General features: G+C 69.0%; 98 protein-coding genes, 4 tRNA genes and 3 pseudogenes. 78 read left to right on the top strand and 27 right to left on the bottom strand.

Going from position 1 to position 111,047, the window contains the following annotated elements; genetic code table 11:
* The coding region (locus N803_RS18755; RefSeq protein ID WP_035906811.1) for a hypothetical protein at window positions 1-189 on the top strand (189 nt) is incomplete at its 5' end.
* Here N803_RS18755 and N803_RS15055 read toward each other — a convergent pair.
* Entirely contained in the window at window positions 158-589 is a 432-nt protein-coding gene (locus N803_RS15055; protein WP_035906809.1) for a pyridoxamine 5'-phosphate oxidase family protein, read from the bottom strand. The genes N803_RS18755 and N803_RS15055 overlap by 32 nt on opposite strands.
* Before the next feature lie 133 nt (window positions 590-722).
* Between N803_RS15055 and N803_RS15050 the strand changes: the two genes are divergently transcribed.
* The 7 genes and pseudogenes from N803_RS15050 to N803_RS18105 all read left to right on the top strand — a co-directional run.
* Window positions 723-2,264 carry an AMP-binding protein gene (locus N803_RS15050; protein WP_035906807.1) on the top strand — a complete coding sequence of 514 codons (1,542 nt, stop codon included), beginning with the start codon at window positions 723-725 and terminating at the stop codon, window positions 2,262-2,264.
* Between the two features lie 128 nt (window positions 2,265-2,392).
* Window positions 2,393-3,379, top strand: coding sequence for an LLM class flavin-dependent oxidoreductase (locus N803_RS15045; RefSeq protein WP_035906806.1), 987 nt, complete (start codon window positions 2,393-2,395; stop codon window positions 3,377-3,379).
* A gap of 39 nt (window positions 3,380-3,418) precedes the next feature.
* Complete coding sequence (locus N803_RS15040; protein ID WP_035906805.1) at window positions 3,419-4,387, top strand: DMT family transporter; 969 nt, start codon at window positions 3,419-3,421, stop codon at window positions 4,385-4,387.
* Window positions 4,384-5,454 (top strand): annotated as a pseudogene (fgd, locus tag N803_RS15035) (glucose-6-phosphate dehydrogenase (coenzyme-F420)). Before N803_RS15040 ends, fgd begins: the two are co-directional and overlap by 4 nt.
* 669 nt (window positions 5,455-6,123) lie before the next feature.
* On the top strand, window positions 6,124-6,429 hold the full coding sequence (locus tag N803_RS15025; protein WP_035906802.1) for a type II toxin-antitoxin system RelE/ParE family toxin: 306 nt from the start codon (window positions 6,124-6,126) through the stop codon (window positions 6,427-6,429).
* Window positions 6,426-6,722 carry an addiction module antidote protein gene (locus tag N803_RS15020; protein ID WP_035906801.1) on the top strand — a complete coding sequence of 99 codons (297 nt, stop codon included), beginning with the start codon at window positions 6,426-6,428 and terminating at the stop codon, window positions 6,720-6,722. Before N803_RS15025 ends, N803_RS15020 begins: the two co-directional genes overlap by 4 nt.
* A 144-nt stretch (window positions 6,723-6,866) precedes the next feature.
* Window positions 6,867-7,040: pseudogene (locus tag N803_RS18105) on the top strand (transposase); the annotation flags it as partial.
* Window positions 7,041-7,248: 208 nt separating this feature from the next.
* Here N803_RS18105 and N803_RS15015 read toward each other — a convergent pair.
* A tRNA-Arg gene (locus N803_RS15015) sits at window positions 7,249-7,320 on the bottom strand.
* Window positions 7,321-7,409: 89 nt separating this feature from the next.
* Between N803_RS15015 and N803_RS15010 the strand changes: the two genes are divergently transcribed.
* Both N803_RS15010 and N803_RS15005 read left to right on the top strand, forming a co-directional pair.
* The gene (locus tag N803_RS15010) at window positions 7,410-8,690 is read left to right on the top strand and encodes an MFS transporter (RefSeq protein WP_035906846.1); all 1,281 of its coding nucleotides are present in this window, start codon (window positions 7,410-7,412) and stop codon (window positions 8,688-8,690) included.
* 80 nt (window positions 8,691-8,770) lie between these two features.
* A complete protein-coding gene (locus N803_RS15005; RefSeq protein ID WP_035906799.1) occupies window positions 8,771-12,550 on the top strand; it encodes an AAA domain-containing protein in 3,780 nt (1,259 codons plus the stop codon).
* Between the two features lie 44 nt (window positions 12,551-12,594).
* Here N803_RS15005 and N803_RS15000 read toward each other — a convergent pair whose 3' ends face one another.
* From N803_RS15000 to N803_RS17665, 3 genes are all read right to left on the bottom strand, one after another.
* Window positions 12,595-12,882 (bottom strand): hypothetical protein, encoded by a 288-nt coding sequence (locus N803_RS15000; protein WP_035906796.1) that lies wholly within the window; start codon window positions 12,880-12,882, stop codon window positions 12,595-12,597.
* A gap of 159 nt (window positions 12,883-13,041) precedes the next feature.
* Entirely contained in the window at window positions 13,042-13,410 is a 369-nt protein-coding gene (gene mscL, locus N803_RS14995; protein WP_035906793.1) for a large conductance mechanosensitive channel protein MscL, read from the bottom strand.
* A 129-nt stretch (window positions 13,411-13,539) separates the two neighbouring features.
* Window positions 13,540-14,223: an SAF domain-containing protein gene (locus tag N803_RS17665; protein WP_169743106.1), complete on the bottom strand. Its 684-nt coding sequence runs from the start codon at window positions 14,221-14,223 to the stop codon at window positions 13,540-13,542.
* A 170-nt stretch (window positions 14,224-14,393) separates the two neighbouring features.
* On the opposite strand from N803_RS17665, the gene N803_RS14985 reads away from it, so the two are divergent.
* On the top strand, window positions 14,394-16,151 hold the full coding sequence (locus N803_RS14985) for a DEAD/DEAH box helicase (protein ID WP_035906843.1): 1,758 nt from the start codon (window positions 14,394-14,396) through the stop codon (window positions 16,149-16,151).
* 18 nt (window positions 16,152-16,169) lie between these two features.
* Here N803_RS14985 and N803_RS18100 read toward each other — a convergent pair whose 3' ends face one another.
* Window positions 16,170-16,472 carry an FmdB family zinc ribbon protein gene (locus N803_RS18100; protein ID WP_084764587.1) on the bottom strand — a complete coding sequence of 101 codons (303 nt, stop codon included), beginning with the start codon at window positions 16,470-16,472 and terminating at the stop codon, window positions 16,170-16,172.
* Window positions 16,473-16,800: 328 nt separating this feature from the next.
* Window positions 16,801-18,378, bottom strand: coding sequence for a potassium/proton antiporter (locus N803_RS14980; protein ID WP_035906790.1), 1,578 nt, complete (start codon window positions 18,376-18,378; stop codon window positions 16,801-16,803).
* Window positions 18,379-18,425: 47 nt separating this feature from the next.
* Between N803_RS14980 and N803_RS14975 the strand changes: the two genes are divergently transcribed.
* Complete coding sequence (locus N803_RS14975) at window positions 18,426-21,098, top strand: penicillin acylase family protein (protein WP_052112345.1); 2,673 nt, start codon at window positions 18,426-18,428, stop codon at window positions 21,096-21,098.
* A 26-nt stretch (window positions 21,099-21,124) separates the two neighbouring features.
* On the opposite strand, the gene N803_RS14970 is transcribed toward N803_RS14975, so the two are convergent.
* Entirely contained in the window at window positions 21,125-21,685 is a 561-nt protein-coding gene (locus N803_RS14970; protein ID WP_035906786.1) for a 5-formyltetrahydrofolate cyclo-ligase, read from the bottom strand.
* A 62-nt stretch (window positions 21,686-21,747) separates the two neighbouring features.
* On the opposite strand from N803_RS14970, the gene N803_RS14965 reads away from it, so the two are divergent.
* The 6 genes from N803_RS14965 (at window position 21,748) to N803_RS14940 (ending at window position 27,170) form a co-directional block, all read left to right on the top strand.
* On the top strand, window positions 21,748-23,136 hold the full coding sequence (locus N803_RS14965) for a UTP--glucose-1-phosphate uridylyltransferase (RefSeq protein WP_035906785.1): 1,389 nt from the start codon (window positions 21,748-21,750) through the stop codon (window positions 23,134-23,136).
* A complete protein-coding gene (locus N803_RS14960) occupies window positions 23,133-24,335 on the top strand; it encodes a molybdopterin molybdotransferase MoeA (RefSeq protein WP_035906784.1) in 1,203 nt (400 codons plus the stop codon). The genes N803_RS14965 and N803_RS14960 overlap by 4 nt, the downstream gene beginning before the upstream one ends.
* A 171-nt stretch (window positions 24,336-24,506) precedes the next feature.
* Complete coding sequence (moaC, locus tag N803_RS14955) at window positions 24,507-24,935, top strand: cyclic pyranopterin monophosphate synthase MoaC (RefSeq protein ID WP_156969811.1); 429 nt, start codon at window positions 24,507-24,509, stop codon at window positions 24,933-24,935.
* On the top strand, window positions 24,932-25,429 hold the full coding sequence (locus N803_RS14950) for a MogA/MoaB family molybdenum cofactor biosynthesis protein (protein WP_035906783.1): 498 nt from the start codon (window positions 24,932-24,934) through the stop codon (window positions 25,427-25,429). The genes moaC and N803_RS14950 overlap by 4 nt, the downstream gene beginning before the upstream one ends.
* Window positions 25,430-25,461: 32 nt before the next feature.
* A complete protein-coding gene (locus N803_RS14945; RefSeq protein WP_245617312.1) occupies window positions 25,462-26,091 on the top strand; it encodes a GNAT family N-acetyltransferase in 630 nt (209 codons plus the stop codon).
* A gap of 26 nt (window positions 26,092-26,117) precedes the next feature.
* Window positions 26,118-27,170, top strand: a complete 1,053-nt coding sequence (locus tag N803_RS14940; protein WP_035906781.1) for a hypothetical protein — start codon at window positions 26,118-26,120, stop codon at window positions 27,168-27,170.
* A gap of 21 nt (window positions 27,171-27,191) precedes the next feature.
* Here N803_RS14940 and N803_RS14935 read toward each other — a convergent pair whose 3' ends face one another.
* On the bottom strand, window positions 27,192-28,427 hold the full coding sequence (locus N803_RS14935; protein ID WP_245617310.1) for an AI-2E family transporter: 1,236 nt from the start codon (window positions 28,425-28,427) through the stop codon (window positions 27,192-27,194).
* Between the two features lie 72 nt (window positions 28,428-28,499).
* Here N803_RS14935 and N803_RS14930 point away from each other — a divergent pair.
* Window positions 28,500-28,572 (top strand) — tRNA-Ala (locus N803_RS14930).
* Window positions 28,573-29,163: 591 nt separating this feature from the next.
* The gene (locus tag N803_RS14925; RefSeq protein ID WP_035906776.1) at window positions 29,164-30,414 is read left to right on the top strand and encodes an NAD(P)/FAD-dependent oxidoreductase; all 1,251 of its coding nucleotides are present in this window, start codon (window positions 29,164-29,166) and stop codon (window positions 30,412-30,414) included.
* Here the strand turns inward: N803_RS14925 and N803_RS14920 are convergent.
* Window positions 30,362-32,062, bottom strand: coding sequence for a helix-turn-helix domain-containing protein (locus N803_RS14920; RefSeq protein ID WP_035906775.1), 1,701 nt, complete (start codon window positions 32,060-32,062; stop codon window positions 30,362-30,364). The two genes, N803_RS14925 and N803_RS14920, sit on opposite strands and share 53 nt — an antisense overlap.
* A 125-nt stretch (window positions 32,063-32,187) precedes the next feature.
* On the opposite strand from N803_RS14920, the gene N803_RS14915 reads away from it, so the two are divergent.
* Window positions 32,188-33,183: a YihY/virulence factor BrkB family protein gene (locus N803_RS14915; RefSeq protein WP_035906771.1), complete on the top strand. Its 996-nt coding sequence runs from the start codon at window positions 32,188-32,190 to the stop codon at window positions 33,181-33,183.
* Here the strand turns inward: N803_RS14915 and N803_RS14910 are convergent.
* Window positions 33,163-36,717 carry a TM0106 family RecB-like putative nuclease gene (locus tag N803_RS14910; RefSeq protein WP_052112343.1) on the bottom strand — a complete coding sequence of 1,185 codons (3,555 nt, stop codon included), beginning with the start codon at window positions 36,715-36,717 and terminating at the stop codon, window positions 33,163-33,165. The genes N803_RS14915 and N803_RS14910 overlap by 21 nt on opposite strands.
* An 82-nt stretch (window positions 36,718-36,799) precedes the next feature.
* Entirely contained in the window at window positions 36,800-38,353 is a 1,554-nt protein-coding gene (locus tag N803_RS14905) for a dolichyl-phosphate-mannose--protein mannosyltransferase (protein ID WP_035906769.1), read from the bottom strand.
* A 62-nt stretch (window positions 38,354-38,415) separates the two neighbouring features.
* Here N803_RS14905 and rsmI point away from each other — a divergent pair, with 62 nt between their 5' ends.
* Window positions 38,416-39,255 (top strand): 16S rRNA (cytidine(1402)-2'-O)-methyltransferase, encoded by an 840-nt coding sequence (rsmI, locus tag N803_RS14900; RefSeq protein WP_035906766.1) that lies wholly within the window; start codon window positions 38,416-38,418, stop codon window positions 39,253-39,255.
* A 132-nt stretch (window positions 39,256-39,387) separates the two neighbouring features.
* On the opposite strand, the gene N803_RS14895 is transcribed toward rsmI, so the two are convergent.
* Both N803_RS14895 and N803_RS14890 read right to left on the bottom strand, forming a co-directional pair.
* Complete coding sequence (locus N803_RS14895) at window positions 39,388-39,717, bottom strand: TraR/DksA family transcriptional regulator (RefSeq protein WP_035906837.1); 330 nt, start codon at window positions 39,715-39,717, stop codon at window positions 39,388-39,390.
* 113 nt (window positions 39,718-39,830) lie between these two features.
* Window positions 39,831-40,262 (bottom strand): MarR family winged helix-turn-helix transcriptional regulator, encoded by a 432-nt coding sequence (locus tag N803_RS14890; protein WP_035906764.1) that lies wholly within the window; start codon window positions 40,260-40,262, stop codon window positions 39,831-39,833.
* A gap of 77 nt (window positions 40,263-40,339) precedes the next feature.
* Here N803_RS14890 and N803_RS14885 point away from each other — a divergent pair, with 77 nt between their 5' ends.
* The 5 genes from N803_RS14885 (at window position 40,340) to N803_RS14860 (ending at window position 45,948) form a co-directional block, all read left to right on the top strand.
* Window positions 40,340-41,137 (top strand): SDR family NAD(P)-dependent oxidoreductase, encoded by a 798-nt coding sequence (locus tag N803_RS14885; protein WP_169743105.1) that lies wholly within the window; start codon window positions 40,340-40,342, stop codon window positions 41,135-41,137.
* 86 nt (window positions 41,138-41,223) lie between these two features.
* Window positions 41,224-41,931 (top strand): succinate dehydrogenase cytochrome b subunit, encoded by a 708-nt coding sequence (locus N803_RS14880; RefSeq protein ID WP_035906762.1) that lies wholly within the window; start codon window positions 41,224-41,226, stop codon window positions 41,929-41,931.
* Between the two features lie 15 nt (window positions 41,932-41,946).
* A complete protein-coding gene (locus N803_RS14875) occupies window positions 41,947-44,004 on the top strand; it encodes a fumarate reductase/succinate dehydrogenase flavoprotein subunit (protein WP_035906759.1) in 2,058 nt (685 codons plus the stop codon).
* A gap of 8 nt (window positions 44,005-44,012) precedes the next feature.
* Window positions 44,013-44,756, top strand: a complete 744-nt coding sequence (locus tag N803_RS14870) for a succinate dehydrogenase/fumarate reductase iron-sulfur subunit (protein WP_035906834.1) — start codon at window positions 44,013-44,015, stop codon at window positions 44,754-44,756.
* Window positions 44,757-45,312: 556 nt separating this feature from the next.
* Window positions 45,313-45,948: a hypothetical protein gene (locus tag N803_RS14860; protein ID WP_052112341.1), complete on the top strand. Its 636-nt coding sequence runs from the start codon at window positions 45,313-45,315 to the stop codon at window positions 45,946-45,948.
* Window positions 45,949-46,045: 97 nt separating this feature from the next.
* Here the strand turns inward: N803_RS14860 and N803_RS14855 are convergent, their stop codons facing one another.
* From N803_RS14855 to N803_RS14845, 3 genes are all read right to left on the bottom strand, one after another.
* Window positions 46,046-46,819: a CPBP family intramembrane glutamic endopeptidase gene (locus N803_RS14855; protein WP_035906752.1), complete on the bottom strand. Its 774-nt coding sequence runs from the start codon at window positions 46,817-46,819 to the stop codon at window positions 46,046-46,048.
* 48 nt (window positions 46,820-46,867) lie between these two features.
* Window positions 46,868-47,485 (bottom strand): DUF4126 domain-containing protein, encoded by a 618-nt coding sequence (locus N803_RS14850; protein ID WP_035906749.1) that lies wholly within the window; start codon window positions 47,483-47,485, stop codon window positions 46,868-46,870.
* 101 nt (window positions 47,486-47,586) lie between these two features.
* Entirely contained in the window at window positions 47,587-47,940 is a 354-nt protein-coding gene (locus N803_RS14845) for a YciI family protein (protein ID WP_035906747.1), read from the bottom strand.
* 266 nt (window positions 47,941-48,206) lie between these two features.
* Here N803_RS14845 and metG point away from each other — a divergent pair, with 266 nt between their 5' ends.
* The 3 genes from metG to N803_RS19055 all read left to right on the top strand — a co-directional run bounded on the left by metG (window position 48,207) and on the right by N803_RS19055 (window position 52,321).
* The gene (metG, locus tag N803_RS14840; protein ID WP_035906745.1) at window positions 48,207-50,012 is read left to right on the top strand and encodes a methionine--tRNA ligase; all 1,806 of its coding nucleotides are present in this window, start codon (window positions 48,207-48,209) and stop codon (window positions 50,010-50,012) included.
* Complete coding sequence (locus N803_RS14835; protein WP_052112340.1) at window positions 50,009-50,866, top strand: TatD family hydrolase; 858 nt, start codon at window positions 50,009-50,011, stop codon at window positions 50,864-50,866. Before metG ends, N803_RS14835 begins: the two co-directional genes overlap by 4 nt.
* Window positions 50,867-51,205: 339 nt before the next feature.
* Window positions 51,206-52,321 carry a resuscitation-promoting factor gene (locus N803_RS19055; RefSeq protein ID WP_084764582.1) on the top strand — a complete coding sequence of 372 codons (1,116 nt, stop codon included), beginning with the start codon at window positions 51,206-51,208 and terminating at the stop codon, window positions 52,319-52,321.
* A gap of 98 nt (window positions 52,322-52,419) precedes the next feature.
* Here the strand turns inward: N803_RS19055 and N803_RS14825 are convergent, their stop codons facing one another.
* On the bottom strand, window positions 52,420-53,220 hold the full coding sequence (locus tag N803_RS14825) for a TetR/AcrR family transcriptional regulator (protein ID WP_035906742.1): 801 nt from the start codon (window positions 53,218-53,220) through the stop codon (window positions 52,420-52,422).
* Window positions 53,221-53,319: 99 nt separating this feature from the next.
* On the opposite strand from N803_RS14825, the gene N803_RS14820 reads away from it, so the two are divergent.
* The 3 genes from N803_RS14820 (at window position 53,320) to rsmA (ending at window position 55,971) form a co-directional block, all read left to right on the top strand.
* A complete protein-coding gene (locus N803_RS14820) occupies window positions 53,320-54,249 on the top strand; it encodes an ATP-binding cassette domain-containing protein (RefSeq protein ID WP_245617309.1) in 930 nt (309 codons plus the stop codon).
* Window positions 54,246-55,019, top strand: coding sequence for an ABC transporter permease (locus N803_RS14815; protein ID WP_035906741.1), 774 nt, complete (start codon window positions 54,246-54,248; stop codon window positions 55,017-55,019). The genes N803_RS14820 and N803_RS14815 overlap by 4 nt, the downstream gene beginning before the upstream one ends.
* A gap of 91 nt (window positions 55,020-55,110) precedes the next feature.
* Complete coding sequence (gene rsmA / locus N803_RS14810) at window positions 55,111-55,971, top strand: 16S rRNA (adenine(1518)-N(6)/adenine(1519)-N(6))-dimethyltransferase RsmA (protein ID WP_035906738.1); 861 nt, start codon at window positions 55,111-55,113, stop codon at window positions 55,969-55,971.
* Window positions 55,972-56,106: 135 nt separating this feature from the next.
* Here the strand turns inward: rsmA and N803_RS14805 are convergent, their stop codons facing one another.
* Window positions 56,107-57,117, bottom strand: a complete 1,011-nt coding sequence (locus N803_RS14805) for an NAD-dependent epimerase/dehydratase family protein (protein WP_035906736.1) — start codon at window positions 57,115-57,117, stop codon at window positions 56,107-56,109.
* A gap of 95 nt (window positions 57,118-57,212) precedes the next feature.
* Here N803_RS14805 and N803_RS14800 point away from each other — a divergent pair, with 95 nt between their 5' ends.
* Both N803_RS14800 and N803_RS14795 read left to right on the top strand, forming a co-directional pair.
* Complete coding sequence (locus N803_RS14800; RefSeq protein ID WP_035906734.1) at window positions 57,213-58,145, top strand: 4-(cytidine 5'-diphospho)-2-C-methyl-D-erythritol kinase; 933 nt, start codon at window positions 57,213-57,215, stop codon at window positions 58,143-58,145.
* Window positions 58,145-59,971, top strand: coding sequence for an ABC-F family ATP-binding cassette domain-containing protein (locus tag N803_RS14795; RefSeq protein ID WP_035906732.1), 1,827 nt, complete (start codon window positions 58,145-58,147; stop codon window positions 59,969-59,971). The genes N803_RS14800 and N803_RS14795 overlap by 1 nt, the downstream gene beginning before the upstream one ends.
* A gap of 47 nt (window positions 59,972-60,018) precedes the next feature.
* Here N803_RS14795 and N803_RS14790 read toward each other — a convergent pair whose 3' ends face one another.
* Entirely contained in the window at window positions 60,019-60,519 is a 501-nt protein-coding gene (locus N803_RS14790; RefSeq protein WP_035906730.1) for a MarR family winged helix-turn-helix transcriptional regulator, read from the bottom strand.
* Window positions 60,520-60,623: 104 nt separating this feature from the next.
* Between N803_RS14790 and N803_RS14785 the strand changes: the two genes are divergently transcribed.
* Window positions 60,624-61,433 carry a methyltransferase domain-containing protein gene (locus N803_RS14785; RefSeq protein ID WP_035906728.1) on the top strand — a complete coding sequence of 270 codons (810 nt, stop codon included), beginning with the start codon at window positions 60,624-60,626 and terminating at the stop codon, window positions 61,431-61,433.
* Entirely contained in the window at window positions 61,433-61,819 is a 387-nt protein-coding gene (locus N803_RS14780) for a VOC family protein (protein WP_035906726.1), read from the top strand. Before N803_RS14785 ends, N803_RS14780 begins: the two co-directional genes overlap by 1 nt.
* Window positions 61,820-61,915: 96 nt before the next feature.
* Here the strand turns inward: N803_RS14780 and N803_RS14775 are convergent, their stop codons facing one another.
* Complete coding sequence (locus tag N803_RS14775) at window positions 61,916-62,512, bottom strand: TetR/AcrR family transcriptional regulator (RefSeq protein WP_035906724.1); 597 nt, start codon at window positions 62,510-62,512, stop codon at window positions 61,916-61,918.
* Window positions 62,513-62,671: 159 nt separating this feature from the next.
* On the opposite strand from N803_RS14775, the gene N803_RS14770 reads away from it, so the two are divergent.
* Window positions 62,672-62,750 (top strand) — tRNA-Gln (locus N803_RS14770).
* 14 nt (window positions 62,751-62,764) lie between these two features.
* Here the strand turns inward: N803_RS14770 and N803_RS14765 are convergent.
* A complete protein-coding gene (locus N803_RS14765) occupies window positions 62,765-63,100 on the bottom strand; it encodes a hypothetical protein (RefSeq protein WP_156969805.1) in 336 nt (111 codons plus the stop codon).
* Between the two features lie 199 nt (window positions 63,101-63,299).
* The gene (locus N803_RS14760) at window positions 63,300-64,178 is read right to left on the bottom strand and encodes a LysR family transcriptional regulator (protein ID WP_035906827.1); all 879 of its coding nucleotides are present in this window, start codon (window positions 64,176-64,178) and stop codon (window positions 63,300-63,302) included.
* Between the two features lie 82 nt (window positions 64,179-64,260).
* On the opposite strand from N803_RS14760, the gene N803_RS14755 reads away from it, so the two are divergent.
* The 3 genes from N803_RS14755 (at window position 64,261) to N803_RS14745 (ending at window position 68,171) form a co-directional block, all read left to right on the top strand.
* Window positions 64,261-65,556: an MFS transporter gene (locus tag N803_RS14755; RefSeq protein WP_245617308.1), complete on the top strand. Its 1,296-nt coding sequence runs from the start codon at window positions 64,261-64,263 to the stop codon at window positions 65,554-65,556.
* 111 nt (window positions 65,557-65,667) lie between these two features.
* Entirely contained in the window at window positions 65,668-67,164 is a 1,497-nt protein-coding gene (glmU, locus tag N803_RS14750; RefSeq protein ID WP_035906720.1) for a bifunctional UDP-N-acetylglucosamine diphosphorylase/glucosamine-1-phosphate N-acetyltransferase GlmU, read from the top strand.
* A 2-nt stretch (window positions 67,165-67,166) separates the two neighbouring features.
* Complete coding sequence (locus N803_RS14745) at window positions 67,167-68,171, top strand: ribose-phosphate diphosphokinase (protein ID WP_035906718.1); 1,005 nt, start codon at window positions 67,167-67,169, stop codon at window positions 68,169-68,171.
* A 107-nt stretch (window positions 68,172-68,278) separates the two neighbouring features.
* Here the strand turns inward: N803_RS14745 and N803_RS14740 are convergent, their stop codons facing one another.
* Entirely contained in the window at window positions 68,279-68,839 is a 561-nt protein-coding gene (locus tag N803_RS14740; RefSeq protein WP_035906716.1) for a CGNR zinc finger domain-containing protein, read from the bottom strand.
* A gap of 81 nt (window positions 68,840-68,920) precedes the next feature.
* On the opposite strand from N803_RS14740, the gene N803_RS14735 reads away from it, so the two are divergent.
* The 10 genes from N803_RS14735 to N803_RS17660 all read left to right on the top strand — a co-directional run bounded on the left by N803_RS14735 (window position 68,921) and on the right by N803_RS17660 (window position 80,837).
* Complete coding sequence (locus N803_RS14735) at window positions 68,921-69,970, top strand: EamA family transporter (RefSeq protein WP_245617306.1); 1,050 nt, start codon at window positions 68,921-68,923, stop codon at window positions 69,968-69,970.
* Between the two features lie 345 nt (window positions 69,971-70,315).
* Window positions 70,316-71,002 carry a 50S ribosomal protein L25/general stress protein Ctc gene (locus tag N803_RS14730; protein ID WP_035906713.1) on the top strand — a complete coding sequence of 229 codons (687 nt, stop codon included), beginning with the start codon at window positions 70,316-70,318 and terminating at the stop codon, window positions 71,000-71,002.
* 148 nt (window positions 71,003-71,150) lie between these two features.
* Complete coding sequence (gene pth, locus N803_RS14725; RefSeq protein ID WP_035906710.1) at window positions 71,151-71,741, top strand: aminoacyl-tRNA hydrolase; 591 nt, start codon at window positions 71,151-71,153, stop codon at window positions 71,739-71,741.
* Between the two features lie 148 nt (window positions 71,742-71,889).
* Window positions 71,890-75,549, top strand: coding sequence for a transcription-repair coupling factor (gene mfd / locus N803_RS14720; RefSeq protein WP_035906708.1), 3,660 nt, complete (start codon window positions 71,890-71,892; stop codon window positions 75,547-75,549).
* A gap of 14 nt (window positions 75,550-75,563) precedes the next feature.
* Window positions 75,564-76,085, top strand: coding sequence for a hypothetical protein (locus N803_RS14715; RefSeq protein WP_035906705.1), 522 nt, complete (start codon window positions 75,564-75,566; stop codon window positions 76,083-76,085).
* Between the two features lie 4 nt (window positions 76,086-76,089).
* Window positions 76,090-76,887 (top strand): nucleoside triphosphate pyrophosphohydrolase, encoded by a 798-nt coding sequence (locus N803_RS14710; RefSeq protein WP_052112338.1) that lies wholly within the window; start codon window positions 76,090-76,092, stop codon window positions 76,885-76,887.
* 269 nt (window positions 76,888-77,156) lie between these two features.
* The gene (locus N803_RS14705; RefSeq protein WP_035906703.1) at window positions 77,157-77,564 is read left to right on the top strand and encodes a hypothetical protein; all 408 of its coding nucleotides are present in this window, start codon (window positions 77,157-77,159) and stop codon (window positions 77,562-77,564) included.
* Window positions 77,565-77,625: 61 nt separating this feature from the next.
* Complete coding sequence (locus N803_RS14700) at window positions 77,626-78,777, top strand: PfkB family carbohydrate kinase (RefSeq protein ID WP_035906700.1); 1,152 nt, start codon at window positions 77,626-77,628, stop codon at window positions 78,775-78,777.
* Entirely contained in the window at window positions 78,774-79,718 is a 945-nt protein-coding gene (locus tag N803_RS14695; protein WP_035906698.1) for a pseudouridine-5'-phosphate glycosidase, read from the top strand. The genes N803_RS14700 and N803_RS14695 overlap by 4 nt, the downstream gene beginning before the upstream one ends.
* 318 nt (window positions 79,719-80,036) lie before the next feature.
* Complete coding sequence (locus N803_RS17660; protein ID WP_156969804.1) at window positions 80,037-80,837, top strand: endonuclease domain-containing protein; 801 nt, start codon at window positions 80,037-80,039, stop codon at window positions 80,835-80,837.
* A gap of 150 nt (window positions 80,838-80,987) precedes the next feature.
* Here the strand turns inward: N803_RS17660 and N803_RS14685 are convergent, their stop codons facing one another.
* From N803_RS14685 to N803_RS14675, 3 genes are read right to left on the bottom strand one after another with little or no spacing between them, the layout of a single operon-like run.
* The gene (locus N803_RS14685) at window positions 80,988-81,485 is read right to left on the bottom strand and encodes a TY-Chap domain-containing protein (RefSeq protein WP_425402416.1); all 498 of its coding nucleotides are present in this window, start codon (window positions 81,483-81,485) and stop codon (window positions 80,988-80,990) included.
* A gap of 58 nt (window positions 81,486-81,543) precedes the next feature.
* The gene (locus tag N803_RS14680) at window positions 81,544-82,023 is read right to left on the bottom strand and encodes a DUF6301 family protein (RefSeq protein ID WP_035906695.1); all 480 of its coding nucleotides are present in this window, start codon (window positions 82,021-82,023) and stop codon (window positions 81,544-81,546) included.
* A gap of 17 nt (window positions 82,024-82,040) precedes the next feature.
* Window positions 82,041-82,310, bottom strand: coding sequence for a hypothetical protein (locus tag N803_RS14675; protein WP_035906694.1), 270 nt, complete (start codon window positions 82,308-82,310; stop codon window positions 82,041-82,043).
* A 65-nt stretch (window positions 82,311-82,375) separates the two neighbouring features.
* Between N803_RS14675 and eno the strand changes: the two genes are divergently transcribed.
* From eno to N803_RS14540, 27 genes and pseudogenes are all read left to right on the top strand, one after another.
* A complete protein-coding gene (gene eno, locus N803_RS14670; RefSeq protein ID WP_035906693.1) occupies window positions 82,376-83,668 on the top strand; it encodes a phosphopyruvate hydratase in 1,293 nt (430 codons plus the stop codon).
* 10 nt (window positions 83,669-83,678) lie between these two features.
* Window positions 83,679-84,272 carry an FtsB family cell division protein gene (locus tag N803_RS14665; protein WP_052112336.1) on the top strand — a complete coding sequence of 198 codons (594 nt, stop codon included), beginning with the start codon at window positions 83,679-83,681 and terminating at the stop codon, window positions 84,270-84,272.
* 7 nt (window positions 84,273-84,279) lie between these two features.
* Window positions 84,280-84,813, top strand: a complete 534-nt coding sequence (locus N803_RS14660) for a DUF501 domain-containing protein (RefSeq protein ID WP_035906691.1) — start codon at window positions 84,280-84,282, stop codon at window positions 84,811-84,813.
* Window positions 84,810-85,253, top strand: a pseudogene (locus N803_RS18095) (Ppx/GppA phosphatase family protein); the annotation flags it as partial. The gene N803_RS14660 and the pseudogene N803_RS18095, both read left to right, overlap by 4 nt.
* Window positions 85,254-85,273: 20 nt before the next feature.
* Window positions 85,274-85,978 carry an endonuclease/exonuclease/phosphatase family protein gene (locus tag N803_RS14650; protein WP_035906688.1) on the top strand — a complete coding sequence of 235 codons (705 nt, stop codon included), beginning with the start codon at window positions 85,274-85,276 and terminating at the stop codon, window positions 85,976-85,978.
* A 170-nt stretch (window positions 85,979-86,148) separates the two neighbouring features.
* A tRNA-Trp gene (locus N803_RS14645) sits at window positions 86,149-86,221 on the top strand.
* Between the two features lie 31 nt (window positions 86,222-86,252).
* Entirely contained in the window at window positions 86,253-86,525 is a 273-nt protein-coding gene (gene secE / locus N803_RS14640) for a preprotein translocase subunit SecE (protein ID WP_035906686.1), read from the top strand.
* Window positions 86,526-86,592: 67 nt separating this feature from the next.
* On the top strand, window positions 86,593-87,579 hold the full coding sequence (gene nusG / locus N803_RS14635) for a transcription termination/antitermination protein NusG (RefSeq protein ID WP_245617304.1): 987 nt from the start codon (window positions 86,593-86,595) through the stop codon (window positions 87,577-87,579).
* A gap of 70 nt (window positions 87,580-87,649) precedes the next feature.
* Window positions 87,650-88,084, top strand: a complete 435-nt coding sequence (gene rplK, locus N803_RS14630) for a 50S ribosomal protein L11 (RefSeq protein WP_035906684.1) — start codon at window positions 87,650-87,652, stop codon at window positions 88,082-88,084.
* 151 nt (window positions 88,085-88,235) lie between these two features.
* Window positions 88,236-88,961 carry a 50S ribosomal protein L1 gene (gene rplA, locus N803_RS14625; RefSeq protein ID WP_035906681.1) on the top strand — a complete coding sequence of 242 codons (726 nt, stop codon included), beginning with the start codon at window positions 88,236-88,238 and terminating at the stop codon, window positions 88,959-88,961.
* 117 nt (window positions 88,962-89,078) lie between these two features.
* Window positions 89,079-89,900, top strand: a complete 822-nt coding sequence (locus N803_RS14620) for a hypothetical protein (RefSeq protein WP_035906675.1) — start codon at window positions 89,079-89,081, stop codon at window positions 89,898-89,900.
* Window positions 89,901-90,133: 233 nt separating this feature from the next.
* Window positions 90,134-91,123, top strand: coding sequence for an ABC transporter ATP-binding protein (locus tag N803_RS14615; RefSeq protein WP_052112335.1), 990 nt, complete (start codon window positions 90,134-90,136; stop codon window positions 91,121-91,123).
* 5 nt (window positions 91,124-91,128) lie between these two features.
* Entirely contained in the window at window positions 91,129-91,887 is a 759-nt protein-coding gene (locus N803_RS14610) for an MlaE family ABC transporter permease (RefSeq protein WP_245617301.1), read from the top strand.
* Between the two features lie 13 nt (window positions 91,888-91,900).
* On the top strand, window positions 91,901-92,728 hold the full coding sequence (locus tag N803_RS14605) for an MlaE family ABC transporter permease (RefSeq protein ID WP_035906670.1): 828 nt from the start codon (window positions 91,901-91,903) through the stop codon (window positions 92,726-92,728).
* Between the two features lie 2 nt (window positions 92,729-92,730).
* Entirely contained in the window at window positions 92,731-94,044 is a 1,314-nt protein-coding gene (locus N803_RS14600; RefSeq protein ID WP_052112334.1) for an MCE family protein, read from the top strand.
* Window positions 94,041-95,069, top strand: a complete 1,029-nt coding sequence (locus N803_RS14595) for an MCE family protein (RefSeq protein ID WP_035906668.1) — start codon at window positions 94,041-94,043, stop codon at window positions 95,067-95,069. The genes N803_RS14600 and N803_RS14595 overlap by 4 nt, the downstream gene beginning before the upstream one ends.
* Entirely contained in the window at window positions 95,066-96,037 is a 972-nt protein-coding gene (locus tag N803_RS14590; protein ID WP_035906814.1) for an MCE family protein, read from the top strand. Before N803_RS14595 ends, N803_RS14590 begins: the two co-directional genes overlap by 4 nt.
* The gene (locus N803_RS14585) at window positions 96,034-97,278 is read left to right on the top strand and encodes an MCE family protein (RefSeq protein WP_035906667.1); all 1,245 of its coding nucleotides are present in this window, start codon (window positions 96,034-96,036) and stop codon (window positions 97,276-97,278) included. The genes N803_RS14590 and N803_RS14585 overlap by 4 nt, the downstream gene beginning before the upstream one ends.
* The gene (locus tag N803_RS14580; RefSeq protein WP_052112333.1) at window positions 97,275-98,489 is read left to right on the top strand and encodes an MCE family protein; all 1,215 of its coding nucleotides are present in this window, start codon (window positions 97,275-97,277) and stop codon (window positions 98,487-98,489) included. Before N803_RS14585 ends, N803_RS14580 begins: the two co-directional genes overlap by 4 nt.
* On the top strand, window positions 98,486-99,757 hold the full coding sequence (locus tag N803_RS14575; RefSeq protein WP_035906665.1) for an MCE family protein: 1,272 nt from the start codon (window positions 98,486-98,488) through the stop codon (window positions 99,755-99,757). Before N803_RS14580 ends, N803_RS14575 begins: the two co-directional genes overlap by 4 nt.
* On the top strand, window positions 99,730-100,245 hold the full coding sequence (locus tag N803_RS14570; protein WP_245617299.1) for a hypothetical protein: 516 nt from the start codon (window positions 99,730-99,732) through the stop codon (window positions 100,243-100,245). The genes N803_RS14575 and N803_RS14570 overlap by 28 nt, the downstream gene beginning before the upstream one ends.
* Window positions 100,229-100,984, top strand: coding sequence for a hypothetical protein (locus tag N803_RS18410; protein ID WP_156969803.1), 756 nt, complete (start codon window positions 100,229-100,231; stop codon window positions 100,982-100,984). Before N803_RS14570 ends, N803_RS18410 begins: the two co-directional genes overlap by 17 nt.
* A gap of 77 nt (window positions 100,985-101,061) precedes the next feature.
* A complete protein-coding gene (locus N803_RS14560; protein ID WP_156969802.1) occupies window positions 101,062-101,820 on the top strand; it encodes a hypothetical protein in 759 nt (252 codons plus the stop codon).
* A gap of 317 nt (window positions 101,821-102,137) precedes the next feature.
* Window positions 102,138-102,761, top strand: a complete 624-nt coding sequence (gene rplJ / locus N803_RS14555) for a 50S ribosomal protein L10 (RefSeq protein WP_035906658.1) — start codon at window positions 102,138-102,140, stop codon at window positions 102,759-102,761.
* A 76-nt stretch (window positions 102,762-102,837) separates the two neighbouring features.
* Entirely contained in the window at window positions 102,838-103,230 is a 393-nt protein-coding gene (gene rplL / locus N803_RS14550) for a 50S ribosomal protein L7/L12 (RefSeq protein ID WP_035906657.1), read from the top strand.
* Between the two features lie 521 nt (window positions 103,231-103,751).
* Window positions 103,752-107,240, top strand: coding sequence for a DNA-directed RNA polymerase subunit beta (rpoB, locus tag N803_RS14545; protein ID WP_035906656.1), 3,489 nt, complete (start codon window positions 103,752-103,754; stop codon window positions 107,238-107,240).
* Between the two features lie 143 nt (window positions 107,241-107,383).
* On the top strand, window positions 107,384-111,047 hold a 3,664-nt coding region (locus N803_RS14540; RefSeq protein ID WP_035906654.1), incomplete at its 3' end, for a DNA-directed RNA polymerase subunit beta'.

Below are 111,047 nucleotides of genomic sequence, written 5' to 3'. Positions count from 1 at the left end.
CTGCCCGAGGCCCCTGCCGGCGCGCGGCACGACGTCGACACGCTCGCCGACCTGGAGGCCGCACGGCGGCTCGGGGTGGGGGTGCGGACCGCCGCGGTGCTCGAGACTGCCGAGCCCGCGGTGGCGGCCGGGGTGACGGACCCGGGGGAGGGGGCGCTCAGGCCTCCTCGCTGGCAGCCCACCCCGTGACGCCGACGATGCGGCACACCAGCACCCGGTGGAACGGCTTGTCGGCGTACTGCGGCACGGTGTGCGCCAGGCGGTCGGCGAGGGCGTCGATGACGTGCCGGGGCGGGTCGGGCACGTGCTCCAGCTGCGCCCGGGCCCACCACAGCCGCGACCAGTCCTCGGTCTCCCACCACTCGACGAGCAGCGAGCCGCGCGGGTCGGCGGCGAGGTTGTCCTCGCGCTGCAGCCGGGATGCCCGCTTGGGCTTCACCGTGTCGATGGGCACCCCGACGTAGTCGTCGTCGCTCACGGCGAACACGACGGGCTGGGGGTCGGGGCCGCGCTCGGGGTGCAGCGTGCACAGCACCCCGTGCACCTGGCCGGCCAGGCGTCGGCGGGCCTCGTCGGCGGACAGCCTCATTGGGGCCCTCCCTAACGGGGTCGGCAGGGGTGGCCGACCGTGGACCCGTCACGCTACGACGGCTTTCTCACCGTCGGATCAACGCGGGCGGGAGCGCCTTGACGTCGAGGTCGAGGGCGGAGAGGTTGGCCGCATGAACCTGGCGACCTGGGTCGAGCGCAACGGACGGCGACGGCGTGACGCGCCCGCCCTGGCGGTGGGGGACGAGGTGCACGCCACGTGGGCGCAGTTCGCCGAGCGTGTCGCCGCCGCGGCGACCGGCCTGCGCGACCGCGGCCTGGCCCCCGGCGACCGCGTCGCAATCCTCATGCGCAACCGGCCCGAGTACCTCGAGGCACAGTTCGCCGCCTGGCACGCGGGGCTGGTCGCGGTGCCGGTGAACGCGCGGCTGCACCGTGAGGAGATCGCCTACGTTCTGGGCCACAGCGGCACGAGCCTCGTGCTCACCGACGAGGAGCACCTCGACGACGTCGGCCCGCTGGAGGAGAGCGTGGAGTCGGTGCGGTCGGTGCTGGTCGTCCCGGGTCCGGGGTGGGACGCGCTCCTCGGCGCAGACGCAATGCCCCTGGTGGACCGTGCCGCGGACGACCCGGCCTGGCTCTTCTACACGAGCGGCACCACCGGACGCCCGAAGGGGGCGACCCTCACCCACGGCAACCTGCTCATGGCCTCGCTCAGCTACTACGCCGACATCGGGCCGGTCGCGGAGGAGGACTGCGTGCTGCACGCGGCGCCGCTCTCGCACGGTTCCGGCCTCTACGGCCTGCCCCACGTCGCCAAGGGAGCGGCGAGCGTGTTCCCGGCATCCGGCGCCCTCGACGGCCCGGAGCTGCTCACTCTGCTCGCGCGCTGGCGCGGCATGTCGTTCTTCGCCGCGCCGATCATGGTCACGCGGCTCGCCGGCGACCCGGCCCTCGCCGGTGCCGACCTCTCGGGGCTGAAGACGATCATCTACGGCGGCGCCCCCATGTATCTCGCCGACCTCGAGCAGGCGCTGGAGACGTTCGGCCCGCGCCTGGCCCAGATCTACGGGCAGGGCGAGACGCCGATGACGATCACCGGCCTGTCGATGGCCGACCACGCCGACCGGGACCACCCCAGATGGCGCGCACGGATGCAGGGCGTGGGGTTCCCCCGCACCGACGTCGAGGTGCGGGTCGTCGACCTGGACGACGGCGAGCTCCCCCCCGGGGAGGCCGGCGAGGTCGTCGTGCGCGGGCGGGTGGTCATGGCGGGCTACTGGGACCAGCCGGAGGAGACCGCCGAGACGATGCGCGGTGGCTGGCTGCACACCGGCGACGTCGGCAGCTTCGACGACGACGGGTTCCTCACCCTCCACGACCGCTCGAAGGACCTCATCATCAGCGGCGGGATGAACATCTACCCCCGCGAGGTGGAGGAGGCTCTGATGACGCACCCGGGTGTGCGCTCGGTCGCCGTCGTCGGCCGGTACGACCCGGAGTGGGGCGAGGCGGTGGTGGCGTTCGTGGTGCCCGACGACCCGGCCCCCACCGCCGCCGACCTCGACCGCACCTGCCTCGACCGCATCGCTAGGTACAAGCGCCCCAAGGAGTACCACTTCGTCGAGGCGCTGCCCACGAACAACTACGGCAAGGTGCTCAAGCGCGAGCTGCGGCAACGCTTCACGGACGGGCCGCCCCCGCAGCAGCGTTGAGCAAACCATGATGACGGCGCCCCTTGTCGCGGCCCTCGCCCCCTGTGTTGTCTACCTCACAAGGGCCTGACGGAAACGCAGTACCACCCCACCGGCCCGGCCACGACCGCCCCGAGGAGATGTGACCGATGAAGCTCGCCCTCTACCTGCCCACCTTCCGCAACCACGTCACGGTCCAGGAGCTCGCGGACCTCACCGACCTCGCGGAGGAGCTCGACTTCGACTCCGTGTGGACCCTCGACCGGGTCGTCGTCCCCGAGGCGTCCGACCGCGGCGAGCTGCAGAACTCCTTCGGCATGATGAAGGAGTTCCCGACGCAGCTGCCGGTCGAGTCGCGGGGCAAGTGGTTCCAGGGATGGCCCCTGCTGCCCTGGCTCGCCGCCCGCACCGAGAAGGTGCGCATCGGCATGAGCATCACCAACACTCCGTTCCGCGGCCCCGGGGTGTTCGCCGCGGAGTGCGCTACCATCGACCAGCTCTCGAACGGCCGCCTCAACGTCGGCATCGGGTCGGGGTGGATGCCGGAGGAGTTCGCCGCCGCGAGCGCCGCCGACAAGTTCCCCCGCCGGCACGCCCACGTGCGCGAGACCATCGAGATCTGCAAGGGCATCTGGACCAACGACCTCTTCGAGTACCACGGGGAGTTCGCCGACTTCGAGCCCTGCGGCTTCGGGCACAAGCCGGTCCAGTCGCCGCACCCGCCCATCTACTTCAGCGGCCTGCGCGACCCCAAGCGCTCCGCCAACCGCGTGGCGAAGTACGGACTCGCCGGCTGGATCGGCATCCAGGACACTCCCCGCGAGTTAACCGAGTGGCGCACCGCCATCGCCCGGGAGCTGGAGGCGCTCGGCAAGTCCATCGACGACCTCGACATGTGCAGCATGATCTGGTTCACCATCACCGACACCGAGGTCGACCAGAGCGACAACGGCAAGGTCTCGAACATCCTCGTGGGCACGGCCGACCAGATCACCGACATGCTCAAGCGGTACAAGGAGGCCGGTCTCACGATGCCGCTGCTGTGGCCGCCGTTCGCCGACGTGCCGGTCTCCAAGACGCTCGACGACCTCAAGCGGCTCAAGGAGGAGATCATGCCGAAGGTCGACGCCTCCTGACCCACCTCCTGACCCGCGCGACGCCGAGGAGCCCGACGCATGAGCACGACCACGACCACCTCCGGACGCGGAGACCGCACCTGGCTCGTCGCGGTCGCGGCGTCCCTGTGGGGCATCTCGTCGCTGTGGCGGGGCCCGTTGGCCAAGGAGTACCCGTCCCTGACGATCGTGTTCTGGGAGCACCTGGTGCTCACCGTGCTCACGCTGTGGTGGCTGGTGCCCGCGGTGCCCCGGGTGGTGCGGGCCTCGACCCGCACGAAGGTGAGCGTGCTCGTCATCGGCGTCGGCTCCTCGGCCCTGGCCACCGTCATGTTCACCGCGGCCTTCCGCCTCGGTGACCCGGTGACCCCGCAGGTGCTGCAGAAGCTGCAGCCGCTCATCGCGATCGCCCTGGCGGCGCTGCTCCTCGGCGAGCGGCTGCGACGCAGCTACCTGTGGTTCGTCGTGCCGGCGATGGTCGGGGCCTGGCTGCTGGCCTTCGCCGACCCGCTGGGCGTCACGGTCTCGAGCGCCCAGGCGGCGCTGCTCGCGATCGGTGCCGCGGCGCTGTGGGCGGCCGGCACGGTGCTCGGCCGGGCCGCGAGCGCCGAGCTGACGTTCTCCGACCTCACGGCGCTGCGGTTCGCCCTGGGCTTCGTGGCCCTGTCGGTGACCGCGATGGTGACGGGCACCTCCCTCGCGGTCGGCGGCGACGCCGTCGTGAACATCGTCCTGCTGGCGCTGTTCCCCGGGCTGCTCGCCTTGGTCCTGTACTACCGGGCTCTCGGCCACACCCCGGCATCGCGCGCCACCCTCGCCGAGCTCGCCTTCCCGCTGTCCGCGGTGGTGGTCGGGGTGGCTGCGCTCGGCGCCCGGCCGACCGCCTCGCAGTGGGTCGGGTTCGTCATGGTGCTCGCCTCCGTGGTCGGACTGGCGCTGCACGAACAGCGCAGCCGCAGGCCCTCGGTGGCCGTGCCCGACGACGCCCGCGAGGCGCTCGGTGCCCACGCGGGTGCCACCACGCCATGACGAAGCCGGACGGTCCGCGGGTCGGGTACAAGGCGTCGGCGGAGCAGTTCGCGCCCGGGGAACTCGCGTCCTAGGCGGTGCTCGCGGAGGAGCTCGGGCTGGACTCGGTCACCATCTCGGACCACTTCCAGCCCTGGCGGCTCGAGGGTGGGCACGCCCCCAACTCGCTGGCGTGGATGTCGTGGGTGCTGGCGCGCACCGAGCGGGTGCTCGTGGGCACCTCGGTGATGACGCCGACCTTCCGCTACAACCCGGCGGTCGTGGCGCAGACCTTCGCGACGATGGCGTGCCTCGCGCCGGGTCGGGTGATGCTCGGGGTCGGCACGGGCGAGGCGCTGAACGAGGTGGCGGTCGGGTCGGTCGGCGAGGGCCAGTGGCCGGAGTTCAAGGAGCGGTTCGGGCGGCTGCGCGAGGCGGTGCGGCTGATGCGTGAGCTGTGGACGCAGGACCGGGTGACCTTCGAGGGCGAGTTCTACCGCACCGAGGACGCCGCGGTCTACGACCGGCCGGACGAGCCGGTGCCGGTGTACGTGGCGGCGGGCGGCCCCGTGGTGGCGCGCTATGCCGGGCGGGTGGCCGACGGGTTCATCTGCACGTCGGGCAAGGGGCGCGAGCTCTACGCCGACCAGTTGGTCCCCGCGGTGGACGAGGGGCTCGACAAGGCGGGCCGCGCGCACGACGACATCGACCGGATGATCGAGGTCAAGGTGTCGTGGGACCCCGATCCCGAGCGGGCGCTGGAGAACACCCGGTTCTGGGCGCCGCTGTCGCTGACGGCCGAGCAGAAGCACTCGATCCACAGCCCCGCCGAGATGGAGCGGGCGGCCGACGAGCTGCCGATCGAGCAGGTGGCCGGGCGCTGGGTGGTGGCCTCCGACCCGCAGGACATCGTCGACGCCCTGAAGGAGTACACCGACCTCGGGTTCGACCACCTGGTCGTGCACGGGCCGGGCCACGACCAGGAACGCTTCCTCTCCACCTTCGCCGACCAGGTGCTCCCCGGCCTGCGCGAGCTAGTCCCTGCCACCCGCGGGCCCGGCGTCGTCGCCGCCCGCCAAGGAGTCTGAGAAACCTGTAGGCGGCTGCCAGGCTCGGGGCGGCAAACCTCAGGCGTGCGGTGACGACACGGCCAACACGCCCCGAAACCATGGCCTGTTCAATCCTCAGTTCAGGCTGCCCACTCGAGTCCGAGAAGCGGGGGGCACCACCAGCTGCCCGGCGACATGGGACCAAGCTGTTCAGCCCCCGGGCGAGATCGCGTTCTGGACCAGCGACACCGGCGTGGACGATGAGAACCCGTCGAGCTCGACGAGTTGGATCGCATTCTCATCGATCCCCTTCCTCCGTACGTCTGGTGCCAGGACGTGGCCGACTTCGCGGACGGCATCAGTGACAGGGCCGCCGGCGAGGGCCCTGCACCGCGCTCTGCAGGGCAAGGGCGCGTTCCGCGTTTCAAGCACGAGCTTTACCAGCGCCATCCCGACCTGATCTCCCCGTGGCACGGCTTCAGGATGCCCGGGCGCACGCCCGAGCCGTGAGCTGGCTTGCTGAGGAGGGGCTGATCGACGACAGCGCTGTCCAGGAGTTCGAGCGAGCGCACCCAGAACCCGAGCTGCCGTAACGACATGAAGGCTGCCCGGCTGCGCCCTCGGTCGCCGGTCGACCTGCGTCGTCCACGTCGGCGTGGATGACGGGCGCGTGTTGCTGCCGCCATAGGTGTCAACTACAGTAAACACATGGCCGAGGTCATCCGATCCGGAACCTTCGACCGATGGCTCAGAAAACTGAAGGACCCCCGCGCCCGGGCGCGGGTACTGGTCCGGATCAACCGACTTGCGGCCGGCAACCCCGGAGACGTCAAACCCGTCGGCCGCGGCGTCCCCGAACGGCGGATCAGCTACGGCCCCGGCTACCGCATCTACTACCTCCAGGATGGCGACCGGGTCATCCTGCTGCTCACCGGCGGTGACAAGTCCAGCCAGGACGCCGACATCCGAGCCGCGCACCAGATCGCCGACGAGTGGAGAGGAAGCCGACCATGAGCAACGAGACGTTCGCCCCCTTCGACAGCGCCGACTACCTGAACAGCTTCGAGGACGTCACCGCCTACCTCGAGGCCGTCCTCGACGACGCCGACGACGACCCCAGCGTCATCGCCGCCGCCCTCGGCGCGATCGCCCGATCCCGCAACTTCAGCCAGATCGCTCGCGAGGCGGGGATGAGTCGCGAAGGCCTGTACAAGGCCCTCTCCGCGGACGGCAACCCCTCTCTGGCTACGGTCCTGAAAGTCGCCCACGCACTCGGGCTACGGCTGCACTTCGAAGCCACCGCCTGACGCCGCCACGGCCACACTCGAGGCCAGGACTAGGGCCTGTTACGAAAGTGGCTGGTGAGGTTTGAGCGTGTCGCCTGGGCATGGGTGCGGCCCCCGGAGTAACGCAGGTGGTGTCAATGCACATCCGCTCTCCGGGAGGCCTCGATGGCCACGATAGACGCCACCACTCGCCATGACCTGACCGACGCTCAATGGGCTCTGCTCGAACCCCTGCTTCCCGCAGCTTCAGGTCGGGGACGACCCCGTCGATGGCCAGTTCGAGGGCTGGTCGACGGGGTCCGACACCGCACTCGGGTCGGGTGCCCTTGGCGTGATATCCCGGACCGGTACCGCCGGACGCTCCCGAACCCACTTCGGCTGTTGCGGCCAGCCACAGGCGACCTCCTCAGAGTCGGCCGTGCCCCGTCGGCCGTGCCATATACGTGCCTTAAGCGTGCCAAAAAAGGGGCAATCCGTGTCCACTTCTGGCAACCGGCGCGGGGGACCGAAGGACGAAAACCTGCTGGTCACAGCGGGTTTTCGTGCGTGCCCCCGGCAGGATTCGAACCTGCGACACCTTCTTTAGGAGAGAAGTGCTCTTCCCCTGAGCTACGAGGGCGGGAAGGGCCCGGAGGCCGCAGGCCAGCCTAGAGGACAGCGCCACGGGCACCCGAATCCGTGTCGGGTGCGGACGGCATACTCACTTCGGTGACGGCATCCAACCCCAGCCCTACGGCGACGCAACCGGACCCGATCCAGAAGCGCACCGTCGCGACCCTGTCGATGTCGCAGATCCTCGGCGGGGTCTCGCTCGCGAGTGGCGTGGCCGTGGGCGCGCTGCTGGCCGAGGAGGTCTCCGGGTCGCCGACCTATGCCGGGCTCGGGTCGACGTTCCAGGTGATCGGTTCGGCCCTCATCGCCATCCCGCTCGCGCGAGTCAGCGCCGCGCGAGGACGCCGTCCGGGGCTGGCGCTCGGTTATGCCCTGTCCTTCATCGGCGCGCTGGGCCTCATCGTCTCCGGGATCGTCGGCAGCTTCGCCCTCCTCCTCGCCGCGAGCCTCCTCTTCGGTGGGTCGACTGCGTCGAACAATCAGGCCCGGTATGCCGCGGCCGACCTCGCGGAGCCCGCTCACCGTGGGCGGGACCTCAGTCTCGTCGTGTGGGCGACGACGATCGGGAGTGTCCTCGGCCCCAACCTCGTCGGTCCGAGCCAGCCCGTGTCGGAGTGGCTCGGCATCCCACGGCTCACCGGGCCGTTCGTGTTCTCGCTGGTCGGGCTGACGCTGGCCATTGCCGTGCTCCTGACGAGGCTCCGGCCCGATCCGCTGCTCGAGGCGCGGCGCCGACTCGCGGCGGCGGATCCCACGGCGTCGAGCCAGACGCACGGCTCCATCGGCCGAGGACTGCGCGTCATCGCCTCCCGACCGCAGGCGCTTCTGGGCGTCCTCACCCTCGCGCTGGGGCACGTGACGATGGTGAGCGTCATGGTCATGACCCCGCTGCACATGCGGCACGGCCACGCCGACCTCACCGTCATCGGCTTCGTCATCAGCATGCACATCCTCGGCATGTTCGCGTTCTCGCCGCTGACCGGCATGGCCGTCGACCGGCTGGGTGGTCGGACGGTCGCCTTCGTCGGTGCCGGCATCCTCGCGACAGCCACCCTGCTCGCCTCAACCGCCCCACAGGGCCACTCCACACGGCTGCTCATCGCCCTGTTCCTCCTTGGTCTCGGGTGGTCGTGCACGCTCGTGTCGGGCTCGACGCTCCTCACCGCAGCCGTGCCGACCGTCGAGCGCCCGGGTGCTCAGGGCGCCAGCGACCTCGTGATGGGACTCGCCGCGGGCGGGGGAGGCGCGCTCGCCGGAGTGGTCGTCGACGTGGCCAGCTTCCACGCCCTGGCACTCGGTGCCCTCGGGATCGCCGCCCTGATCGCCGTGTCCGCCCTCGTGCTGCGCGGATCCGGGGCCGCGGACCCGCCCGCCTGAATCGGCGACCCACGCGGGTCCGGTGGGACGCACCGTGTGCAGCACCCGGCATACCGGCTCGTCATTGTTAGCCTGCTGCGGTGAGTGACAACGGACCGCAGCCAGACGTGGACACGCGGGCCGAGCGAGTCCGTCACGCCGTCTCGGCGTGGACCAAGCACCTCGTCGATCTCGGCGGACGCAACACGCTGCTGTGGTACCGCGACCTGCCGACGGGCACGCTCGACCTGACCACGGCCCACCCCGGCGGGGTGTCGATGCTGCTCGCGGGTCGCCCGACCCGCCTGTCCGACCTCGTGCGCGAGCCCGTGGCCTTCGACGAGGCCCGGCGCAGGGCCCGCAGCATCGCCGGCAAGGCACGTGAGCTGCGCGAGGAGCGGGGCATCGACACCGGCTTCGTCGCCGTGGGCATGGCGACGTGGAGCCTGGGGCGGGGCGCGGCCAAGGCCGCTCGCCAGCCGACCGCCCCGATCCTGCTCCGCAGTTGCACGTTGCGGCCCACGACCCCGCAACACGACGACTACGAGCTGGATCTCGGCGACGAGATCGAGTTCAACCCGGTCCTCGAGCACTACCTGACCTCCGAGCAGGGCCTCGACATCGACTCCGACCGGCTCGAGGCGCTGACCCAGACGCCCGGGGGCTTCGACCCCTATCCGGCATTCTCCGCGTTGCAGGAAGCGTGCTCGAATGTCCCCGACTTCGAGGTCGCCCCTCGGATCGTGCTGGGGACCTTCTCCTACGCCAAGTTGCCGATGGTCGCCGACCTCGCCGCCCAGGGCGACGCCCTGGCCGACCACGACGTCATCGCCGCGATGGCCGGTGACCCGACGGCGCTGCGCTCGGTCCGGCACGAGCTGCCGCCCCGCCCGACGGACCACGTCCCCGACCCCGCCCACGGAATGCTCGTCCTCGACGCCGACTCCTCCCAGGAGGAGGCCATCGAGGCCGCGCGCACGGGCGCGCACCTCGTCATCCACGGACCTCCCGGCACCGGCAAGTCCCAGACCATCGCCAACCTCGTCGCGAACCTCGCCGCCGACGGCAAGCGCGTGCTCTTCGTCGCGGAGAAGCGCGCCGCCATCGACGCTGTCGTCGGGCGGCTGGACCGCGTGGGGCTCGGCGACCTGGTCCTCGACCTCCACGACGGCGCTCGCGGTCGCCGCCGGATTGCGACCGAACTGGCCGAGGCGCTCCCCGGCCGCACCAAGCGGCCCGCGGACCCGCCGAGTCGTGAGGTGGACCGGCTGCGCTCCTCTGCCTCGGTGCTGCGTGAGCACCTCGCCGCCATGCACGAACCCCGGCACCCCTGGGGTGTCTCGGTCCACGACGTTCAGGAAGCCATCAGTGGACTGGGCGTGGGTGAACGTCCGCCTCGTTCGCACGTGAGGATCCGCGGCGACGCACTCCAGTCGCTGCCCCGGGACCGCTATGAGGTGCTCACCCGCGAACTCACCCGCATCGCTTCGCTCGGGGCCTGGCGGACCGACCACGAGGACGACCCGTGGTTCGGTGCCACGGTTCGCACCCCCGACGAGGCAATGCGTGCCCGCGAGCTCGTCGAGCGCTGGTCCGGTGACGCCATCGACGGTGTCGGATCGACCCTCGAAGAGGTCTTCGCCGGCCTCCAACTCCCCGCCTCGCGCACAGTCCGCGACTGGGGCCGCATCCTCGACACGTTGGCCCGGGTCCGCGACACGCTGGAGACCTTCCGGCCCGAGATCTTCGACGTGCCCCTGGGTGACTTCGTCGCGGCGACCGGCACCGCGGCATACCGGTCCTCCGTCGGTGCCGACCTCGGATGGTGGGAACGGCGGAGCCTGCGCAAGCAGGTCCGTCGCTACGTCCGACCGGGGCACCCGCCGGCCGACCTGCACGCGGCTCTGCTCCGGGCCAGCGAGCAACGCACCGCCTGGCGCCAGATGGCCGGTGCGGGTGGGCGGCCCGAAATGCCCGCCGACCTCGATCGCGCAGTGTCGGCGCACGCCTCGCTCGTCGAGGACCTCACCTGGCTCGATGAACGCGTGCCGGCGACGGAGCCGTCGGGGTCGCTGCTCGACGTGCCGCGAGACGAACTGTCCGCGCGACTCGCTGTGCTCGCCGGTGCGCCCGAGCGGCTCGCGGTGGTCCCGTCGGTCATCGGGCCCGTCGAGTCGCTGCGCGAAGCCGGTCTCGGCACGCTGCTCGACGACCTGTCCGGACGCGGGGTGAGCGCGGACGACGTCCCGGCAGAGGCGGACTTCGTGTGGTGGAGCTCCGTGCTCGACGACATCGCCCTGCGCGACCCGCGCGTGGGGGCTCACGATGGTGACGACCTCCGACGCTCCGTGGGCGAGTTCGCCGAGGCGGACCGAGAAGTGTTGCAGCAGAACGCAACTCGCGTGCGGTCTGCGATCCGCGCGAACGTGGATCGGGTCCTCGCCGAGGCGCCCGAGCAGGAGAGCCTCATCCGGGCAGAGGGGGCCAAGTCGCGCCGCCACCGTCCCCTGCGCGACCTGCTGCCCGTGGCGTCCGACCTGCTCACGGCGGTCCGTCCGTGCTGGGTCATGAGCCCACTGGTCGTGGCATCGGTGCTGCCGCCGGGGGTGTGGTTCGACGTCGTCGTCTTCGACGAGGCCTCCCAGATTCCCCCCGCCGAAGCGGTGTCCGCGATCTCGCGCGCTCGCCAGGTCGTCCTCGCCGGTGACGCGCGGCAGCTGCCTCCGACGTCGTTCTTCACCACGGTCACCGACGTCGGTGACGCGACCCCCGACGACGCCCTCACCGAGGGTGTCGAATCCATCCTCGACGTCATGGCCGCAACGCTGCCGAGCCGTCGCCTCACCTGGCACTACCGGTCGCAGGACGAACGCCTCATCGACTTCGCCAACCAGCACGTCTATGACGGGTCGCTCGTCACCTTCCCCGGCACCACCTCGAACTCGGTCCTGCGGCATGAGTTGGTCGAGGGGGCTGGTGTCGTCGCCGACGGTGCCGGCAGCGTCGAAACGACGCAGGCCGAGGTGGACCGCGTCGTCGAACTCGTCCTCGAACACGCACGCACGCGCCCCGGCGAAAGCCTCGGAGTCATCGCCCTCGGGCTGGCGCACACGCAACGCCTCGATGACGCGCTGCGCCGGGCCCTCGTGGGACTCGACCCCAAGGTGTCGGCCTTCTTCACCGAGGACGTCCACGAGCGCTTCTTCATCAAGAACCTCGAACGCGTCCAGGGTGACGAGCGCGACGCGATCATCCTCTCCATCGGCTACGGCAAGACGCCGCACGGGCGTGTCCTGCACCACTTCGGGCCGCTCAACCAAGAGGGTGGCGAGCGCCGCCTCAACGTCGCCATCACCCGCGCCAAGAAGCGCATGACGGTGGTGTCGTCCATCAGCGCAGATGAACTCGATCCGCAGCGGCTCAAGGCGCGCGGTGCCCAGATGCTGCGCGAGTTCCTGTCCCACGCCGCGTCGGCAACCGATCACGACCGTGACGGTGACCGTGCCCGGGCGGCTGCGCCAGCGAGTGCGTCATCCGGAGAGGCGTCCGGTGCGGAGCCGCGATCCGTCGTGATGGCCGAGTTCGCCCGCCGACTGCGCGCGGGCGGGCTGGTCGTGCACGAGCGCTACGGCGCCTCGGCCGACCCGATCGACCTCGCCGTCGAGGACCCGCACCGCCCCGGTCGCCTTGCCGTCGCGGTCGAGTCCGACGGACCGCAGTATGCCGGGATGTCCAGTCCTCGCGACCGGGACCGTTTGCGCGCCGAGCACCTCACCCGACTGGGCTGGAAGCACCTGCGGGTCTGGACTCGAGATGCCTTCCGTGACCCCGCGCGGGACGTCGCGCGGATCAAGGACCTCGCGGAGCGTGGGGGACAGTGACCCGGCGGTCGCGGCGCGCGTCGAGCACGCCGCAGCGAGTGGGCTCAGACGAAGGTCTGGTCACGAGTCGGCCGGCTCTCCCAGTCGAGGAGACAGGCGGCCAGGACCTCAGTGGCGTGGCCGCGCCCGGAGGCGAGGCTGCGGGTGAGACCGCCGGTGGGGACGAAGCGGGGGCCTGGGTCGAACCGGAAGACGCTGCCGAGACTGCTGCCAGGGCTCGACGCCGACGCGGGCGAGTCGACCAGACCCGCGACGACACGGATGAGGGTTGGGGCGACCGAGCCGACGACGATGCCTCGGCGCGCTGGCTGCGCGAGAACCGCCCGCCGCACTGGTCCTGAATCGTTCCGCGACCCCGACGGCACGCCCTGGAGGCAGCCGGACGGGGAAACCGGCGCGAAGTCTGGGGGACGCGACACGGGGCGGGAATCACCGTGGTGGTGACTCCCGCCCCGTGGACGGTGATCAGTTGATCAGGGAGTGAATCCCGATCAGAGACCCGGGCGAGCGCGGAGGCTGTCGCGGATCTCCTTGAGGAGCTCGGTGTTCGGGTCGACCGCGTCCTCGGCCGGCTCGTCCGGGAAGAAGCGCGCCTTGGCAGCCGTGTAGGGCTTGACCACGAAGAAGTAGATGACCGCGGCGAGGATGAGGAAGGAGATGAGGACGGTGAGGAAGGCGCCGATGGAGAGGCCGCCAGGCGTCCAGTTGGAGAAGTCGGGCGTCCCACCGATCTTGCCCACGATCTCCATGATGATCTTGACCATCGCCTCGACGACCTTGCCGAAGGCCGTAGCGATGACGACCGCCACTGCCAGGTCGACCACGTTGCCCTTCAGCACGAAGTCCTTGAAGCCATTCATGGTTTCTGTCCTTTCTGTCGGAAACATGTGCCCGACGTGCAAATCGCCGAAGCGCGACTACCGTACAAGTTGTCCGATGGTGATTCGCCGCTCAGCGTCGGGGCAGTTGCCACCCGAGACCGACCGTGGTTAGCGCGTGACCACCGCGAGCACCGTGGGAGGGCCGCCTTCTGGGCGCTGACCTGCGAAGATGCGCTCTGCCTCGGCCTGATTCAGCGCCACCACGAGGCCCCGCGCGAGGGTTTCCCCGCCCGGCAACGATCCGGTGAACGTTGCCCGTTCGGGCGTGTCCACGGCCAGCACGAGGACATCCTGGGCCAACGCCGGGCCGCCGGTGTCTGCGAAGAGCGTGATCCGTCGACCGGCGGACACGAGGTCGAGTACCCCCGGATCGGCTACCGTCACGTGCGCGGCGACCGTGCCCCGGGGGAGACCGTCGGCCACGGTCCGGGGCACCAGCCGGCTCGGCGTCATGACCTCGCCGACCTCCAGGCGGCCCGCCACCTGGCGGCCGACGACAGCGTCGGGCCGGGCCAGGGCCCCGACGAGCGGCACGGACTCGCTGAGGCGCACCACGCGGACGTCGCTGGGTGCGATCAGCGATCCGGCCGGCACCGCCCGCGCCGCCACCACGACGGGTCGGGTCGGCGCCGCCGGAGGTCGCACCACGCCCACGAGCACCGCGACCCCGGCGACCGCGCAGAGCGCTGCCGCCATCCGACGCAGCGCCCACCGACGCCACCGCGCGCGACGTGAGGGGCCGAGCACGGCGGGGCGACGAGGCAGGGGGAGGGCAAATCGTGGGCGTGGCATGCCAACGACGCTAGGTCGACCAGCCCGGCCCCCGACAGGGCGCGGAGCCCGATTGTGGACAACGACGGCGAGGCGGGCCGCCTGTGGAAGCCGGGCACCCGGCATACCGGCTTCTCCACTCACGGGAGCGGCGCTCGCCGAAGTGGGCCGGCGACGACTACGGTCAGAACGTGAGTGAGAACAGCACGCCGCCCGAGGCGCAGTCCGAGCCCCCGCAGGTCACCTTTGCCGACCTCGGTCTCGACGACCGGGTGGTCAGGGCCCTCCAGGACGTCGGCTACGAAACTCCGTCGCCCATCCAGGCCGCGACCATCCCCGCACTGCTCGAGGGACGGCACGTCGTCGGTCTCGCGCAGACGGGCACGGGCAAGACGGCGGCGTTCGCGCTCCCCATCCTCAGCCGCCTGGACCTCAAGCAGAAGACACCCCAGGCGCTGATCCTCGCCCCGACGCGTGAGCTCGCGCTCCAGGTCTGCGAGGCCTTCGAGAAGTACGCATCGCGGATGCCCGGCGTGCACGTGCTCCCGGTCTATGGCGGGCAGGGCTACGGCGTCCAGCTCAGCGCCCTGCGTCGTGGCGTCCACATCGTCGTCGGCACGCCCGGACGCATCATGGACCACCTCGACAAAGGCACCCTCGACCTGTCCGAGCTGCGTTTCCTCGTGCTCGACGAGGCCGACGAGATGCTCAAGATGGGCTTCGCCGAGGACGTCGAGACGATCCTCGCGGACACCCCGGACGAGAAGCACGTGGCGCTGTTCTCCGCGACGATGCCGAGCCAGATCCGGCGGATCTCGCAGAAGTACCTCACCGACGCCCTCGAGATCACCGTCGAGCGCAAGACGACCACGTCGCCGAACATCAGCCAGCGCTACCTCTTCGTGTCCTACCCCCAGAAGATCGATGCACTGACCCGCATCCTCGAGGTGGAGAACTTCGAGGGGATGATCATCTTCGTCCGGACCAAGCACGAGACCGAGACGGTCGCCGAGAAGCTCCGGGCGCGCGGGTTCTCCGCCGCAGCGATCAACGGTGATGTCGCGCAGGCGCAGCGCGAGCGCACGGTCACCCAGCTCAAGTCGGGCAAGCTCGACATCCTCGTCGCCACCGACGTCGCCGCCCGCGGTCTCGACGTCGAACGGATCAGCCACGTCGTCAACTACGACATCCCCACGGACACCGAGTCCTACGTCCACCGCATCGGCCGCACCGGCCGCGCCGGTCGCACGGGTGACGCGATCTCGTTCGTCACGCCGCGCGAGCGCTACCTGCTCAAGGCCATCGAGAAGGCCACACGCACGACCCTCACCGAGATGCCGCTCCCGAGCGTCGAGGACATCAACGCCACGCGCCTGACCCGCTTCGACGACCGCATCACCGCGGCCCTCTCCTCGAGCGACCTCGACGCCTTCCGCGACGTCATCGGCCACTACGTGCGCGAGCACAACGTGCCCGAGTCAGATGTCGCCGCGGCGCTCGCGATCGTCCTCCAGGGCGACGAGCCGATGCTGCTCGACCCTGAGCCGGTGCGCCCGCCGCGGCGCGATCGTGACGACGATCGGGGGGCGCGCGGCGACCGGTTCGAGCGGAGCGATCGCGGTGACCGTGGCGACCGCGGACCCAAGCGTGGACCGGGCGGTCCGATGACGACCTATCGCATCGCCGTGGGGCGGCGCCAGCACGTCGAGCCGCGCCAGATCGTCGGTGCCCTGGCCAACGAGGGCGGGCTGGGCCGTCAGGACTTCGGCCGGATCGACATCCGCGCGGACCACTCGCTCGTGGAACTCCCCGCAACCCTGCCTGCGGGGACGTGGGAGAAGTTGCGCGACACCCGCATCTCGGGTCAGCTCATCGAGCTGCGTGAGGACCGCGGCCGGCCGGGTCGACCCGACCGCAAGCCGCACCGCAAGGGGCAACGGCCCCGCTGAGGACGTAGAGGGGAGGCGTCAGGCCGAGGCGGCGGCTGTGCTGGAGTTCGAGGACGAGCTGGTGCTCGACGTGCTGCTCGAACCCGAGTCGGACGAACTCGGCGAGCTCGACGAGGAGGCCGCAGGGGTGCTGCTGCTCGACGCCGAACGCGAGTCGGTGCGATAGAAGCCGCCGCCCTTGAAGACGACGCCGACGGAGTTGAAGACCTTGCGCAGGGTGCCGTCGCACTCCGGGCAGACGGACAGCGAGTCGTCGCTGAAGGACTGCACGACCTCAAAAGTGTGGTCGCAGTCGCGACACGCGTAGGCGTACGTGGGCACGGGTTTTCCTCCTGGCACTGCGGGTGAGCGTTTCCAAGGATACGGAACGTCAGGGAATGCTCCGGTATGCCGTCCGCTCGCCGATCGCGGCCGGCATACCTTCCGCGGTCCGGGCCCTGACGCACCCGGGCCTCCGGACATGCAGTGTCCTGGGCGCCCGTACCTCCGGACATGCAGTGGCCGGCCGATCACCGGCCCGGGCCGCAGGACCGTGCTGGAATCGCGCTGCGGTGGGGGCCATTGCATGTCCGGAGGTACATGGTCGTACGGCACTGCAGGTCGGGAGGAACCCCGCCCGCCGCGGAAGGCGGGCCGGCGACGCGTCGGGTCAGGGGGCCCAGCCGGCCAAGCGACCGCCACGGCTCACGGCATACAGGCGCTTCTCCACGGCGGCACGCGCGGCGGCGGGGGTCACGATGAGGAGCTGGTCGCCGCGCCGGAGCGGCGTGGTCTCCTTCGGGACGAGGGAGTGGCCCTCGCGCACGACGAGGGCGACGTTGGCACCCGGGGGGAGGCGGAGTTCATAGACCTGGACGCCGGCGATGCGGGACGTCGGACCGACGCGGACCTCGATGAGGTGGGCACCGATGTCGTCGAAGGCGGTGGCCTCGAGGGTGAGGTCGACGGAGTGGTGGGCCTGGTCGAGGCCGAGTCGGTGCGCGACCCACGGCAGGGTCGGCGCCTGGACGATCGTGAAGATGATGACGAGGACGAAGACGAGGTTGAAGATCCACTCGACACCCGGTGTCCCCTGGATCAGCGGCACGGTCGCGAGCACGACGGGGACGGCGCCGCGCAACCCCGCCCACGACAGGAAGGCCTGGGTCCGCCAGTCGAGACCGAAGGGGGTCGTGGACACGATGACGGACAGCGGCCGCGCGATGAGGAGCAGGACGAGGCCGAGCACGAGCGCGGGGAGGACCTGCGACGGGAAGCCGGCCGGGTCGGCGAGCAGGCCGAGCAGGACGAACAGCCCGATCTGCGCGACCCACCCGAGGGCAGTCGCGAAGCCGAGCATCGAGGCGCGGTGGGGGAGGCCCATGTTGCCGAGGACGAGTGAGGCGAGATAGCAGGCGATGAACCCTGAGGCGTGCACGACGTCGGCGGCGGCGTAGGCAAGCACCGAGATCGTGACCACGCCGATGGCGAAGAGGGCGGAGGACCCGCCGGCGACCCACGCCATGAGACGACCTCCGAGCCACCCGACGGCGAGGCCCACGATGGATCCCACGACGAGTTCCACGACGACGGTGACGCCGATCGAGGTCCATGACGTGTCGGCGACGGTGGCCGTTTGGACGGACAGGGCGGTCACGAGGAGCACGACCGGCGCGTCGTTGAAGCCGGACTCGGCCTCGAGCATGCCGCTGATCCGTCGGGGCAGCGGGACCTTGCGCAGCACGGCGAAGACGGCGGCCGCATCGGTGGAAGCGAGGATCGCGCCGATGAGAAGCGCGATGTTCCAGGGCATGTCGAGCACGAACCGCGCGGCGACGGCGACGACCCCGATGGACACGACGACACCGACGGTGGCCAGGGCCGCCGCGGGTGCGAGGGCGCCCTTGATCGACTCCCACTTCGTCGTGACGCCACCCTCGGTGAGGATGAGGACGAGTGCGGCGTAGCCGAGGACCCGGGTGAGCTCCTCGTCGGAGAAGTCGATGCCGAACCCGCGATTGCCGAGCGCGAGGCCGATGCCGAGATAGAGCAGGAGCGAGGGCAATCCCGATCGGGTCGACAGGCGCACGGCGGCGATCGACGTGATGAGGACCGCGGCGCCGACGAGCAGGGCCACCGAGAGGGCGTGGAGGTCCCCGGCCTCCTCGACCGCAGTGAAGCCCGCGGCGAGGGCTGGGATCCCGGGCGCGCCACTGAGTGCGGTGTGCACACTCAGCGCATCGACCACGGCCCGTCCTCGTTCGTCGCCTCCTCTTGCTGTCCTAGTCTCGCAGGGTGACCTCCCACCGTGTTGCCCGCCGGGTGGCGTGGAGCGTCCTCGGCGTCATCGTCGTGGCCGCTCTCGTCCTGTCGATCGTCGGCGTCTCGCTCGTGCGGCGCTCGTTCCCGCAGACCGAGGGGCAGGTCAGGGTTCCCGGGCTGAGCGGCAAGGTCGACGTCCTGCGTGACGAGCGCGGCGTGCCGCAGATCTATGGCGACAGCGTCACCGACATCGCCAAGGCGCAGGGTTTCGTCCACGCCCAGGACCGATTCTTCGAGATGGACCTGCGTCGTCACATCACGTCCGGCCGGCTGTCCGAACTCGTCGGTGAGGCGGGTCTGGAGACGGACAAGGTCATCCGCACGATGGGGTGGCGCCGGGTCGCCGAGGCGGAGCTGCCGACGCTGGCGCCGTCGACGCGCACCTATCTCCAGGCCTATGCGGACGGGGTCAACGCCTACCTGCGCGGCCGCTCGCCGTCGCAGGCCTCGCTCGAATATGCCGTGCTCGGCATGCAGGTCGACGACTACCGGATCGAGGACTGGACGCCGGCCGACTCCATCGCGTGGCTCAAGGCGATGGCCTGGGACCTGCGCGGTGACTACTCCGACGAGCTCGCCCGCGCCCGTCTCTCGACCCGGATCAGCCCGGCGCAGATCGCCGAGCTCTATCCGCCGTACGACGACGCGAACCAGCCGATCCTGTCGGCCACGGATTGGAGCCCGGCGACGGCCATGGGTCAGCGGTCGTCCGCCATTCCGCCGTCCCTGGCCGAGGGCACGTCGACGGTGACGCCGCCCTCGTCCTCCGGTCCGGTGCCGCCGCGCGACGTGGCGTCCCCCTCGGCGCAGAGCGCGTATGCCGCCGTGGGCCGAGCGCTCGATGCCGTCCCTGCGCTGCTGGGCCGGGGCGACGGCATCGGCTCGAACTCGTGGGTCGTCGGGCCCGAGAAGTCCGCCACCGGGAAGCCACTGCTCGCCAACGACCCGCACCTCGCCCCCGGACAGCCGGGCATCTGGTACCAAGTGGGCCTGCACTGCCGGGAGCGCTCCGAGGCCTGCCCGCTCGACGTGGCCGGGTTCTCCTTCTCGGGCGTCCCGGGCGTCGTCATCGGGCACAACGACCGCATTGCGTGGGGTTTCACCAACCTCGGGCCGGACGTCAGTGACTTCTTCCTCGAGAAGCTCGAGGGTGAGCGGGCGCTGCGCAACGGGACGTGGGAACCCCTAGACACCCGGCGTGAGGTCATCAAGGTCGCCGGCAGGGCGGACGAGGCGATCACCGTCCGGTCGACGCGACACGGCCCGCTCCTGTCCGACGTGCTGGACACGCTCGACGACGCGGGCGAGCGCTCACCGGTGCCCGAGTCCCAGGGAACCTCGGGTCCCGGTCAGGACTACGCGGTGTCGATGGCGTGGACGGGTCTGCAGCCGAGCAAGACGGCGGACGCGATCTTCCAGATGAACATCGCCCAGGACTTCGCGCAGTTCCGCGAGGCGGCCCGATCCTTCGCCGTCCCGGCGCAGAACCTCGTCTATGCCGACGTCGACGGCCACATCGGCTACCAGGCGCCGGGCCAGGTGCCGGTCCGCACCTCCGCGTTCCCGGGTGCACCTCCCGGCTACTGGCCCGCGCCCGGCTGGGACGAGGCCTATGACTGGAAGGGTTACGTGCCGTTCGAGGCCATGCCCTCGACGCTCGACCCTGCCGAGGGCTTCATCGTTGCGGCCAACCAGGCGGTGACGGCGAGCAGCACTCCCTTCCTCACGACCGAGTGGGACTACGGCTACCGGGCGCAACGCATCCGTGAACTCATCGAGCAGGACACCCGGGACGGCGGCAAGGTGTCGGTCCAGGACATGGCCGACATGCAGGTGGACACGCGCAACCAGGTCGCTCCCACCCTGGTCAAGGCGTTGCTCAGTGTCCCGCTGCGCGGCCCGGACGACTCGGACCAGGAGGTGGCCTTCACGCGTGAGGCGCAGGACCTCCTCCGCGACTGGGACTACACGACCCCCTCCGACGATTCGCCGGCCGGAGCTGCGGCCGCCTACTACAACGCCGTGTGGTCCAACCTCATGCAACTTCTCTTCAACGACGAGGTGCCCGAGGACCTCCGGTCCAACGGGGGCAGCCGCTACTGGGCCGCGGTCACCCGTCTCATCGAGAACCCCAAGAGTGCGTGGTGGGACAACCGGCAGACGGCGGGAATCACCGAGGGCCGCGACGAGATCCTCCGCCAGGCACAGGTCGAGGCCCGCCTCGAACTCACCAAGCGCCTCGGCAAGGACCCCGACGACTGGCGCTGGGGAACCCTGCACACGTTGGAGCTCGAGCACCAGGTCCTCGGTGGGGAATCGGTGCCGGGTGTCGTGCGGGCCATCTTCAACCGCGGCGGCTACCGGATGGGTGGTGGCTCGTCCATCGTCAACGCGAACGGCTGGGACGCGAGCGAGGGTTACGCGACGAACTGGGCGCCGTCGATGCGGATGGTTGTCGACCTCGGTGACCTCGATCGTTCGACGTGGATCAACCAGACGGGTGCGAGTGGGCACGCCTTCAACGGCCACTACGACGACCAGACCGAAGACTGGGTCAAGGGTCGCCAGCACCCATGGCCCTTTACGGAGGACGCTGTGCGTCAGGCCGCCGAGGACGAACTCACGCTCGTGCCCGAGACGAACTGACCGATCGGCTCGCGCGGGGTCGCGCCTCAGAGCAGGGTGACGCCGTCCGCCGTGAGGACCCCGTCCACGGGCTGGTCGAAGTCGTCGGCGGGCAGCGCTGCGTCGAGGAGTTCTCCGGGATGCAGGACCACGAGGACCCGGGCGTCCGTTCCGCGACGGGCGAGCGCCCGGTCGTAGCTTCCGCCGCCGCGGCCGAGTCGCACGCCGGACCGGTCGGCCGCCAGTCCCGGGACGAGGACGAGACCGGCGGTCGAGATCGCGTCGGGACCCAACGGCATACGCCGCTCGTCCTCGGCAACGCACCAGTCGAGGTCGTTGTCCGGCAACGTGATCGGAACGATGACGCGTATGCCGTGCGCGGCCAGCGCGTCGATCGTCGCCGCCGTGGGCGGCTCGGTTCGCATGGCCTCGTAGGCCGCGACCGTCGACCCGGCGGCCAGGCCAAGGTCCTCCACGAGCCGGCGTGCAAGGGTCGCCACGGCGTGGTTGTCGGCGCTGCGATCCCGGGCCGCGCAGAGGGCGTGGCGCGTGGCCAGCAGCTGCGGTCGGAGTTCGGCCTTGGCGCGGCTCGTGGCGTCGTCGGTCACGGGTCCAGTGTCACCCCGGGCACCGCGCCGAGAGTGCGTGTCGGTCCCCTAGGGTGACGAGCATGCGTGAGGAGCAACTCCGGCAGAGCACCGACCTGATGCGCGCCCGTGGCGTGGACGAGCGCGCGATCGCCGCCTTCACCCGGTTCTACGTGATGCTCGAGGAGGGGGCGACGGGCTATATCGAGGAGGACACGATCGAGCCGCTGGGCGCCGTCCAGGCCCTCGCCGACCTCGAGGTCAGTGACGACGAAGTGAGCGAGGGGCTCGCGCGCTCCGTCGTCCTCAAGCTCAACGGCGGGCTGGGCACCTCGATGGGCGTGAGCGGACCGAAGTCCGCCCTCCCCGTGCGTGACGGACTGACCTTCCTCGACATCATCGCCAAGCAGGTGCTCGCCCTGAGGGCCGAGCACGACGTCGACCTGCCGCTCGTCTTCATGGACTCGTTCCGCACGCAGACCGAGACCCTGGCGATCCTCGAACGCCACGGTGGCCTCGCCGTGGAAGGGCTCCCGCTGAGCTTCCTCCAGAGCGCCGAACCCAAGCTGCGCGCCGACGACCTCACTCCCGTGTCGTGGCCGGACGACCCTGAGCTCGAGTGGTGCCCGCCGGGGCACGGCGACGTCTATGTGGCACTCCAGTCGAGCGGTCTGCTGGATACGTTGCGGGACAGGGGTTTTCGCTATCTCTTCCTGTCCAACGCGGACAATCTCGGGGCAGTCTGCGACCCGCGCATCCCGGCGTGGATGGCGCGCGATGGCGTGCCCTATGTCGCCGAGGTGTGTGAGCGGACCCGCAACGACCGCAAGGGCGGGCACCTCGCCCGGCGACGCGCAGACGGGCGACTCGTGCTGCGCGACTCCGCCCAGGTGGCTCCCGGCGAGGAGGCCTTCTTCGCGGACAACGAACGCCACGAGTACTTCCACGTCAACAACCTCTGGATCGACCTCGACGTCCTCGCGGACGAGCTCGCCCAGCGCGCCGGGGTGCTCGAACTGCCGATCATCGTCAACCGCAAGACCGTCGACCCGACGCGCAAGGACTCGACACCAGTCATCCAGATCGAGTCGTCGATGGGCACGGCGGTCGAGGTGTTCGAGGGGTCGCAGGCGCTCTTCGTCCCCCGCGACCGCTTCCGGCCGGTCAAGACGACGAACGAACTGCTGCTCGTCCGCTCCGACCTCTATGACCTGGACGATGCGAGTCGGGTGGTGTCCGTCATCGACCACGAGGAGCCGTTCATCGACCTGTCGAGCGAGTTCCGGTTCGTCGACGACTTCGACGCGCGCTTCCCCGACGGGGTGCCGTCCATCCGTGAGGCACGCTCGCTCGCCGTGGACGGAGACGTGACGTTCGGGCGAGACGTAGTGTGCGTCGGTGACGTGACGGTCCGTGCGCCCGACGGGCCTCGCACGATTCAGGACGGCACACGCCTCGAGGGTGAGGCGTGAGGACCGTCGAGGAGCACCGCGCCGCGGTGCTCGCGCTCGTCTCGGCTCTGCCCGCCGAGACCGTCGAGCTCTCCGATTCACTCGGACGTGTCCTCGCTGCCGACGTGGTCGCCCGCGTGGACCTTCCCGGCTTCGACAACTCGGCGATGGACGGGTATGCCGTCCGCTCGGCAGACGTCGTCGGCGCCACATCGGGGTCGCCGGTCGTCCTCGACGTCGACGGGGACATCGCTGCGGGAGACACCCGCTCGCACGTGCTCCGTCCCGGGGTGGCCATGCGGATCATGACGGGCGCGCCGTTGCCCGAGGGCGCAGACGCGGTCGTGCCCGTCGAGGACAGCGATGGGGGAGTGGAGCGTGCCGCGCTCTCTTTGGCGGCCGAGCCCGGGCGACACCTGCGTCGTCGGGGTGAGGACGTGCTCGCCGGTGACGTCGTGCTCCGCGCAGGCTCGGTGGTGACGCCCGGCCGGCTGGCCCTCATCGCCGCCGCGAACGTTCCGGAGGTTTCGGTTGCGGCCCGCCCGCGAGTCGCGATCTTCTCGTCCGGCGACGAGCTCGTCCCGGTCGGTCACTCGCCTCGACACGGCGAGATCGTCAACTCCAATGGCCCGATGCTTGCGGCACTCGTCGCCGGGGCGGACGCCGAGGTCGCGGGTGTGGGCGGTCTGCGCGACGAGGCCCGGGCGGTCGAGGGTCTGGTCGCCTTCGACCGCGACGTCGACCTCATCCTCACGACCGGCGGGGTGTCGATGGGCGCCTACGACACGGTGAAGGAGGTCCTCTCCGCGACCGGGACCGTCGAGTTCGTCAAGGTCGCCATGCGGCCCGGCATGCCCCAAGGGGCTGGCGTTGTGGGGGAGCGGCAGACGCCGATCATCACGCTGCCCGGCAACCCGGTGAGCTCGTTCGTCTCGTTCCACGTGTTCGTGCTTCCCGTCCTGCGGGCGCTCGCCGGGCTCGACCCCGAGCCCACACTCGTCGAGGCCGTGGCCGCGCAGGGCTGGTCGACGGTCGAGGGCAAGGTCGAGTTCACCCGCGTGGTGCTCGACGCCGAGGGGGCGCGTCCATCCGGCGGGCAGGGGTCGCACATGCTCGGCGCCCTCGCCGACGCCACGCATCTCGCCGTCGTGCCCGCGGACCGCAGCAAGATCCGCCCGGGGGACCCCGTCCAGTTGCTCCCGCTCGTGGGGAACAATTGACCCGTGGCCATCGATGACCCCAGCTCGACCCCAGGAACGTCCGCTTCGCCCGACGTGCCACCCGGGGTTGAGCGGGCCTTTGTGGGGTCACCCGATAATGGGGCGACGCAGGCGAGCGGGTCGACCGGGAGCTCGGGGCTGACGCATGTCCGGGCCGACGGGACGGCCCACATGGTCGACGTCTCGGCCAAGCCGGTCACCGCTCGCGAGGCGAGTGCCCGCGGCCGCGTCCTCCTGTCCGCCGCTGCCGTCGCAGCGTTGCGCGACGGGACCGTCCCGAAAGGTGACGCGCTCGCGGTCGCGCGGCTGGCCGGCATACAGGCAGTGAAAAGGACCCCGGAACTCATCCCGCTCGCCCACCCGGTCGCCGTGCACGCGGCGGCGGTCGATCTCGAGGTTGCCGACGACGGCGTCGACATTGCCGCGACCGTCCGCACCGCGGATCGCACGGGCATCGAGATGGAGGCCCTGACCGCGGTGAGCGTCGCCGCCCTCGCCCTCATCGACATGGTCAAGGCCGTCGACAAGCACGCCCGCATCACCGACGTGCGGGTCACCGCGAAGTCCGGCGGGCGGTCGGGCGACTGGACCGAGCAGTGAGCGAGCCACGGCCGCTGGACGGGCGGCGGGCCGTTGTCGTGACGGCGTCGACCAGGGCGGCACAGGGTGTCTATCCCGATCGGGGTGGTGCCCTCATCGTCGAAACGTTGCGCGAGTGGGGTGCCGAGGTCGACGACGCCACCGTCGTGGCCGACGCGGACGTCGAGGAGGCGCTCTCGGCAGCGCTCGCCGCGCAGCCCGACCTGCTGCTCACCACGGGCGGCACCGGGATCAGCCCCACCGACGCCACCCCCGAGGCGACGGCGCCGCTGCTCGACCGGGTGATGCCCGGGATCGCCGAGAGCATCCGGGCGGCCGGGGTCGCGGGCGGTGTGCCGACAGCGATGCTGTCCCGCGGGCTCGCCGGAGTCGCCGGACGAACCCTCATCATCAACCTGCCCGGGTCGACCGGTGGCGTGCGGGACGCGCTGTCCGTGCTCGAGCCGGTCCTCGGTCACGCCCTCAGCCAGATCGGCGGGGGTGATCACACGTGAAGTGGCCGCGGGTGCGCCGAGAGTGGTCGCTGGTGCTGACCGGGACGACGCCGCAGGGCGTGCCGATCCTCTTGCGTCCACTGCGTTCGGAGGACTCGGCCGAATACCAGTCGGTGCGCGCCGTCAACCGGCACTGGCTCGGGCCGTGGGACGCGACGTCGCCGGTGCCGGTCACGTCGGCGCGGACCTTCGACGATCTCGTCGAGCTCTTTCAGGAGGACGCGCTCGCTGGCCGGATGATCCCGCTCGTCATCGAGACCGATGGCCGCCTCGTGGGCCAGATCAACGTGAGCAACATCGTGCTGGGGTCGTTCCGGTCGTGCAGCGTCGGTTATTGGGTGGCGCAGTCGGTCGCGGGGAAGGGGATCATCCCCACCGCGCTGGCGCTCGTCGCCGACCATGCGTTCGGCGAACTCGCGCTCCACCGCATCGAGATCAATATCCGCCCCGAGAACGCCGCCAGTCTCGCGGTCGTCCGCAAGCTCGGCTTCCGGGACGAGGGTCTGCGCCGACGGATGTTGCACATCGATGGCGACTGGCGCGATCACCGATCGTTCGCGCTCACGACGGAGGACCTCGAGGGGTGCACCGTGATGGACCGTCTGACCCACACGTCACAGCAGTCACGTGCGCGACACACCGAGAAGGGTCCGACTGACTGACCTCCCGCACGCATAACGTCGTATTCGTGCAGCCGAGCAGTCTCATCTTCCTGGTCATCATCGGGATCTGGGCTGCCTACTTCGTCCAGTACTGGGTCCGTCGCCGCGAGCACCTCGCCACGATCCGGTCGGTCGACGCCTTCTCTCGCACGATGCGCGTGCTCGAGCGCCGCGATCCGCTCCCGTCCGTCGACCACGGAGCGCAGGCACCCCGCACGTATGCCGTCAGCCCGGCTCGCGCGGTCCGTCCGCAGGTCACGGTGAAGCGCGCCGAGGCCCGCGCCCCCGTGCCCTCGACGACGTCCTCCACGGGTGTCTCGATCCACCGCCCCGTCCGTGCCGAGCGCCCTGCGCCGGCCGCGCGGGTCGAGCCTGTTGCAGCCGAGCCCACGATGCAGCCGGGCCGCGCCACTCGCGGGATGGTCGTGCTCGTCGGACTCCTCGGCACCGTGGTCTTCGGCGTGCTGTCGCTCGTCGGCGTGCTCGTCCCGTGGGCAGTCGTCGTGCCGCTGACGATGGCTGGAGCCGGGTTCGTCTGGCTCCGCTCCGGTGTCCAGGCCGAGCTGCGTGCCCGTCGCGCAGCCCGCGGTCGTGCCCGCCGGGCTGCCGAGGGCCGGGTCGATCGAGAGCCGGTCGGCGCTTCGGTCGCCTCGACGCGGGTGTCCGCGACGCCGGCCGCTCGGACGCAGGCTCCGGTTCGACGCGACGTGGTCGCTGCCGAGTCCGGCGCCGACGAGGTGGCAGAGCTGGCAGAGCTGACGGAAACCGCTGACGACGTGGTCGTGGCCGAGGCGGCACCGTTCGATGTCGCCGCGCACACCGCTGAGGTTGCTGTTGCGCCCGAGCCGGTCGTGGCCGAGGTCGCGCCCGTGGCTGTTGTCGAGTCGTCGGCGCCCGCCGTCGACGAGGACGACATGCCGCTCACCTGGGACCCGGTGCCGGTCCCGCGCCCGACCTACACGATGAAGGCCAAGGCTGCGGAGCGTCCGGTGGCCACCGCCGAAGTGACGCCGGTCCCGGTGGACGACGACACGGCATACGACGACGACGTCCCCGAGCGCTGGATCGTCGGCGGCTGAGCAGCCGTCCCGCCCCCGGGCTCAGCCCGCCTCTTCCGCCTCCTCCAGTTCCCGCGCGAGGTCGGCCGGAACCTCGCGGCCGTCGAGCAGGTGGTGGCCGACGGCATTGAGGACCGCGACGAGCGGCACGGCGATGAGGGCTCCCAGGACTCCGGCGACGACGACACCGGCGGCGATGCCGAGGATCACCGCGAGCGGGTGGACCCGAACCGCCCGGCCGAGGACGAGCGGCTGGAGGACGTGCGACTCGAGCTGCTGCACGGCGATGACGCCGCCGAGCATGATGAGCGCCTTCACCGGGCCCAGCGCGACCAGCGCCAGCAGCACGGGCACGGCACCCGAGATCGCCGCACCGATGACCGGCACGAACGCGCCGAAGAAGACGAGCACTGCGACACCGGACGCGAACGGAACGCCGAGCAGGGCCGCCACGAGCCCGATGCCCAGGGCATCGACGGCCGCGACGAGGATCGTCGCGCGGGTGAACGCCGACAGCTGACCCCACGCGATGACGCCGGAGGAGTGGACCCGGTCGCGCGAGCTGCGCGGGAAGAGCCGCACGACCCACGCCCAGATCTGCTCGCCCTGGTAGAGGAAGAAGAAGAGCGCGAACATCGCGATGAAGAAGCCCGCGACGAGGTGGGTCACGGTGAGCCCGGCCTGCGCGGCCGTCTGCCCGAGGTTGCCGCCGCTCGAACTCACGGTCTCGCGGGCCTGGTCGATCCACTCCTCGACCTGGGTGTCGGTGATGCCGAACGTGTCGCGGAACCAACCGCGCACCTCGTCGACGCCCTGGCCGACCTGGCTGCTGATGTCGCCGAACTGCGACGTGAACTGCGAGCCGACGAAACTCAGGGCGCCGATGATGAGGGCGAGGGTGCCGATGACGGTCAGCCCGGCCGCCGCGCCGCGGGGGATGTTCCGGGCAAGGAAGCGGGTCACGGGGTAGAGCAGAGCCGACAGCAACAGAGCCACGATGAGCGGGACCGTCACCTCGCTCAGGTAGGCGAAGAGATACAGGGCCCCCAGCACGGCCGCAGCGATGATGAGCAGACGCCACGACCACTCGCTCGCGGTGCGCACTCCCATCGGCACCTGCCAGGCGGCGGGCTGGTGCGCCGGGTCGGTGTCGACGCCCGGGGCGGCTGCCATGGGCGGTGCGGGCTCGGGGTGCGAATCGGGCGCCTGGGCCCCCAGTCGCGGCAGGTCAGCGGGGTCGGCACGGCCGACGCGGGCGGACGGCATACGGAGGCGCATGGAAGTGAGCGTATGCCGGGTGGTCCGGTTTCGTTCGCGGCCTCACCCGGTGTTATCGTGATGCCCGCTCAAGGGGCTGTGGCGCAGTTGGTAGCGCGTCTCGTTCGCAATGAGAAGGCCAGGGGTTCGAATCCCCTCAGCTCCACCGAATGACCGAAGGACCAGACACGCTTTGCGTCTGGTCCTTCGGTCATTTCGAGTATGTGCATGCGGCATTCGGCGGGTCCTGTGTTCGCACGGGCGGAGCCCCTCCGCGCGAAGCGCGCCCCCCGCGACGGCTCGCCTCAGCTCCACCCGCGATGAGTACGTGGGGTCAGACGACCGAAGGTCGATCGATCTGCCAGTACCTGAGGCCGACTTCTTCGAAGCGCGACTCGAGGGCGTGCCGAACGGGTAGGGAAGGCTGACCAAGAGGTGGTCGCACCGCGAACCCGGAAACCACGGCTCGCCGATCGGCAGGGTGTGCCCCATCCCGAGCCGTCCTCCACGGTTGTAGGACACGGTCATCGCGAGAAGCTCCACGGCCCGGTCGTCGGCGAACGGAGTGCAGACCACGAACTCCAGCCCACGGCCGCCGTCCGTTGTGGCCCAACCCCCGACCGAGACGTAGGTCCAGACATCAGCGCTCGACGCTGGTTCGATGTGGCGACCCGGTTGTGGTGAGAGCACAATTCTCCGGCGCGACTTTGTGCTCCTGGGGTCACTGCTGACCATGGCGGGGCCCGAGACTGGAGCCATGGCTACCTCGGCTCCCTCGCTTCAGTCCCCGCAGCGCGTCGTCATCCTCGGCGCGGGCATGGTCGGTCTCTCGACCGCGTGGTTCCTCCAGGAGGCCGGTGTCGACGTCACGGTCGTGGATCGTGATGGTGTCGCGGCTGGCTCGAGCTGGGGCAACGCCGGGTGGCTGACCCCGAGCATCGCCGTCCCGCTCCCCGAGCCGTCGGTTCTCAAGTACGGCCTCAAGGCCGTCCTCAGCCCGTCGTCGCCGGTCTATGTGCCGCCGACGGCGAACCCACGGCTCCTCCGCTTCCTCACGCAGTTCGCGCGCAACTGCACTCCCGCGCGCTGGCAGCAGGCCATGCGGGCCCTCATCCCGCTCAACAACGGTGCCCTCGACGCCTACGCCGAGCTGGAGCGTGGCGGAGTGACCGCCCGGACGATGGCGGCTGAGCCCTTCACCGCCGCGTTCAAGTCCGTTGCCGACAGCCGCGCCCTCCTCGAGGAGTTCGAGCACATCGCGGCCTGCGGCCAGTCCGTGAACTTCGACGTCGTGGACGGGGCCCAGGCCCGCCGTGACGAGCCGGCTCTGGCCGACGACATCGAGACGGCCATCCGGATCCGCGACGAGCGCTTCATCGACCCGTCGACCTACGTCCACGCCATCGCCGACGCCGTGCTCCGCCGTGGCGGTCGCATCGTCGAAGGTGTCGACGTCGACGCCGTGCAGTCCTCGAAGACCGGGGTCGTCGTTGCCGGCGAGCGCTACGACACCGCCGTGCTCGCAACCGGCGCTCGCCTCGGCGACCTCGCCCGTCCGTTCGGTGTGCGACGTCTCGTGCAGGCCGGCCGCGGCTACTCCTTCACGGTCAAGGTCGACGACGTCCCCCGTGGGCCGGTCTACTTCCCCACGCAGCGCGTCGCGTGCACGCCCGTGGGTGACCGCCTGCGCATCGCCGGAATGATGGAGTTCCGCGACGTCGACGCGCCCATGGACCCGCGCCGCATCAACGCCCTGGTCACGGAGGCCGGCACGCTCCTCAAGGGCGCCCACCTCGACCAGCGTGAGGACGAGTGGGTCGGCGCCCGACCCTGCACCGCTGACGGCCTGCCGCTCATCGGCGCCTCGAACGACCCGCGCGTCTATGTCGCCGGTGGCCACGGCATGTGGGGCGTCACCCTCGGCCCGGTCACGGGCAAGCTCCTCGCGGAGCAGATCACGACAGGGCGTTGCCCGGAGTCGCTGCGCGCGGTCGACCCACTGCGGTAGTCGTTCCGAGCCTGCCCGCCTGCTCCTCGCGGAGGCGGGCCAGCTCGATGCGCACGGCGAGTCGTTGCCGCGGGTCATCGAGATCGACCGGGCACAGTTCGGCGAACCTGGCCAGTCGGTAGCGGATCGTGTTGGCGTGAACCCCGAGGCTGCGTGCGGCCTTCTGCGGTTCGCCCCAGTGGTCGAGGACCGCCTCGAGTGTCGCGGCCCAGTCGCCACGCGTCGACGACGTCGTGCCGTTCGTTCGGTTGATGCCATCCGAACTGGCCGCACCCGCCGGAGCCGCCGCGTCCGCCGTGCTGCCCACACCGAGGAGCTCGGCGAGCGGTGTGGCCCACGAGCGGCCAACCTGACCACGGACAGCGCGTCCGAGCACCAGCGATGGCCACTCGTCGTCGAAGGTGATGACGGCTCGGTTGGCGGCGCTCTCACCCTCGTTCCTGCTCAGGCTGTCACTCAGCGACAGCAGCTCCGTGGCGTCGGCGAGGGACTGCTGGAGGTCACCGACGGAATGAACCTCCCTCCCGACGACCAACCGCGTCGCGGCGGTGCTCTTCAGGCGCGAGGTCGCGAGCTCAGTCAGCCACGACAGGCTGCCGGGCCCGTGTCGCCCGTGCAGGATGGCGTAGACCGTGGAGTCGAGATCGACGATGAGGGGCTGGCGCCAGCCATAGCGGCGGCTCAGCCCGAGCAGGACCTCGCGGCTGGCGTCGGCGTCGAGCGATGCCGGCCCGTCGACCGCGGCGACTCGCCACGGACCGTCGTCGAGCCATCGCGGACGTTGCGTCACGGCGCCGCGCAGGACGCGGCGGACCTGGTCGAGATGGACCTGATGGTGCAACTCGCTCTGTGACCGCAATCGGAGCAGGCCCAGGGCGACGAGTTCCGTCACGGCGGGGAGTTTGCCCAGCCGCTCCGGCGAGGTGGGGCCGTCGACGACCGCCCAGATCGAGCCGAGCCATTCACCTCCGGCCCAGACGGGCACGATGTAGCGACCTCGGACGTCGTTCGCCCCCGCCGGCACGAGGAACGGCTCGTCCGAACGCGCCAACCTCTTGAAGACACCGAGCGAGCGGAAGTGCTCACGCGTCGCGCGGGGGACACGCCGCCCCACGATGGTGGACATCCGGGCCGCGTCGACGTCGGTCTGGCCGCTCGAATACGCAAGGACTCGCGAGGTGGCGTCCTCGATCGTCACCGGCGCGTCGAGGAGTGCGCTGACCGTGTCGGCCAGCTGGAAGAGGTCGCCATAGACCTGGTCGGCCGGTCCGTGTCCGCTGCCGCCGGCTGACCCGCCCGGAGCGACCTCGACCGCCGAGCGCAGCGCCGTCAGGCCGGTCGTCCACGTGCTCTGCTCGGTCCACTCCAGCAGCGGCAGTTCGTGCGCCGCGCACTCGGACCTGACCTCGGGCAGTTCCGACCACGGACGGCGGAGCACCAGTCCCGCGGACTCCCGGGCGGCCTCGACGAGGGCGAGTGCCTCCTCGGCGCTGCGGACACCGACCGCGACGACGAGGTCACTGCGCTCCGTCCGCGCCGGGTCCGTGGCCTCCACGATCTCCACGTCCCGGACCACCCGGTCCTCACCGGCGCCGACGAGTCGCACGAACGTCTGCCCCAGAGCACGTGCGAGATCGTCAGCGGTCATCACCCCGTCACTATGGCACTGGGCCGCGCGCGCTCGGCCGACGACCAGCGTGTCGACGGCACTCGAGGACCCGACTTCTCGCATGGCTGTCTGTCACCGGCGCCGTGATGTGGTGGGATTCTCAGGTGGCGACCGTCGGGCCGCTGGACCGATTCCAGCGCAAGCACCGCATCCTCGGGTACCCACTTGCCGTCATCTACAAGTTCTATGACGACCAGGCGGGCTATCTCGTCGGCCTCATTGCGTATTACTCCTTCCTGTCGTTCCTGCCGCTGCTCCTCATCTTCACGACGGCATTGAGCCTCGTGCTCCAGAACTATCCCGATCTCCAGCAACGCATGATCGACTCGGCCCTGTCCGAGATCCCCGTCATCGGCGACCAACTGAGTGAGCCGGCGGCCCTGCGCGGGAGCATCACCGGCGTCATCATCAGCGGCGTCGTCGCGCTGTACGGCGGGCTCGGCATCGGCCAGGCGTTCCAGTACGCGATGAACACCGTGTGGGGTGTGCCACGCAACAACCGGCCGAACCCCTTCCACTCACGCGGCCGCAGCTTCCTCCTGCTCCTCACGGTGCTGCTGTTCGTCATCATCACGACGACGATCTCGATCGTCAGCGCCCGGGCGAGCGACGACTTCCCGGCGACGACCCGGGTCGGCGTCGTCGTGGCAACGTTCCTCGGCACAGCCCTGGTGTTTGCGCTCGGCATGCGTCGTGCGGTCGCGCTCAACCTGCGCCTGCGCGACGTCGCCGTCGGAGCGTTCGGCGCCGCCCTCACGTGGCAGGGCCTGCAGTATTTCGGCGTCGGGTTCGTGGAGCGGGCCGTCAACACGACCTCGGCGATCAACAGCGTTTTCGGCATCGTCATCGGCCTCTTCGCGTTCTTCCACCTAGCCGCGCTGGGCGTCGTGTTCTTCGCCGAGGCCGATGTCGTGCGACGCAACCATCTGTATCCCCGGGCACTCCTGACGCTCTTCACCGACAACGTCGTCCTGACGGACGGGGACCGTCGCGCCTACGCGCAGCAGGCGAGGATCGGCCGCTTCAAGCAGTACCAACAGATCGACGTCGACTTCGAGAAGCCCGTCGATCCGGAGGACTCAGGCGCGCAGCCCCGCTGACGCGGTCGCCGCGGGCGACGTCGACTCGACCGCACGCTCGGTCAGCCCGAGGAAGGCTCCCAGCGCGATGAGTTCGCTGGCGCTGTTCGGTGGGAAGTCGGCCAGTCCCGTGGAGTGCACGATGTATGCCGCGTGCTTGCCTCGGGAGACCGCGACGTTGAGCCGATGCCGGTCCAGGAGGAAGCCCATGCCCCGGGAGACGTCTCCGTGGGAAGAGGCCGCCAGCGACAGGATGGCGATCGGCGCTTCCTGACCCTGGAACTTGTCGACCGTGCCGACCGGAACCGCGTCGAGATTGACCTCGCGCAGTGCCGCCTTGATGGCGCCCATCTGGCTGTTGTAGGGCGTGATCACGCAGAAGTCGGTCTCGCTCAGGGGCCGCCCCGCCTGGGCGTCGTCGTCGTCCGTCGCGACCCACGTCCGGTCGAGCAGGTCTCGGATCAGGCCGACGACCGCAGCGGCCTCCTCCGGCGAAGAGGTCCGATTGTCACGGTGCTCCACCTGGACCACGTGGATGCCGGGCTCGACACCGTCGAGCGAGCGGCCGGCGGTGACCCGGGTTTCGGAGGTGAGCTGCCCGGCATACGACAACTGCGACACGGCCTCGGTGAGCTGCGGGTGCATGCGCCATGTCGTCTCGAGGAAGTAGCCGAGCTCTGGCGGCACGAGCGACTCGCCATCTGCGAGCCAGCCGAGGGCGGACTCGTCGACCGGGTCGGGGTGGACGCCCTGGGAGACCTGGGGCAGCTGGGCGGGGTCACCGAGCAGCAGCAACCGGGCTCCCGCGGCCGAGACGGCGAGCGTCTTGGCCAGAGAGAACTGCCCCGCCTCGTCGATGACGACGAGATCGAGTTCACCGCGTTCGACGCGCTTGGTGTTCGTGAGGTCCCACGCGGTGCCACCGATCACGCAGCCCTTGCCTTCGCCGGCAAGGTCGGCCATGAAGGCCGGGATGTCGTCGGAATGCTTGAGCGCGGTCCACGTGGGTGCGTCGGTGTGCTTGGGAGCCTTGGCCACCTGGTCGGCAGGGAGGCCCGCGGCCACGACGGCGGTCAGGATGTTCTCAATGGCGGCGTGTCCCTGGGAGCAGACGCCGACCTTCCACCCGTGGTCGCGGACGAGCCGGGCGATGACCCGTGCGCCCACGTAGGTCTTGCCCGTTCCGGGCGGTCCCTGCACGGCGACGAAGGAGTCGTCCATGCCGAGGAGTGCGTCGCCGATCGAGGTGACAAAGCGCTCGTCGCCCGTTCCCACGGCGGGCAGCGCAACCCCACCGCGCAGCCGCGGACCGCGACGGAGCAGCACGTCGATGCCGGACCGCTCGGGAAGCACGGGATGCGAGTCCCGGACGTCCTCGGCAATCTCACGGATGGCCTCGTCGATGGACTTGGTCGGGATGGTTCCGGTGGGCACGAAGGCGAGCGGGAAGACATCGATCTCGGACCTGCCGGGGGCGTTCTCGAGGATGGTGAGTCGCTGACGGATGCGGCCGTTGTCGCCGAGCACCTCCTCGGCCTCGATCACCTCGGTGGTGCTGGGACTCTTGGCGTGGGCGTTGGTCTCCTGGTGGTCCTTGGCGGGTGGGAAGGCCGGCGGCGCGGCATAGAGCGCCGTGACGTTCCCGAGCTCGAGCAGCGTGCCACCCACCGGGTTCACCAGCACCGAATAGCGACGCTTGGCGCCGCTGCGAGGAGTCGGCTTGTGCCAGTCCTCCAGGAGCTCGGCCTCACCCTCGACGACCGCGACACCGCTGGAGCGCTGCCAGTTGCCGACGGGTTGTGCGATCCGGTCGTAGTGCTCCCACCAGAAGGGTTTGTCCTCGCGTGCGTGGAACAGCACGGCCGACGCGACGAGGGCGACGGCGTGGTCCTCGGCCGTGCGATCGGCGGGTGGAATGTCGTCGACGAGCGCCCGCAGCTCGGCCTCGAGGGCCAGTTGCGCCTGTCGGTCCTCGCGGACCTCGCGCTGCTGCTGCGCCTCACCCGGCGCACCCACGATGCCGTCCGGCACCCGCTCGATGAGCCAGTCCCGCAGCTTCCACGTCGAGATGCAGTCGTCCTCGTTGTATTCGGCGATGCCGTCGATGATCTGCGTGGCCTCGTCCCAGCGCTCCATCGTCCGGGCCATCATGAACCGGTGGTACTCGACGATCGAGTCGTCGCCCTTCTGGAGGTCGGCGGTGCGGGCACCCATGTAGAGGGGCTCGAGCTTCTTGATCGAGTAGGACCGCTGGCCCACCCGAATCGCGGCGCGCACCGTTGCATACAGATCGACGAAGACTCCGTCGCGCAGCAGCTGGTCGACCGCGTCCTCGCACACCGAGTGCCGAGCCGCGAGCCGCTTGAGCGCGGCAGTCTCATAGGGCGCGTAGTGATAGATGTGCAGGCCCGGCCAGGTCGCCCGACGCTTCTCCACGTAGTCGACAAAGTCGATGAGGGCCTGCTTCTCCTGCGCCCGGTCGTGCGCCCAGAACGACTGGAAGACAGGGGCGTCCGTGTCGACCTCGACGAGACCGAAGAGGTACTCGAGGCCCCACACGCTCGAACCCCGCTCACTCCACAGCGGGTCACCCTCGAAGTCGAAGAAGATGTCGCCCGCGCTCGGACGGGGGAGGCGACGGATCGCCGCCTCGTCGATGACGTCGAAAGGAACGGACCTCTCGGCCTCGGCCCTCAACTGGAGTTGCGCCTGCGCGCGGAGCCGCTCGAGCCGGTGGTCCTGCACGTCCTCCACGGGACCCTCTGCCGTGGCCAGGTCGTCGATCGTCTGGATGCCAGCGTCGACGAACCGCCGTCGGGTCGTCGTGCGCATGCCCGCGACGAGGAGCAGGTCGCGGTGCGCGGTCACCTCGGCGTCGCAGACGTCACAGCGGCCGCAGGCGGTCCAGCGGGCATCGCCCCACGTGCCCGGACCGGCGTCGGCGCGGTGGTCGGCCACGAGCTCCTTGAGCCGAGCCCAGCGGCGGTGGAAGACCGGGACGATCTCCTGCAACGCGTAGTCGTGGCGCTCACCGGAGCCGAGGACAAGGCGAGCCACCGGGGCGGTGGGCACGCCGTGGGACTGGAGCACCGCGGCATACGCCGCGATCTGCAACAGGGCCGGGACGTTGGCCGAACGGGCGAGCTTGGTGTCACTGACGAGCCAACCCTCGGGGGTGCGCTCGATGAAGTCGGCGTAGCCGAGGATCGTCCCGTCGAAGATGACGGCCTGGGCGAGCACCTCGGCGTCGGATGACAGGGCCGCGAGTGTCTCGCTCATGGCCGCCCCGTAGGCCTCCCGCGAGTGGCCATCCGGGCGATTCAGCCCACGGACACGGCCGGGGTGGTCGTCCCGGAGCCGCTGCAACTCGAGACTCTCGTGCGCCAGGCCGAGCTCGACGATGCGCTCGTGCATGAGGCTCTCCGGCTCCTCCACCCGTGGGGCTCGACCGAGCAGCACATCGAGCTCTCGCACGAGTCGGAACTCGCACTCGGCAGCGGTGCGCAGGTCGTGGGGGCTGAGGACGATCTCGTCGTCGCCGGGGAAGAAGAACACACCCTCACGGTAGGTGGGTGCACCGACAACGTCCGGCAGCGACTCAGATCAGCCACTCACATCAGAGACTCGGACCAGACACTCAGATCCAGGACGGGAACCACATGAGGCGGTACCAGTGTGCATATGGCACGACCTCCGCGGCATACAACGGGTAGAACCACGCGAACAGTCCGATCGTCAGCAGCAGGTAACCACCCACGACGATCGCCCCGATCCGCCGCCTCTCCCGTGACGCCGACGCGCCGCCGAGCAGCAACCCGATGCAGAACACGATCGCCAGCACGACATACGGCTCGAACGCGACCGAGTAGAACGCATAGATCGTGCGGTGCTGATACATGAACCACGGCCCGTACCCCGCCACGATCCCCGCGAGCGCCGCCCCCGCACGCCAGTCGCGCTTCACCGCCCAGAAGAACAGGCACACGAGGAGCGCCACGATCCCGACCCACCACACCGACACCGTGCCGATGGTGTGGACGGCCTGCGAGCACGAGTCGACGTCGCAGGATCCCTCGCCCCGCTTCGTCCCCTCGTAGAAGAACGACGTCGGCCGCGCCTGCACCATCCAGCCCCACGGGTTCGACTGGTACGAGTGCGGAGTCGACAGAGTGGTGTTGAACTGCCACATGTCCTGGTGGTACTTCACCCAGTTGCGCAGCACCGGCGGCAGCCACTGGATGCCCTCGCCCGGATGGAAGGTGTTCCACTGCCGGTGGTAGCCGTTCGACCCGAGGAACCACCCCGCCCACGAGACCACGTAGACGACCGCACCGGTCACGACGAGCTGCACCGCGGCATACGGGCCGTCCTTGAGGAAGCCTTCACGCACCCACGGGCGAATCCCCACGGCGCGTCGCGCACCCCAGTCCCAGAGCACCGTCATCAGCCCGAAGACGGCGATGAAGAAGATGCCGGACCACTTCGTCGAGACGCAGAGCCCGAGCATGAGCCCCGCGACCCAGCGCCAGGGGCGGGCTCCCAACCATGGTCCGGAGGTGAGGCGTATGCCGGTGGGCCGCGTCCCTGCCCAACTCGCCAGGCGCTCGCGGGTCTGGTCCCGATCGACGACGAGTGCCGCGAATCCGGCGAGCGCGAAGAACGACACGATCATGTCGAGGATGCCGGTGCGCGACATGACGAAGTGGGTGCCCTCGACGGCCAGCAGCAGCGCGGCGATGCAGCCGAGGAGGGTCGACCCGAACATCCGGCGGGCGACCCGTCCGAGGATGAGGATCGACAGCGTGCCCGTCGCGGCGACGGCGAAGCGCCACCCGAACGAACTCGTCGGCCCGAAGATCCACTCGCCCAGGCCGATGAGCCACTTGCCGACGGGTGGGTGGACGACCATGTCGCCCTGGTCGCTGAAGACGTTGACGTTGCCGGCGTTCCAGAGCTTGTCGGCGGCCTCGTTCTTGCCCTGGACGCGCATCTCGACGCCGTACTTGATCATCGACCAGCCCTGCTTGACGTAGTACGTCTCGTCGAAGACCAGGGAGTGCGGTCGGTCCAGGTGCCAGAACCGCAGGAACCCGCCGACGGCCGCGATGAACAGCGGTCCGAGCCAGCCCCAGAGGCGATCGGTGGGAGTTGTCCCGAGCAGGCGGGCGCGCAGCTCGTCGGTCCGGGTCACCGGCACATCGTAGGCAAAGCGACCTGTGTGGGGGCTGGGTCCGCGACCGTAGGATCGCTGACATGACCGAGACGGGCGTGTTGGTGCTGGCCGCGACTCCGATCGGCGACCCGCGCGACGCGGCTCCGCGGTTGGCCTCCGAGCTGGAGGCGGCAGACGTCATCGCCGCCGAGGACACGCGCCGGCTGCGCCGTTTGTGCTCCGCACTGGACGTGTCGCCGCGTGGGTCGGTCGTCAGCTATCACGAGCACAACGAGGCGTCGCGGACGCCGGATCTCGTCGAGAGACTTCGCGAGGGCGCTCGCGTTCTCGTCGTCACGGATGCCGGTATGCCGTCCGTGTCCGACCCGGGGTACCGCCTGGTGTCCGCGGCGGTCGGGATCGACGCCCGGGTGACGTGTGTGCCGGGGCCGTCGGCAGTGCTCATGGCGCTCGCGGTGTCGGGGCTTCCGGTGGACCGGTTCTGCTTCGAGGGGTTCCTGCCGCGCAAGGGCGGGGAGCGGCTGCGGGCGCTCACGGCGCTGCGGGACGAGAAGCGGACGATGGTGTTCTTCGAGGCGCCGCACCGGATCGCCCAGTCGCTCGCGGCGATGGAGTCGGTGTTCGGGGGAGACCGGCGCGCGGCGGTGTGCCGTGAACTGACGAAGACGTATGAAGAGGTGCGGCGCGGGACGCTCGTCGACCTCGTGGCCTGGGCCGACGACGGCGTCAAGGGTGAGATCACTGTTGTCGTCGCCGGGGCCGTTGTCGAGGTGGGCGACGTGGAGAGCCAGCTCACCGGCATCCTCGACCGGGTCGCGGCGGGGGAGCGGCTCAAGGATGTGTGCTCCGACGTCGCCTCGGCCACGGGCCTGTCCAAGAAGGCGCTCTACGACGCCGCCCTCGCCGCCCAAAAGCCTTGACCGCCCGCGCGCCCCAACTTTTGCTCCCCATGAGGGTTCATGTGGGGTCCGGAGGGTTCATTGCCCTCCGGACCCCACATCAACCCTCCGGTCGGCCCTGAGGGGTCGGCTCGGACCCGGCCGACCGTCGCGTCAGCAGGTGACGCAGGTGCGCGCGGTGGGCCGGGCCTCGAGGCGCGCGGCAGCGATCGGGGATCCGCACCGCTCGCACACGCCGTAGGTCCCACCGTCCAGCCGCTCCATCGCCGCGTCGACCTCGGCGAGGTGCTGCCTCGCCTGCTGGATGAGGGCGTCGACCTGCGACCGCTCGAACGCGATCGTCGCGCCCTCCGGGTCGTGCTCGTCGTCGGCGTTGCTGTCGCGCGAGGCGTCCACGAACCGGTCGAAGTCGTCGCTCAGGTCGGCCAACCGCTCGAGCGTGGCCAGCCGGTCCCGGGCGAGCGTTGCGCGCACGTCGTCCATGCACCGGATCGTGTCATCGTCCACTGACACGGGGCCAAAGTCGGTCCTCCGCGACGTGGGAGGGCCGGGAGGTGCGCGATCCTCGGGAGGCGGGCGGACGGCATACCGGAGGGTCAGTCGTCGGCGAGAGCTGCGCGACAGGTCTCGAGCAGTTGACGGAGCGAGGCGCGCTGCTTCGGGGTGAGCGCGTCGTGGACCTGCTGCTCGATCCGGGATGCGCGCGCGTCGGCACTGCGCAGGATTCGGGCGCCCTCGGGAGTGAGGCGGCCCGGGCGGGCAGTGCGGTTCCAGTCATCGCTCTCGCGCTGGACGAGCCCCTTGGCTTCGAGCGCCTTGAGGACGGCCGCTGCCGCCTGGGGAGTGACGAGGCAACTCCGCGCCAGGCCGGCACCGGTGATGCCGGGGTTGTCCCGCAGCGTGAGGAGGGCGGCGTACTGCGCCACCGTCAGGCCCACCTCGCGCAGTGCAGTGGCCTTGCGGGCCATGAGGGCGACCTCCGTCGCCTTGATGTCGAAGCCGAGGCGTTCACTGACGTCGAGGACCATGCGCCCACTCTACGAGACTTGGCAACTATCAAAGGCTTGATAATGTTCAAGGCATGAATAGTGCATAGGTGACTGGCGTGACTTCGGGGCTGGGCCGAGAGGTGGCCCTTGATCTGGCTCGACGGGGCTGGCAACTGTTTCTGCCCGTCCGAGGGCCCGGCCGGGTCGTCGACCTCGTGGGCGAAGTGCGTCGCCTGGGCGCTCCCCAGCCGATCGTGTGGGACTGCGACCTCTCCGACCACGCCCAGGTGGCCGAGGTCTGCCGCGAGGCGGCTCAGGGTGGGCCGATCGGGCTCATCATCAACAACGCAGCCGTTGGGGGCGGCGTCGACCCGATGCTCCGCGAGACGAATGCTGCGGGGCTCGAGCTGCGGATGGCCGTCAACGCCGTGACTCCGCATCTCGTCGCGACGGCTCTGGCGCCGGCGCTCGCGGACGGTGGTCGCATCGTGCAGGTCGGCAGCATGGGGCAGGCGCCCATTGACCTCGACGACCTGGAGTTCACGCAGGGCTACGACGGGATCCAGGCCTACCTGCGGAGCAAGACGGCGCTCGTCATGTCCCACGATCGAGCTCGGCGCTCGCGGCGTGCCGGTCAACGTCGTTCACCCTTCGCACCAGATGCGCACCCGGATGGTGCGGGAGAGTGGGCTCACGAGTTCATCAACCCTCGACGACGGAGTTCTGCCCGTGCTGAGGGTTGCCCTCGACTCCGCACTCGCGGGTCTGCGCGGGGCCTACTTCAACCGGTTCGAGCTGGAAGAGCCACACGCGCAGGCTCGCGACCCTCGGGCGCGAGCCTGCGTCGTGGACTGGATGGAGGACCAGGTGGGGCAACGCGGGAGACGGGCGGACGGCATACACCGTCGTGGTGACTACGGATGAGTAACGGGCATATCTCACACATGACTTAGGCCTGCCTCAGCACGTGTCACCCCATGGCGCGCGGTACCTTTCGGTCATGCCCACGACGACGCTCTCCCCGCGCGGAACGACCGCACGGAGCACGACGATCGCGCTGAAGCTGCTCATGGCAGTGACCGGCCTGGTCTTCGTCGGATATCTGCTCCTGCACATGTACGGAAACCTCAAGGCACTCGCGGGGGAGGAGGCGTTCAACACCTATGCCGAGCACCTGCGAACCTTCGGTGAGCCGATGCTCCCGTACGGCGGTCTGCTCTGGATCGTGCGCATCGTCCTGATCCTGTCGATCATCGGACACGCGTATGCCGCGTTCCGGCTCTGGAGTCGCGCCGGCGCTGCGCGCCGCACGCGCTACGACGCGGTCAAGACCGCCGCGACCTCGAAGTGGATGCGCTGGGGCGGGGTCTTCCTCCTCGTCTTCATCGTCTGGCACCTCCTGCACTTCACGATCGTCAAGATCTCGCCCAACCCCGACAAGCAGGGCATCGACATCACGGCGAACCCCTACCAGCTCGTCGTCGCGAGCTTCCAGGTGTGGTGGATGGTCCTCATCTACGTCGCCGCGATGATCGCCCTGTTCATGCACCTCAAGCACGGTGTCTACAGCGCCCAGCAGACCCTCGGCTGGACCATGACCCCCAAGGCGCACGGACGCGCGAAGACGATCGCGACCGCCACTGCGGCGCTCATCGTCGTCGGCTTCCTCATCCCGCCGCTGTCCATCGCATTCGGCCTGATCCCCTGAAGGTGTCGCTGACTCATGACTGACAACACCACGAACCCCACTGGCTCGAGCGCTGACTCGGCCGCCGGCAGCTTCTACGGCGGCATGTACACCGAGGGCACCAAGGTCGCCGACCACAAGGCGCCGGACGGCCCCATCGACAAGAAGTGGACCCGCCGCAAGTTCGAGGCCGCCCTGGTCAACCCTGCGAACCGACGCAAGATGTCGGTCATCATCGTCGGCACCGGTCTCGCCGGTGGCGCTGCTGCCGCGACCCTCGGTGAAGCCGGCTACCACGTGAAGTCCTTCTGCTTCCAGGACTCCCCGCGTCGCGCGCACTCCATCGCCGCGCAGGGTGGCATCAACGCCGCCAAGAACTACAAGGAGGACGGCGACTCCATCCAGCGCCTCTTCTACGACACGGTCAAGGGTGGCGACTACCGCTCCCGCGAGACCAACGTCTACCGCCTCGCCGAGGTCAGCGCGAACATCATCGACCAGTGCGTCGCGCAGGGTGTCCCGTTCGCCCGTGAGTACGGCGGCCTCCTCGACAACCGCTCCTTCGGTGGTGTCCAGGTGTCCCGCACGTTCTACGCACGTGGTCAGACGGGCCAGCAGCTCCTGATCGGTGCCTACCAGGCGCTGGAGCGTCAGGTCGCGGCCGGCACGGTCGAGCAGTTCACGCGTCACGAGATGCTCGAGGTCATCGTCGATGGTGAGGGCGAGGAGCGTCGCGCTCGCGGCATCATCGTCCGCGACCTCGTCACCGGTGAGATCGAGACCCACCTCGCCGACGCGGTCGTCCTCGCCTCCGGTGGTTACGGCAACGTCTTCTTCCTCTCCACCAACGCGATGGGCTCCAACGTCACGGCGACGTGGCGCGCGCACCGCAAGGGCGCCTACATGGCCAACCCCTGCTACACGCAGATCCACCCGACCTGCATTCCGGTCTCGGGCGAGCACCAGTCGAAGCTGACGCTCATGTCGGAGTCGCTGCGCAACGACGGTCGCATCTGGGTGCCGAAGAACCGCGAGGACTGCGACAAGGACCCGCGCCAGATCAAGGAAGAGGACCGCGACTACTACCTGGAGCGGATCTACCCGGCGTTCGGCAACCTCGTGCCCCGCGACATCGCGTCGCGCCAGGCCAAGAACGTCTGCGACGAGGGCCGCGGTGTCGGCCCGGTCGTCGGTGACTTCCGCCGCGGCGTCTACCTCGACTTCGCCGACGCCATCAAGCGTCTGGGTCGCGCGGCCGTCGAGGAGAAGTACGGCAACCTCTTCGACATGTACGCCCGGATCACGGGTGAGAACCCGTACGAAACGCCGATGCGCATCTACCCGGCCGTGCACTACGTCATGGGTGGCCTCTGGGTCGACTACGACCTCCAGTCCTCGATCCCGGGCCTCTTCGTCACGGGCGAGGCGAACTTCTCCGACCACGGCGCCAACCGTCTCGGCGCGTCCGCCCTCATGCAGGGCCTGGCCGACGGCTACTTCGTCCTCCCCAACACGATCCGCGACTACCTCGCCAAGGTGCCGCCGAGCACGCTCAAGGAGGACAGCCCGGCTGTCGTCGAGGCGCGCAAGGCCGTCGAGGAGCGCACCGAGCGCTTCCTGGCGATCAACGGTGAGCGCAGCGTCGACAGCTTCCACCGCGAGCTCGGCAACATTATGTGGGAGTACTGCGGCATGGAGCGGAGCGAGGAGGGCCTGCTCAAGGCCATCGACCTCATCCGCGGTCTGCGCGAGGAGTTCTGGCGCAACGTGCGAGTCCTCGGCTCCGCGGACACCCTCAACCAGTCCCTCGAGAAGGCCGGCCGCGTCGCGGACTTCCTCGAGCTGGGCGAGCTCATGTGCATCGACGCCCTCCACCGCCGTGAGTCCTGCGGTGGTCACTTCCGGGCGGAGAGCCAGACCGAGGACGGCGAGGCGCTGCGTCACGACGACGAGTTCGCCTACGTCGCCGCCTGGGAGTTCACGCCGCCATCGGGTGAGCAGGAGGGGGTGGGCGCCGGAATGGGCACCCCGGTCCTCCACAAGGAAGACCTCGTCTACGAATTCATCGAGCTGAAGCAGCGGAGCTACAAGTGAGCGGCAACATGAACCTGACCCTCAAGATCTGGCGTCAGTCCGGACCCCAGGACAAGGGCCAGTTCGTCACGTACCGCGTGTCGGACATCAGCCCCGACATGTCCTTCCTCGAGATGCTCGACGTCCTCAACGAGGAGCTCAACGCCAAGGGCGAGGAGCCGATCGCGTTCGACAGTGACTGTCGCGAGGGCATCTGCGGCATGTGTGGCCTGATGATCTCCGGCCACGCACACGGCCCCGAGAAGACGACGACGTGCCAGCTGCACATGCGTTCGTTCAAGGACGGCGAGACGATCACCGTCGAGCCGTGGCGTGCCGAGGCGTTCCCGATCGTGCGCGACCTCGTGGTCGACCGGGGCGCGTTCGACCGCATCATCCAGTCGGGTGGCTTCATCTCGGCCAACACGGGTTCGGCTCCCGACGCCCACGCGGCGCCGGTGCCCAAGACCGCCGCCGACCGCGCCTTCATGGCGGCCGAGTGCATCGGCTGTGGCGCGTGTGTCGCGGCCTGCCCCAACGCCAGCGGCATGCTCTTCATGGGCGCCAAGATCACCCACCTCGGTGAGCTGCCCCAGGGTCAACCGGAGCGCGACGCCCGCGTCGTCTCGATGGTCAACCAGCACGACCACGAGGGCTTCGGCGGCTGCACCAACATCGGTGAGTGCTCGCAGGCCTGCCCCAAGGGCATCCCGCAGGACGTCATCAGCCAGCTCAACAAGGACCTGCGCACGGCCCTCAAGCACGGTCGCTGAACCGGTCCCGCAACGCCGAGCACCCGGCATACCGAAAATTCTTCGGTATGCCGGGTGCTCGCCTTTTAGGCGTGGCATCCGCCTTCGCTCTGCGTCAGTCGGGGGTGGGGTGGTGGGTCGGGGGTCGCGCGACCCCCGACACGCCACACAACCCCCGACTGACGGACGGGTCCCCGGTCGCTGTGGAAAACCCAGCGGTCGGTTTGCCAGTTCCTGTCAGGCTCGGCGCATGCTCGGACCAGAACGACACACGCCATTCGACCCGGTGATCCTCCACACCACTGGCGATCTGCGAGCTCGCGGGACGCAACCGTCGCGGGGTCTGTTTCACCATGTGCGGCCCGGCGTCTGGATGGCCGAGTCGGCGCAGCGTGAGCTGGAGCCCGTCGACCGGCACGCGGCCCTCGTCCATGCCACGGCCAAGGCGCATCGCCATGGGGACTGCCTCATCTTCGTGGCCGCTTCGGCAGCCGCGGTCCACGGCTTCCCACGCATTACGTCGTAGCCAGCGACTGTGCGCCACCTCGTGACTCGACGAGGGGTGAGTGGGTCGCACGTGCTCCGGCCGCTCTTGGGCCAGCCCGCGGAGGCGGTCCTGGTCAACGGAGTTCAGGTCACGAGCCCCGCGCGCACGGTGGTCGACCTCGGTCGCTACGAGTCCCTGCAGGATGCGGTCGCGGCGGCGGACTACTGCCTGCGCCACCACCTGTGCACGCGGGCCGATCTTGCCGACGAGCTGGCGCTGGTCCCGGCCGGCGCGCCAGGACGAGCGCGAGCCCGCACGGCCGTTGAACTTGCAGACGGACTGAGCATGTCGCCGGGGGAGAGCTTCTCCCGGGTACAGATGTTCCGTCTCAACCTGCCCCGACCCCGGCTTCAGGTCGCCTTCCACGACGACGCAGGGCACATCGGCGATGCTGACTTCTGGTGGGAGGGCGTCATCGGCGAGTTCGACGGACGGTCGAAGTACAACATCCCTTCCGGTGCCATGCAGTCGGAAGCCGGTCGTGTCCTGTGGGCCGAGAAGCAGCGTGAGGACCGGTTGCGTCGGCTCGCGGAGGTCGCGCGATGGGTGTGGTCCGACCTCACCCAGCCCAAGCGGTTGCTCACGATCCTCGGCGAGAAGGGCATCGTCCCGGAGCGGCGCTCAACGTGGATCGACTTGCGTGGTGGTCAGTCGGGGGTCGCGTGACGGGTCGGGGGTCGCAGGACCCCCGATCCGTCACACAATCCCCGACCGACGGCCACAGGTGATGACCCGTCGGCACGCTCCCCGGCAGTGGGACGACTCAGAGCCAGCTGAGGTGGTCCTTGAGCAGGGAGTAGCCAACGAAAGCGACGATGTCGAGCACGGTGTGAGCCACGACGAGGATCCCGACGCGCTTCGTGCGGGTGTAGATCCAGCCGAACAGCAGCCCCATGATGGCGTTGCCGACGAAGCCACCGAACCCCTGATACAGGTGGTACGAACCGCGAATCAGCGCTGAGGACACCATGACTCGCGTCGTCGACCATCCAGCCTGCGACCACCGGGTGAAGAGGTAGCCGACCATGACGACCTCCTCGAGGATGGCGTTCTGCGCGGCGGCCAGCACCAACACCGGCACCGTCCACCATGCCCCGCCGAGGTTCGCCGCCGCGATGGTGGTGTTGAGATCGAGAGCCCGCGCGACGGCATACAGGCCCAGCCCGGGGATGCCGACGAGAGCCGCGAGACCGAGTCCGCGCACGAGGTCTCGAGCCGGCTGCGTCCAGTCCCAGCCGATCGCGAACCGTGCCCGCACATCCCCGCGCGCGAGGAGGTGCAGCGCGAGCACCACTGGTACGAGGGCCAATCCGATGCCCACGAGTTGATAGGCCAGGTCCAGCCAGGGACGGTCCGGCGTGACCGACGAGTTCATCGCCGTCGTCTGCTTGCTCAGCGACACCTCGGCCGTGAGCTTGCGGATGAGCGACAGCGCACTCCAGATCGCCGACGCCCCGAGCGACACCCCGAGGACCAGAGCCGTCTCGAGCAGCAGATCGCGGCGGGTCAGGGCTCGCTGCTCGACCGTGGCGTCCATGGGCGGGAGCCTATGCAGCGAACGTGGACGTCCGCTGGGAGTCACCCCTCAGGCGCGCGGGTATGCCGGGTCGGGACCCTGACGTTCGAGTCGCCGTTTGCGCCACTTGCGGACCTTGAGCCACATCCACACGAGGATCCACGCGAGGGCGATGAGCGCGAAGATCACGAGGATCGGGATGAAGATCGCCACAAGTGAGAGTCCGAGCGAGGCGCCGTCCTCCGCGGTCGAGACGACGGGTGCGCCGGCGCCGAGAGTGCCGGCGTTGATAGCCGGTCGGGCCGCCATCTTGCCGGAGTGGACGAGGCCTGAGACGAGGATGCCGAGGACGACCCCCACCCACGGGTTGTCCGCCATCCACGTCGACTTGTCGAGGTCCTCGGCGGCCGTCGTGGCGGCAAAGATCAGGCCGCCCATGCTCGGACGGATGAACGTCTGGATCGCGTCGTTGACGGTGTCCACGGCGGGGATCTTGTCGAGGACGAGCTCGGTGAGCAGGAGGATGGCGCCGACGCCGATGGCCCAGGGCGACTCGATCCAGTCGAAGCTCGCCGGCAGGGTGATGACGTCGGTGAACCGTGCGATGAGCGCGACGATCATGAACGGGATGTAGGCGTTGAGCCCCGCTGCGGCGGACAGCCCCATGCCGGTGAGTGCGGCGATCATCTGTGACCTCCTGGGTGGCGGGCGCATCGTTCGCGCCGTCTCAGGACATGTCTACTCGATCGCGGCCCGATGCATTCCCTTCACGACCGGACGACTCGGGCTCAGGCGTCGGGGCGGGACGAGATGCGGCGCAGTTCCTGCGGCCAGCCGCAGCCCTCGGCGATGCGGCCGGCCCAGTACTTCGCCGTCTCCTCGTCGGGCACGTCGATGACGGTGAAGCCGCCCAGGACCTCTGTCGTCTCGGTGAACGGGCCGTCGGTGACGGTGATCGTGCCGCTCGTGGCATCAGCGGAGTGCACCGGACCGTTCTCCTCGAGACCGCCAGCGAACACGTGGACGCCGGCCTTCTCCATCTCGTGGATGACCGCCATCGAGGGCTCCACCCGCCCGAGGAACCACTCCTCCGAGTGGTCGCCGACCCACTGCTGGTTGAAGTAGATGAGGTACTGGGCCATGGCTGCTCCTGTGCTCGATCGGCGAACCCGGTGCTCGCCCTCACCTCAGTGACGCGCGACCCGACCCGGATTCGACACCAGCATTCCCGAAACTTCGTCGCCGAGTGGGCGACACGATTCGGGCAGGTGGGCGGACGGCATACCCAATCCGGTTCGCGAACCGCAACGTTGTTCGATAGCCGGATCGATCCGGTCATCGAGTCACGCCAAGGTTCGCGAACCGGATCGTGCAGAACCCGGTTGCGGGCGCCGCCTAGGATTCACGCGTGACGAAAATCCTCAGCGCTGTCGCCTGGCCGTACGCCAACGGGCCGCGCCACCTCGGCCATGTCGCCGGGTTCGGCGTGCCCTCGGACGTCTTCTCCCGCTACATGCGGATGGCCGGCCACGACGTCCTCATGGTGAGCGGCAGTGACGAGCACGGCACGCCGATCCTCGTCCTCGCCGACAAGGAGGGCGTGACGCCGCAGGAGTTCGTCGACCGCAACCACGCGATCATCGCGAACGAGCTCGCGGACCTCGGCTGCTCCTACGACCTCTACACGCGCACGACGACGGCCAACCACGAGCACGTCGTCCAGGAGATGTTCAGCCGCTGCCTCGACAACGGCTACTTCGTCGTGCAGCAGCAGCTCGTCGCGCTCGAGCCGAGCACGGGTCGCACCCTGCCCGACCGCTACATCGAGGGCACCTGCCCGATCTGTGGCTATGAGGAGGCGCGCGGCGACCAGTGCGACAACTGCGGCAACCAGCTCGAGCCGAGCGACCTCAAGAACCCGCGCAGCAAGGTCACGGGGGCGACGCCGGAGTTCACCGAGACCGACCACTACTTCCTCGACCTGCCGGCGCTGGCCGACTCGTTGCGGGAGTGGCTCGACGGCCGTGAGGCGAGCGGCACATGGCGTCCGAACGTCATCAAGTTCAGCCTCAACATCCTCGACGAGATCCGTCCGCGCGCGATGACTCGCGACATCGACTGGGGCATCCCGCTGCCCGGCGATCTCGCGACGCGCTACCCTGGCAAGCGCCTCTATGTCTGGTTCGACGCCGTCATCGGCTATCTCTCGGCGTCGATCGAGTGGGCCCGCCGCCTCGGCGACGACGAGCGGTGGCGCGACTGGTGGAACGCCGAGGACGCCCAGTCGTACTACTTCATGGGCAAGGACAACATCACCTTCCACTCGCAGATCTGGCCTGCAGAACTTCTTGCGTATGCCGGCCGCGGCGCCAAGGGTGGCGAACCGGGCACCTTCGGTGCCCTCAACCTTCCGACCGAGGTCGTCTCGAGCGAGTACCTCACGATGGAGGGCAAGCAGTTCTCGACGTCGCGCGGCTACGTCATCCACATCCGCGACGTCCTCGAGCGCTACGGGCCCGACCCGATCCGCTACTTCATCTGCGCCGCCGGTCCGGAGAACCAGGACAGCAACTTCACCTGGGCCGAGTTCGTGCAGCGCAACAACTCCGAGCTCGTCGCCGGCTGGGGCAACCTCGTCAACCGCACGGGCGCGATGATCGCCAAGAACTTCGGTGAGATCCCGCAGCCGGGCGCTCTCGAGCCCGTCGACGAGGCGGTCCGCGCGGCGACGCTCGCCGCGTTCGACACCGTCGGCGACCTCCTCGCCAAGCAGCGGGTCAAGGCCGCGATCAACGAGGCGATGAAGGCCGTCGGCGACGTCAACAAGTACGTCTCCGACACGGAGCCGTTCAAACTCAAGGGCGACGACCAGCGCGAACGCCTGGCGACGGTGCTGCACACGCTCATCCAGTGCGTCAGTGACCTCAACACGATCCTCGCGCCGTTCCTGCCGCACGCCTCGAACCGGGTGCACGCCTTCATCGGTGGTGAGGGCGAGTTCATGCCCATGCCCGTGGTGCGTGACGTCCAGGGCCTCGACGACGCCGACCGCGACCGCACCTATCCGGTCATCACGGGCGAGTACACCGCGACGCCGCGATGGGAGTCCCGCCCGGTGACCGTGGGCGCGCCCATCGCCAAGCCCACCGGTGTCTTCGCCAAGCTCGACGAGTCCGTCGTGGCCGAGGAGCTCGACCGGTTGCAGCAGTCGTGACCCACTCCAACAGCGGTTCGTCGTCGCGTGCGGTGGTCCCGGACCTGCCGGACGCGTTGCCGATTGCCGTCGTGGACAACCACACGCACCTCGACATCGAGCGCGAGGGGCACCCTGTCGACGTCGCCGACGCCCTGGCCAAGGCCCGGGCGGTCGGCGTCGACCGGGTGGTCCAGATCGGCTGTGACCTTCCGGGCGCGCGCCAGACCGTGGAGATGATCGACACGTATGCCGCGATGCTGGGTGGTGTGGCCCTGCACCCCAACGAGGTGCCCGGGTTGGCCGAGAGCGGAAGTCTCGTGGCGGCATACGCCGAGATCGAAACTCTCGCGGCACATCCGCGAGTCCGGGTCGTTGGCGAGACCGGTCTCGACTACTACCGAACCGGCCCGGAGGGGCGCGACGTTCAGCACGAGAGCTTCCGCTGGCACATCGATCTGGCCAAGCGCCTCGGCAAGGCGCTGCAGATCCACGACCGTGACGCGCACGACGACGTGCTGCGGATCCTCGAGGAGGAGGGTGCGCCGAATTCGACTGTGCTGCACTGCTTTTCGGGTGATCTGCAGATGGCGCAGACGTGTGCCGAGCGGGGTTACTACCTCTCCTTCGCCGGCACCGTGACCTTCAAGAACGCTCACGGTTTGCGCGACGCGCTCTCGGTGACGCCGCTCGACCGCCTCCTCGTCGAGACCGACGCGCCGTACCTCACTCCGCACCCACACCGGGGTGCGATCAACGCCCCGCACCTCATCCCGCTCACGGTCCGGGCCATGGCCGCGACCCTCGGTGTCGCCGTCCCCACGCTGTGCCAGGCGCTGTCGGAGAACTCGGAGCGGGTCTACGGCCCCTGGTGACACGCCCCAGGTCCCACGTTTCGCCACACCCGTCACACCGGCCACATCTCCGACAGGCGTGGGCCATGTCACCGTTATCAAAATTTGACCTTTGCCGACGATTTCGTCATGGTGGATGAGTTGGCCGGAGCTGGGCTCCGGGCGAAGACAGGGGCGAGGACGCCGGATTTCATTCCGCGCGCACCTCGCTCTCCTGTTGTCGGGACCTTCCCCTGAGGCTCCCGCGGTCCACCCCTGACGGACCGTCGCCCGCCCCGGTGTCCGGAGAGTTCGATCATCGGAGCACTCTTGATTTCTCGTCCTAAGCGTCTTGCTGCCCAAGGTGCTGCTGCACTGACGGTGGCCGCCGGTTCGTTCGGCGTGGCCCACCTCGACAAGGCTGTCGCACTCAACGTCGACGGCCATTCCCAGTCGCTGCACGTCTTCGGTTCGACCGTGGGCGACGCCCTCGCCAAGAAGGGCATCAAGGTCGGTGAACACGACCAGGTCATCCCGTCGGTCGGTTCCCCGCTCGAGGACGGCGACACGATCACCGTGCGCTACGGTCGCAAACTCACCGTCACGATCGACGGTGTCAAGCAGGAGTACTGGACGACGGCCACGACCGTCGACGCCGCGCTCCGCGACCTCAACATCCGTGCGGGCAGCGACGCCAAGCTCTCGGCCTCCCGCTCGCAGGCGCTCGGCCGTGAGGGCCTCAGCCTGACGGTGACCACGCCGAAGCCGTTCAGCGTCGCCGTGGACAAGCGGAAGCTCTCGCTCACGAGCAACGCCACCACGATCGGTGCCGCTCTCAAGGAGGCGGGCGTCACGTTCGACGGCGACGACCGCATCACGCCGGCCGCCAACGCGCCCCTGACCCGTGGCCTCGCCATCACGCTCCAGCGCGTCTCCCAGCAGCGACTGACCACGACGCAGGCGATCGACCACGCGACGACCACCAAGAAGGACGCGTCGCTCTACGAGGGCACCCGCAAGGTCCTCACCGAGGGCAAGGACGGTGTCCGCACCTTCCAGGTCCTGCGCACCCTCGTCGACGGCAAGCCCGCCGGCGACCAGATCCTGAGCCGCCAGATCACGAGCGCGCCGGTCACGGCGATCGTCGCGGTCGGGACCAAGGCCAAGCCGGCCACGAGCACGTCGTCGAGCACGTCGTCGAGCACCTCGACCGGCACGCGCGACGCCGGCAACACCTCCGGCGCGGGCATCAACCTCGCCAACGCTGCGATGTGGGACCGGATCGCTCAGTGTGAGTCCAGTGGCAACTGGTCGATCAACACCGGCAACGGCTACTACGGCGGTCTCCAGTTCGACATCCGCACCTGGCTGGGTGCCGGCGGTGGCGACTTCGCCTCCCGCGCCGACCTCGCGTCGCGCGCCGAGCAGATCACGGTCGCGAACCGCGTCTACGCCGACCGCGGTCTCCAGCCGTGGGGTTGCGCGCACGCCGCCTGATCCACCTGACATCGCGCGCGAGCGCGACACCGCCTGACACCTGCTGAGCAAGGTCAGGCACCCGACTGAGGCCGGGCCCCGTATGAGAGGGCCCGGCCTCAGCCGTGCTTGCTCGCGGTGGTGCCCTTCGGTGCGCGGTGCCGACGGGCGGCCAGGCCCTCGATGAGCAGGTCGAGCCCGAAGTCGTACTCGCTCTCGACCCCGGGCAGGTCGTCGTCGACCGGACCACCGACGTAGCCCCCGGAGAGGAAGAGGGGGGCCGCGTAGGGCAACCGCTCGGGCGTGATGACCGATCCGAGCTCCTGCATGGCCTCGGGACCGAAGGCGAGGTCGTCCTGCCCCGCCAGGTCGCGCTCGAGGGCCGCGAAGGCTGACACGTAGGAGCTCACAACGAGGATGAGCGAGAGATTCTCGTGGTCGCTCAGGCCCAGTCCGGAGATCGCGTGCAGCCCTTGGTCCACGAGCAGTACCGAGGCCGGCATGAGAACGGACGTGGGGCCGCGGGTGACGTCGAGCAGCCAGGGGTGTGCGGCATACATCGTCCGCAGTGAATCGGTCCACGCCCGCAGGGCGACGCGCCAGTCCTCGTCGGGTCCACCTGAGGGTGCAGCGGAGGGCACAGCCGGCTCGGGCACGAGAGATTCGGCACCGAGCATGAGCATGAGCAGCTCGTCCTTGTTGGCGACGTAGCGGTAGAGCGACATCGTCGTGAACCCGAGCGCCTCGGCGAGTCGTTGCATCGTCACCGCGGCGAGGCCGTGCTCGTCGGCGATCTCGATCGCCTTGGCGACGATCGTCTCGTGGCTCATGCCGCGGCGGGGACCGCTCTGCGGCTGCGCGTGGGTGCCCCACGCGATCGCCACGACCCGCGGCAGGCCGCTGTCCGTCACCTCGCCCATGTGCATTCCATGAAGGCACTGTATGCCGCCCGCTTGCCAACTGTGTACGCCGCACTCTGTGTATGTCATACTCTGTTTATGCCATACACAAACGCACCGGTGATCGAGGTGACCGGACTGGGCAAGTCGTACGACGGCACGCCAGTCCTCTCCGGCCTCGACCTGTCGCTCACGTCGGGGGTCCATGCCCTCCTCGGTCCCAACGGGGCCGGCAAGACCACGCTCGTCAACATCCTCACGACCCTCGTCCCGCACGACGCCGGCTCGGTGCGTGTGCTGGGGCTCGAGACACGCACCGACGCCGCCCGCATCCGCGAGCGGATCAGCGTGACCGGACAGTTCGCCGCCGTCGACGACGTCCTCACCGGAGCCGAGAACCTCGTCATGATGGGCCGGCTCCTCGGGCTGTCCGTCCGTGACGCCAGGTCGCGTGCGGCTGTCCTGCTCGAACGCTTCGACCTCGACAGTGCCGCCTCACGTCGCGTCGTGGGCTACTCCGGCGGCATGCGTCGGCGACTCGATCTTGCGGTCAGCCTGATCCAGACGCCCGAGATCCTGTTCCTCGACGAGCCCACGACCGGGCTCGATGCGCGCAGCCGCCTCGTGCTGTGGCAGCAGATCCGCGAACTCGCCGAGGGTGGCACCTCGGTGTTCCTCACGACCCAGTACCTCGAGGAAGCCGACGAACTCGCCGATCAGGTCGTCGTCCTCGACGGCGGACGCATCGTGGCCCAGGGCAGCTCGGCGCAGCTCAAGGCGCGGGTCGGTGGGGACGTCCTCCAGGTGCGGGGCGCCCACGGCCAACTGCTGAGGGAACTGCCGACCGACGGCTCCGCTGCAGGAGTGGCTGCGGCCGCAGCCGCGGTGGCGGCCACCGAGCCGACCCTCCGCGTCGAACTGCATCGTCCGACACTCGACGACGCGTTCCTCGCGCTGACCGGGCACCGGGCCGTGCCGCCGGACGACTCGGACACGGGTCAGGACGTCAATGATCAGAGCGAGTTCGTTGGGTCGGGGGTGGCGTCATGAGCGCCGCACCGGGAGTCGGGGTGGTCACGGCCTCGCGGATCTTCATCGGCCGCGCCACCCGTCACAGCCTGCGCGACGTCGAGTCACTCCTGATGGCGGTCATCCTGCCTGTGATGCTGATGGTCGTCTTCGTCTATGTCTTCGGCGGTGCCATCTCACCGACAGGGGAGTACCTCGACTACGTCGTCCCCGGGATCATCCTGATCTGTTCGGGCTTCGGTGCCGCGTCCACGGCGGTCGGAGTCAGCCGGGACCTCACGACGGGCACGATCAACAGGCTGCGCACGATGCCCGTCCCGAGCGCCACGGTGCTCGTCGGGCACACGATCGCGAGTCTCGCCCGCAACCTGTTCGCCACGGTCGTCGTCGTGCTCGTGGCGGTCGCGATCGGCTTCCGACCGGACGCCGGCCCCCTCCAGTGGGTTGGAGTCGCGGGACTCATCGCGCTCTACATCCTTGCCATCACGTCGATCTTCGCCATGCTGGGACTCCTCGCGAAGTCGCCCGAGGCGGCCAACGGCTACGGGTTCATCCTGCTCTTCCTGCCCTATGCCTCGAGCGCCTTCGTCCCCGTCGAGACCATGCCGACCTGGCTGCGCGGGTTCGCGGAGCACCAGCCGAGCACCCCGGTCATCGAGGCGACGCGCTCGATGCTGGCAGGAGGGGGCCCGGGCAGCCAGGGTCTCGTCGCCGTGGTGTGGTGCGTCGGAGTCATCGCCGTCGCGATCGCCCTCACGGCGTGGTTCTTCCCGCGCCGCGTCGCTCGCTGACCCACCAGACGCACGACGCGCACCACGTGCGGACCCAGCCACTCGGCCCGAGAGTTCAGCTCTCGAGCCGAGTGGTCATAGGGTGGCGGCCATGTCGACGTCAGGGCTCCTCGGAGCCGCCCAGATCCGCGAACTCGCGGCCCGCTTCGGCATTCGCCCCACCAAGACGTGGGGCCAGAACTTCGTCATCGACGCCAACACGGTGCAGCGCATCGTCCGCGTGGCCGGTGTCGGTGAGGACGACGTCGTCGTCGAGGTCGGACCGGGGCTCGGCTCCCTGACCCTCGCGCTGCTGCCCGTCGCGAAGCACGTCACGGTCGTCGAGGTCGACCCCGTCCTCGCCGGTGCCCTGCCCGAGACGGTGCAGACCGTCGCGCCTGATGTTGCCGACCGCCTCACCGTCGTGCACGCCGACGCGCTACGCGTCGAGGAGCTCCCGGGCGATGCACCGACGGCGCTCGTCGCGAACCTGCCCTACAACGTGTCGGTGCCGGTCGTCCTCAACTTCCTCGAGCGCTTCCCGACGATCGAACGCATCCTCGTCATGGTTCAGCTCGAGGTCGCCGAGCGTCTGGCGGCAAAGCCGGGATCCAAGATCTATGGGGTCCCGAGCGTCAAGGCCGCCTGGTATGCCGACGTTGCTCTCGCCGGCAACGTGGGCCGCTCGGTCTTCTGGCCGGTGCCCAACGTCGACTCCGGCCTCGTCTCACTCACCCGCCGCGAGCCTCCCGTGACGGGCGCGAGCCGCGAAGAGGTCTTCGCCTGCGTCGACGCCGCGTTTGCGCAGCGCCGCAAGACGCTCCGGGCCGCCCTGGCCTCGTGGGCGGGGTCGGCGCAGGCTGCGGAGGAGGCCCTCGTCGCCGCCGGTATCGACCCGCGCACGCGCGGTGAGCAGCTCGACGTCCACCAGTTCGCCGCCATCGCGAGCGCCCACCGTGCCCGGGCGCGCTGACGCACCAGCCGGCGAATCTGCACAATCCGGTTCGCGAACCGTCCCGTCACTCGATGACCGGATCGATCCGGTTCTCGAGCGACCGCATGGTTCGCGAACCGGAATGTGCAGCGCGCGAGAAATCCGCGCGACCGGTCAGGAGCCGAGGAGGTCGAGGAGACGTCGTTCGGTGTCGTCGGTGAGACCGCACCGTCGCGGATCGGTCGCCTCTCGAGCTTCCTCGTATGCCGCTGCGTCCCGGAACGTCTCCGTCACCGGTCTGGTGGTCAGTCCGGCAGCGCGGGCGGCGGCCCCGGTGTGGGCGCCGAAACCGCGCCACTCGGGGTCGGCGATCCACAGCGGCAGGCTGTCCTCACCCATCCACTCCTGCACGCCCTGTTCGAGGAGCCAGGCCGGCGATGCCGCCACCACGGGGCCGTCGTGGCCCGCCACCTCGCGAGCAGCGGAGATCAGGCCACCCAGAGTGTCTGGCTGGCCCACGGCATCGAACACTCCAGCCGTCCGGGCCTCGGTGCAGCGCACGAGCCAGGCAGCGAGGTCGCGGACGTCGATGATCGACATCGGCAACTCGGGATCGTCCGGCACGAGCACCGGACCGTCCGGTCCGCCGGCCGGGTGCGCGAATCGCCACGGCCACCAGCCCGAGCGGCCGCTCGCATCACCCGGCCCACCGATGAGGCCGGCCCGCGCGATGAGTGCCCGATCGGTCCCGAACGCCTCGAGGACCGCTGCCTCGCACGCCACCTTGGCTTCGCCATACGTGGACATGTCCTCCATGACCTCTCCTTCGAGAGGCGGCAACAGAGGCACGGATTCGTCGGTCGCGAGACCGGCGTGGACGGCATACACGTTGCCGGTCGACACGAAGACGAGGTGCCTCGCGAGCGGTTCGAGGGCGGCCATGGCCCGGCGCACCTGGCCCGGCTGACGGGAGACGTCGACAACTGCGTCCCACTGGTCCTCCGGTCCGGTCACGGCGGCGAGGCCATCCGCGAGGTCGCGGTCGCCACGAACCCAGCGCACCCCGTCGGGCGCGTCCCCGGACACGCCGCGAGCCAGGCAGGTCACGTCATGCCCGCGCGCCACCGCCTCCGCTGCCACCGCACGTCCGAGCATGGCCGTCCCACCGAGCACGAGAAGTCGCATGCCGACAGTCCACCCCGGAGCAACGGCGGGGCGCGAGCGTGTTCGCTCAGAGCGTGGATGTCGGCGGGGTGCCGACCCATGACTAGGGTGGCGACATGACCTCGGCCCACACGGACCCCTCGCCCGTCACGGTGCGCGTGCCCGCCAAGGTCAACCTCGAACTCCTCGTGGGCCCGCTGCGCGACGACGGCTTCCACTCGTTGTCCACGGTCTATCAGGCCGTCAACCTCACCGACGACGTCACGGTGGCCCTTGACGACGACTGGTCGTGCACGGTGACGGGTCCCTGTGCCGACGTCGTCCCCACCGACGCGTCCAATCTCGCGCTGCGTGCGGCCCGGCTGCTCGCCGACGAGTCCGGGGTCGACACGCCCGTCCACGTGAGCATTGCGAAGTCCATCCCGGTGGCCGGCGGCATGGCCGGCGGATCGGCCGATGCCGCGGCTGCACTCGTGGCCTGCGACCGACTCTGGGGACTCGGTCTGACGACCGAAGAACTGGAGGAGTATGCCGCTGAGCTGGGTTCCGATGTTCCCTTCCTCGTGCGCGGTGGCACCGCCGTCGGGTCGGGTCGGGGGGAGCGGCTCGCCCCGGTGCTGGCGCGGGGGAGCTATCACTGGGTCTTCGCGATCAGCGACACGGGTCTGTCCACCCCCGAGGTCTATGGGGAGTGTGACCGGCTGCGCGGCTCCGCGGACATCCCCGAGCCGACACCCAACTCCGAACTCATGAGTGCCCTCCGCACGGGTGACCCGCACATCCTCGCGCCGCAGCTGACCAACGACCTCCAGGAGGCGGCGATCTCGCTGCGCCCCGAACTCGGTGAGGTGCTGCGCAGCGGGATGGAGTTCGGTGCGCTCGGAGGCATCGTGTCCGGGTCGGGGCCCACTGTCGCCTTCCTCGTCGAGGACGTCGAGTCGGCCATCGACCTCACAGTCGCCCTGACCGCGACCGGCACGGCGCGCGAGGTCCGCAAGGCGATCGGCCCTGTCCACGGCGCACACGTCATCCCGGCCCGGGTCGACTAGTGGCCGTCCTCATCTCGGTCGAGCGCGCTGCCCTCGCGCTCGGCACCGCCCAGGTGCTCGATGGCGTCTCGCTCGGTGTCTCCGGCGGCGACCGCATCGGCATCGTCGGCCGCAACGGTGGCGGCAAGACCACTCTCCTGCGCGTCATCGCGGGGGAGCGGGGCGTCGACTCGGGGCGCGTGGCCCGGCTCGGCGGTGCCACGGTCAGCGTCCTCACCCAGGACGACACGCTCGACCCCGGGGCCACGGTGCGCGAGGTCGTCCTCGGCGACCGCGCCGAACACGTCTGGGCCGGCGACGCGCGCATCCGCGACGTCCTCACCGGCCTGCTCGGCGGCATCGACGCTCCTGCGATGGGCGGGCTCGATGCGACCGTGGCGGGCAAGTCCGGTGGCGAACGCCGCCGCCTGGCGCTCGCCCAGCTGCTCGTCGACGACCCCGACGTGCTCCTCCTCGACGAGCCGACGAACCACCTCGACGTCGAAGGCGTCGCCTGGCTCGCCGATCACCTGGTGCGACACCGCTCCCGACCGGACAACGCGCTCGTCGCCATCACCCACGACCGCTGGTTCCTCGACGCCGTGGCCACCAGGACGTGGGAGGTCGTCGACGGTGAGGTCAACGGCTTCGACGGCGGCTACGCGGCCTACGTGCTCGCCAAGGCCGAGCGCGAGCGGATGGCACGCGTCACCGCCGAGCGTCGCAACAACCTGCTCCGCAAGGAGCTGGCGTGGCTGCGTCGAGGCGCGCCTGCCCGGACGTCGAAGCCGAAGTTCCGCATCGAGGCCGCGAACGCGCTCATCGAGGACGTGCCGCCGCCGCGCAACGACGTCGAACTCATGGCGTTCGCGACGAGCCGGCTCGGCAAGGACGTCATCGACCTCCACGACGCGTCCGTCGTTGTCGGGGGTCGCACCCTCCTCGACCGGGTCACGTGGCACCTCGCGCCCGGTGCCCGCATCGGCATCGTCGGTGTCAACGGCTCCGGCAAGTCGACGCTCCTCCGAGCCCTCGCCGGTGAGGTCCCGCTGGCGTCGGGCAAGCGCAAGGAAGGCGTGACTGTCCGCATCGGCCACCTCACCCAGGACGTGCGCGAACTCGACCGCCTCAGCGACAGCCGCGTCATCGACGCCGTCGAGGAGGTTCGCAAGGTCACGATGCTCGGCGGCAAGGAGGTCACGGCCTCCACGCTCGCCAAGCGGCTCGGCTTCCCCGGGCCACGGCAGCAGACGCGGGTGCGCGACCTCTCCGGTGGGGAGCGCCGACGCCTCCAGGTGCTGCGCATCCTCATGGACGAGCCCAACGTCCTCCTGCTCGACGAGCCGACCAACGACCTCGACATCGAGACGCTCACGGCGCTCGAGGACGTCCTCGACAGCTGGGCCGGAACGCTCCTCGTCGTCTCGCACGACCGCTACCTGCTCGAGCGCATCGCCGACGAGCAGGTCGCGTTGCTCGGTGACGGTCGGGTGCGGCAGCTGCCCGGTGGCGTCGACGAGTACCTCCGGTTGCGTGCCACGATCACCCCCACGTATGCCGTCCCGTCGCCTTCCGCAGACTCGGAAGCCGTTGTCGCACAACCGGTTTCGAGCACACCTTCGGCCAGCCCGGCCGAGCAGCGTGAGGCGCGCAAGGTCATGGCCCGGGTCGAGAAGCAGCTCTCGAAGCTGGCTCAGCGCGAGGAACGCATCCACGCCTCGATGGCTGAGCAGGCCGCCGATCACGCGGCCGTGCTCGAGCTCAACGCCGAGCTGCGCGAGATCGTCGACGAGCGCGAAGGCCTCGAACTCGAGTGGCTCGAAGCCGCGGACGTCATCGAGAGCTGAGCACCCGGCATACCCAATGCCGTTGTGCTGATTGGCCGTTCGGCGACTCAGTCCTGGACGCGCTCGAAGGGGGCGAGCAGGACGCGAAGGTGACCGGCCAGACTCCCGCGCTGGCCCGTGGGCAACTCGGCGAGGAGTTCGCGCTCGTGCGCGAGGAGGTCGTCGAGGGCGGCATCGACAGTGCGCATGCCCTCGGGGGTGAGCCGGACGATGACGCCACGACGGTCCCGCGGGTCGGGCTGGCGCTCGACGAAACCGCGCTGCAGCAGCCGGTCGACGCGATTGGTCATCGTCCCGCTCGTCACGAGGGTCTCGGCGACGAGTTGTCCGGGGGAGAGCTCGTAGGGGGCACCGGCGCGACGCAGTGCGGAGAGGACGTCGAACTCCCAACCGTCCAGACCGTGCTCGGCGAAGGCGCTCCCGCGGGCGAGGTCGAGGCGGCGTGCGAGGCGTGAGATGCGGCTGAGGATCTCAAGGGGTGTCACGTCGAGTTCGGGACGCTCACGCCGCCAGGCTGAGACGATACGGTCAACGTCATCCTCGGGCATGAGGGCGACTGTACTCCCGTCAAGTATCTTGACATCAAGATATCCGCGGGACAGAGTAGGGAACGAGCGGCCGGACGGCCCTCGCGACCGCAGGAGGAGCAACGATGCGCACACAGCCGAGCTGGGACCCCACGGCCTACTCGAGGTTCAGCGACCAGCGGAGTCGCCCCTTCGCCGACCTCGTCGCCCAGGTCCGCGCCGACGACCCGAAGCTCGTCGTCGACCTCGGTTGCGGACACGGCCCCGCGACGCTCGCCCTCGCCGAACTCTGGCCCAACGCGCGCATCGTCGGCGTCGACGAGTCCGAGTCCATGCTCGAGGCGGCGCGTGCCCTCGACGCCGAGGGGCGCGCCGAGTGGGTCCAGGCCGACCTCAAGGACTGGGACCCGGCTTCGCTCGCGGACGCTCCCGACGTCATCGTCACCAACTCGACGCTCCAGTGGGTGCCGGGGCACCTCAACCTCCTCCCGGCGTGGGTCGACGCGCTCGCGCCCGGCGGCTGGCTCGCGATCCAGGTGCCCAACAACTTCGACGCACCGAGCCACGCCCTGATGCGCGACACGGCGGCGACGCATGCACGCGCCAACGAACTGCTCGCCGCGCTCGACCTGCCGGCCGTCGGTGAGCCGAAGACCTATCTGACCTTCCTCAGTCGCATGGGCATGGAGGTCGATGCGTGGGAGACCGTCTATTCGCACATCCTCGACCCCGCAGGCGAGTCCGAGAACCCGGTCCTCGACTGGGTCAGTGCGACAGGCCTGCGTCCCGTCCTCGACATCCTTCCCGAGGGTGAGGAGCGCGAGGCCTTCATCGAGCCGTATGCCGCGGCGCTCCTCGAGGCCTATCCGCGCAGCGAGGTCGGCACGCTCTTCCCGTTCCGGCGGGTATTCGCCGTCGCCCACAAGGGGCAGTGATGGCAGTCCTCGGCATCCACCACGTCCAGATCGCCTGTCCCGCAGGGTCGGAGGACCTGCTGCGGCACTTCTACGGCGTCATCTGTGGCATGCCCGAGATCCCCAAGCCGCCGGCGCTCGCCGCACGCGGTGGCGTGTGGTTCGCCGCGGGTGACCAGGAGCTGCACTGCGGCGTCGAGGAAGGCTTCGCTCCGGCGCTCAAGGCGCACCCGTGCCTGGCCGTCGACGACATCACCGACGTGGCCGCGGCCGTGGCCGGAGCCGGGGGAGAGGTGCGGTGGAACAACGAGATCTCGGGCGTGCAGCGCTTCCACACCGATGACCCCGCGGGCAACCGGGTCGAGTTCCAGCAGGTGTCCCGCCACAAGATCGACTTCATCGTCTGATCTGGCGGAAGCGGCTCGGGAGCCGGGTCCCCTCTCGCGAGCCGCATCAATGCGGCTCGCGACAGCCGACCGGGCTCGGGAGCCGGGTTGTCCAGGTCAGGCGTGGGTGATCGTCGGCTTCGCCTCGAGGCCGGTCAGGCCGTTCCACGCCAGATTGACGAGCGCCGCCGCGACGTCGCGCTTCTTGGCCTTCGGGTTCTCGAGCCACCACTGACCCGTGAGGGCCACCATGCCGACCAGCATCTGCGCATACATCGGCGCCTGCTTCGGGTCGAGTTCGCGGTTCGTGAACTGGGCTGCCAGCAAGTGCTCGACCTGGGACGCCACGTCCGACATGAGCGAGGCGAAGTTGCCCGTCTGCTGTCCCGGAGGCGAATCGCGCACGAGGATCCGGAAGCCGTCGGTCGAGCTCTCGATGTAGTCGAGGAGTGCCATCGCCGCCTGCTCGAGCAGCGCACGCGATCCGCCGTCGGAGGTCAACGCCCCGGTGATCGACCCGAGAAGTGACTGGATCTCGCGATCGACCACGACGGCATACAGGCCTTCCTTGCCGCCGAAGTGCTCGTAGACCACCGGCTTGGACACGTTCGCCGCGCTCGCGATCTCCTCGACCGTGGTCGCCTCGTATCCTCGCCGCGCGAAGAGCTGTCGGCCAATGCCGATGAGCTGCTCGCGCCGTTGCGCCCCCGTCATCCGCCCCCGGGGTGTGCGCGCCTTGGTCACCGTCTGCTCTCGACTCACCTGCGCCATTCTGCCCTGCTCATCGGTCGGCACCGATGGCACCATGCGTGCGGTGGCGCTGGGGTCAACTACCCTGTGCGTCGTATGCCGTGAGCTCGTCTCGCGCATCGTTCCCCGGTTGGTCTGCCGGCAGGGCCCGCCTGACTTTGAATCAGGATTAGCGACGTAGGTTCGACTCCTACCCGGGGAGCTTCTTGAGCAGGGTCAGAGGTGGGGCCAGAGCTGGGGCCAGGCGGTGACCATCGCGCTCTTCGCGCGGGTTGCGAGCTCCATCGAGGAGATCTCGTCGAGGCTCCACCACAGGCTCGTGCCGGTGGGCGCCGGCTTCCACGTGCGCTCGGCGCTGCACCGGTAGGTGATGTCGAGGAAGTGGTCGCCGACCTCGAAGGCGTTCTCGACGTTGAGGACGTGGGGCATCGCAGGAGCAGCGCCGGTGTTCTGCACGAGCCGCCGAGCCACTCGACCGGGATCGTCTCCGGTGGTGAGGTAGGCCCAGGGGAGGGTCCACGTCAGGGACTTTGGCCGTCGGTCGAGCAGCATGCGGTGCCCGTCGTCGATGGCAACAACGTGTACTCGGATGCGCGGCCGCGCAGCGTTCATTCTTCCAGGGCTCCTCGCCGTTCACAGCGATCACCGTCGAGCGCTGCAGTCCCCTTGCAGAGGCCTACGTTAGGCCACCCTTCTGTGGGGTCGTCAACCGCCTGTGTCCCGGCATGACGGCCTCCCGGAGGGTGAGGATTTATCCCCGAGCGGGGCCTCTCGCACCCACGAAATCGACAAATCGGGCTGCCGGAGGGGCCAGTTCGCGGTCGGTGCGCCAGGTGAGCCCGATCGTCCGTCGAGCCGATCGCGTCGTGAGCGGGATGCCGATCGTGCCGTTGTGTCCGACGAACTGCTCGGGCAGGACCGCGACTCCCAGCCCGGCGGCCACGAGTCCCTCGATCGTCGCGAGGTCGGCGCTCTCGAAGGAGACCCTCGGACTCACCCCGGCCGCCGCCATCAGGTCGTCGACGAGGCCGCGGTAGCCGAACCCGCGGGGCGTCGTCACGAGCTCCTCGTCGGCGAGGGACTCCAGGGAGATGCGCCGCCGCGACCGCCAGCGGTGCGTCGACGGCACGACGAGCACGAGCCGCTCCTCCTGCATCGGCAGCCACCCGAACCGGCCCTTCGGGAGCCACGACGTGATGGCGAGTTCGACGGCGCCGGACTCGAGGTCGCGGACGAGGTCGTGGTGCGGCTCCTGGGTGAGGAGCACCCGAACGGCGGGCGCGGCGGCGTGGAACTCGCGCAGCACCCGTGGCACGAGTGAGGTCGACATCGAGTCGAGGAACGCGAGTCGGACGGTGCCGCTGTCGGGGTCCAGCCGATCCGCGAGCGTGCGCGTCAGTTGGTCGTGCCGCGCGACGATGTCGCGGGCGGCGTCGAGGGCGACCTCCCCGTCCGGAGTGAGGACGATCCCGCTCGACACGCGCTCGAAGAGTCGGGTCCCCAGTTCGCGCTCCATCCGCGCCAGGGCGCGAGAGAGGGCGGGCTGGCTCACCTCGAGTGACTCGGCCGTCCCCGTGACGTGGCCGTGCTCGGCCAGGGCGACGAGCCAGTGGAGGTCGCGCAGATCCATGTCACCATCATGCGCCTCACGCATGGCAAAGCACCATGGACAACATTGGACGCATGGGCTGTCGGCACGTCAACCTCGATGGGTGACCACGACCCAGGACCGCGCGGTGCGTCCATCGCACGCCGTTCAGCCGCCCGCACCGGCGCCGCTGGAAGGCCGTACCATCGGCCTGGTTGGATACCGTCCGGGCTCCGCCGGTCATCGCCGCATCACCCTCTCGCTCTTCGCCGCCGGCATCGCCACCTTTGCCCTCATCTACAGCACTCAGGCACTCCTCCCCGAGCTCGCGGCCGGGTTCGGCGTCTCGAGCGCGGACAGCACGCTCAGCCTCTCGGTCACGACGGCCGCCCTCGCCGTGGCGCTGCTCGTCGCCGGACCGCTCTCCGACCGCATCGGCCGCACCCGCCTCATCCGCGCGAGCCTCGCCGTCTCGGTCGTCCTCGCGGCAGCGGCGGCGTTCGCGCCGACGTGGTCGACCTTCCTCGGTCTGCGACTCGCGATGGGCGTGACGATCGCCGGCCTCCCTGCGGTCGCCACGGCATACCTCCGCGAAGAACTGGAGCACGACGCGCAGGCGGGCGCGGTCGGTCTCTACATCGGTGGCAACGCCATCGGCGGAATGGTCGGGCGTCTCGCGACCGGCCCCGTCGCCGAACTCTGGGGCTGGCGGTGGGCTCTCGTGGCCGTCGCCGGGCTAGGGCTCGTGTGCACCGCGATCGTTCTCGTGGGGCTCCCGCCGTCGCGTCACTTCGTGGCCCGCTCCGCCGGGGTGCGCCCGATGCTCTCGATGGCTCGTCGCGCCGTGGGCGACCCCGTCCTCCTGGCGCTCTATGCGGTCGGGTTGCTCGGCTGTGGCGCCTTCGTCGCCGTCTTCAACGCCATCGGCTTCCGGCTCACGACGGCTCCATTCGGGCTTGGCCTCGGCGCTGCCAGCCTCGTGTTCCTCGTCTACGCCTGCGGCACGCTCGGGTCTGCCGTCGGTGGACGCCTCGCCGACCGTTTCGGCCGGCGGGCCGTCGCACCGCTCGGTGCCCTGCTCGCACTCGCCGGTCTGCTCCTCACCCTTCCCGACGCGCTGCCCGCCATCGTCGCGGGCATGGCCGTCATGACTGCCGGCTTCTTCGTCGTCCACGGCGTCGCCAGCGGCTGGGTTCCGGTCCGTGCCCACGCCGGAGGCGTCGCCAGCGCGCAGGCGGCCTCGCTCTATCTCTTCGCCTATTACGTCGGCTCGTCCGTCCTCGGGACGGCCGGCGGACATGCCTTCGCGTATGCCGGGTGGTCCGGTGTCGTGGCCCTCTCTGGTCTGCTCTTCGCCGGGGCGGGACTGCTCACCCTCGTCATTCGGCGAACCCCGATACTCGACCGCCCGAAGGGGTGAAATCCCCGCGGGGGATGGGGTGAGGCGGACGAGAACGGGCGGGGACGGCATACCGGCATCTCGTCGGTAGAGTGGCGCGGTACGCCGCCACGAACCCCGGGAGTCCCACTCGTGACCACTGCTCGGCCCGCCGCTGTCATCGTCCTCGCCGCAGGCGAGGGCACCCGGATGAAATCAGCCACCCCCAAGGTGCTGCACCGGATCGGAGGCCGCAGCCTCGTGGGGCACGCCATCGCCGCCGCCCGCGCCACGAGCCCGCAGCACCTCGCCGTCGTCGTCCGCCACGAGCGTGACCTCGTCGCCGCCCACATCGCCGAGGTCGACGCGACGGCCGCGATCGCCGACCAGGACGAGGTCAAGGGCACCGGTCGCGCCACCGAGTGCGCGCTCGACATCCTGCCGGCCGACCTCACCGGCACGGTGCTCGTGACCTACGGTGACGTCCCGCTGCTCACGGGTGAGTCCCTCGTCGACCTCGTCGCCCGCCACGACGAGTCCGGCTCGGCCGCCACCGTCATCACCGCGCACCTGACGAACCCGCACGGTTACGGCCGCATCGTCCGCGACGCCGACGGGTCGGTCGCCGGCATCGTCGAGCAGAAGGACGCCACTGAGGAGCAGCGCGCGATCACCGAGATCAACTCGGGCATCTACGCCTTCGACGTCACGGTGCTGCGCGAGGCCCTGGCCCAGGTCGGCACGGACAACGCACAGGGCGAGAAGTACCTCACCGACGTGCTCGGCATCGCCCGCGACGCCGGCCGCCTCGTGAGCGCCCACGTCATCGAGGACCTGTGGCAGACCGAGGGCGTCAACGACCGCGTCCAGCTCGCCACCCTCGGCCGCGAGCTCAATAGGCGCAACAACGAGCGCTGGATGCGCGAGGGCGTGACCATCGTCGACCCTGCGACGACGTGGATCGACGCCGACGTCACCATCGGCCGCGACGCGACGATTCTCCCCAACACCCAGTTGCTCGGCGCGACGTCGATCGGTGCCGGCGCGGTCATCGGCCCCGACACGACCCTCACCGACACCGAGGTGGGTGAGGGTGCCGAGGTCAAGCGCACCGAGGCCAACCTCGCGAAGATCGGCCCCGAGGCGACCGTCGGCCCGTTCTCCTACCTCCGCCCCGGCACCACGCTCGGCGCCAAGGGCAAGATCGGCGGCTTCGTCGAGACGAAGAACGCGACGATCGGCGACGGCGCCAAGGTCCCGCACCTCACCTACGCCGGCGACGCCACGATCGGGGACGGCGCCAACATCGGCGCCGGCACGATCTTCGCCAACTACGACGGCGTCAACAAGCACCACACGACCATCGGCAAGCACTCGTTCGTCGGCTCCGACACGGTCCTCATCGCGCCCGTCGACGTCGCCGACGGGGCCTACGTGGCTGCCGGCTCTGCCCTCACCGGCGATGTCGAGCCGGGCCAGATCGCCGTGGCCCGCGGTCGCCAGAAGAACGTCGACGGCTGGGTCGCGCGGGCACGTGCCGGAACGAAGACCGACGCGGCAGCCCAGGCGGCCGCGGAGGCGGGCACCCGGCATACCGGAACTCCCGCAACGGAATCCACCGCGGACAGTGACGAGCAGGGAAAGGCCTGACCATGTCGAAGGAAGACCGCCCCAAGTCCGCCAACATCCGCAAGAAGCCCAAGAAGCAACTCATGGTCTTCTCCGGGCGCTCGCACCCCGGACTCGCGCAGGAGGTCGCCGCGCTCATCGGCACCGAGCTCGTGCCGACCAGCGCCTACAACTTCGCCAACGGCGAGATCTATGTGCGCTACGAAGAGTCGGTGCGCGGGTCGGACGCCTTCGTCATCCAGAGCCACAGCGCTCCGCTCAACGAGGCGATCATGGAGCACCTCATCATGATCGACGCGCTCAAGCGGGCCAGCGCGAAGCGGATCACCGTGGTCATGCCGTTCTACGGCTACGCGCGTCAGGACAAGAAGCACCGCGGACGCGAGCCGATCTCCGCCCGCCTCATGGCCGACCTGTTCAAGACTGCCGGCGCCGACCGTCTCATCGCCGTCGACCTCCACACCGACCAGGTGCAGGGCTTCTTCGACGGACCGGTCGACCACCTCATGGCGCAGCCGGTGCTGTCGGACTACGTGTCGGAGAAGTACGGCCACGAGGACCTCGCTGTCGTCTCCCCGGACGCCGGGCGCATCAAGGTCGCCGAGCAGTGGTCGAAGCGGTTGGGCGGGGTGCCCCTGGCCTTCATCCACAAGACGCGCGACATCAATCAGCCCAACCAAGCCGTCGCGAACCGCGTCGTCGGTGACGTCAAGGGCCGCGTCTGCGTGCTAGTCGACGACATGATCGACACCGCCGGGACGATCACCAAGGCAGCCGACGCGATCATGGCCGACGGGGCCAAGGACGTCATCATCGCCGCGACGCACGCCATCCTGTCGCCGCCCGCCGTTGAGCGGCTGCGCGACTGCGCTGCCCGCGAGGTCATCGTGACGAACACGCTGCCGATCGACCCCGAGAACGAGTTCGAGGGCCTGACCGTGCTGTCGATCGCGCCGCTCATCAGCGCCGCGATCAAGGAGGTCTTCGAGGATGGCTCGGTGACGAGCCTCTTCGGCGGTCGCGCCTGACGCATTGATCGACTTATTGCCCTCTTGGGACACAGTTCCGCTGCCGTAGGCCCGCGGACCGTGTCCCAAGAGGGCAATAAGTCGGTCGGGGGTGGGGTGGGCTCGCCTCAGTCGGTGGCCTGGCGAGCCTGGCGGTCCCGGTATGCCGCGACGTGGGCCTTGTTGGCGCACGTCCCGTCGCAATAGCGCCGGCTGCGGTTCTTGGTGAGGTCGATGACGGCGTCGTCGCAGTCGTCGGCGGCGCACACGCGCATGCGCTCGGTCTCGCCCGCGCGGACGAGGTCCGTGATGGCCAGGGCCGCCTCGACCGCCATGCGTTTGGCGAGGTGGTCGTTGTCGTCGGTGGCATGGATGTGCCAGTCGAGGTCATCGTGGCGGACGAGTCGGGGGAGGGCCCTGTGCTCGGCGAGGAGTTCGTTGACGCCGTCGACCATGGCCTCGACGTCCCTGCCCCACAGCTCGCGCAGTCGGGGGCGCAGGGCGTGCACCTCGTCGAGTTCGGCACGGGTGCGCGGTCGGCGTCCGGTCCAGTGCCACGCGTCGAAGAACGTGCCGAGCGACTCGACCGTCGGCAGGTCCTCCTCCATGGAATCGCCGTAGCCGGGTGCCGAGTTCATGACGGCGACGGCATGCTGCAGCGTGAGCTCTGTGTCATATGCAAAGACCATGTTGACTCCTGACATTCGTCGGGTCTAGCGTCAGCAACGTAAGGACCAACCTTACATTTTACTCCTGACGAGGTGAGCATCGTGAACGCTGGAATCCAGGCCCGAAACGCGCGCACGATGGCGCTCGGCCTCGTGCTGGTGCTCGTCGCCTCGGCAGCCTTCGGCTCCTCGGGCGCCTTCGCCAAGTCGCTGCTCAATGCTGGCTGGACCCCCGCGGGGATCGTGACCTGGCGTGTCGGCTTCGCGGCGATCCTCCTGCTGCCCGTCATCGTGTGGACCCTGCGCGGTCGCTGGCACCTCGTCCGCCGCAACCTCGGGCAGGTCCTGGCATTCGGGCTCGTCGCCGTGGCCGGCTGCCAGTACGCCTACTTCAACGCTGTCGACCACCTCTCCATCGCGGTCGCCCTGCTGCTCGAGTACTGCGGGATCCTTCTCGTCGTCGGCTGGATGTGGGCCCGCCACGGACACCGCCCCTCGCGGCTCACGGCTGCGGGCATGGCCCTGTCGGTTCTCGGCCTGCTGCTCGTCCTCGACGTCTTCACCGGGGTGCAGGTGTCCCTCGTGGGTGTCGTGTGGGGTCTGCTCGCCGCGACCGGTCTCGCCACGTTCTACGTCACCTCGGGCCACGAGCACGAGGAGTCGCTGCCGCCGCTGGCGCTGGCCGGCCTCGGTCTGGGCGTCGGTGCCATCGCGCTCGTCCTGGCGAGCGCGGTGGGTCTCATCGACTACGGCACGGCGAGGACCAGCGTCGAACTCCTCGGGAGTTCGGTGGCGTGGTGGGTCCCCGTCGCGGAACTCGCAGCCATCGCCGCCGCGCTGGCGTACGGCGTCGGCGTCATCGGGACCCGTCTCGTGGGTGCCACGATCGCGAGCTTCGTCGGCCTGTCCGAGGTGCTGTTCGCGGTGCTCTTCGCCTGGGCGCTCGTCGGTGAACTGCCCGGCTGGGTACAACTGGCCGGAGGCGTTCTCATCCTCGCGGGCGTCGTCGCCGTCCGCCTCGGTGAGAACCACGAGGGTGACGGTGCTCCGGACCCCACTGCGGAGGTCACGACTGCCGAACCGGGCGACGACCAGCTCGCCCTCCCTGCTGCCGAAACCGTGCTCGTCGCGACCGTGGCCGACCCGAGCTGATCGTTCGCCGGTCGACCCACGGCACGCCAGCTGGTGCGGGCAGCCGAAGCCGGAGTCCGCTCGGACGTCGAAGGTGAGCGGACGGCATACGCCGATTTCCCTGCCTGCAGGGCTTCCCCTAGACTCTCGGGGTTGCCTCGGCGAGGGACGCAGTACCGGCCAGTGATGTTCGGGTCGTGAAGCGTCCGTGATCGACGCGGTGGTCAGAAGAGGACCCGGTCAGTGACTGTTCCTCCGCCGACCGGCGCGCCTGTCCGTGCCGTGTCCCGCGTCGAGGCCACCGCAGGCGTCGACATTCCCCCGATGCCGACCTGACCCACAAGCCCTCTCTCCCCAGGAGTTCTCGTGTCCAACGACACCATCAAGCTGCAGGCCGAGGCCCGCACCCAGTTCGGCAAGGGTGCCGCCCGCAAGATCCGCCGCGACGCCAAGATCCCCGCGGTCATGTATGGCCACGGCGCCGAGCCCGTGCACATCACCCTCCCGGGCCACGACGCCATGATGGCGCTCAAGAACCCGAACGCCCTGCTCACGATCGTCCTCGACGGTGACGAGCAGATGGCTCTCGCCAAGGACGTCCAGCGCGACCCGATCAAGCCGGTCATCGAGCACGTCGACCTCGTCATCGTCCGCAAGGGCGAGAAGGTCACCGTCGACGTCCCCGTTCACCTCGAGGGCGAGGCCGCCCCGGAGACCGTCGTGAGCATGGACCACTCGAGCCTGCAGGTCGAGGCCGAGGCCACCAACATCCCCGAGTCGGTCACCGTCTCCGTCGAGGGCCTCGAGGCCGGCACCCAGATCCTCGCCGGCGCCGTCGAGCTGCCCGCGGGTGCGACGCTCATCACCGACCCCGAGGCGCTCGTCGTCAACGTCACCCAGCAGATCTCCGCCGAGGCGCTCGAGGCCGAGCTCGCCGACGCCGAGGCCGAGGCTGGCGTCGAGAAGGACGAGTCGGAGGCTGCCGAGGGCGAGACCGCCGAGGCCGAGGGCGACGCTGCCGAGGGCGACGCGGAGAAGTCCGAGGACGCCTGAGCCGTCCCGCTCACCTGAACCACCAGCAGGCCCGGTCCGTCACCACGACGGGCCGGGCCTGCTGCTGTGTCCGGGACCGAGCGCCCGCCGCCGCGGACGTGGGGTCGGTGAGCGGACGGCATACTTGGTCGTTGTGAGTGAGACGTGGATGGTCATCGGCCTGGGGAACCCGGGACCGACGTATTCCGGCAACCGCCACAACGTCGGAGCGATGGTCATCGACGAGCTGGCTTCGCGGACGAAGAGCGCGCTGCGCGCGCACAAGGCGCGGGCGTCGGCGGCGCAGGTGCGGATCGGCATGGGGCCGGGCGGTGTGCCGGGGCCGTCGGCCGTCATCGCGGTGCCGCACAGCTACATGAACGAGTCGGGTGGGCCGGTCAAGGCGCTCATGGGCTTCTTCTCGGTGACGCCCGAGCGGCTCGTGGTCGTGCACGACGAGCTCGACATCCCGGCCGGCGACGTGCGGCTCAAGCTCGGCGGGGGAGAGGGCGGCCACAACGGGCTGCGCTCGATCTCGAAGTCGTTGGGGACAAAGGACTATCTGCGCGTGCGGGTCGGCATCGGTCGCCCGCCGGGGCGCCAGGATGCCGCCGACTTCGTGCTCAAGGACTTCTCGCCGACCGAGCGCAAGGAGCTGCCGTTCCTGCTCGACTCTGCTGCGGATGCGGTGGAGATGCTCGTGACGCAGGGACTGCTCGACACCCAGCAGAAGTTCCACGCGCCCGTCGCTGGACGCTAGCGGAGCCTCGGGACGACCACTTGTGCTCGAGACGACCATGCAGAAGTGGTCGGCTCGAGCAGCGTCGGTCGTCTCGAGCCGAGGGCCGCGACGGCCGGGTGTCTCGGACGGTCGGGACTGTCCGCCCACGCCATTAGGCTGAGGGGCGATGTCCATGCTGCAACCCGTCGTCGACACGTTCGCCGCGGCACCCCAGATCCACGCACTCCTCGACACCGCCACCGGTCCCGGCACGTTGATGCTCGACGTCTCGGTCAGCGCCGGTGCCCGCCCCGCCCTGATCGCTGCTGCGGTCGAGCGTCTGCGCGCCACTGCACCCGACCGCTTGCCCCTGCTCGTCGTCACGGCGACGAGTCGTGAGGCCGAGGACCTCACTGCCGCGCTCGGCTGCGTCCTCGACCCCGACCTCGTCGCCGACTTCCCGTCCTGGGAGACCCTCCCGCACGAGCGACTGAGCCCCCGCTCCGACACCGTCGGCCGGCGTCTCGCGGTGCTGCGCCGGCTGGCCCACCCCGCCACGGTGGCCGAGGACGACGCCGCGCATGGCCCGCTCTCGGTCGTCGTCGCCCCCATCCGCGCCGTCCTCCAGCCGATCTCGACGGGCCTGGGTGACCTCGCGCCCGTCGCCCTGCGCGCCGGCGAGGACCACGAGCTCGACGACGTCGTCGAGGGGCTGGTCAACGCCGCCTACAGCCGGACCGACCTGGTCGAGCGCCGCGGCGAGTTCGCCGTCAGGGGAGGCATCCTCGACGTCTTCCCCCCGACCGAGGAGCACCCGCTCCGGGTCGAGTTCTGGGGCGACACCGTCGAGGAGATCCGCTGGTTCAAGGTGGCCGACCAGCGCTCGCTCGAGGTGGCCACGCACGGCCTCTGGGCGCCGCCGTGCCGCGAGGTGCTGCTCACCGACGCCGTCCGCGACCGGGCGGCCACGCTCGCCGATCAGCTGCCGGGCGCCGCCGACCTCCTTCACAAGCTCGCGGCCGGCATCGCCGTCGAGGGCATGGAGTCGCTCGCACCCGCCCTCGTCGATGGCATGGAGTCGATGCTCGACAGCTTCCCCGCCGGCTCGCCGGTCGTGACGTGCGACCCCGAGCGGGTCCGGACCCGCGCGCACGACCTCGTCGCCACGAGCCAGGAGTTCCTCGAGGCGGGCTGGGCCAATGCCGCCGCGGGCAACGCCGTGCCGATCGACCTCGAGAAGATCCTCGGGTCCGCGTCGTTCTGGTCGGTCGGCGACCTGCGCGACCACGCGCGTGAGACCGAGCACCCGTGGTGGGACCTCACCCCGTTCGCCCTCGACACCGAGACCGTCGACACGACCGACGGCGAGGTGGCCGAGACGGGCACCGAGGACGTCGCGGCCTACCGCGGCGACATCGAGTCCGCAGCGGCCGACCTGCGGACCTGGACCGACGCGGGCTGGCGGATCCTCGTGGCCACCGACGGACAGGGTTCGGCCAAGCGCATCGTCGAGGTCCTGGGTGAGGCCGAGGTCCCGGCCCGGCTCGACGCGGGCCCGGACGCCCTCGGCGACTTCGACCCGGGCGTCGTCCACGTGACGACCGCCCAGCTCGGGCGGGGCTTCGTCCACCCCGGCAGCCGGCTCGTCGTCCTCACCGAGACCGACCTCACCGGCACCCCCTCCTCCGGTCCGTCGACCAAGGACATGCGGCGTATGCCGTCGCGGCGCCGCAACCAGGTCGACCCCCTCCAGCTCAAGCCGGGCGACTTCGTCGTCCACGAGCAGCACGGCGTCGGCCGGTTCGTCGAGATGATGCAGCGCACGGTGCAGGGCGCCACGCGCGAGTACCTCGTCATCGAGTACGCCGCGTCCAAGAGGGGCCAGCCGGGCGACCGGCTCTTCGTGCCGACCGACCAGCTCGACCAGGTGACGCGCTACGTCGGTGGCGAGCAGCCGACGCTCAACCGCATGGGTGGCTCGGACTGGAAGCAGACCAAGTCCAAGGCGCGCCGCTACGTCAAGCAGATCGCGGCCGAGCTCATCCAGCTCTACTCCGCGCGGATGGCGACCAAGGGCCACGCGTTCTCGCGCGACACCCCGTGGCAGCGCGAGCTCGAGGACGCCTTCGCCTACGTCGAGACACCCGACCAGCTCAGCTCGATCGACGAGGTCAAGGCCGACATGGAGCGCGAGGTCCCGATGGACCGCCTCCTCGCCGGCGACGTCGGCTACGGCAAGACCGAGATCGCGGTGCGTGCCGCCTTCAAGGCGATCCAGGACGGCAAGCAGGTCGCCGTGCTCGTCCCGACGACACTGCTCGTCCAGCAGCACCTCCAGACCTTCACCGAGCGCTATGCGCCCTACCCGGTGACGGTCAAGGCGCTGAGCCGGTTCGTGTCCAAGAAGGAGGCCGACGCCGTCATCGCCGGCATGGCCGATGGCACCGTCGACCTCGTCATCGGCACCCACCGGCTCCTGTCCGACTCCATCCGCTTCAAGGACCTCGGGCTCGTCGTCGTCGACGAGGAGCAGCGCTTCGGCGTCGAGCACAAGGAGCAGCTCAAGTCGATGCGCACCGCCGTTGACGTGCTCGCGATGTCGGCCACCCCGATCCCGCGCACGCTCGAGATGGCTGTCACCGGCATACGCGAGATGTCGACTCTCGCCACGCCTCCCGAGGAGCGGCACCCGGTCCTCACCTACGTCGGCGCCTACGAGGAGAAGCAGATCACCGCGGCCATCCGCCGTGAGCTGCTCCGCGAGGGCCAGGTCTTCTACATCCACAACAAGGTGTCGACGATCGAGCGGGCGGCGGCCCGGATCCGCGAGCTCGTCCCCGAGGCACGCATCGCCGTCGCCCACGGCAAGATGGGCGAGCACAAGCTCGAGCAGGTCGTGCTCGACTTCTGGGAGAAGCACTTCGACGTCCTCGTCTGCACGACGATCGTCGAGACCGGGCTCGACATCTCCAACGCCAACACGCTCATTGTCGAGCGCGCCGACCGGCTCGGCCTGAGCCAGTTGCACCAGTTGCGTGGCCGCGTCGGGCGTGGTCGTGAGCGGGCGTACTCCTACTTCCTCTATCCGCCCGAGACCCCGCTCACCGAGACCGCTCACGACCGACTCCAGACGATCGCGAGCCACACCGACCTCGGCGCCGGCATGCAGGTGGCGATGAAGGACCTCGAGATCCGCGGCGCCGGCAACCTCCTCGGTGGCGAACAGTCCGGCCACATCGCCGGCGTCGGCTTCGACCTCTACGTCCGCCTGGTCGGCGAGGCCGTCGCGAACTTCCGTGGCGACGTGGAGGAGGAGATCGGCGAGATCAAGATCGAACTCCCCGTCGACGCCCACCTCCCGCACGACTACGTGCCTGGGGAGCGGCTGCGTCTCGAGGCCTACAAGAAGCTCGCGACCGTGACGGACGAGACCGCCCTCGCCGACATCGAGGCCGAACTCGTCGACCGCTACGGCAAGCCGCCGGAGGCGGTCGGCAACCTCATCGAGGTGGCGCGGCTGCGCACCGTCGCTCGGGCGGCCGGCATACGCGACATCTCGGTGCAGGGCAGGACGATTCGGTTCGGGCCGGTCGAGCTGCGCGAGAGCCAGGAACTGCGTCTCCAGCGCCTCTACCCGGGCTCGATCGTCAAGGAGGCGCTCGGCACGATCCTCGTGCCGATGCCCATGACGGCCCGAGTGGGAGGCAAGCCGCTGCGCAACCGCGAGGTTCTCGAGTGGGCGGGTGCTGTCATCCGCAGCGTCGTCATGGACAATGTCGGGGAAGCAGCGAAGGTGGCCACGTCCGCAACCGCGACGTCCGCGGCGCACAGCCGAGCCACCCGATGACGAAGGGACACTCAGTGAAGGCCGTCAAGGCTCGCACCACCGCCATCGCCCTTGCGGGCATCCTCGCCCTCTCGGCCTGCTCGGGGACCACGTCCGCCGAGACAGCCGCGGTCGTCGACGGCCGGGTCATCACCGAGCAGCAGGTCCGCGAGGCGACCGAACAGATCAACACGGCCTTCCCCCGCGAGCAGCAGCCGTTCACTGCCTCCGAGATCCTCACCCTGCTCATCCGCGCTCCCTATGTGATCGATGCCGCCGCCCAGTCCGGTCGCCCGCAGAGCGAGTCCGCCGCGCGCTCCCTGCCGGAGTTCGAGAAACTCGGCGAGGCCCCGGCCGAGTCCACCGTCGATGTCCTGCGCGCCGAGCTCAGCGCCCAGAACCTCGATCAGTCCGCGGCGCAGGCGCTCACGCAGAAGTTCAACTCTCTCGACCTCACCGTCAGCCCGCGCTACGGCACGTTCGACGCCGCACGCGCGCAGCTCGTGGCGGACACGCCGAACTGGCTCGTGCCCGCCCCCGCAGCGCCCGCTCAGTGACGTCGTGGGGCGCCTGAGCCTCGTCGTCACGAGTCCGCGCGTCGCGCCGGGACTGATGTCCCGAAGTGCCTGGTATGCCGTTGAGTCGGCCCCCGTGCGCCTGTGCCGCGATGCGTCGGAGCCGGTTGTCGACGCGGTGATCGAGTCCGGCCTGTCGGTCGAGTCCGTGGGTGGGGACATGGAGGCGCCGGAGCTCGCCCGTGTGCTCGTGTCCGGCGCGGCCGACGGTGACGTGGTCTGGTTGGGGTCGTCCGACGGTGACCCCGGACTGACCGATGCGATCGCGTCCGAGGTGTCGCGCCTCGAGCTGCCGCCGGAGGTCGAGGTCGTCGTCGGGTCGTGGGACGTGCCGGGGTCGCGCCTGCTCGACGCCGTCGCCGTCATGGACCGCCTGCGCTCTCCGGGCGGATGCCCGTGGGACGCGAAGCAGACGCACGAGTCGCTGGCGAAGTATCTGACCGAGGAAGCGGTCGAGGCGGTCGAGGCGATCGAGTCGGGCGACCGGCAGCACCTCGCCGAGGAGCTCGGGGACGTGCTGCTCCAGGTGCTGTTCCACTCGCGGGTTGCCGAGGACGCGGAGTCGCCCGAGGAGCAGTTCGACATCGACGACGTGGCCGGAGTGCTCGTCGAGAAACTCGTCCGTCGCCACCCGCACGTCTTCGCCGATGGTGATGCCTCGACCCCGGAAGAGGTCGAGGAGGCGTGGGCCCGGATCAAGGCCGAGGAGAAGGCGGCCAAGGCGTCGCGGGCCGGTCGTGAGGACGATGCGCATGCAGGCGGCGAGGCCGGTCACGCGGGGTGAGCGGACGGCATACGCCGAACGCTTTTCAGGTGCCAGCGCCAGCAGCACGACGCGGTCACGCGGACTGAGGGTTGTCCGCCCGTCGTCGATCTGGAGGGGGCCGAGGAGCGCGATGCGCATGTTCTCACGGTGATCCTGCGTGGAATCGGCGTCAAGAGCACTGATACCCACCTGATACCGCCCCGACGGGGGGCTGGTACCGACCCATGCGACAACGGTCTCGGACATCCCGTCCGAACCAACCCAACGGTCACGAAAGGACCACGACCATGTCGCACACAACCAGCATTCGCCGGTTCGCCGCCACCGCCGGAGCTGCCGGAATCCTCGCCCTCTCGATGGCCGCTCCGGCCAGCGCCCGCCCCGACCCCGGGAACGGCTCACAGTCCGAGTGGAGCTGCCAGGTGAACTGCTACGCCGGCCCCGACGGCCCCGGCATGACGACGTCTCTCCCGCCGGTGGACGACAGCGCCATCGAGTTCCTGCAGCTCGGTGCCGGCGTTCTCGCCGGCGTCGCCATCGCGGAGCGGGTGTTGCCCTCGTCTCCCGTCGCCACCACCACATGGCGCACCCCGCATGAGGGTTCGCCGCTCTCCCACACGTGGGGTCCGGTCCGCGAGGACCGGACCCCACGTTCGTGTGCCAACGATCCGGAATGCCGTCCGCCCGCGTTGTGATCAGACGTTCGCCCGAGTTGGATACTTGCTTGGAAACACAAGTAGTGCTTAAATAGTCAATGTGAAGCTGACTCCTCAGGAATCGACGATCCTCGAGCTCCTGCGTTCCGACCCGCTGCTCGACGCAGCCGGACTCGCGGAGCGACTGGCCACGACCAAGGCCTCCGTCTCCGTCGCCCTGTCGAACCTCACCCGCAAGGGTGCGATCCTCGGCCGCGGCTACCTCGTCCGACCCGAGTCGGCCGTGGTCGTCGTCGGTGGCGCAGTGATGGACATCAAGGCGCGCAGCGCAGCAGCCCTCGCCGGAGCGACGAGCAACCCCGGTCACGTCACGACGAACGCTGGTGGCGTCGGCCGCAACATCGCCGAGAACCTTGCCCGTCTCGGAACCCCGACTCACCTGGTGGCGGCCCTGGGCGCGGATGCCTTCGGCGAGGACCTCCTCGAGCACACCCGGTCGGCCGGAGTCCACCTGGACCACGTCGTGGTCGGCACGCGCCCCACTGGCACCTACCTCGCGGTCCTCGACCACGAGGGCGACCTCAGCGTGGCTGTGTCCGACATGACGGCCACGGACTCCCTGACCGTAGGGGACCTCGAGCGGGTCCGCGTCCTGGTCCAGCACAGCGAACTGCTCGTCATCGACGGCAACATCCCCACAGACGTCTCGATCTGGCTGCTGGACACAGCCCGGGCGAGTGGGGTCGACGTCGTCCTCGAGCCGGTCTCCGTCGTCAAGGCGGGCCGGATGGCGCCCGTGCTCTCGCCCGAGCGACCGGTTCTCGCCATCACCCCGAACATCGACGAGCTCGCCGCGCTCGTCGGGCGCGACGTCCCCAACAGCGTCGCCGGCATCACCCGCGCAGCCGCCGAACTGCACGACCGCGGCGTCGAGCACGTCTGGGTACGCCGCGGTTCCCGGGGGAGCGTTCTCAGCTCGCGCGGATCCGACGGCGCGAGGGCTGGCAACCGGGCCGCAGCAACCGTGACCACGAACGACATCATCGCCGCCGATGTCGTCGACGTGACCGGTGCCGGCGACTCGATGACTGCCGGCTTCGTGCACGCCTGGCTTCGCGACGCCGATGCCGTGCGTGCCGCGGCATATGGGCAGGCAACTGCCGCCCTCACGACCGAGTCGGCGCACACCGTCCGACCAGACCTCACCGACGCGCTCGTCTCCGAGCGCCTGAACCGAGAAGGACAGTCATGACCCGCACCACCCCCACGCCCCACCCCGCTCTCGCGCTCGCACCGGAGGTCGCCGAGGCGCTCGCCGCCGGGCGCCCCGTCGTCGCTCTCGAGTCGACGATCATCAGCCACGGCATGCCCTACCCGCGCAACGTCGAGATGGCGCGTGAGGTCGAGCGGATCGTCCGTGACGGCGGTGCCACGCCGGCGACGATCGCGATCCTCGACGGCGTCGCCCGCATCGGCCTCTCCGCCGACGAGCTCGAGCTCCTCGCCACGCACGAGGACGTCGCCAAGGTCAGCATCCGCGACCTCCCGCACATCATGGCCACCAAGCGCCACGGTGCCACGACCGTTGCCTCGACGATGCGCCTCGCGGCCCTCGCCGGCATCAAGGTCTTCGTCACGGGTGGTCTCGGCGGTGTCCACCGCGGCGCCGAGAACTCGATGGACGTCTCCGCCGACCTCACCGAGCTGAGCACCACCGACGTCGCCGTGGTCTCCGCCGGCGTGAAGTCGATCCTCGACATCGGCCGCACCCTCGAGGTTCTCGAGACGCTGGGTGTCCCGGTCGTGACGTTCGGCGTGAACGAGTACCCCTCCTTCTACTCCCGGGAGTCGGGTTTCACCTCGCCCATGCGCAGCGACTCGATCGAAGAACTCGCCGACATGATGCGGATCAAGTGGGACCTCGGTCTCGCCGGCGGCATCTCGGTGACGAACCCGGTGCCCGCCGAGGACGAGATGACTCCCGCGGAGATCTCCGAGCTCATCGACCAGGCCGTGGCCGAGGCCGAGCAGCGCGGCATCGTCGGCAAGGACATCACGCCGTTCCTCCTGGGCCGCATCGTCGAGCTGTCGGATGGCAAGAGCCTCGACACCAACATCGCGCTGGTGCGCAACAACGCCCGCCTCGGCGCCGCTCTCGCCAAGGCCTACGCAGCGGTGGCCCCCGTCAACTGACGCGGCGCGCGGCGCGCTGCACAAAGCGGTTCGCAAACCCTGGTGTCGTTCGACAACCTGATCGTTCTGGTTGTCGAGTCACCTTGGGGTTCGCGAACCGTTTGGGTGTATGCCGTCCGCGCACCCGGGGATGCCCGCGCGCCGGTGGACCTGTGGAAAACTTTCAGGCCGCCATGCCGCCTTCGGGCAACCTCTTCGCATGGAACCACTCGACCCGCACCTGGCCCGGATTGCACGGGAGCACGACGGCATCATCACCCGTCTGCACACGAGCGCCCGACGCCTCTCCCCGGCACTCCTGCGGGCTGCGGGGCCGGATTGGTCCATCGTCCGCGTCCGGGCGTCTTCATCACCCAGGAGAAGTGGGCTGGGGCGCAGCCCAGTGAGCGCTACGCCCTGACCGTCCGTGGCGTGCTTCTCGCTCACCCGACGTGGATCGCCTCGCACCATGCCGCACTCGCTGTCCAGGACCTGCCGCTGTTCGGGGTGGACCTGAGCGTCGTGGACGTGGCAGCCGCGGTGCGTGGCTGCCGGATCCGACAGGGCCTCCACATGCACGTCGCCGCGCCCGGGCATCTCGACCAGGCGGATCGCGGCTCCGTCCGGGCCGTGCCAGTGGCGGCCGCGTGCGTTCTCACCGCGACGCGCAGCGGCCTCGAGGCCGGGGTCGTGGCCATGGATGCAGCCCTTCGTCGGCACCTCACGACCAGGGAGCAGCTGACCGAGGCCCTGGCGTTGCCCGGTGCGCGGTTCGGCGTCGGGTTGGCCCGTGGAGCCATTGAGCTCGCGGACCCCCAGGCAGAGTCTCCGGGTGAGTCCAGAACCCGCTTGCTGCTCAGCGGTGCCGGTTTCGAGGTCCGGTCGCAGGTGACGATCACCGATGACGGAGGTGACATCGGTCGGGTCGACTTCCTTGTCGGAGGCCGTGTGGTCGTGGAGTTCGACGGCCTGGTCAAGTACGACGGCGCCAACGGGAAGATGGAACTCGCCCGGGAGAAGGTCCGAGAAGACCGGCTGCGTTCGGCTGGTTACGCCGTGGTCAGGCTGACGTGGGCAGACCTGAACCACCCCGACCGCGTGATCGCCAAGGTCCGGCGGGGCCTGGCGGCGGCTGCCTGAGGTGGGCGGACGGCATACCCAAAGTGGTTCGCGAACCGCGGCGTGCCACCCGCCAGGCGTCAGCCTGCTCCGCAGCCATCGGCCAGTTGACGGTCGACCAGTACTCGAGTTGGTCGAGGGCCTGATCGACCGGGAGGTGGACGAGGTCGGTCACTCGGGTGCCAGGCCGAGGTCGGGCAGGGGGAGCGGGTTCTGTCCCGGGTCGGGCGGAGGCGGGGTTTCGCCGAACTCGTCGGGTTCGTCGTCGTCCCAACTGGCGCGTTCTGGTTCAGGGTCTTGCCACGCCTTGTAGGTGAGGGCGTCGGGGCTCGCCACGTCGTAGACCTCGTGCAGCGCGGTGATACACATATCGGCGATGCGACCGGTCTGGTCGAGCGTTGCGGGTAGGGCGACCGAGGTTGCCCAGTTGGGGTCCGTCGGCGTGTACGGCGTCCATCCCAGTTCGACGAGTCGCAGTTCTCCAGCGGCATCGGCGGGTCGTGCGAGGGTCGGGTTGGCGTTCGAGATGCACTCCGCATCGACCCGATCGTCGCGAGTCGCGAACTGCACGAACGCCCGGCTCGATCCGTCGCGGATGATCAGGAAGCTGCGGTCGTCGAGGTCTCGGATCACGCGGGACAAGCGAGTCCTGAATTCTGTCCAGTCCACTCTCAGTTCCTGTCCGTTCCGTGGTCGGCACTGCTGGGCGGTGCTGCGGTCAACGGCATCACCAGTCCCTCACGCTCTTCAGCATGGCCACCTGGTCGGGTGTCATGAAGACGGCCGCCACCGTTTTCGACTGGTAGATGCGGATGCCCCCGCGAGGCCCGAGGTCCCACCGGACTGCTGGTGTCGGGCGCTTGACCAGCGAGGCCTTGCCCCATGCCTCACGTCCGGCGGCGACGAATTCGCCGAAGGCGTCCTTCAACTGGTCAACCTCGTCTTCGTCGCTGCCGTCGACGTAGCCGGTGAGGAAGAGGCTGAATTGCTCGACCGATTCGGCGTCTCGGGCCAGGCCGAGCACAACCTGGAGGTGTGGCTCGAGCGGGTTGGTGCGCGCGTAGACCTGACCGTCTTCCTCCAGGCTCCACCCGATCTCAGTTGCTCGTTCCGCCGCCTCCGCCGCGCTCATGGGCCACGGCGCGTCGAGCCAGAACTCGAGTTGCTTGATGGCTTGTTCGACGGGAACGGTCGACAGGGAGGTCATCGGATTCCTTCTGGTTCTCAGTCTGGAAGCTGGATGCGGTCACGCTGCAAGATCATCTCGGTCACCCGCGTACGTACGGAGACGTGGCCAGTTGCCGAAGTGACCGGCTTGGCTTGTACGAGGTCGTCACGAACCTCGATGCTGCCATCCCGGATGGCGGCCGAGATCGGGGAGTCGGGACTCTTTTCGACGAAGCCACGCATTCCCTCGGCGATGTCGGGGTCACGCGAGTGGGTCGCGAACCGCTTTGTGCGTATGCCGGGATGCGGGTCGGTCGGACGGGGCACCTCCGCGATTGGCTACGCTCGGGGCGAACCCCTTCCACGCACCAGTCACCACCCCAGGAGCACCAGTGGCCAGCATCGACGCCGTCGGCGCACGCGAGATCCTCGACTCGCGAGGCAACCCCACCGTCGAGGTCGAGGTCGCCCTCGACGACGGCACCATCGCCCGTGCGGCCGTCCCCAGTGGCGCGTCGACCGGAGCCTTCGAAGCCGTTGAGCGCCGCGACGGCGACAAGGACCGCTACCTCGGCAAGGGTGTCGAGAAGGCCGTCGACGCCGTCATCGACGAGCTCGGCCCCAAGCTCCTCGGCTTCGAGGCCCACGACCAGCGCCTCATCGACGCCGAGATGCTCGCGATCGACGGCACGGACAACAAGGAGAAGATCGGCGCCAATGCGATCCTCGGTGTGAGCCTTGCGGTCTCCAAGGCCGCGGCCGAGTCCGCCGGCCTGCCGCTCTTCCGCTATGTCGGCGGTCCGAACGCGCGCGTGCTCCCCGTCCCGATGATGAACATCCTCAACGGTGGGTCGCACGCCGACTCCAACGTCGACATCCAGGAGTTCATGATCGCGCCGATCGGCGCCGACACGTTCCGCGAGGCCCTGCGCTGGGGGACCGAGGTCTACCACTCGCTCAAGGCCGTCCTCAAGGAGAAGGGCCTGTCGACCGGACTCGGCGACGAGGGCGGCTTCGCGCCGAACCTCGAGAGCAACCGTGCCGCGCTCGACCTCATCCTCGAGGCGATCGAGAAGGCCGGCTACACCCCGGGCGAGCAGATCGCGCTCGCGCTCGACGTTGCCGCCAGCGAGTTCTTCGAGGATGGCTCCTACGCCTTCGAGGGCGGCAAGAAGTCGGCCGACGAGATGGTGGACTACTACGCCGAGCTCGTCGACTCGTACCCGCTCGTGTCCATCGAGGACCCGCTCAACGAGGACGACTGGGACGGCTGGAAGTCCATGACCGACCGGCTCGGTTCTCGAGTCCAGCTCGTCGGCGACGACCTCTTCGTCACCAACCCCGAGCGCCTCGCCCGCGGCATCGAGTCCGGCACCGCCAACGCGCTCCTCGTCAAGGTCAACCAGATCGGTTCGCTCACCGAGACCCTCGACGCCGTCGAGCTGGCTCAGCGCAACGGCTACCGCTGCATGATGAGCCACCGCTCCGGCGAGACCGAGGACACGACGATCGCCGACCTCGCCGTCGCGACGAACTGTGGCCAGATCAAGACGGGCGCACCGGCCCGCTCCGAGCGCGTCGCCAAGTACAACCAGCTCCTGCGCATCGAGGAGGAGCTCGACGATGCGGCGGAGTACGCCGGCGCCGCAGCCTTCCCGCGCTTCTCCGCGGGCGCGAAGGCCTGAGGCCCGAGCCATGGCGCGCGGCAGCAGCCGAGGACCCGGAACGTCACCGCGACGTCCGGCGTCCTCGCGACCCTCGCCGCGCGCCAAGGCTCCCCGCGAGGCACGGTCCAGCCGGGCAAGCCGGGACACCGCAACCCGCACGGCGGTCAACGGCGCAGCAGGAGCCGGCTCCGACCACACGCCCCTCGCCGCCTGGCGCGGACGCCTCAACGCGGCCCGGTCCAATCGCCGTACCGTCCGCCGCGTCGGCCTCGCCGTCGTCCTGCTCTTCCTCGTCGTGCTCGTCGCCCCGACGTTGCGCGCCTACGTCCAGCAGCGCTCGGACATCAGCGCCCTGCGCGACAAGGTGGCCCAGCAGAAGGTCACGGTCGAGGAGCTCCAGAAGGAGCAGGCTCGCTGGGAGGACCCTGCCTATGTCGAGCAACAGGCTCGGACCCGGCTGAAGTTCGTCAAGCCGGGGGAGAAGTCCTACACGGTGCTCGACCCCGAGGTGGATCAACGTGACCCCTCCGTCGCGCACGTCCGGGAGAGCACTGACCCGTGGTACGACACGATCTGGTCCTCGATGCAGGCGGCCGATGTGCCCGCCAACCAGCGTCGGTGAACCGCCGATGACGACACCCCAGCACGAACCCGGCGAACCCGTCGACCAGGCCGACCTCGACGCCGTCGAGCGCCAGCTCGGCCGCATTCCGCGCGGCGTCGTCGAGGTCTCCCACCGCTGCCCGTGCGGTGAACCCGATGTCCTGCGCACCCTGCCCCGCCTGCCCGACGGCACGCCGTTCCCGACGTCGTTCTATGCCACGTGCCCCCGCCTCACCGGCGCCATCAGCACGCTCGAGTCGCAGGGCGTCATGCGCGAGATGACCGACCGTCTGGCGGAGGACGAGGACCTCGCGGCCCGTTATGCCGCCGCCCACGACGACTACCTCGCGCGCCGTGAGGAACTCGGACAGGTCGAGGAGATCCACGGCATCAGCGCCGGCGGCATGCCCAACCGGGTCAAGTGCCTCCACGTCCTCGCCGCCCACTCCCTCAGCGTCGGGAGGGGCATCAACCCGCTCGGCGACGAGACACTCGACCTCCTGCCCGACTGGTGGGAGACGAGCCCGTGCTCCGAGCTGGCCGAGGATTCACCTCAGTGACCCGCGTCGGGGCGATCGACTGCGGCACCAACTCCATGCGCCTGCTCATCGCCGACATCGATGTCTCGGGTCGCCTCATCGACGTCGTTCGCCGCACCGAAGTGGTGCGGCTCGGCTACGGCGTGGACCGCACCGGCGTCATCGACCCGGTCGCCATGGAACGCACCCTGCGGCAGACCGCGGAGTATGCCGGCCAGTGCCGTGAGCACTCCGTCTCCCGTGTGCGTTTCGTTGCCACGTCTGCCTCCCGCGATGCACGCAATGCGGCGGAGTTCGTGGCCGGCGTCGAAAAGGCTTTCGCCGCAACGGGATTCGACGTGTCGCCCGAGGTGGTCAGTGGCGACGAGGAGGCCAACCTCTCGTTCACCGGGGCGACCGGTGACCTCGTGGCCGCTGGCGTGCAGGGGCCCTATCTGGTCATCGACCTGGGTGGTGGATCACCCACAACACCCAGAAGAAGGTGGGCGCGGTCGACGCGGCCTTCGCCGAGGCGCGGTCGACCTCTGGCCCGGAGGTCATCCTGCTCCAGGAGATCTGCGCCGGGATGGTCGACGGCATCAAGAAGCGCATGGGGACGGCTGTCTATCGCGAGCGCAAGGCGTCCAACACCAACTGTGGCGGCGCCGGCATCGGCGAGATGGCGATCTGGACCGGAGGTGGGGTGCTCGGCACGTCGAAGCACAACCTCGGGGAGCCCCAGACCGGCGGCCACCTCTACGGCCTCGCCTGCGTCACCTTCACCCATGCCGGCCGCCCCACGCGCGCGTGTTCGACGCACCTCGCCGCGGGTGGCGCCGAGTTCGACCCGATCCGCCAGGCCACGGCCCGGGACATCCAGAGCAAGGCGAACACGTGGATCGGCGAGGGCAAGCGCGTCATCGTCGGCGGTGACTTCAACAGCCGTCCGGGCGACGCAGCGATGAACGCGATGTACGGCGTCGGACCGGCCTCCGGTGGCCCCTTCCGCGAGATCCACCAGACGCGCGGCGCGGACAATCAGGACCGAGGCGGTCTCAACACCTTCTACAAGAAGAAGATCGACTACATCTTCGTGAGCAAGGTCGACGCGAAGTCCTCCGGCGGCTCGGAGAACGTGTGCAAGAAGTGCACCCCGTCCGACCACCGCATGCTCTGGGGTTCCCTGCCACTCAAGGCGCGGGGCTGATCGAGGTCACTGACCTCACTGGCAGGTCGGGCACCTGACCTGGGGCGCCTCGGTCGCGACGGTTTCGCGTCGGGCCGGGGCGTCCCGTATGCTGTTTCCTCGGTGATCGCACCATGATCCGTCATGCCTGTGGTCACCTGCGGAACCTCCCTCCCAACGGGGGCGTTCCTAGGGCAGTGGCTCAATTGGTAGAGCACCGGTCTCCAAAACCGGCGGTTGGGGGTTCGAGTCCCTCCTGCCCTGCAGGTTCAGATCATTTCGGAGAAGAGGAATCGTGACGGAAGTGGGCCAGTCCCGCGACGCTCGTCGTGCGAGCAAGGGCACGAAGGACGGTCGCAATCCCGTTTCACGGCTCTTCGCCTCCCTGGGTCTGTTCATCAGCCAGATCCTCGACGAACTGCGCAAGGTCGTTCGTCCGACGCGCTCCGAGCTGTGGAACTACACGGTCGTCGTCATCGTGTTCGTCACCGTGATGATGGCGCTCGTGTCCGGCCTCGATTTCGGCTTCGGCAAGCTCGTCGCCTTCGTCTTCGGCAACGGCGGCTGAGTTCGCCCTCGTTGAGGTTGCGCCCGCCCCACCCGAAACAAACGCTGCACAGGAAGTAGGTCTGCACGTGTCCGACCAGTGGACGTCCCAGAACGACTCAGCCGCCGAGGCAGTGCCGTCGATGTCGGGCGACCCCGAGAACCTCGTGGTCGACGAGGTCATCGTCGACACCGAGAGCGGTCCGGTCGTCGAGGCTGAGGTCACCCCTGAGTCCGAGCTGACCGAGCGCGCCGAGTCCGACGCGGCCGACGCCTTCGGTGGCGAGGTCGAGGCTGACGAGACCGACGCGTCCGACGACGACGCTGACGAGATCACCGAGGACTCGCACGAGGCCGACGCGGACGACGACTCCGACGACGACGCTCCGGCGCAGTCCACCCTCGAGGCCGCGACGACCGAGTCCGACGAGGACGGCGACATCGTCCCGACCGACGTCGACCCGATCAAGGCGTTCAAGGAGGAGCTGGCCGCCAAGTTCGGCGACTGGTACGTCATCCACTCCTACGCGGGCTACGAGAACCGCGTGAAGACCAACCTCGAGACCCGGATCCAGTCCCTCAACATGGAGGACTTCATCTTCGAGATCCAGGTCCCGATGGAAGAGGTCACCGAGATCAAGAGCGGTCAGCGCAAGCTGGTCCGTCGCGTCCGGATGCCCGGATACGTCCTCGTCCGCATGGACCTCACCGACGAGTCGTGGGGCGCCGTGCGCCACACGCCCGGTGTCACCGGCTTCGTCGGCAACGCCCACCAGCCGGTGCCGCTGAGCCTCGACGAGGTCTACACGATGATCAAGCCGGCCGAGCTCGAGGTTGCAGCCGCTGCTGCTGCCGCCGGTTCGTCCGCTCCGGCCGCCGGTGGCGCCGCCGCCGAGGCCCCCGTCGTCGACTTCGAGGTCGGCGAGTCCGTCACCGTCATGGACGGCCCCTTCGAGACCCTTCCGGCGACGATCTCCGAGATCAACGCCGAGAGCCAGAAGCTCAAGGTTCTCGTCTCCATCTTCGGCCGGGAGACCCCGGTCGAGCTGTCGTTCAGCCAGGTCGCCAAGATCTGACGCTCGGCAACACTGCAACCGGGTCATCGCCCACGGCGTCGGCCCACCACCCAGTTAGGAAACACAGAGCATGCCTCCCAAGAAGAAGGTCGCAGGTTACATCAACCTGCAGATCCAGGCCGGTGCGGCCACCCCGGCTCCCCCCGTCGGTCCGGCCCTCGGTCAGCACGGTGTCAACATCATGGAGTTCGTCAAGGCGTACAACGCTGCGACCGAGCACCAGCGGGGCAACATCATCCCCGTCGTCATCACCGTCTTCGAAGACCGTTCCTTCACCTTCATCACGAAGACGCCCCCGGCGTCCGAGCTGATCAAGAAGGCCGCGGGTGTCCAGAAGGGCTCCGGCGAGCCGCACAAGACCAAGGTCGCGAACCTCACGGTCGACCAGGTCCGCGAGATCGCCGAGACCAAGATGCCCGACCTCAACGCCAACGACGTCGACGCCGCGATGAAGATCATCGCCGGCACCGCGCGTCAGATGGGCATCACGACCGACCTGGCGTGAGCCCGAGTCGGAACCACAAACGTTCGGTATGCCGTCCGCCCCAGGCGGGCGGACGGCATACCGGAATCGCTTTTCTCACCTGAGAGAGGCGAGTGGGAGGGCCAGCGCTGGTCCGGACCACAACTCCATCCCTGAATCACCAGGAGCAGAAATGAAGCGCAGCAAGAACTACCGCGCGTCCGCCGAGAAGATCGGCGCCGACAAGGTCTACACCCCGCTCGAGGCCGTGCGTCTCGCGAAGTCGGGCGCGAAGGCCAAGTACGACGAGACCGTCGAGGTCGCCATGCGTCTCGGCATCGACCCGCGCAAGGCCGACCAGATGGTCCGCGGCACGGTCAACCTCCCGCACGGCACGGGCAAGACCGCTCGCGTCCTCGTCTTCGCCAACGGCGACAAGGCTGACGCCGCCCGCGAGGCCGGCGCCGACTTCGTCGGTTCCGACGACCTCCTCGAGAAGGTTGCCGGCGGCTGGCTCGACTTCGACGCGATCGTCGCCACCCCTGACCTCATGGGCAAGGTCGGTCGTCTCGGCAAGGTCCTCGGTCCGCGTGGTCTCATGCCGAACCCGAAGACCGGCACCGTCACGATGGACACGGCCAAGGCCGTCTCCGACATCAAGGGCGGCAAGATCGAGTTCCGTGCCGACAAGCACGCGAACCTCCACTTCATCATCGGCAAGGCGTCCTTCGACGAGAAGCAGCTCGTCGAGAACTACGCCGCCGCGCTGGAGGAGGTCCTGCGTCTGAAGCCGTCGGCGTCGAAGGGCCGCTACATCAGCAAGGCGACCATGTCGACGACGATGGGTCCTGGCATCCCGCTGGACTTCACCAAGACCCGCAACCTGCTTGCCGACGATGAGGCCCAGGCCGACGCCTGAGTCCACCCTCGCTCACAGCGGCCCGACGTTCCACGGAGCGTCGGGCCGCTGCGTTGTGTGACCGGTAGCATTGTGGGGCCGCGCTCGGCGGCTCGATTCGGATCCACAGGGGGACTCATGAAGCTCAACCGTTCACTCACCGCTGCTCTCGCGCTCTCGCTCACCGCCGTCCTCGGTGCGTGTGGCTCGAACGACGCCGGCACGACGGACACGAAGTCCACGACCGGCAGCACCGCGAAGTCCGACGGCGCAGCCCAGGGCAAGGTCGGCGACGAGGTCGACCTGTCGGCCTTCTACGGCGACATCGCGACCGCGATGAAGGAGAAGAAGTCCTACCGGTTCACCGGCGACAGCGCCGCGGGCAAGCTGTCCGGTCAGATGCGGGTCGACGGCGACAAGACCGCGATGCGCATGGAGACGACGGTCGACGGTGAGGCCGCGACGATCCTCTTCGTCGACGGCGTCATGTACATGGGCGGCATGGACGACCTGCCCGCCGGCAAGACGTTCATCAAGATCGACCCCAAGGGCGACGACCCGATGAGCAAGATGATGGGTCCCGCCCTCTCCCAGATGGCGGAGTCGGCAGACCCCACCGCTGCGCTGGCCGACCTCGAGGGCCTCAAGGCCAAGGTCGTGGAGGTCAAGGATGGGACGACGACCTACGAGATGACGGTGACGGCGGAGCAGCAGCAGAAGCTGGCCGCCGAGAAGCTCAAGGACATGGGCATGGACACGGGCAGCCTGCCCACGCCGTCCACCGCGCCCGCGCCGATGGTCGTCCGCCAGACCATCGGGGCCGACAACCTGCCCACGGTCGTCAAGATCACCGGCAGCCCCGAGGCGACCATGACGATCACCTACTCCGGCTGGGGCGAGGACGTCGACGTGGCGGCTCCGCCGGCGGACAAGGTGGCGACCTTCTCCGACATGATGTGAGCCACGTGGGTGACCGTTCCGTCACCTGCGTGAACCACAAGAGCCTCACCCGTTCGGGTGGGGCTCTTGTGCGATGTTCGGGCAGTGTGACGTGGGCTGCTCTTTGTCTTCGAGGACTTGAAACCGAAGTAACCCCGGGGTAACTTCGCCGAAGCCCTGTTGCACTGCCGCCTCGGGATGTCACGCGAGACGGCACCCCCCGGCCATGCAACGGGCTGGAGAGTGAGTGCTGCATGGGTGTCTCGATCGAGGTGCGCGGACTGACCAAGTCCTTCGGTTCCCAGAAGATCTGGAACGACGTCACCCTCACCCTCCCCGCAGGCGAGATCTCGGTCATGCTCGGCCCGTCGGGCACCGGCAAGTCGGTCTTCCTCAAGACCCTCGTGGGCCTGCTCAAGCCCGACGAGGGGCAGATCATCATCGAGGGCCAGGACCTTGTCACCCTCAAGGAGGGTGACCTCTACGAGGTCCGCAAACTCTTCGGCGTCCTCTTCCAGGACGGCGCGCTCTTCGGGTCGATGAACCTCTATGACAACGTGGCGTTCCCGCTGCGCGAGCACACCCGCAAGTCCGAGTCCGACATCCGCAACATCGTCCTCGAGAAGATGGACCTCGTCGGTCTGAGCGGCGCCGAGGACAAGCTGCCGGGCGAGATCTCCGGCGGAATGCGCAAGCGCGCCGGCCTGGCTCGCGCGCTCGTGCTCGACCCCGAGATCCTCCTCATCGACGAGCCCGACTCGGGTCTGGACCCGGTGCGCACGTCCTACATCAACCAGCTCTTCATCGACCTCAACGCGCAGATCGACGCGACCTTCCTCATCGTCACGCACGACATCAACTCGACCCGCACAGTGCCCGACAACATCGGGTTGCTCTATCACAAGCACCTCGCGATGTTCGGGCCGCGCGAGATGCTGCTCAGCTCCGAGGAGCCGGTCGTGCGCCAGTTCCTCAACGCCCAGACGGTCGGCCCGATCGGCATGTCGGAGGAGAAGGACGCCGATGAGCTCGCGGCCGAGTCCGGCAAGGAGCTCCCGCCCCTGCCGCCGATCCCGCTCCAGCTGGGCACGAGCGACGGGACGCCGCGACGGGCCGAGAAGCCGGCCGGGGAGTGGTGCCGCGCCAACGGCATCGTGCCGCCGCCCGGCAGCTTCCTGTCGGGCAACGCGGGTGTGCCGGGTGTCCCCCAGAACGTCGAGGCAGGGCGGGCCGCGCTCTCATGAATCTGTTGACCTCGCCGATCAAACAGGCGGGGGCGCTCTTCGCCCTTGCCCTCGACGTCCTGCGTGCGCTGCCGAAGCGGCCGTTCCAGACCAAGGAGTTCATCCAGCAGTGCTGGTTCATCGCCTCGGTGACGATCGTGCCCACGGCGCTCGTGTCGATCCCCTTCGGCGCGGTCATCGCCCTCCAGCTCGGCACCCTGACGCGGCAACTCGGGGCCCAGTCGTTCACCGGTGCGGCGTCGGTCCTCGCGGTGGTGCGTGAGGCCTCACCGATCGTCACGGCGCTGCTCATCGCCGGTGCCGGTGGCTCGGCGATCTGCGCCGACCTCGGGTCGCGCAAGATCCGCGAGGAGATCGACGCGATGGAGGTGCTCGGCATCAGCCCGATCCAGCGCCTCGTCGTGCCGCGTGTCCTCGCCGCGATGCTCGTCTCGCTCCTCCTCAACGGCCTCGTGTCCGTCGTCGGTGTCGCGGGCGGCTACTTCTTCAACGTCGTCATCCAGGGTGGGACCCCGGGTGCCTATCTCGCGTCGTTCACGGCGCTGGCCCAACTCGCCGACCTGTGGACCTCGGAGATCAAGGCCGTCCTCTTCGGCATGGTCGCGGCGATCGTGGCGTCCTACAAGGGACTGACGGCTGGCGGTGGCCCCAAGGGGGTCGGTGATGCCGTGAACCAGGCGGTCGTCATCACCTTCATGCTGCTCTTCGTCATCAACTTCGTCGTCTCGGCGATCTACTTCCAAGTCGTCCCGCAGAAGGTCTGAGGGGAGACGACACATGAGCACCGTCAAGGAACTCGCGGGCCGACCGGGCAAACTGCTCGACAGCCTGAGCGACCAGATGTACTTCTACGTGCGCTCGCTGGCGTGGAGCCCGCGCACCCTCCGGCGCTACAAGAAGGAGATCATGCGGCTCCTTGCCGAGGTCTCCCTCGGCAGCGGCGCCCTGAGCGTCATCGGTGGCACCGTCGGTGTGCTGACCTTCATGGCCTTCTTCACCGGAAGCCAGGTCGGCCTCCAGGGCTACTCCTCGCTCAACCAGCTCGGCACGGGCGCGTTCGCCGGCTTCCTCGCGGCCTACCTCAACACGCGCGAGATCGCTCCGCTCGTCGCCGGGCTCGCGCTCGCGGCGACGGTCGGGTGTGGCTTCACCGCGCAGCTCGGAGCCATGCGCATCTCGGAGGAGGTTGATGCCCTCGAGGTGATGGGCATCCCGTCGCTGCCCTTCCTCGTGACGACGCGCATGATCGCCGGCTTCGTCGCGGTCATCCCGCTCTACGTGATCGGTCTGCTCTCGTCGTATGCCGCGACGAGGTTCATCGTCACTGACTACTTCGGGCAGTCCAAGGGCACCTACGACCACTACTTCCATCTGTTCTTACCGCCGATGGACATTCTCTATTCGTTCCTCAAGGTGCTCGTCTTCGCGGTGATCATCATCCTGATCCACTGCTACTACGGCTACACCGCGAGCGGCGGTCCCGCCGGTGTGGGCGTCGCTGTCGGCAAGGCGGTGCGGACCTCGATCGTCGCGGTCAACCTCGTGGACTTCTTCTTCTCGCTCGCGGTCTGGGGCGCGACCGCCACGGTGAGGATCGCGGGATAGCCATGGCCGGATCCACGACCCTCGGACGATGGGGACACCGCACCTATGGTGTGGCGTTCATCGTCATCGTCGCCCTGCTCCTGTCGTTGTCCATCGCGTCGTTCAAGAAGGTCTTCACCGACGTCGTCGAGGTGACCCTCAAGACCGACCGCATCGGCAGCCAGCTCCAGGAGGCGTCCGACGTCAAGATCCGCGGCCTCATCGTCGGTGAGGTCCGCAGCATTGACTCCGACCTCAACGGCGCGACCCTGCACCTCGCTCTCAAGCCCGAGATGGTCAGCCTCATCCCGGCCAAGGTGAGCGCCCGCCTCCTGCCCAAGACCCTCTTCGGTGAGCGCTACGTCGACCTCGTGCCGCCGGAGGGACAGCCGGGCCGAGCCATCCGGGCTGGTGACGTCATCCCGCAGGACCGGACGACGGTGGCGATCGAGCTCCAGGAGGTCTTCGACGACCTGTTGCCGCTGCTCCGTTCGATCGACCCGGCGAAGCTCTCGGCGACGCTCAACGCGCTCGCGACGGCGCTCGACGGTCGCGGCACGAAGCTCGGCCAGAACCTCGTCCTCGTCGACAAGTACTTCACCGCGCTCAACCCCCATATGCCGACGATCCAGGCGGACATCTCGGGTCTTGCCGACCTGGCCAGCACGTATGCCGTCGCGGCACCTGACCTGCTTCGCGCGGCGAAGGCGTTGCTCACCACCAACGCGACGATCGTCGAGAAGCAGAAGGAGCTCTCCGGCTTCCTCGCTGGCACCGCCGGCTTTGCCAACACGACCGCCGGCTTCCTCGAGACGAACCAGAACCGGATCATCCAGGTGGGGCGCGTCCAGCGGCCGACGCTGCAGGTGCTGGCCAAGCACTCACCGATCTATCCGTGCTTCACCCAGGGTCTCGTCAACTGGCTGCCCCGCGTGCGCGACGTCGTCCGTGACGGCGTCTTCCACATCACGCTCGAACTGCCGCCGCAGCGCGAGGCCTACCACCCCGGTGAGGAGCCGACCTGGGGGGACAAGCGGGCGCCGGAGTGCAAGGGCCTCCCGGACAACCCGCCGGGAAGTCAGGCGAAGCCGCGCAAGGGGTCGAAGTTCGACGATGGCACCGATGGTGCCCCGACGTATGCGACGTTCTCGGGGCTGCCCCAGATGTTCCTCTCGGACGAGGGTGCGCAGATTCCGTCGGTCGACTCCGGTCTTGCGGGCACCGCCGAGGAGCAACAGCTGGTCGGCGCCCTTGTGGGGGTCAAGGAAGGCGAGGACGCCTCTCTCGCAACGCTTCTCGCCGGTCCGATGATGCGTGGGACGGTGGTCAACCAGTGAAGACCACGCCCAGCCTGATCAAGTTCCTCGTGTTCGCACTCGTGACGATCCTCGCCACGGGAACGCTGGCCGCGACGATCGCCAACATCCAGCCCGGCGACCGGAATGCCTTCAAGGCGGTGTTCACCGACGTCACCGGACTGGCCAAGGGCCACGAGGTCCGGATCGCCGGTGTCCGCGTGGGGACGGTCAAGGACATCGCCGTCTCGAAGGACCGCACACACGCCGACGTGACCTTCGACGTCCTGTCGTCGAGCACCCTCACGCGGGGCACGGTCGCGACGATCAAGTACCGCAACCTCGTGGGCGAGCGCTACATCGCCCTCACCCAGGGGCCGGGGGAGGCCACCCCGCTCAAGGACGGCGACACGATCCCGCTCGAGCGCACGCACCCCGCCCTGGACCTGACCGTTCTGTTCAACGGTTTCAAGCCGCTCTTCGCGGCACTGTCGCCCAAGGACGTCAACGAGCTCTCGGCCCAGATCATCTCGGTCCTCCAGGGCGAGGGCGGCAACATCAACACCCTGCTCGGTCAGACCGCCTCGCTCACGTCGACGCTCGCCGACCGTGACAAGGTCATCGGCCGCGTCATCACCAACCTCACGACCGTCCTCACGACCGTCGAGCAGCACGACACGGCACTGGGTGAACTCCTCATCCAGCTGCAGCGCTTCGTGTCCGGCCTCGCCGCCGACCGCAAGGCGATCGGTGAGTCGCTGACCAACATCAACTCGCTCGCCGACGAGACCGCGCAACTCCTCGCTGCCGGCCGCCCGGACCTCAAGACCGACATCGCCCAGCTGGGCGCCCTCAGCAAGAACCTCAACGAGCCCGCCAACACGCAGCTCTACGAGAAGTTCATCACCGGTGCTCCGAACAAGATCAACACCATCACCCGCACGACGACCTACGGCTCCTGGTTCAACTTCTACCTGTGCCGGTTCGACGTGAAGAACCTGCTTCTGCCGACCGGGCCGACACCGGGTGGTCTCGGCTACAACGTTGCTTCAGCGAGGTGCCGATGAGCACGCCATTCCGCGCCCGCAACCCGTTGCCCATCGGCATCGCGGGCCTCGTCGCGATCGGCCTCGTGCTTCTCGCGGCCTTCAACGCGTCGAAGCTGCCACTCATCGGAGGCGGCGAGTCCTATACCGCCTCGTTCAGCGAGGCCGGCGGGCTGCGCTCGGGCGACGAGGTCCGCATCGCCGGCGTCCGGGTCGGCAAGGTGACCGACGTTCGCCTCGCCGGCAACCGGGTCGATGTCGACCTGCGCATCACGGAGGACGTCTCGTTCGGTCCCGAGTCCGGTGCCTCGATCCGGATGAAGACCCTTCTCGGCCAGAAGTTCGTCTCGCTCGAGCCCAAGGGCCGTGGCCAGCTGCCCGAGGGTTCGACGATCCCGTTGTCTCGCACCGTGTCGAGCTACGACATCATCGACGCCTTCTCGGACCTCACCGAGACCACGGAGCGCATCGACACCAAGCAGCTCGCAGCATCACTCGACACCCTGGCGAGTGAGTTCTCGGACACCCCTGAGAACGTCCGTCTCGCCCTGGACGGTCTGACGCGGCTCTCGCGCACCATCGCCAGCCGGGACACGGAGCTTCAGGCGCTGCTCAAGGCGAGCAACTCGGTGTCCGGCACCCTCGCCGACCAGAACAAGGTCATCGAGAAGATCATCACCGACGGTGATCTCCTCCTCGCCGAGCTCTACGAGCGGCGCGACGCGATCCACACCCTCTTCACCAACACGAGCGCGATGGCGGTCCAGATCACTGGTCTCGTCCGCGACAACCGGGCCTCGCTCGGGCCGGCCCTCACCGAGCTCAACGGTGTCCTCGAGACGCTGCGCAAGCACGAGGCGGACCTCACGAAGACGATCGACGCCATGGTGCCGTTCACCCGGGTCTTCGCCAGCGCGCTGGGCACCGGCCCCTGGTTCGACACCTACATCCAGAACCTCACGGTTCCCATCGGGACGGTGGGTCGATGAAGCACGGTACGAAGCCCATCCTGGGCAAGGTCGTCGCGGCCCTCGTCGTCGTCGGTCTCGTCGCGGCCGCTTTCGTCTGGTGGCCCCGCGGCGACAAGGTGACGGTCACCGGCGACTTCGCGCGCGCGGTCGGTCTCTTCCCGGGTTCCGATGTGCGTGTTCTCGGCGTGCACGTCGGCAAGGTGACGGCGGTCGAGCCGCGCGGCGAGATCGTCCGCGTCACCTTCGAGGTCGACGAGGACGTCAAGATCCCGGCGGAGGCCAAGGCGGCCGTCGTCGCGCCCTCGCTCGTCAGCGACCGCTACGTGCAGCTGCTCCCGGCCTACACGTCCGGACCGGTGATGCACGACGGTGCGAAGATCCCGCGCGAGCGCACCGCTGTCCCGGTCGAGCTCGACCGCATCTCGCAGACCCTTGACGACCTCATGGTGGCCCTCGGCCCCGAGGGCGCCAATAAGGAGGGCGCCCTCACCCGGGTCCTCGACACGAGTGCCCGCAACCTCAAGGGCAACGGCCAGAACCTTCACGACATGAATCGCGGTCTCTCACAGGCGGTTCAGACGTTCGCCGAGGGGCGAGGCGACCTCTTCTCGACGGTGAAGAACCTCGAGACCTTCACCGGCATGCTCGCCACGAACGACGAGCAGGTGCGCCGTCTCAACACCGACCTCTCCAAGGTCTCGGACCAGCTCGACGGGGAACGCGACGACCTCCAGAACGCCTTGAAGAACCTCGCCGTCGCGCTCAACGAGATCTCGAGCTTTGTCAAGGACAACCGGACGGTGCTCACCAAGGACGTCGAGCAACTCACCGGGCTGACGACGGCGGTGGCCGCGAAGCGCGACGCACTGGCCCAGACGCTCGACAACGCTCCGGTCGCACTGTCGAACCTCCAGCTCGCCTACAACCCGTCCTCGGGCACCCTCGACACACGCACCAACATCCAGGGCCTCGACGACCCGGCGCTTCTCCTCTGCTCGCTGCTCACCGGGCCGACGGGGACGGGCAACTCCAACCCGAACCTCTGCACGCTCCTCCAGGGGCTCATCCCCAAGGGCGGCATCCCCATCATCGGTGGACTGCTCAACCTGCCCGGCCTGTCGGCCCTCCCGTCAGCCTTCACCGTCCCGCAGGTCGCCGCCGCCGTCGCGCCGAAGGCGCCCGCGAAGGAGACCGTCGACGTCACCATCCGTGGCGCCGACGCCACCCTGGGTGGCCTGCTCCCGAAGGAGAAGCCATGACGTATGCCGTCCGCGCACCTCGCGCGATCGTCCTCGCCGTCGTCACGGCGCTCCTTCTCAGCTCGTGCCAGGGCGCGTTCGACCTGCCCCTCCCCGGAGGCGCCAAGGGCGACGGCCCGTCGATGACCGTCAAGGTCGACTTCGCCGACGTCCTCGACCTCGTGCCCAAGTCGGCCGTGAAGATCAACGAGGTGGCCGTGGGCCAGGTCGAGAAGATCGAGCTCAACGGCTGGACTGCGCGCGTGACGCTGACGATTCCGGAGTCGAGCAAGTTGCCCGACAACGCGACCGCCGAGCTCAAGCAGACGTCCCTGCTCGGCGAGAAGTACATCTCGCTGGCCGGGCCTGCCGACGGCAAGGGCACCGGCACGCTGTCCAACGGTGACCTCATCCCGATCGAACGGACCAACCGCAATCCGGAGGTCGAGGAAGTCCTGTCGGCGATGTCCCTCCTCCTCAACGGCGGTGGCATCGGCCAGCTCGGCGTCATCGAGCGCGAGCTCAACAATGCGCTGCGCGGCAACACCGACGAGATCAAGCACCTCATCGGCGAGCTCAACACCTTCATCGGCGGCCTCGAGGACCAGAAGGCCGAGATCGTGCGCGCCATCGACATGGTCGACAAACTGTCGGCCCGTCTGGCGGAGCAGAAGGACCTCATCGGCAAGACCCTCGAGGAGATGCCGAAGGGCCTGAAGATCCTCGCGGATCAGCGCATCCAGCTCACCCAGATGCTGCAGGCACTGAGCCGCCTCGGCGATGTCGGCACCAAGGTCATCAAGGGCTCGAAGGAGGACACGCTCGCCAACCTCAAGGCGCTCGCTCCCGTGCTCACCCAGCTCAACAAGGCCGGGGATGCATTGCCGCAGTCGCTCGAGCTCCTCCTCACCTACCCGTTCCCGGACAAGGTGCTCGAGGCGATCAAGGGCGACTACGTGAACCTCGGCATCACGGCCGACCTCGACCTGCGCGAGCTCAAGCTCCTGGAGAACGGACTTCCCGGGACGCCGCTGCCCAAGGTGACCCTGCCGACCCTCCCGACCCTCCCGAAGGTGCCGGTGCCGACGCCGTCGCTCCCGATTCCGCTGCCCACGGGCAACACCCCGAAGCCGACCAGCACCTCCGGCAACCCGCTCTGCCCGCCGATCTGCCTCGACGGATCAGGCGAGGACGAGTCGTGGACGACGCTCTACGGAGGCGGTGCCGCATGATCCGCACCTTCACCAAGGCCCAGCTCGCGGCCTTCCTCCTCATCACCATCGTGGGTGTCTCCATCCTGTCGGCGAACTACATCGGCCTCACCCAGCGACTCCTCGGCGGCGGTGCGAAGTTCTCGGCGAGCTTCGCCCAGTCCGGTGGCATCTTCGTCGGCTCCGAGGTGACCTACCGCGGGGTCAAGGTCGGGCGCGTCACCGGTCTGGAACTCGAGAAGGACGGCGTCCTCGTCGAGGCCCAGCTCGACCGCGGCGCGGAGGTCCCCAAGGACACCCTCGCCGTCGTCGAGAACCGCTCGGCCGTCGGCGAGCAGTACCTCGATCTCCAGCCACGATCGTTCGGAGGTGCGAACCTCGAGACGGGAGACGTCATCCCGCGCAAGGACACGGCATACCCGATTCGCGTCGACCAGCTTCTGCTCGACGTCGACAAGACCGTGAAGTCGGTCGACCATGACGACCTGCGCACCGTGATCGACGAGCTCGGCACCGGCTTCGAGGGCGCTGGCCCTGATCTCGGGCGACTCATCGACAACGGAAACCTCCTGACCCAGGCCGCCATCGACGCCCTGCCGGAGACGGTGCGCCTCCTCCAGCAGAGCAAGACTGTCCTCGACACGCAGCGCGAGACGGCGCCGGAGATCAAGAACTTCGCTGCCGACTTCGCCGCCCTGTCGGAGACCCTGCAGAAGTCCGACGCCGACCTGCGACTCATCCTCGACCGCGGAGTCGTGGCATCGAAGGAACTCGAGACGCTCGTCAAGGACAACGAGGCCGACCTCGGCGTCCTCATCGCCAACCTCATCACCATCGGCCAGGTGACGACCTCGCGCATCGACGGTGTCGAGCAGATGTTCGTCACCTACCCGGAGGCCGTCATCGGCGGCTACACCGTGGTGCCCGGGGATGGCACGGCACACTTCGGCCTGCAGACGGCACTGCAGCCCACCGCCTGCACGAAGGGCTACGAGGGGACGAAGAAGATCGACCCGAACCAGACGCAGAACCTGCCGCCGCTCAACACGAAGGCCGGCTGCACGTTGCCGCGTGGCTCCGCGTCGAACGTCCGCGGTGCCCAGAACGCCCCCAGGCCGCGCAGCGGCGTCGCCTCGTCGCACCCCCTCGCGATGGGCGGTCAGCTGCTGCCCCTGGGCAACGACGCGTTCGGCTCGGGATCCCCCCAGCTGTCGGCACCCCTCGCGCCGACCGGCGGAGCAGCAGGGGCAGACTCGTGGTCATGGATCATGCAGGAGGCCGCGCGATGAGCCGGTTCACCCCGGCCCGCGTCCTGTGGGCCCTCACCGCCCTCACCCTCGTGGCGACGGTGGCGCTCGCCGCGACGCGCGGCCGCGACTGGTGGGACGCACGCCAGACGGAGAGCGCCCAGCAGGAAGCCCTCGCAGCCGGACGTCAGCTCGCCGTCAACTTCGCGACGATCGACTACCGCAAGGTCGACCAGGACACCGCGCGGGTCAAGTCGGGCGCAACGGGGGAGTTCCTCGCGAGCTACACGTCGCAGCTCGACGACCTCAAGAAGGTCATCGTCGACAACAAGTCGGTGAGCACGGTCGAGCGTTCCGAAGCCGCACTCGTCAGCGGCGACCGTGACTCCGCGACCGTCATCGTCGGCATCATCGCGCCGACGAGCAACACGGTCGTGCCGCAGGGCGAGAAGAAGACCTATCGCACCAAGCTCGGCCTGCGCCGGGTGGGCGAGCAGTGGAAGGTGGAGCGCCTTGAGTTCGTCGGCTAACCGTCGCCCCCGCGTGGCCGGGCAGCGTCGGCGACCGCAGCGTCCCGACGAGGTCGTCGCAAACCCGACCTCGGACGCGGACACGTCCGAGGAGCTCGTGACCGAGGACTTGGTCGACGACTCGGTCGAGGCCTCGCATGAGGACTCGAGCGACGACTCGGCAGGGGAGACCCTCGCCGCCGAGGACATCTCACCGGAGACCTCCGACGAGGACGAGTCACCCGAGGTCGTCGATGACGAGGACTCCTCCGCCGGTGCCGTCACGCGTCGGTTCCCGGTCCTTCCGGCTGTTGCGTTCGCCATCGCGCTGGCGCTGCTCGCCGCCGTTCTCCTCGTCACCCGTGCGGATCCCGAGGCGCGCAGCCGGGACGCGAGCGCGGCTGCGGCAACGGCTCGCTCGACGCTCGAGCAGATCCTCAGCTACAACCACTCGACGATGACGCAGCAGATCCCGGCGAACCAGGCGCTCCTCACCGGCACGTTCAAGAGCGAGTTCGGCCAGACGATGACCAAGACGATCGTGCCCATGGCACAGAAGGACAAGACGGTCGTCAAGGCCCGCGCCTACGAGGTCGGTGTCATGTCGCAGACCGACGACACCGTGACGGTGCAGGCGTTCGTCAACCAGGCCCGCACGAGCGATGCCCAGAAGGAACCGTCCATCGACCAGAACCGCGTCATCGCGACGATGCAGCGCGTCGGCGACCGGTGGCTCATCTCGACGCTCAAGGCCTACTGAGCCGCCTCGGACACACGTCGATTCGTGGCGTCCCGGCCCGCGTCGTTACGCTCGAAGAACCCAACGGGAGGACCTCCATGAGACTCACCATGCACCGCACCGCTGGTGCCACCCTTGCTCTCTCCGGCCTGCTCGCGCTCGGCGCCTGCGGCTCGGGCGACGACTCCGCGAACGACACGGGCACGGGTTCGAGCCAGTCCCAGGGCGACACGGTCGACGCCGGTGACCTCGCCGGGCGCATGGTCGCTGCGATGCAGAAGGCCGGCAGCGGGACGATGTCGATGCAGACCGGCGACCAGAAAGCCACAGGCGACTTCACGTACGTCGACGGCAAGCTCCAGCAGCACACGAAGGTCCCCGTCGAGGGGTCGGAGATGGAGATCATCGCCGTCGGCGACTTCGTCTACCTCAAGGGTCTGCCGGGTCAGAGCAAGCCGTGGGTCAAGATCGACCCGAACGCCGACGACCCCGTGAGCCAGATGTTCAAGGGCATCGCCGAGGGCGGCATCAGCGACCCGACGAAGATGGCCGCCAACCTCAAGGGAACCCAGGCCACGCTCAAGAGCAAGGACGGTGACAACTCGACCTACGAGTTCACCGTCGACTCCGCAAAGGCCCTCGGTTCGTCCGCGGCGCCCAGCCCGTCGGCCAGTGCGCCGGCGCAGCAGCTGACGATGACCTACGTCCTGTCGAAGGACGACCGGCCCGTGACCATCTCCACCGCCGTCGGTGGCCAGTCGATCAAGGTGACCTACGGCGACTGGGGCAAGAAGGTCAACATCACCGAGCCGCCGGCCGACCAGGTCGGCCCGATGAGCTACCCCTCCGCGAGCTGACGCATCGTCTTCATGCCCCGCACAGACGGCGAGCTCCACCGAGTTGTCCGAGCGGGGCACGAAGACGATCACGGGGCGGATTTGGTCGTATGCCGTCCGCCCCGTAAGGTTGTCGACGACCAAAGACCGCCGGTTGGCCGGTGCACCCGCACCAGTCCGAAGGTTTCGCGAGAGCGGGCAACCAGCGCAGGACGAGATTCAGCGCGACAGACGGCGTATGCCGTGTGTCGTCACTGTGAGCCCCGCGCCCTGCGCCGGGGCTCGATCTGTTTCTCGGGACTCTTCGCCGGAGGTCGTACCGACGGAAGGAGGCCCGAATGTCTCGTGCAGACAAGTCCGCGGCGATCGCCGAGCTCGCGGAGAAGTTCCGCAGCTCCAATGCCGCTGTTCTCACGGAGTACCGCGGGCTCTCGGTGGCACAGATCACCGAGCTTCGTGGCGCCCTTCGTGGCAACGCGACCTACGCCGTGGTCAAGAACACGCTGACCGAGCTCGCCGCCAAGGAGGCCGGAGTCACGGCCTTCGACGGCCAGCTCGTGGGGCCGTCGGCCATCGCCTTCGTTGAGGGTGACCCGGTCGAGGCTGCCAAGGGTCTGCGTGACTTCGCCAAGGCAAACCCCCTCCTCGTGATCAAGGGTGGCGTGCTCGAGGGCAAGGCCCTCAGCGCCGCCGAGATCACGAAGCTCGCGGACCTCGAGTCCCGCGAGGTTCTCCTTGCCAAGCTGGCCGGCGCCATGAACGCCTCGCTCAGCAAGGCCGTCTACCTCTTCGCCGCTCCGCTGTCGCAGACCGCTCGGGTCGTCGACGCGCTGCGCGCCAAGGTCGAGGTCGAGGGTCCGGCTGTCGCCGCGGCTCCCGCCGAGGCCGCTGAGGAGACCCCCGCCGAGGCCGCTCCGGCCGAGGCCACCGAAGACGTCGCCACGGGTGGCGACGACGCCTGAGACCCAGCCTCACGGCTGAGTCCAGGAACCACCACACCGCCACTCACGGCATACACGAAGTAGAAAGGCAGCCATCATGGCAAAGCTCAGCACCGACGAGCTCCTTGAGGCCTTCAAGGAGATGACCCTCATCGAGCTCTCCGAGTTCGTCAAGCAGTTCGAGGACACCTTCGGCGTCACCGCCGCCGCGCCCGTCGCGGTTGCGGCTGCCGGCGCCCCGGCCGGTGGCGGCGACGCCGCTGCCGCTGGCGACGAGCAGGACGAGTTCGACGTCATCCTCGCCGCCGCCGGTGACAAGAAGATCGCCGTCATCAAGGAGGTCCGCGCCCTGACCTCCCTCGGTCTCAAGGAGGCCAAGGACCTCGTTGACGGTGCTCCGAAGCCCGTCCTCGAGAAGGTCGACAAGGCTGCGGCCGACAAGGCCAAGGAGCAGCTCGAGGCCGCTGGCGCGACCGTCGAGGTCAAGTGAGCGAAGCCTCCTAGAGGCTGACTCGACTCCGCGAACGGGCGGGATGGATCTTCGGATCCGTCCCGCCCGTTTCCGTCTTTCGACTCATTGCCCTGTTGGGACAGGCTCGCTGGCGCTCGCATGTCCCAACAGGGCAATGAGTCGGTGAGGGGGTTGCAGGTCGTGGATCCGGCGCCCTCCTCGCTGCCCAAACGGGCAAGAAGTCGGTGGGCTGCTTGACGTTCGGCGTCAGGGCAGTCATCCTTTCCGGGTCACACCGCGTGCTTGTCGCATGCGACGGATGACCGGACCTGAGTCCCACCACGTGTGCGGATTGGACAGGGTTGGACAGTTGCGCCCTTTTTGCCTAGACTGTTGCTTTGCCCTGCCCATGACCTCTCCCCGCTCCCGTCGAGCGACCTCCGTCGTGCCCCAGTCGTGTCCCGGCTACTGCACGAACACAGTGTTTCGACGGCTTCGGATCCGGGTGCCGTGGGCCGTGCGACCACCGTAAAGACACATGGCCAGTGGAAGGACCATCCTTGGCTGCCTCGCGCACCGCGTCCAAGACCGTGACCACCGCATTGACGGCTTCGGGCCGTCTCTCGTTCGGCAAGATCCGTGAGCCCATGGAGGTCCCTGACCTCCTCGCCCTGCAGACCGAGAGCTTCGACTGGCTCCTCGGCAACGAGCGCTGGCAGGAGCGCGTCGCCCAGGCCCTCGAAGCCGGCCGCGACGACGTCCCCGAGCGTTCGGGCCTCGAGGACATCTTCGAGGAGATCTCCCCGATCGAGGACTTCAGCGGCTCCATGTCGCTCTCGTTCCGCGACCACCGATTCGAAGAGGTCAAGTACTCCATCGAGGACTGCAAGGAGCGCGACCAGACCTACTCCGCGCCCCTGTTCGTCACCGCGGAGTTCATGAACAACACCACCGGTGAGATCAAGAGCCAGACGGTCTTCATGGGCGACTTCCCGCTCATGACCGAGCGCGGCACCTTCATCATCAACGGCACCGAGCGCGTCGTCGTCTCGCAGCTCGTCCGCAGCCCGGGCGTCTACTTCGAGCGCACGCCTGACAAGACGTCCGACAAGGACATCTACACCGCCAAGATCATCCCGAGCCGCGGCGCCTGGCTCGAGTTCGAGATCGACAAGCGCGACATGGTCGGCGTCCGCGTCGACCGCAAGCGCAAGCAGTCCGTCACCGTCCTCCTCAAGGCGCTCGGCATGACCGAGGCCCAGATCCGCGAGGAGTTCGCCGGCTACGAGTCCATCGAGCTCACCCTCGACAAGGACAACACCGAGGGCCAGGACGACGCGCTGCTCGACATCTACCGCAAGCTCCGTCCGGGCGAACCGCCGACGCGTGAGGCCGCGCAGAACCTGCTCGACAACCTCTACTTCAACGGCAAGCGCTACGACCTGGCCAAGGTTGGTCGCTACAAGATCAACAAGAAGCTCGGCATCGAGGGCGAGCTCACGCAGTCGACCCTCAACATCGACGACATCGTCGCGACGATCAAGTACATCGTCGCCCTGCACAACGGTGACGAGACCCTCCCGGGCCGTCGCAAGGGCGAGGACGTCGCGATCCGCGTCGAGACCGACGACATCGACCACTTCGGCAACCGTCGTCTGCGCAACGTCGGCGAGCTCATCCAGAACCAGGTCCGCACGGGTCTGTCCCGGATGGAGCGCGTCGTGCGCGAGCGCATGACGACTCAGGACGTCGAGGCGATCACCCCGCAGACCCTGATCAACATCCGCCCCGTGGTGGCGTCGATCAAGGAGTTCTTCGGCACCTCGCAGCTGTCGCAGTTCATGGACCAGAACAACCCGCTGTCGGGTCTGACGCACAAGCGTCGCCTGTCCGCGCTCGGCCCGGGTGGTCTGTCCCGTGACCGCGCCGGCATGGAGGTCCGTGACGTCCACCCGTCGCACTACGGCCGCATGTGCCCGATCGAGACCCCTGAAGGTCCCAACATCGGTCTGATCGGCTCGCTCGCGTCCTACGGCCGCATCAATGCGTTCGGCTTCATCGAGACCCCGTACCGCAAGGTCGTCAAGGGTCGCATCACCGACGAGGTGCACTACCTCTCGGCCGATGAGGAGGACGAGCACGTCATCGCCCAGGCGAACGCCGCGCTCGACGCGTCGGGTGAGCGTTTCGCCGGAGAGCGCGTCCTCGTGCGCGTCAAGGGTGGCGAGGTCGAGTACATCCCGGCCGAGGAGGTCGACTACATCGACGTCTCCGCGCGCCAGATGGTCTCGGCCGCGACCGCGCTCATCCCCTTCCTCGAGCACGACGACGCCAACCGTGCGCTCATGGGTTCCAACATGCAGCGCCAGGCCGTCCCGCTCGTCAAGGCCGAGGCCCCGCTCGTCGGCACCGGTATGGAGTTCCGCGCCGCGGTCGACTCCGGTGACGTCGTCGTGGCCGAGAAGGCCGGTGTCGTGACCGAGGTGTCTGCTGACCTCGTCACGGTCGCCGCCGACGACGGCACCTCGCGCACCTACCGCATCGACAAGTTCACCCGCTCCAACCAGGGCAACAGCTACAACCAGCGCGTTGTGGTGTCCGAGGGTGACCGCGTCGAGCAGGGTGCGCTCATCGCCGACGGTCCCGCGACCGACGGTGGCGAGATGGCGCTCGGCCGCAACCTCCTCGTGGCGTTCATGCCGTGGGAGGGCCACAACTACGAGGACGCAATCATCCTCAGCCAGCGTCTGGTGCAGGACGACGTCCTCTCCTCGATCCACATCGAGGAGCACGAGGTCGACGCCCGCGACACCAAGCTCGGCCCGGAGGAGATCACCCGCGACATCCCGAACGTCTCCGAAGAGGTCCTCGCCGACCTCGACGAGCGCGGGATCATCCGCATCGGTGCCGAGGTCCGCGACGGCGACCTCCTCGTCGGCAAGGTCACGCCCAAGGGTGAGACCGAGCTGACCCCGGAGGAGCGCCTGCTCCGCGCGATCTTCGGTGAGAAGGCGCGCGAGGTGCGCGACACCTCGCTCAAGGTGCCCCACGGCGAGACCGGCACGGTCATCGGCGTCAAGGTGTTCGACAAGGACGCCGGCGACGAGCTGCCCCCGGGCGTCAACCAGCTGGTGCGCGTCCACGTCGCCAACAAGCGCAAGATCACCGACGGCGACAAGCTCGCCGGTCGTCACGGCAACAAGGGCGTCATCTCCAAGATCCTCCCGGTCGAGGACATGCCGTTCCTCGAGGACGGCACGCCCGTCGACGTGGTGCTCAACCCGCTCGGTGTCCCCGGTCGTATGAACATCGGCCAGATCCTCGAGCTGCACCTGGGTTGGGCCGCGAGCCGCGGCTGGGAGATCGCCGGCAACCCGGATTGGGCCGAGCTCATCCCGGACGACGCCCGGTCGGCCGAGCCCGGCACCCGCGTGGCCTCGCCCGTGTTCGACGGTGTGCGCGAGAACGAGATCGTGGGTCTGCTCGACAGCACCCGCGAGACCCGTGACGGCGTCCGCCTCATCGATGGCTCCGGCAAGACCCAGCTCTTCGACGGCCGCTCCGGCGAGCCGTACCCGGAACCGGTCTCGGTGGGCTACATGTACATCCTCAAGCTGCACCACCTCGTGGACGACAAGATCCACGCGCGCAGCACGGGCCCGTACTCGATGATCACCCAGCAGCCGCTCGGCGGTAAGGCCCAGTTCGGTGGCCAGCGCTTCGGTGAGATGGAGGTGTGGGCGCTGGAGGCCTACGGCGCGGCCTACGCGCTGCAGGAGCTGCTCACCATCAAGTCGGACGACGTCAACGGCCGCGTGAAGGTCTACGAGGCCATCGTCAAGGGCGACAACATCCCCGAGCCCGGCATCCCCGAGTCCTTCAAGGTGCTCATCAAGGAGATGCAGAGCCTGTGCCTCAACGTCGAGGTCCTGTCCAGCGATGGTCAGGCGATCGAGATGCACGACGCCGAGGAAGACGTCTTCCGTGCGGCGGAGGAGCTCGGCATCGACCTGTCGCGCCGCGAGCCCAGTTCGGTCGAAGAGGTCTGATCCGTATGCCCTCCGCGCACCTTCCGCGGACCGCGCCAGAGGCGCGGATGCGCACCCAAGGCGCGCGGACGGCATACGCCAGGTTTTTCTGACCCACATTCAGCACTTTTTGGCTTAACAAGAGACACGAGAGAAGGAACCACGTGCTCGACGTCAACTTCTTCGACGAACTGCGCATTGGCCTCGCCACCGCCGACTCCATCCGCGAGTGGAGCCACGGCGAGGTGAAGAAGCCCGAGACCATCAACTACCGCACCCTCAAGCCCGAGAAGGACGGACTCTTCTGCGAGAAGATCTTCGGCCCGACCCGGGACTGGGAGTGCGCCTGCGGCAAGTACAAGCGCGTCCGCTTCAAGGGCATCATCTGTGAGCGCTGCGGCGTCGAGGTGACCCGCGCCGCCGTGCGTCGTGAGCGGATGGGCCACATCGAGCTCGCCGCCCCCGTCACCCACATCTGGTACTTCAAGGGCGTCCCGTCGCGCCTCGGGTACCTGCTCGACCTCGCGCCGAAGGACCTCGAGAAGGTCATCTACTTCGCCGCCTACATGATCACGAGCGTCGACGAGGAGCAGCGTCACGCCGACCTGCCCTCGCTCGAGGCCCAGATCGAGGTCGAGAAGAAGGAGATCGAGAACCGTCGCGACGCCGACGTCGAGACCCGCGCCAAGAAGCTCGAGGAGGACATCGCCGCCCTCGAGGCCGAGGGTGCCAAGTCCGACGCGAAGCGCAAGGTCCGCGACTCCGCCGAGCGCGAGATGAACCAGATCCGCAAGCGCGCCGACGCTCAGGTCGAGCGCCTGGCGCAGGTGTGGGACCGGTTCAAGAACCTCAAGGTCCAGGACCTCGAGGGCGACGAGATCCTCTACCGCGAGATGCGTGACCGCTTCGGTCTGTACTTCGAGGGTGGCATGGGTGCGGCCGCGATCCAGAAGCGTCTGGAGTCCTTCGACCTCGAGGCCGAGGCCGAGCTCCTCCGCGAGATCATCGCCACGGGCAAGGGTCAGAAGAAGACCCGCTCGCTCAAGCGCCTCAAGGTCGTCTCCGCGTTCCTCACGACGTCGAACAAGCCGTCCGGCATGGTTCTCGACGCCGTCCCGGTCATCCCGCCGGACCTGCGCCCGATGGTGCAGCTCGACGGTGGCCGGTTCGCGACCTCGGACCTCAACGACCTCTACCGTCGCGTCATCAACCGCAACAACCGCCTCAAGCGACTGCTTGACCTCGGCGCCCCCGAGATCATCGTCAACAACGAGAAGCGGATGCTGCAGGAGGCGGTCGACAGCCTCTTCGACAACGGCCGTCGTGGTCGCCCGGTCACGGGTCCCGGCAACCGTCCGCTGAAGTCGCTCTCCGACATGCTCAAGGGCAAGCAGGGTCGCTTCCGTCAGAACCTCCTCGGCAAGCGCGTCGACTACTCCGGCCGTTCGGTCATCGTCGTCGGCCCGCAGCTCAAGCTCCACCAGTGCGGTCTGCCCAAGCAGATGGCGCTCGAGCTGTTCAAGCCGTTCGTGATGAAGCGCCTCGTCGACCTCGACCACGCGCAGAACATCAAGTCGGCCAAGCGCATGGTCGAGCGTCACCGCTCGGTCGTGTGGGACGTCCTCGAAGAGGTCATCACGGAGCACCCGGTGCTGCTCAACCGCGCACCCACGCTCCACCGCCTCGGCATCCAGGCCTTCGAGCCGCAGCTCGTCGAGGGCAAGGCCATCCAGATCCACCCGCTCGTCTGCACCGCCTTCAACGCGGACTTCGACGGTGACCAGATGGCTGTCCACGTGCCGCTTTCCGCAGAAGCACAAGCGGAGGCGCGCATTTTGATGCTGTCGAGCAACAACATCCTCAAGCCGGCCGACGGTCGCCCCGTCACCATGCCGACCCAGGACATGATCATCGGTCTGTTCCACCTGACCTCGCAGGTCGAGGGTTCCGACGGTGAGGGTCGTGTGTTCTCCACGGTCGCCGAGGCCCGCATGGCCTTCGACGCCGGTGAGATCAAGCTGGGCACGCCGGTCAGGATCCGCCTCACCCACGTCGTCCCGACGCCGGGCACGGAGCTTCCCGAGGGTGTCGAGGTCGACGACGAGGGCTTCCTCGCCGAGTGGCTCCCGGAGACGACCCTGGGTCGCGCGCTCTTCAACGAGACGCTGCCCGTGGACTACCCGTTCGTCAACGACCAGGTCGACAAGAAGCGTCTCTCGACGATCGTCAACGACCTCGCCGAGCGCTACAGCAAGGTGCAGGTTGCGGCCTCGCTCGACGCGCTCAAGGAGTACGGCTTCCACTGGGCCACCCGGTCCGGCATCACGGTCGCCATCTCCGACGTCGTCACGCCTCCGCGCAAGCTCGAGATCCTCGAGGGCTACGAGGTCAAGGCGACCAAGGTCCAGGTGCAGTACGAGCGCGGTCTCATCACCGACGACGAGCGCCGTCAGGAGCTCATCGAGATCTGGACCCAGGCCACCAACGAGGTCGCCAAGGAGATGGAGTCCAACATCCCGGCGACGAACACCATCTTCCGCATGGTGTCCTCGGGTGCTCGCGGTAACTGGATGCAGCTGCGCCAGATCGCCGGTATGCGAGGCCTCGTGTCCAACCCGAAGGGCGAGATCATCCCGCGCCCGATCCGCGCGAACTTCCGCGAGGGTCTGTCCGTGCTCGAGTTCTTCATCTCGACGCACGGTTCGCGCAAGGGTCTGGCCGACACCGCTCTCCGTACGGCCGACTCGGGTTACCTCACGCGTCGTCTCGTGGACGTGTCGCAGGACGTCATCATCCGTGAGGACGACTGTGGCACCGAGCGTGGTCTGACCATGCCGATCGCCGCCACCGACGAGCGCACGGGCAACCGCACGGTTCACGACGACGTCGAGACCTCGGTCTACGCCCGCACGCTCGCCGAGGACGTCGAGAAGGATGGCGAGACCCTCGCCGAGGCCGGTATCGACCTGGGTGACCTCGTCATCGGTGCGCTCTTCGCCGCCGGCGTCGACAGCGTCAAGGTCCGCTCGGTCCTCACCTGCGACAGCAAGGTCGGAACGTGTGCGAAGTGCTACGGCCGTTCGCTCGCGACCGGCAAGCTCGTCGACATCGGCGAGGCCGTCGGCATCATCGCGGCCCAGTCGATCGGTGAGCCCGGCACCCAGCTCACGATGCGTACCTTCCACACCGGTGGTGTGGCCGGTGACGACATCACGCAGGGTCTGCCGCGTGTCGTCGAGCTCTTCGAGGCGCGCACCCCCAAGGGTGTCGCCCCGATCGCCGAGGCCAGTGGCCGCGTCACGATCGAGGAGACCGACAAGGCTCGTCGCATCCTGCTCACGCCGGACGACGGCTCGGAGGAGCACGCCTACCCGGTCACCAAGCGTGCGCGTCTGCTCGTCACCGACGGTCAGAGCGTCGAGGTCGGCACCCAGCTCACGCAGGGTTCCATCGACCCGAAGCAGGTGCTCCGCATCCTCGGCCCGCGCCAGGTGCAGATGCACCTCGTCGACGAGGTGCAGCACGTGTACCGCCAGCAGGGTGTGTCGATCCACGACAAGCACATCGAGGTCATCGTCCGGCAGATGCTCCGCCGGATCACGATCATCGAGGCCGGCGACGCCGACCTGCTGCCGGGCATGCTCGCCGAGCGTGGCCGTTTCGAGGACGAGAACCGTCGCGTCGTCGCCGAGGGTGGCACCCCTGCCTCGGGTCGTCCCGAGCTCATGGGTATCACCAAGGCGTCTCTCGCGACCGAGTCGTGGCTGTCCGCAGCCTCGTTCCAGGAGACGACCCGTGTCCTCACCGAGGCCGCCATGGAGGGCAAGT

Origin of the sequence: Knoellia subterranea KCTC 19937 (assembly GCF_000768685.1) — a bacterium.
Classification (GTDB): domain Bacteria; phylum Actinomycetota; class Actinomycetes; order Actinomycetales; family Dermatophilaceae; genus Knoellia; species Knoellia subterranea.
Note: the sequence above shows the minus strand (reverse complement) of the source record. Positions and strands in the feature narration are given on the sequence as shown.

What these genes read in the sequence shown, in the direction of transcription:
- rsmA (WP_035906738.1), top strand. Translation starts at nt 55,111, where the DNA reads ATGTCGACGTCAGGGCTCCTCGGAGCCGCCCAGATCCGCGAACTCGCG.
- N803_RS14855 (WP_035906752.1), bottom strand. Translation starts at nt 46,819, where the DNA reads ATGGACGCCACGGTCGAGCAGCGAGCCCTGACCCGCCGCGATCTGCTG.
- N803_RS15020 (WP_035906801.1), top strand. Translation starts at nt 6,426, where the DNA reads ATGAGCAACGAGACGTTCGCCCCCTTCGACAGCGCCGACTACCTGAAC.
- rplJ (WP_035906658.1), top strand. Translation starts at nt 102,138, where the DNA reads ATGTCTCGTGCAGACAAGTCCGCGGCGATCGCCGAGCTCGCGGAGAAG.
- N803_RS14660 (WP_035906691.1), top strand. Translation starts at nt 84,280, where the DNA reads ATGACGACACCCCAGCACGAACCCGGCGAACCCGTCGACCAGGCCGAC.
- N803_RS14880 (WP_035906762.1), top strand. Translation starts at nt 41,224, where the DNA reads ATGCCCACGACGACGCTCTCCCCGCGCGGAACGACCGCACGGAGCACG.
- N803_RS15025 (WP_035906802.1), top strand. Translation starts at nt 6,124, where the DNA reads ATGGCCGAGGTCATCCGATCCGGAACCTTCGACCGATGGCTCAGAAAA.
- N803_RS14805 (WP_035906736.1), bottom strand. Translation starts at nt 57,117, where the DNA reads ATGCGACTTCTCGTGCTCGGTGGGACGGCCATGCTCGGACGTGCGGTG.
- N803_RS17665 (WP_169743106.1), bottom strand. Translation starts at nt 14,223, where the DNA reads ATGCCACGCCCACGATTTGCCCTCCCCCTGCCTCGTCGCCCCGCCGTG.
- N803_RS14570 (WP_245617299.1), top strand. Translation starts at nt 99,730, where the DNA reads ATGGATCATGCAGGAGGCCGCGCGATGAGCCGGTTCACCCCGGCCCGC.
- N803_RS15055 (WP_035906809.1), bottom strand. Translation starts at nt 589, where the DNA reads ATGAGGCTGTCCGCCGACGAGGCCCGCCGACGCCTGGCCGGCCAGGTG.
- N803_RS14605 (WP_035906670.1), top strand. Translation starts at nt 91,901, where the DNA reads ATGAGCACCGTCAAGGAACTCGCGGGCCGACCGGGCAAACTGCTCGAC.
- N803_RS14780 (WP_035906726.1), top strand. Translation starts at nt 61,433, where the DNA reads ATGGCAGTCCTCGGCATCCACCACGTCCAGATCGCCTGTCCCGCAGGG.
- mfd (WP_035906708.1), top strand. Translation starts at nt 71,890, where the DNA reads ATGTCCATGCTGCAACCCGTCGTCGACACGTTCGCCGCGGCACCCCAG.
- N803_RS14740 (WP_035906716.1), bottom strand. Translation starts at nt 68,839, where the DNA reads ATGGTCTTTGCATATGACACAGAGCTCACGCTGCAGCATGCCGTCGCC.
- N803_RS14765 (WP_156969805.1), bottom strand. Translation starts at nt 63,100, where the DNA reads ATGCTGCTCGACCGACGGCCAAAGTCCCTGACGTGGACCCTCCCCTGG.
- N803_RS15040 (WP_035906805.1), top strand. Translation starts at nt 3,419, where the DNA reads ATGAGCACGACCACGACCACCTCCGGACGCGGAGACCGCACCTGGCTC.
- N803_RS14580 (WP_052112333.1), top strand. Translation starts at nt 97,275, where the DNA reads ATGACGTATGCCGTCCGCGCACCTCGCGCGATCGTCCTCGCCGTCGTC.
- N803_RS14845 (WP_035906747.1), bottom strand. Translation starts at nt 47,940, where the DNA reads ATGGCCCAGTACCTCATCTACTTCAACCAGCAGTGGGTCGGCGACCAC.
- N803_RS14890 (WP_035906764.1), bottom strand. Translation starts at nt 40,262, where the DNA reads ATGGTCCTCGACGTCAGTGAACGCCTCGGCTTCGACATCAAGGCGACG.
- N803_RS14870 (WP_035906834.1), top strand. Translation starts at nt 44,013, where the DNA reads ATGAACCTGACCCTCAAGATCTGGCGTCAGTCCGGACCCCAGGACAAG.
- N803_RS14785 (WP_035906728.1), top strand. Translation starts at nt 60,624, where the DNA reads ATGCGCACACAGCCGAGCTGGGACCCCACGGCCTACTCGAGGTTCAGC.
- N803_RS14680 (WP_035906695.1), bottom strand. Translation starts at nt 82,023, where the DNA reads ATGACCTCCCTGTCGACCGTTCCCGTCGAACAAGCCATCAAGCAACTC.
- pth (WP_035906710.1), top strand. Translation starts at nt 71,151, where the DNA reads ATGGTCATCGGCCTGGGGAACCCGGGACCGACGTATTCCGGCAACCGC.
- rsmI (WP_035906766.1), top strand. Translation starts at nt 38,416, where the DNA reads ATGACCGAGACGGGCGTGTTGGTGCTGGCCGCGACTCCGATCGGCGAC.
- N803_RS14600 (WP_052112334.1), top strand. Translation starts at nt 92,731, where the DNA reads ATGGCCGGATCCACGACCCTCGGACGATGGGGACACCGCACCTATGGT.
- N803_RS15045 (WP_035906806.1), top strand. Translation starts at nt 2,393, where the DNA reads ATGAAGCTCGCCCTCTACCTGCCCACCTTCCGCAACCACGTCACGGTC.
- N803_RS14850 (WP_035906749.1), bottom strand. Translation starts at nt 47,485, where the DNA reads ATGATCGCCGCACTCACCGGCATGGGGCTGTCCGCCGCAGCGGGGCTC.
- N803_RS14775 (WP_035906724.1), bottom strand. Translation starts at nt 62,512, where the DNA reads ATGACGGGGGCGCAACGGCGCGAGCAGCTCATCGGCATTGGCCGACAG.
- N803_RS14800 (WP_035906734.1), top strand. Translation starts at nt 57,213, where the DNA reads ATGACCTCGGCCCACACGGACCCCTCGCCCGTCACGGTGCGCGTGCCC.
- N803_RS14920 (WP_035906775.1), bottom strand. Translation starts at nt 32,062, where the DNA reads ATGACCGCTGACGATCTCGCACGTGCTCTGGGGCAGACGTTCGTGCGA.
- N803_RS14665 (WP_052112336.1), top strand. Translation starts at nt 83,679, where the DNA reads ATGGCGCGCGGCAGCAGCCGAGGACCCGGAACGTCACCGCGACGTCCG.
- N803_RS14705 (WP_035906703.1), top strand. Translation starts at nt 77,157, where the DNA reads ATGTCGCACACAACCAGCATTCGCCGGTTCGCCGCCACCGCCGGAGCT.
- N803_RS14560 (WP_156969802.1), top strand. Translation starts at nt 101,062, where the DNA reads ATGAGACTCACCATGCACCGCACCGCTGGTGCCACCCTTGCTCTCTCC.
- N803_RS15050 (WP_035906807.1), top strand. Translation starts at nt 723, where the DNA reads ATGAACCTGGCGACCTGGGTCGAGCGCAACGGACGGCGACGGCGTGAC.
- N803_RS14575 (WP_035906665.1), top strand. Translation starts at nt 98,486, where the DNA reads ATGATCCGCACCTTCACCAAGGCCCAGCTCGCGGCCTTCCTCCTCATC.
- moaC (WP_156969811.1), top strand. Translation starts at nt 24,507, where the DNA reads ATGGTCGACGTCTCGGCCAAGCCGGTCACCGCTCGCGAGGCGAGTGCC.
- mscL (WP_035906793.1), bottom strand. Translation starts at nt 13,410, where the DNA reads ATGAATGGCTTCAAGGACTTCGTGCTGAAGGGCAACGTGGTCGACCTG.
- rplK (WP_035906684.1), top strand. Translation starts at nt 87,650, where the DNA reads ATGCCTCCCAAGAAGAAGGTCGCAGGTTACATCAACCTGCAGATCCAG.
- N803_RS14745 (WP_035906718.1), top strand. Translation starts at nt 67,167, where the DNA reads ATGTCGAAGGAAGACCGCCCCAAGTCCGCCAACATCCGCAAGAAGCCC.
- N803_RS14590 (WP_035906814.1), top strand. Translation starts at nt 95,066, where the DNA reads ATGAGCACGCCATTCCGCGCCCGCAACCCGTTGCCCATCGGCATCGCG.
- N803_RS14875 (WP_035906759.1), top strand. Translation starts at nt 41,947, where the DNA reads ATGACTGACAACACCACGAACCCCACTGGCTCGAGCGCTGACTCGGCC.
- rplL (WP_035906657.1), top strand. Translation starts at nt 102,838, where the DNA reads ATGGCAAAGCTCAGCACCGACGAGCTCCTTGAGGCCTTCAAGGAGATG.
- N803_RS14815 (WP_035906741.1), top strand. Translation starts at nt 54,246, where the DNA reads ATGAGCGCCGCACCGGGAGTCGGGGTGGTCACGGCCTCGCGGATCTTC.
- N803_RS14935 (WP_245617310.1), bottom strand. Translation starts at nt 28,427, where the DNA reads ATGCGCCTCCGTATGCCGTCCGCCCGCGTCGGCCGTGCCGACCCCGCT.
- N803_RS14585 (WP_035906667.1), top strand. Translation starts at nt 96,034, where the DNA reads ATGAAGCACGGTACGAAGCCCATCCTGGGCAAGGTCGTCGCGGCCCTC.
- N803_RS14965 (WP_035906785.1), top strand. Translation starts at nt 21,748, where the DNA reads ATGCGTGAGGAGCAACTCCGGCAGAGCACCGACCTGATGCGCGCCCGT.
- N803_RS14760 (WP_035906827.1), bottom strand. Translation starts at nt 64,178, where the DNA reads ATGGATCTGCGCGACCTCCACTGGCTCGTCGCCCTGGCCGAGCACGGC.
- N803_RS14615 (WP_052112335.1), top strand. Translation starts at nt 90,134, where the DNA reads ATGGGTGTCTCGATCGAGGTGCGCGGACTGACCAAGTCCTTCGGTTCC.
- N803_RS14620 (WP_035906675.1), top strand. Translation starts at nt 89,079, where the DNA reads ATGAAGCTCAACCGTTCACTCACCGCTGCTCTCGCGCTCTCGCTCACC.
- N803_RS14895 (WP_035906837.1), bottom strand. Translation starts at nt 39,717, where the DNA reads ATGGACGACGTGCGCGCAACGCTCGCCCGGGACCGGCTGGCCACGCTC.
- N803_RS14925 (WP_035906776.1), top strand. Translation starts at nt 29,164, where the DNA reads ATGGCTACCTCGGCTCCCTCGCTTCAGTCCCCGCAGCGCGTCGTCATC.
- rplA (WP_035906681.1), top strand. Translation starts at nt 88,236, where the DNA reads ATGAAGCGCAGCAAGAACTACCGCGCGTCCGCCGAGAAGATCGGCGCC.
- N803_RS14790 (WP_035906730.1), bottom strand. Translation starts at nt 60,519, where the DNA reads ATGCCCGAGGATGACGTTGACCGTATCGTCTCAGCCTGGCGGCGTGAG.
- N803_RS14695 (WP_035906698.1), top strand. Translation starts at nt 78,774, where the DNA reads ATGACCCGCACCACCCCCACGCCCCACCCCGCTCTCGCGCTCGCACCG.
- N803_RS14825 (WP_035906742.1), bottom strand. Translation starts at nt 53,220, where the DNA reads ATGGGCGAGGTGACGGACAGCGGCCTGCCGCGGGTCGTGGCGATCGCG.